Raw genomic sequence first — 94,919 nt, 5'->3', positions numbered from 1 at the left:
CCAGTCGCGGTAGTGGAGGCGCACGCCGGCGCGGGTGCACAGCCGCTCGACGAGTTCGCTGTCGTCAGGGTCGGCGCCCTTGGTGGACACTCCGCGGTCGGCGGCCAGGGCGAGGGCCGTGGCGCGCACGCCTCGTTTGCTGCCGCAGAAGACCAGGACGCTGCCTCCTGTCTCGGTGATGCCACGGGCGATCCGTACAGCCTCGACGGTGCGGGCGTGGGAGCGGACGTTCCATTCAGGGGCTTCGGCCGCCTCTGGCAGGAGAGGGAGTTGCCAGGTCAGGCGTGTCGGGCGCCAGGGTGAGCGGATGAGGCGCGCCCCCAGCCAGTCGGTGACCTGCCCGGCGTTGGCGACGGTGGCGGACAGGCCCACGATCCGGACCTGGGCGCTGTCTTCGCGGACCCGGGCCAGGAGCGCTTCTAGGACCGGGCCGCGGGTGGGATCCCCGAGCAGGTGGATCTCGTCCACGATCAGGCAGCCCACTTCGGCGAGGGCGGCGCGCAGGGAGCCGGTGCGGCTGATCGCCTCGAACTTCTCGGTGGTGGCCACCCACAGGTCCGCGGTGCGGATGAGTTCGGCGTCGACGGCGTACTCGCCGGTGAGGCGGACGACGCGGCGGCCGGCGCGTCGCCAGGTCTCCAGGTCGCGGTCGAGTTCGTCGGTCAGGGACCGCTGGGGCACCAGCCAGGCCGCTTTGCGGCCCCGGGTGTGGGTCTGGAGGGCTGCGACCATGCCGATGGCGGTCTTGCCCGCGCCGGTGGGTGCGACGATCGTCAGGTGCTGGTCGGTTTCCAGGACAGCGGGGACGGCGGCGGCCTGGACGGGGTTGAAGGTCGGGTGCGGCAGTAGTTCCTGCCAGCCTTCGGGGACCAGGTCGGCCACGGGAACGTGGGTTGCCGCGTCGTTCGCGGGCAGGTCCGCCAGCGCGTCCCACTGTGCGGCGAAGGCGTCGCGGGCTGCGTAGGCGGCCGGGCCTGCCGCCGGTGCGGCAGTGGCGGTGAGGGCCACCAGGTCCGTGGCGCCGCCCAGGTCCCCGACGGTGCCGACCTGCTCAGCCTCTGTCCAGTGGTCTGCGCTGCGGACCGGGACGTCGTGTTGGGCCAGGAAGGTGCGCAGTGCGTCGAAGTCGGGGCCGGCCGGGACGATGACGCGGATGTCCTCGGCTGCTGTCAGCATCTGCTTGGACGGCCGCCAGTCCGGGGCGGTCACTTTGCACCACAGCAGGGCGCGCTGTTCGGTATCGGCCGGGAGGGCGAGGTGCGGCGGCCATACATGCGCGGGCTGCCGTTTCGCGGAGGTGGTGGGGCCGGGCGGGCAAGGCTCCGCGGGCCGTTCGGTCGTGGTTGTGGCGAGGGGAGGAGGGCTGGGAGCGGTCGATTTCGGTTGTGGGGTCACGGGAGAGGTGGTCGCGCCCGTGCGCGGTTCGCGGGGAGCGGTCAGCTTGTCGTAGGTCTTCACCCCCAGGTCGGCCAGGGTGTAGGCCTGGGGGCAGGCCGGGCACACCACGGCGACGTAGCGGTACTGGCGGCCGCCGGATTCGTAGGGGCGGCGCAGTGAGTGCAGCGTCGCCTCGCACGTGGGGCAGGGGCGAGGGACTTCTTCCTGGTAGGACCATCCCGGCTCCCGGAAGCGCGCCAGGAGTCCGTCCTCGTCCAGGACGGACTGCCAACGCTGCCTGACCAGTGCGGCGACGGTGGTTGGCGACGTCTGTTCGTCAGTCACATCCACAGCGCAACTTTCCCATCTCGTAGTGCGGTTGCGGCGAGCACGCGAGGGGGTGCTCCGGTGCGCAAGTGCTGTCCGTGTGAGGTTTGTTGGTGCGGTTGTTGGTCCTGTCCGGTGGTGCCTTGCGGGATGGGCTGCGGGGGGCGGTGACCGGGGGTCCGTAGCGCCGGGTGGCGTCGTCGAGTCTGGTCCGAAATGGCGCAGGCAGTGCCGGCCTCTGTGCGTCTCACGGGACGGTCGCCGTGGTGGCCTGGTCACGTGGACGATGTGGGCGCCCGAAGTGGTCGTCATCGTGGGTGTACCAGTACGGGTGGGGCGGGGCCTTCGTCACGCTTGGGCCGGGGTCCGTGCAGAGAGGGCCGCTTTCGGTGATGAGGGTTACCCACACCCCCGGGCCAGCGAGGGGGCCGGCTGGTGATGGGGTACTCGCACGCGTCGCAGACGATGAGGGGCACGCCACGGAGCCGCAGTTTCACGTGGAGTGCTGCTGGGTGGAGTTCGGGCACGTGGTCGGTGGAGGGGCTCAGGAAGGCGAAGCGCACACCCATGTTCCAGGCCGCGATGTCACACGTGTCGTTCCAGTGGCGCACCTCGGAGACGGCGTAGCGGGCTCCCCATCCGAATCGTGGGTAGCCGTGCGGGTCTTCTTCGGCGAAGGCCTCCAAGCCCTTGGCTCGGTAGTCGGGGCGGTCAGCTTGGACTTCTGCTTCCAAAGAGGGGCGCAGGGTGTCGTGGAGCTGTTGTAGTTCGGCGAGCACGCTGTCCCGGGTACGGCCGCGGTCCTCGGATTGCAGCCACCCGCACTTCACGGCGGCTGCGAGCGAGAAGTCCAGGAGGATGGCTTGTTCCACGGTGGCGCCGCGTTGGGTGGCGATCATCTGATGCCGCATGGGGGCACCGTCCGTGTTGGCCCACCACTCAACGCGTGCTCCTCCTTCCACCGCTGCCGCGGCAGCGTCGGTGTCGCGGATAGTGGTTGAGGAAGTCGTCCCACAGGTCGCCGGCTGAGGCGTCAGTGCCCTCCACGGGCGGCCACGGGCAGGGGCCGCGGCGGCGCCTTTGGGGGTGCGGAAGGGCTTTCGGGGCTTACGGCGCTTTTTCGGCATGGGCTTACCTCGCTGTTCGGCAGCTGCATCTGCGACTCGCCTTAGCGTGTGCGGCGATGTCGCTTGCCGAGACGGTCGCCCTTAGCGTTGGGGTGCTGGGCCAAGCGCGCGAGCCGGGTCCTACTGTTCAGTGATCACCTGTGAACGTCTGCCCGCATGCGGCACTGAGGTTCGAAAGCGGTGTGCTCGCGGCGCCGTGAACAGACTGCGCGAGCGGTGCGTGGAGGGATGCGCCGACAGTGAGGTCGAGGTACCAGCAGGCGGCGGACGGGTGTTCCCCGCTCGCTCACTCGTCGAGTGGCTCTCACGCTTCCGTGTACGGGCCGGTGCTGGCCGACCTCAGGCTCCGTGGACGTGCGTGGGCGGTTCGTGCCCGGCGCACAGAGGTCCAAGTAGTTGATCGATAGGGGCGTCGAAGGCGTGGGCGAGGGCGTGCCATGTGGCGAGGCTGCCGACGGTTCGGCCCTGCTCGATCTCGATGAGTGTGCGGCGGGACAGGCCGCTACGAGCGGCGAGTTCGTCGTAGGACCATTCGCGTGCCGCCTCTGGCTGAGCACCCTCCACTTCATGACGCTCTGCTCCCCTCCGGCTCAGTGGCCCCGCTGCAGCGGTGTACGCGGTAGGCGCCGTCCGGGGCGGGTACTGACGGCTCGATTCTCTCAGTGGCCCGCTGCCGACCCCTCTCGAGATTGGCTGGGCGGTGGCACGGCGACGCAGCTGGGTCTCCGAGCGGCCCCGCACCATAGGGGTGCTGCCTCAGACGGCTGGGTGGTGTGCTGTACCAGCACGCGGGGAGGGCACGCCTGCCGGCTGGCGAAGTTGATCGGGAATGAGGTCGCCGTGACGGTGCTGGAGGTAGGCGAGGGCCTGCCCCAGGGAGGGGTTGTGGTCGATGCCGTTCTTGACGAACTCCAGCCGCTGCTTGGCTTCGCGCAGGATCTCGGACCAGGTGCGCACCCAGACTCGGACGCTGGCGTGCTCGTATTGGGTGGGTTCGCTGTACAGGCCCTCGGGCTTGTTAGCCTGGCGGAGAGAGGGCTTGAGCCTGTCCTTGACCGAGCGGACGACCAGGTAGAAGTCCCAGGTCGTTTCGACGTTGGCGAATCGGGGCTCGTTCAGTACGGCCTGCATGTAGTCGTCAACCTGCAGCGCCTGGTCACGGTCGGCGTCAACGGAAGGGGCTTTGAGCTCGATCACGAGGTGCCGCACACGGTCATGTTCATGGCTTTCCGCAGAGAGCATCAGGTCCACCCGCCGGGTGCTGCCGTCGACCACGCGAACGGGTCCGTCGGGGGTCGGATCCCAGCCGACTGCCCGTCGGTGGTGTTCCAGCATGCGGGTCAGGCCGATCTCACTGCTGCGCATCATGTTGAACTCTTCGCCGAACACCCACAGCTCGCGTTGCAGGATCTTGTGGAGGTGGTCGCGTTCCTTGACGACGCCGTAGGTATCCACGTCGAACACGAGGTGCTCGAGAGCGGTCAGGAACTGCAGCCGCGAGGTGACGATGGACGATGCGCGAATGATGTTGGACAGGCTGGTCTGCTGAAGCAGGCCGTGCAGGTGACTGACGTCTTCCCCGCTGAGACTCAGTACCCTTTCCAGGATCTCCACCATCTCGTCAGGGTTGTGGCGCAGGGAGTTCTGCAGCAGTGACAGCGTGAGCCGCTTCTTCGTCCGATCGCCGGTGATGTGGCGGTTGATGGAGGTGGCGACCAAATCGAACGTCGCCTGCTCGGCGCGAGCCTGGTCATCTATGGCTTGACGTGAATAGGGGTAGACGCCCTCTTCGATCCACCGGTCCACGAGCTGTCGGCGCTGGCGTCGTCGCCGTTCTTCGAGCCGGGTGCTGATCCACTCGCGGGTTACGCGCAGCAGAGGCCCCAGGGGAGTGTCACCGCCCAGCGTGATGAGGTGGACTTCGTTGCGGTGCTGAGGCATGGGAGCCCACAGAACGTAAGCAGTGTAGGAGAAGTCAGCGTGCTCAGCGGAGACGTCGAGGCTTTCCACCGGGGCGCTGGCGTCGTCGCATAGAGCGATGGTCCGCACTGCTCCCGTGCGCCAGTGGATCAGCCGGATATGGAAGGGGTGCGTTTGTCCTTCGTAGTCGAAGCTGAGGTCCTCGAATTCCTCGGCTTGGATCTGGGTCTGCGGGTCGATGCGCTGACCGTCATAGGTGACCCGGACATCTGGCCATGTCAGCAGGTAGGGGGCGAGAGCTGCCGTGATCTGGGCGGCAGCCTTGGGTTCCAGAAGCCTGTTAAGGTGGCTGGCCTGTTTCCCCCACAGCTCAACCTTGGTACCCGAACGATCCGTCTCGGCTGCTGGCTGTGAGTCGATGGTCCACGTCGTTCGCCGACGGACGTCCGACTCAATGGTGGTACGCATCATGGCGCCGTCAGTTGCGCGGGCCGTGCTCGTCCAGCGCGTCGAGTCGCCCAAGGCGAAGGCCCGCAGACGCCCGCGGCCAGCCTTTCCGTGGAGCGGGCGCCCGAGCCGGTCAGTTGTGCCACCTACGCGCTTGTTCGAGTTTCCAACTCGCCTGAAGGCAGTCCACGCCTTCTCCGGAGTGATGCCGTCCCCATCGTCACTGACGACAATCTTGTCCACGCCCGTGGTACCGGCTCGCTCGATGATCACGTCGACCTTGTTGGCGTCAGCGTCAAGTGAATTCCACACCAGTTCCAAGACAGCCTTGACGGCCTCTCGCTCGTGCGAGAGCTGCCGCACCAGGTCATCCCCGGCTTCCAGGAGTACGTGATCCGCCATAACAGCCCATCCTTAGCAGGATGGAACAGTTTGTCCATCCCACATCAACACCACGTAGTGCCTGTGGACTCCACGGACAGTGCGTCGCTGACCCAGGCCCGGTCCTGCCGGTCGGTGCCAGACAGCTCGTCCGGTCTGGCTGCTGCAGCGTCCGCCCCAGCGCCGGAGCAGCCAGGTGGTAGAACCGGGCATGACCTTCATAACGCCGGGCGTGGCCGCTGCCGGCATCAAGGCCACGGGCAGCGTGGCCAGCGCTCTGATCGGACGGTACCGGCCCACAGGCGTGCCCCGGCTGGGTAGCAACGAGGACCGCGCGGAGGCATACCGGCGGCTGCTGGACGCATCCGCCCGCTCGTTCGGCTACGCCTACCAGTTCGCCCATCTCCGTCGGGAGGCCGGGCGTGCGGCGAACAAGGTGCTGCTGGGCCAGTTGCCTCAGGCGTGGGAGCTCGGCAGCGAACTCATCGGCGCGCTGCAGGGGGTGCGGCTGTGCGGCAGCGTGCACGTCATCGCCACCGCGGAGATCCTCGTTGCTGCCACCAGCGACCTGAACCTGGGCGAGAAGAACGCCGACCGCTTCCAGCGACAAGCCGAGGCCGTGGTGGCCGCCCGTGATGCGTTCCTGGATATCTGCCGGGAAGACCTCGCCTACACCGCCCGCTGGTGGCAGGTGCGTCGACGGATCAAGGAGCGCCGCTTCCTGCGCGAGCAGGCCGCGCACTGAGGCCCCGGTGATGGCTACGGCTGCCGATGTAAGGGTGATCAGCATGCGCCATATCGCGTTCGCCTGACGTGAGGTCACATGCTTCCCGCATGGTGTTGGAGCGAGCCTTGATCCTCGGTCTCCTGGTGCGCCCTGTCATCGAACCTTACGCGTGTGTCGCCGAAGGTTGATCGTTACCGGCACCTCTATCAGGCCGTTGGAGAGATACGCCCGATGGGTCAGACAGCGCGTAGCCGCGGCCCCTGGAGATCTCCTGATCCTCAGCAGTGGTGTCAGAGGTGGCTTCTGCCGCCTCCTCTGCTGTGTCCTGGGCCCCGGGGCGGAACTTCGTCTTAAGGTGCGGCGTCACCTTCATGGTGGCGGCGGTGAGCGCACCGCCCGCTACCGCGGAGACCGCGACAAGCCCGGCGACGGCTCGTCTCCCGTTGAGCAGGTCCGCGTGGCCGACCAAGGTCCGGGCGCCGTCGCGCAGGAGCGTGCTGTACCCGCCGCTCGCCGAGTTCGACAGGGCTGTCCCGACCGCGCGCTTCACCAGCATCAGTTCCCAGACTGAGCCACCCCAGCGAATGTGTTCATGAGGCCACTGTAGGAGGCTCCTGGGAGAGGAAGCGGCGGTTTGCCGCGAATCTCCGGCCCGGCCCTGACCAACGTGACCAGTCTTCGATTACACAGCCGGCTTCCCGATCGACGCACCGTCTCTTACCGGAACGCGCTTCGCCCATTCGAATGCCAGTGAATGTCTAACATGGCGTTAGGTTTTTATGTATCCTGTTGCCATGAGTGGTGAGCTTGGGGCTGATGGGGTCGCGGCGCTGCTGGCGGAGGCGAAGCTGGCGGCGGCCTTTGACGATCCGGCGGAGCGGGTGCGGTTGCGGAAGGCGGCGGGGTTGTCGCTGGAGCAGGTGGCGAAGGCGGTGGGGGTGGGGCGGCAGACGGTGGCGAACTGGGAGGCGGGCGGGATGCCGTCCTCGCCGTCGCGGGGGAAGTACCTGCGGCTCCTGGAGGGGCTCGCGCAGATCCACCCCGCCCCCGCCCCGGCGCAGGAGCCGCACACCGCCGTGCAGCCGCAGCCCGCCCCCGGTGCGCCGCAGGTCCAGGCCGCGCAGGCGCCGGCTGCGGAGAGCCCGGTGGCACGGGAGGCGCGGGCCGGGCACGCCCGGCACCAGAACCGGCGCCGCACCACCTCCACCGAGCAGGTCCACGCGGAACTGCGGGAGAAGATCGCCGCGGCCGTGGACCAGGAGCTGACCCGGGCCGGCGGTGACGCGGACGCTGCGGCTGGGGCGCTGGTCAAGCAGGCGATCCCGGACGTGATGGCCCTGTTCGCCCGCACCCGGGCGCAGGCGCGGTATGAGCACACGGCCTATCCGGCGCTGCCGGACATCCTGCGTAAGCCGTCGAAGTCGGATCCGGATCTGATCTGGGAGGCGCGGCCGTCGTGGCGGCATCCGGGGTTTCGGCGTCATCCGGATGGTGAGGTGGGGGTGACGGCGCTGGACGTCAACGCGGCCTACCTGTCGGCGTTGAAGACGTGGCTGCCGATCGGGAAGCTCACCCACACCGTCGGTGGGGAGCATGACCGTAAGCGGGCCGGGGTGCATCTGATCACGCCGCCCGTCTGGGAGCATGCGGATCTGCCGTCGCCGTTGGGGGATCGGGAGGAGGCGGGGCCGGTGTGGGTGACGGAGCCGACGCTGCGGCTGCTGCTGCGCCTTGCCGGGCCCAAGCACCGGCTGGTGGAGGCGCCGGTCATCCACGAGTCGTGGACCTCGAACGCGACCGAGACCTTCCTCGACAGCCTGCGCCAGGTCCTCGCCGCCGCCCGCGCCGACGCCCTCGCCGCCGGGGACGAGGTGACCAACACCTATGTGAAGGCGATGTACTCCAAGTTCGTCTCCACCCTGGGCGAGTCCTCCCACAACCGCGACATCGCCCGCCCGGACTGGATGCATCTGATCCGCTCCCAGGCCTTCGCCAACCTGTGGGGCCGCGCGCACAAGGCCCACCAGGCCGGGCTGGGAGTGATGTGCGCGCTGGGCACCGACGAACTCCACCTCGCCGGAGACTGGCGGCAGACCTGGGCTGAGGGGCGGGGGCTGGCGGAGATGAAGGTCAAGACCGACCGCGACGGACAGCCCGTCACCTACACCGTCACCGCTGTCGGCGGGGGCCGCTGATGGCCGGGCGGTGGATGAACCTCGGCCACTACAACGCCCACGGCATCCCCGGCGCCGACGCCCTCGGCGCGGGGATCGAGCGGATGGTCACCGGCATCACCTCCCCCGCCGACACCGAACGCGGCATCGCCGCCCGCCTGCGCTACCTCACCGCATCGGCCGCCGGCTACGCCGCCATAGAACGCGCCGGGATCAACGTCACGCCCCGGACGCTGTTCGCGTGGCTCGCCGAGGAACGCCTACCCAACAAGGCCAACCAGCAGAGGCTGGACGCGGCGTACTGGGACCTGCGGCGCCACAACGTCGCCGCCGACCTCAAACGCCGACTGACCACCCGGGGCGGAACCCGCATCGAGATCGACCCCGTCGACCAGACCCGTGTTGACCCCCGCCACCGCCGGGATCTCCAAACCCGGCGGTTGACCGTGCGGCCCCGGCACTGGGACGTCGCCGTCGACGCCTGGCTCACCGACGACGCCGAGACGCTGGACGCGGTCTGGGACGAGGTCATCCACGACCTCGGCAGTGAGTACGACTCGTTCGCCTACGTCTCCTCCATCGGCTGGAACGCCTGAACCCGTGGGCGCCCTCAGACACCTGGGGCGTCTGGTGCCCGAAGAGTGCTGCGCATACGGCCGTGCGGACGACGACCGTGCCCGCACGTGGTGTATTAACCCGGAATGCCCAATCGGCGAGGCCGGCCGTGACGCTCGCTACGAGGAGGCGCCGCCCGTATCCGCTCACCGGCTCGAGGACGATGCGCTCTTCCAAGATCACAGTGTGATAAGGCCGTACCGGAATCCGACGCGCTCGGCGTGTCTGCGGCAGATCATGTCCTCATCACATGCCGTCCCTTGGGGAGAACATGCGCAACTCGCTCCGCAGCGCCGAGCTCCTGCTGCCCTTGGTATTGACCATCGGCTGCGCCAGCGACGACAAGCCGGCGATCGAGCCGGCTCCGGCATCGCCCGCCGCCTTGCCGACCGAGCAGCCGCCGTCCGATGCTCCCAGCTCGCCGAAAGCTGCGCCCGAGCCGCTGCCCCTGGGCAAGGCGTGGGAATGGGGGCACGAAGACAGCGAGACGGTGATCGGTGCGAGCGGCAGCACCACGGCGGTCGCCTACCATCAGCCCATCACCACCATCGAACCCTACGATCCCGGCATTCCCGACGAGACGTGGGGCCAGCTCGAGGCGAAGGTCTGTGTCGAAGAGGGGGAGATCGTCGTCTCCCAGTTCCCGTGGTCGCTCGCCTTCCCCGACGGCGCCCGGGTCGATATCACCGGCCTCACCGGCGGCGACTTGCCCCGGCCGCAATTCCCCATGGACGCCCCCGTGCGCGCCGGGGGCTGCGTAAGGGGATTCGTCATGTTCCCCGTCCCCAAGGACCAGCGGCCCGAGCGCATCATCTACGCGCCGGAGGGGGCAGGGGAAGGCGGCTACGTCGAGTGGTCAGTCCCCGCATCATAGCCTCGGAATCCTTGGAGAAGTCATGACCGAACGCATGCCCGTCCGTGTACTGCTGCTGTACGGAGACCAAGCGGAGCTGACGACACCCCACCGAAGCGGCAGCGATCCGGAACGCATACCGGCGAACCGTATTGCCGCCGATACCGGAATTCCCGTCACAGAGCTGCCAGGCGAACGACTGACCGCCGTTGTAGACAACGGAGAACTGGTCCGCTTCGAACGAGACTGACGAGAGGGGAACGCGGGAGGGCCGGGCGAGTTCCGGCCTGCTCTCCATACCGTCAACCAAGCCGAGGGTTCGCGTCCCGGCCGACCGAAATCAACCAGGAAGCCGAGGGCTTCGCGCAGGGTGGAGTACTACGCGTGGGTGAACGGGTGACAGGACCTCTCGCTCCCTGCTCACCAACCAGGCCGACGCGGACAAGACTCCTCGTGGACGCGTGCGTCCTCGGGCGCACGAAGAGGTACGTGAAGTGGGCTTCTTCGGTCAGAACCCTCGCCATGTCGACAGCGTATGAGCCGGGCCTCCCACGGCAGTGGCATTCCCTCGGTCGGTTTCTCGACAGCCGTGAAGCGGAGAAAGTGCGCGCCGTCCGCCCACCTTTCAGACGCTTGTCCTGGCCGATTTCACCGCCGCCGTTCAACCCACCGTGCTCCGGGGCACGGATACCGTGTCGGCGAGAGCGAACACGGGCCCGGGGACGAGGAGCGGACGCCCGGGCAGCGTCTACTCTTGAACGCCATGGACATCGCTATTCACACCAGCTTCCTCCCGCATACCGATCCCGAAGCGTCCCTGGGCTTCTACCGCGACGTCCTCGGCTTCGAGGTGCGCAACGACGTCGGCCAGGGCACCATGCGCTGGATCACGGTGGGCCCGGTCGGGCAGCCGAACACCTCCATCCTTCTGGCGCCCCCGGCGGTCGATCCCGGCATCACCGACGAGGAGCGGAGGACCATCTCCGAGATGATGGCCAAGGGGACCTACGGCTGGATCCTGCTGGCGTCCCGCGATCTTGACGACACCTTCGCGAAGGTGAAGGCCAGCGACGCCGAGGTCGTCCAAGAGCCGACGGAGCAGCCCTACGGCATCCGCGACTGCGCCTTCCGGGACCCCGCGGGCAACCTCGTCCGCATCCAGGAAACGCGCTGATCCGAGCCGCACGGGGTCATCCTCCGCGACGAGCGCGGCGTACACGCTGACACGAGCGTCCTCATCGACGGGTCGGCCCCGTCGGCCGCCCGCGGCCCACCGGGTATCGGCGCACTCCGAACACGGCGGCCTCATGCGCAGACCTCGGACTCGGCCGCGTCGAGGTTCCTCGGCGGTGAACGGCCGCAGCTCCCCGGTGGCGTCGGGGCCTGTGGGAGGCTGCTGGTCACAGCTCAGGCGGCTTCTACGGCTCCGCGGGCGCAGTACGGCACGGGGTGGGGACCACGGGTGCTGCGATGTCGGTGCCGGCGCGGTCGCGGAGATGCAGGCAGTGCGCCACCGGCGCCGTCAACGGCCGAGCGGGCGGCAGGTCAGCCCTCTTTCCTCGGCGAGGGCCGCGCCGTTCGGGAACACCCGGTAGGCGCGGGATCCGCGAGAACGCGTGACCCCCTCCTTGAAACGGCCGTTCTCCAGGAGCACACCGACGCCGTCCTCCAGCGCCCACCCGGCCGGTAGGCGGCCCTGGGCGACGGACGTCCGGTAGGAGGCACGGCGGCCGGGTTCGCTGTCGTAGTGCGGGCACACCGACCCCGCCACCAGGCCCAGTCCGTCTCGCAGGGGCGTCAGCGGTCCGAACGAGTCGGTGTGGCACGCGTCGGCCCAGCAGTTCGCGCCGGCGCTGATGCCGCACACGAGCGCGCCGCGTGAGTGGGCTTCACGCATGAGCCGGTCCACTCCGTGAGCACGCCACACGGCCAACAGGTTCGCGGTGCTCCCTCCGCCGACGTACACGACGTCCTGGGAGAGCAGGTGGGTGCGCAGCTCCTCGTCGTCGAGTTCGCGTCGGAAGAGGCGCAGGACGGAGGGGCGGCAGTCCCGACCGTGGAAGGCGTCCAGGAACTGCTCGACGTAGGCGTCGGCGTCCCCACTGGCGGTGGGCACGAAGCACACCCGGGGGCGAGGCGCGGGCGTCTGGGCGAGCACCCAGTCGTCGAGTAGCCGGTCGTCGTCCGTGGAGAAGCCTCCCCCGAGGAGAGCGACTCGCCGAGCGGGAGCGGGGCCCACGGTGCACCTCCCTGGTGGTCGCGTGGAGCGGTCAGCCGTCTTCCATAGTGGCCGGGCGGCGGGACGGAGTTCAAGGATCGGCACGGCGGGCTCGGACGAGCGCGGGGCCGTGTAGGCGTCGAGGTCCGACTTGACCTGGCGCCCGGCGGTCCGGCAGCCGTGCGCGCTCCTCACTCGTCGCGGCGCGGGCGACGGTTGCCGCCGCCCGCCCGTCCGCGAGGCGGCGTGTCGCGTCGGGTGGCGCAAGGGCGTGGTGGGGGCGGTGGGGCGCCCGGGCGCGGCACCTCTGCGGGTCCGCGCGACGGTCCGGTGCGGGGGCGGGTTTCGCGGCCCCGCACCGGTGCCCTCGCGGGTCAGGCGAACTGGCCGGGCCGGTAGTCGCCGGCGGGCTGCCGGATGATGACGTTCAGCCGGTTGTAGGCGTTGATGAGGGAGATGAGGGCGACCAGCGCGCTCAGTTGGGGCTCGTCGTAGTGCTGCGCGGCCGTAACCCACGCCTCGGTCGTGACCCCGCCGGCGGCGTCGGCGATCCGGGTGCCCTGTTCGGTCAGCTCCAGGGCGGCGCGTTCCGCCTCGGTGAACACCGTGGCCTCCCGCCACGCCGCGACGAGGTGCAGACGCGTCACGTTCTCGCCGGCGTGCGCCGCTTCCTTGGTGTGCATGTCGGTGCAGAAACCGCAGCCGTTGATCTGGCTAGCGCGGATCTTCACGAGTTCCTGCGTCACGGCGGGCAGGGCGGAGTCGGTGACCACCCTGCCCGCCGCACTGAGGTGCTTCAGGAACGTGCCGGCGAACGGATTGCCGAGAAGGTTCAAGCGGGCGTCCATGAGGTCTTCTTCCTTGCCGACGGCGGGTACGCACACATGACGGCGCGGCACGGTGCGCTGTGACCGGCCCGCTGTGTGACGTGCGTCTCCTTCCCGGGTCGGACGGTGCGGCTTGGCCGACGGCGGCGCGGGGAGACCTTCGGGTCAGGTACGGGCGGGCCGGAAGGGACCGGTGGGCGAGAAAACCCGGGCCGCGAAGCGTTCACCGATCAGGCGGTGGGTGGCGGCGTCCGGGTGGAGGTCGTCGGGCAGCGGCAGTTCGGCGACGTCGGGCTCGCCGTAGAGGTCGCGGCCGTCGAGGTAGTGCAGTTGGGGGTCGTCCACCGCTCTCTCCCCCACCAGACGGCTCAGTTCCTCCCGGACGACGTTGAGGGTGAGTTTGCCGACGGCGCGTTCCGTCGGCTCTCCGGTGGCCCGGAACCGCAGCGCGCCGGTGGCGAGCGCATCGAGGTCGAAGGCGGTGGGGCCGGGCGTGTCCTCGTGGATGGGGCACAGGATCGGAGAGACGACCAGCAGCGGCGCACCGGGGTGACCGTCCCGGATGGTGTCGAGGAAGCCGTGAACGGCCGAGGTGAAGGCGCGCAGCCGCATCACATCGGTGTTCACGAGGTTGATACCGATCTTGACGCTGATCACGTCCGCCGGTGTGTCACGCAGAGTGCGGGCGGTGAACGGGTCGAGCAGCGCACTGCCGCTCAGACCGAGGTTGATCAGTTCGGCCCGGCCGATCCGGGCGGCGTGGGCCGGCCAGGTGGCGCTGGGGCTCGCCGCGTCGGACCCGTGGCTGATCGAGCTGCCGTGGTGGAGCCAGACCGGCCGGCCCGCGGCGGGGGCGGGCTCAAGGGGCGCGTCGGTGCGCAGGGCGACGAGTTCGGTGGTCTCGTCGTGCGGGAGCCAGATCTCGATGTTCTTGGCGCTGTCCGGCAGGCCGGTGAAGCGGAGGGTGCCGGGCGAGCCGGGCACGGTGGTGGCGCTTCCGGTGGCCATGTCGATGGTCACGAGGTGGCCGCCGGGAACGGTGCCCTGCCGCGCGAGGCGACCGTCGACGAGGAGGTCGTAGACGCCGTCGGGTCGGGGCGGGGTACCGGCGTAGACGCGCTTGGTGGGGAGGGTGTCCAGTTCGACGGCGGTGGCTCGGGTGCGGAAGGCCAGCCGTACGCCGGAGGGCTGGGCTTCGGCCATGGCGAGTTGTCCGTCGTTGTGCTGGGCGCGGGCCCGTGCCGGGAGTCGGTGCGGTAGGAGGCCGTGGTCCGTCCGTTCCAGTTCGATGGCGCCACGGAAGAGGTCCGCGGTCAGGGGTGTGGCGATCCACGGGTTCTCGGTGTTCAAGGGACTGGTCCTCGCGTGGGAGTTGTGCGACGCCCTCGGGTCCGCGCGGCGCACGGCCGGCGGGCCGCGGTCGGGGCCACGGCGCGATGGCCGGTTCCGCGCGGTAGGCGCGGTGGAGCGGCCCGAGGAGGCCGGGTGCCTCGGGCAACGGTACGGAGCCGATCTCCCGCACGGTCACGCCGGGGGTCCAGGAGTTCCTCACGACGGCGCCGGAGAGCCCGGCCAGGCCGTGGAGGGTGACGTCCTCGGCCCGCTGGGGGACGTCCGTCGCTTCCAGTCGGCGGCGCACGACGCCCCATGGTGGTGCCGTCGAGCTTCGGGGCGCGCGGCCACACGACGGAGGTGCCGTCCCAGAAAGCGAGATTGCAGATCGTCGCCTCACCGAGTCGTCCTCGACCGTCCACGAACGCGGCGTCGTCCCGTCCCTGGGCGGCGGCCTGCCGCAGGTAGTACGTCTTGGCGACCTCGCCGAGGTGTTCGACGGCGGGTGGGTGCCGCTCGTGCGGCACGACCGTCCGCCTCAGCGGGCCCGAGGGGCCGTCGGCGGGCGGTGCGGACGAGGACCGACAGTTCGGCCTCCGGCTCCGGCACGGTGAAATCACCGGCCGTGGAGTGCAGCGTCGCCGTCATGCGGGGGGGGGAGCGGGAGATGTCGGACGGCGGATCGACGCCCTGCGGCGCCGGCGGGTCAACCTGGCCGGGCTGCCGGCGCAGGAATCGACGTGAGCGGCGCCCGGTGTCCGGCGCGGGTTCGCGGGGCGGGGCCGGGCGCGATCGCGCGGGGAGGAACGGGGCGTGGTCCCACGGTGGCCGGGTGCCTCATCGTGTGCTCCTCGGCGGTTCTCAGCGGGCCGCCGCGGTGACGCGTACCGTGCCCGGTCGGCGCAGGGCCGCCGCGAGCAGGGTCAGGGCGGTGCCCGCGAGAGCCCAGACCCCGAGGGTCACCAGAGGGCCCGTCAGGGCGGCGCCGTCGAAGTAGGCGATGGAGCGGGTGCTCCACGTTCCCGCGCCGGGTGGGAGGAACGGCCCGATCTCGCGCCAGAACGGCGGCAGCAGCGGGGCGGGGAAGGCGCCCCCGGCGCTGGGGTTGCCCAGAACCACCACCAGGAGGATCGCCAGCCCGATGCCGAGCACACCCAGGAGGCCCTGGAGGGCCAGGGTGGTCGCGCCGACGGCGAAGACGACCAGGGCGCCGAGGGCGGCCAGGGGCAGGAGTCCGCCGGGCAGGGCGTCCAGCACGGGACCGACGATGACAGCGCCGCCGAATCCGGCGGCCACCGCGTACAGGGCGAGGGCGGTCAGTCGCACGACGGCCCGGGCGAGGTTCGAGGGGCGTGCTCCGTAGCTCATGGCGAAGATCGCCGCGCACAGGTAGCCGCCGACGCACCAGCCGACGACGAGGTAGAAGGACGTCAGGCCCCGGGCGTCGCCCTCGTCGGCGGGAGCGACGTCCTCCACGGTGAGCGGTCGGTCCTGCTGCCGCGCCACCTCCCGGAACGTGCCCTCGACGGCGTCGACCAGAGCGGCTCCGGCCCCGCCGGCGACGAGGAGGGTGTACCGGTCGCCGGCCGGGCCGGTGACGACGGCGCCGGCCACGCTGCGGTCCTCGACGGCGTCGCGGGCCTCCTGGTCGTCGGCGGTGGCGACCGTGACGTCGAGTGGCTCGCCGGGCAGGGCTTCCAGCTCCTCCACCAGGGCGGACCGCGTCGTGTCGGGGGCGGCGACGGCGACGGGTACGCGGTCGGGGTCCGGGTGGTGGAAGGCGCCGACGTAGGAGGCGATGAAGGCGAGCTGGAGCGCGAGGACGCCGAGCACGAGCAGGGCGGCGCGCGGGGTGACCGCGCCCGCCAGCCCGCCGACGAAGCCGCCGCGTTCGCGGGCGTGCGTGCCGTGGATGCGTGCCATGCCCCCAGCCTCCGCAGGGATGGGCCGGGCCGCATGTACTCGGGGCCGATCGGATGAGGGGGCTGCGTCGCGGCTCTGACGGTCGGGCGTACGGGCCGGGGCCCGCTCGGTGTCAGGTCGCCGGGTTCGCCTCGACGGCGGCCTTCAACCGGGCGAGTGTGGTGCGGATGTTGCGCACGTGGTAGGCGTCGAAGGTCTTGCCTCCGGTGGCCGCCCGGTCGAAGAGGGCCGCGAGGGCGTCGGGCCAGGACCTGCGGTCGTCGGTCCAGGTCTCGGTGACCTTCGTGCCCTCGGCGACGGGCTCCAGGCGGTACTGCCAGGTGGCGATGGCCGCGCGCAGGACGGGACGGCGCAGCCCGATGGCGGTCACCCGGAAGGCGAAGCACTCCCCCGGTTCCGCCTCGGTCACGGTGCAGCGGGTCGTCCAGCGGAACGGGCCGCGCTTGTTGTGGCCGTCGAAGACGGTGCCCACGGCGACGGTGCCGGTGCCGGTGCCGGTGCCGGGCCGCAGTGTGGCGCCGGTGTTCTCGGGGCTCCAGCGGCCCATCAGGGTGGGGTCGCTGACGTGGTCGTAGACGGTGCGGGCGTCGGCGTGGACGACGACGCTCTCGGAGACGGTGAAGCTGCGGGCCACGGGGCGCTCCTGGACGGCGGTGTCGGGGTGCGGTGTCTGGCGAGGCACCCTCTCGCGTCGGGCACGCACAGGGCAAGGGCGCGGCGCGGGCCTCTGCGGCGGGCGCCCGCCGCAGAGGCCCGCGCCGCGCCTAGGCTGACCGCATGCGAACTCCTAGGCGGGCGGCGCGCGTCGCCGTGGTGGATTCGGACGGCGCGGTCTTCCTGTTCCGGTACGACAACGAGGAGGTCGGCGTCCACTGGGCGCTGCCGGGAGGCGGGCTGGACCCGGGCGAGACGCCGCGTGAGGGGGCCCTGCGGGAGCTGCGGGAGGAGACGGGCTGGACGGACGTCCGGGCGGGGGCGCTGCTGTGCGTCTGGGAGCACGACTACACGCGTTCCGGCGTGCCGGTCCGGCAGCACGAGCACGTCTTCCTCGGGCGCGGAGGGCGTCGGGAGCCGGCGGCGGGCGTGGCCGCCGCGCACACCGAGGACGGCATCCTCGGGTGGCGTTGGTGGTCGCCGGGCGCGCTGGCGGGGACGCGGGAGGCTCTGTGGCCGCCGCGGCTGGCCGGGCTGCTGGCGGACGTGGCACGGACGGGTGGGTGCCGGGGCGTGGATCTTGGCTACGTCCCGAACAGGACGTAGCGCGCCACGGGGCCGCCGGAGAGCCCGGGCTCTTTTGTATGACTTTTCATTTTGACATCTTGAATAGGTCGTACCTGTCGAGTAGCTTCCCTTCCGGTCCTCGACAGGGAGAGTTCTCATGGAAGCCATCGAGCCCGCCTACGGGACGGCGGTCCTGCTGCTGATCGCGGCGGGAGCGGTCGCCCTGCTGCTGTTCCTGATCATGAAGGTGCGGCTCCACGCGTTCGTCGCGCTCGTCGGGGTCAGCGTCGTCACGGCGATCGCCGTGGGGTTCCCCCTGGCGGACGTTCCCGACGTGCTGATGTTCGGTTTCGCCGACACCATCGGATCCGTCGCGCTGCTCGTCGCCTTCGGTGTGATGCTCGGCCGGCTGCTGGAGGTGACCGGCGGGGCGCAGGTCCTCGCCGACACCCTGATCGGCCGGTTCGGGGAGAGCCGGGCGCCGTTCGCCCTGGGGGTCGCGGCCCTGTGCTTCGGGTTCCCCATCTTCTTCGACGCCGGCCTCGTGGTGTTCCTGCCGATCATCCTGACGGTGGCGCGCCGATTCGGCGGCTCCCTGCTGCTGTACGCCCTTCCGGCGGCCGGCGCCTTCGCGGCGATGCACGCGATGGTGCCACCGCACCCCGGGCCCGTCGCGGCGACCGAACAACTCGGCGGGGACATCGGCGTCACCCTGCTGATCGGCGCCCCTATCGCGGTGGCCGCGTGGTACGTGGGCGTCTACCTGGTGTCACGGCTCCTCGGGCGCCGGGTGTACGTACCGGTCTCCGACGTCGTCTTCGGCGAGGTGCGCGACGAGCGCGGGCTCAGCGGCGCGGAGCGGGAGGCGGAGCAGGAGGACGGCGGGGCCGTGCGGCTCGGCCGGACTCCGCCGCGGTTCGGCGTGGTGGCGGCGCTGCTTCTGGTGCCGCTCGTCCTGATCTCCTTCGACACCGTGCTCAACACGCTGGGCACCGCCGGGGCCTTGGACCCGGACGTCGGGGCGGCCGCGTTCATGGGCCTGCTCGGCGCGACTCCGGTGGCCCTGATGATCACCGTGGTGGTCGCGATCCTCGTCCTGGGGCGGCCGCGCACCTCCATGGCCCACGTCCGCACCATCGTGGACCAGGCGCTGGGGCCGGTCTGCTCGATCATTCTGATCACCGGCGCGGGCGGGATGTTCGGCGGCGTGCTGGAGCTGAGCGGCATCGGCGACGCGCTCAGCTCCTCCCTGTCGGGGCTGGGCATCTCGCTGATCCTGCAGGCGTTCGTCATCGCGACGCTGCTCAGGGTGGCGCAGGGGTCGGCGACGGTGGCGCTCACGACGACGGGCGGCCTGATCGCGGGGGCGGTCGCCGAGGCCGACCTGGGCGACGTGCGGACCGCCCTGCTCGTCGTGGCGATCGCCGCCGGGGCGACGGTCCTGTCCCACGTGAACGACTCGGGCTTCTGGCTGGTGAGCCGGTTCTTCGGGATGGACGAGAAGACGACGCTGAAGACCTGGACGGTGATGGAGACGACGCTCGGTCTCTCGGCCTTCGCCATCGCCGCGGGTCTGTGGGCGGTCCTCTAGCCCCGACCGGGGCGCACGTCCTCGACGTGGCGCCACGGTTGGGTCAGCGCCGCGCGGCGGGGGCGCGGTGGGCGAGTTCGGTGATGAACGTCGCGATCTCGTCGGGGTTCTCCTCCGCCATGAAGTGGCCGCTGGTGGTGGTCCGGTAGGTGAGGTCCGGCGCCCAGGCGCGCCAGAGTGCCGAGGCGTCGAAACCGAGCTGGGAGCCCCAGTCCTGGGAGATGACGCCGACGGGCATCGTGAGCCGCGCGCCACGGTCCCGGTCGGCGAGATCCAAGTCGAGGTCGACGCCGGCCGTGGCGCGGTAGTCCGCCACGATGGAGTCGATCGCGGCGACGGAGCTCTCGACGTAGTGGGCGCGCTCCTCGGGGGTGAAGGTGGTGCCCGCGGGGTCCCAGGCGTCGAGGAAGGAGCCGAAGAACTCGGGTGCGACGGCGGCGATCATCTTCTCGGGCAGGCCGGCCGGCTGCGCCATCAGGTACAGGTGCCAGGCGACCTTGGCCTCCACGCCCCGCAGGACGGCCCAGGTGTCGAGGGTCGGCAGCACGTCCAGGATGCCGAGGTAGTCCACCGCCTCCGCGTGGTCGAGCCCGGCGCGGACGGCCACGAGCGCTCCGCGGTCGTGGCCGACGAGACCGAAGTGCTCGTGACCGAGCTCGCGGGCGATCGCGACGACGTCGTTGGCCATGGTGCGCTTGGAGTAGGTGTCGGGATCCCGGGCGGCCGGCTTGCCGCTGGCGCCGTAGCCCCGCAGGTCCGGGACGATCACGGTGTGGTCGCTCGCGAGCTCGCGGGCGACCCGGCGCCACATGTAGTGGGTCTGCGGGAAGCCGTGGAGGAGGACGAGGGCCGCTCCGTGGCCGCCGACGGCGACGTTCAGCTCCACACCGCCGCTGCCGGTGACCGTGCGGTAGGTGAAATCGTCGATGGTCAGGTGCGGGGTCATGGATGCTCCCGGGGGTGGTGGGCGGAACGGGCCCGCAGGCGGCCGGAGAAGATTCCGGCGGGCAGGTCGGTGGTGCCGGCAGAAGCGACGAGGGCGGGAATGATCACGGTGTCCACGAGCACGGCCAGGTAGTCGTCGTCGGCGGCCAGGCCGTTGACACGGCGAAGCAGCAGGACCGCTCCGACGATCTCCTCGAACGCGAAGGGGCTCGCGCCCGCGGGGAGTTCGCCCCGCGTGACCGCGGCGTCGATGACCGGCTGCGGCAGGCGCGCCCCCGTGGGGCCCACGGACTCCTCGATGGCATCGCACAGCTCGGGGTCCTCCAGCCCGGCCTGCAGCAGCATCAGTGCCGCGCCGCTGTCGGCTGCGGCCATCGTGCGCTCCAGCAGCCGGGCCAGGATCAACAGGTCCTCGCGGAGGGTGGCCCCGCGCGGCATCGGAGCCGACGTCCGGCGGGCGGGGCCCGCTTTGACCGCGGCGATCACCATGTCGCGCTTCGAGGCCCACCGCCGGTACAGGGTGGCCTTCGACGTCCGGCAACGCCGGGCGACCGCCTCGAACGACACCCCCTCGTAACCGTTCTCGGCGAGGATCCCGAGCACCGTCGCCGTGATCCGGCGCTCGAGTTCGGCGTCACGCGGACGACCGCGCGGCGCCGCGGAAGCATCATTACTATACGACACGTGCCGTATCGTATATCAGGCTCGGCGGTGCGTCGATCAACGTGCCCGGGCAGCGGACCGCCGCTGACCGGGGGCGGGGCGGAGGGACGGGAGGCGCCCGGCGGAGGGCAGCGCTCAGGGAGCGAGGACGTCGAGCTCGGCCATGGCCCCGAGGGTGATCTGACGGGTCAGCTCCTCCGCCTGTGCCGCGTCGCGGTTGCGGACGGCCTCGGCGACCTGCACGTGCAGGGTGACGGCGTGCGGGTCGGGGTCGGAGAACATGACGTGGTGCTCGGTGCGTCCGGTCAGGACGGCGGCGACGACGTCGCCGAGGCGGGCGAACATCTCGTTGCGGGAGGCCCGCAGCACGACGCGGTGGAAGGCGACGTCGTGGACGAGGTAGCCGTCGAGTTGCTGACCCCGCGAGGTGGCGACCATGCCGAGGGCGTGCTCGGTCAGCTCGGCGCACTCGCTCGGTGTGGCCAGGTCCGCCGCGAGGCGGGCGGCGGCCGGCTCGACGGCGGAGCGCAGCATCGTGAGCGAACGCAGCTGGCGCGGGCGGTCAGCCCCCTGCAGGCGCCAGGTGATGACCTGGGGGTCGAAGACGTCCCACTCCTCGGCCGGCAGCACCGTGACGCCGACGCGGCGCCGCGACCGCACGAGGTTCATGGACTCCAGCACGCGTATCGCCTCGCGCATCACGGTCCGGGAGACGTCGAAACGCCGTTCGAGTTCGTCGGTGCGCAGCACGCTCCCGGGCGGGTGCTCCCCTCCGGTGATGGCCGGACCCAGCGCGGCGAGCACCCGCGCGTGCAGCCCTTGCCGCTGATCGTCCATGCCCCTCAGATTACGGTGCCGGTCGACGCCGGACGTACACCGCTCACACAGTCGGCGCGGGCCCCGCCGGGGCACGTCCGGGTCGAGTCGGAGCCGGGTCGTCGGCGGACCCCGCCGCCCCGGCCGTCGGGAGAGGTGGTGTCGGCCGGGACGGCGGGGTCCGCGGCATCGTCACGGCCAGATGCTGTCCGCCCACTCGGGGTGGTCGATGAAGGGGTTGCGGTTGCCCTGGTAGGTGTCGTGGATGATGTCGTTGCGGCGCGACTCGAAGGCGTCGGGCGGGTCCTGCTCGTGCCACTGCTTGAGTACCGACAGCCGGCCCATGTACGGGGCGGAACCGTTGCCGACCTGGTCGTTGAGTTCGAGGTCCGCGTGGGAGTCGCCGCCCTCGTAGCGCACGGCCATGTAGAAGATCATGCGGGCGACGTCACCTTTGACGGCGTCGCGCGGTTCGAAGGAGTCGCCGTCGGTCCGGCTCTCCGGGGCCTGGTGGACCGGGCTGCCGCCGTGGTCGAAGTCCTTGTTGCCGCGTGCGCTGTTGACGGTCACGTCCGTGGGGCGCAGGTGGTGCAGGTCGGTGCCGGGCCCCCGGGAGGTGCCGAAGTCGCCGTGGGACTTGGCCCAGACGTGCTCGCGGTTCCAGTCGTCGACGTTGCCGCCGTTGTCGTACTTGCTCTTGGAGTAGCCCGAGTAGAGCAGGACGACGCTGGAGGGGTCGTCCGGGTCCTCGTCGGTGGCCCGCAGCGCGTCCCACACCTGGGAGTACGACAGGGTGGTCTGCTCGCTGACGATGTCGTGCAGGGCGGCTCTGAGCTGTTCGCCGCTCTTGCCGTACGCGCTGTCGTAGTAGGCGTCGTAGGCGCCGAGGTCCGGAGCAACGGCTATGGAGCCGGTCGCCGCGGCGGGCGACGACGTGGCGGCGGCCGGGGCGCCCAGGGTCACGGCGGCGAGCGCGGCGCCGGCGAGCAGTGCGGCACCGCATCGCCGGCGCGCCGTGTGGAGGACGGGCATGGCTGAGTCCTTTCCGAGGGGTCCGCCGCGCACGGGCCGGATGACGCCCCGGACCAGCGGATTGACGTGCACCGGTCATCCGAGAGTGCCACGGTGGCCGGTTCCGGAGCGTGAACGTTCCGTGGCGGTTGGGTGCCCATCCCAAGGCCGCCGGGCCCCACCCCGTCCCGGCCCCCCGGGCGCGGCCCGGTCTCCCCGGCGGCGGGCGGATCATCCGCGCGCGAGGACGGGCCGGGCGGCGCAGAGTGGGTACGCGGGTGGGGCCGGCCGGGAGCGCCCCGGCCGCGTCGCCGCGAAGAGGAGGCAGCGAGTATGGGCATCGCCACGGTGAACCCGGCGACCGGAGAGACGCTGAGGACGTACGACGCGCTGACCGACCCCGAGGTCGAGGAGCGCCTCGCCCGGGCGGAGGAGGCCTTCGCGCACCACCGCCGCACCGGTTTCCCGCAGCGCGCGGGGCTGCTGCGACGGGCGGCCGACCTGCTGGAGGCGGACCTGGAGGAGGTGGCGCGCACCGTCACCACCGAGATGGGCAAGCCGCTGCCCGCCGCGCGGGCGGAGGCGGCCAAGTGCGTCAAGGCGATGCGCTGGTACGCGGAGCACGCCGAGGCGGAGCTCGCGGACGAGGAGCCCAGGCCCGAGGACGTCCGCGACTCCGGCGGCTCGCGGGCGTTCGTGCGCTACCGCCCGCTCGGCGTCGTCCTCGCGGTCATGCCCTGGAACTTCCCGCTGTGGCAGGTCGTGCGGTTCGCGGCGCCGGCGCTCATGGCCGGGAACGTGGGGTTGCTGAAGCACGCCTCGAACGTCCCGCAGACCGCGCTGTACCTGGAGGACCTGTTCCGCCGCGCCGGCTACCCGCCCGGCTGCTTCCAGACGCTGCTGGTGGGCTCCGGGAAGATCGAGGACATCCTGCGCGACCCGCGGGTCGCGGCGGCGACGCTCACGGGCAGCGAGCCGGCGGGCCGGGCGGTGGCCTCCGTCGCCGGGGACGAGATCATGAAGACGGTGCTGGAACTCGGCGGCAGCGACCCGTTCGTCGTGCTGCCCTCGGCGGACCTGGACGGCGCCGTCGGAACGGCGGTCACGGCGCGGGTGCAGAACGCCGGGCAGTCGTGCATCGCGGCCAAGCGCTTCATCGTGCACACCGAGGTCTACGACGCGTTCGCCGAGCGCTTCACCGCACGCATGGACGCGCTGACGGTCGGCGACCCGATGGCCGACGGGACGGACGTGGGGCCGCTCTCCAGCGAGCAGGGGCGGGCGGACGTCGAGGAGCTCGTGGCCGATGCCACGGCCAAGGGGGCGCGGGTGCTGTGCGGCGGAGGGCGGCCGAAGGGGCTCGACCGGGGCTGGTACTACGCGCCCACGGTCCTCGCCGGCATCACCCCCGACATGCGCATCCATCACGAGGAGGCGTTCGGACCGGTGGCCACGCTCTACCGGGCGGCCGACCTCGACGAGGCGGTGGACCTCGCCAACGACACGCCGTTCGGGCTGAGTTCCAACGCCTGGACACGGGACACGGCCGAGCAGGAACGGCTGGTGGACGACCTTCGGGCCGGTGGGGTGTACATCAACGGGATGACGGCCTCGCACCCCGGGATGCCGTTCGGCGGCACCAAACGCTCCGGGTACGGGCGTGAGCTGGCCGGCCACGGCATCCGCGAGTTCTGCAACGTCACGACGGTGTGGTTCGGGGACGCGACCTCCTGACCGGGGCACCACCGCGCGGAGCGTGGGTCGGTACGTGTGTACGTCAGTACGCCTGCCACTCGTGCCGGCTGTACTCCAGGATCACCGGGTCCATCAGCGTGCTGGCCCGCACGTCCTGCGGGCGTCGGTCCACCGGAAAGACGGTGGCGGCCTCCAGCACGGCCTCGTCGAGGAACCTCAGCGGCGGCGGGTTCTCGGCGAGGCGGGCTTCGGGGGGTTCTTTGCCGTCGGGTGCCGCCAGGACGAACCCCCAGTTGCCGAAGCTGGGGACGTCGACCTGGTACTCGGTGGTCGCGTAGCCCGCCGCGCGGAGGGTGGCCACGACGGACCAGTAGCTCTTGGGGGCGAAGAACGGCGAGCCGCCCTGGACCACCACGGAGCTCCCCGGGGCCAGCGCGCCGCGCAGGAGGTGGAAGAACTCCACCGAGTACAGCTTGGCCAGCGCAGCGGTGTCCGGGTCGGGGAAGTCGATGAGGACCGCGTCGTAGCGCCGGTCGACGTCCCGCAGCCAGGTGAAGGCGTCGGTGTTCCTCACGGTGACGCGGGGATCGTCCATCGCGCCGTCGTTGAGTCCGCGCAGGGGGGCGAAGGAGTCGGCCAGCCGGGTCATCGCCGGGTCCAGGTCGACGAGGGTGACCTCCTCGACGTCCTCGTAGCGCAGCACCTCGCGCAGCGCCAGCCCGTCCCCACCGCCCAGGACGAGCACCGAGGACCGCTCCCCCGACAGGCCGGGGTGGACGAGGGCCTCGTGGTACCGGTACTCGTCGACGGAGGAGAACTGGAGATCCCCGTTGAGGAACAGACGCAGGTCCGGCTCGCCGGTGAACGCGGAGGAGCGGGTGACGACGATGTCCTGGTAGGGCGTCGTCTCGGAGTGGATGATGGGGTCGCGGTAGAGGCGCTGCCGGGCGGAGATCTCGATGTCGTCCGCCAGCACGTAGGCACCGGACAGCACGGCGAGGACCCCGGCCACTCCGGTGAGCAGCGCGGTGCGGACCACGCGCCGCATCTCCTTGCGGAAGATCCACAGCACGACGATGACGCCCGCCACGGCGTTGACCACTCCCACCACCAGGGCGCCCTTGAGCTGGCCGAAGGTGGGCAGGAGGAGCAGCGGGAAGCACAGGCCGCCGACGAGCGCCCCGATGTAGTCGACGGCGAACATGTCGGCGACGGCCCCGCCGGCCTCCTGGCGTCGGATGCGCTGGAGCATCGTCATGAGCAGGGGGATCTCGGCGCCGATGAGGACGCCGACGACGAGGGCGATGACGATCATCGCCGGGGTGTAGACGCGCAGCCAGGCGAAGGCGGCGTACAGGGCGAGCACCGAGAGCCCGCCCACCAGGGCGAGCAGCCCTTCGACCAGCGCGAACGCCCCCACCGCCCGGCGTCGTAGGGGCTTGGCCGCCAGGGAGCCGATCCCCATGGCGAAGACCATGACGGACAGCACCACCGACGTCTGCATCACCGAGTTGCCGATGAGGTAGCTGCCGAGGGCGGTCAGTGCCAGTTCGTAGACCAGTCCGCAGGCGGCGCAGAGGAAGACCGCGAGCAACAGGAGGAACCGCGGCAGCCGGGAGGAGGCGGCCGGGCTTCGGGTGGTGCTCACGCGCCGGTCAGGCCAGCGCCGCGCCGACCATGAAGGCCGTGCCGAGGTACATCGCCGCCTGGACCCAGGCAGCCGGGTGGGGACGGTCCCCGTTGTCGTCGAGCACGGCGTGCCCCATCCGGCCCGGTGTCATGAGGCTGACGACGACGGAGACCAGGGTCATGACGAGCACGCCGACGAGTCCGTAGAGCAAGGTGCTGAACAGCCCGTCCGCGAGCCCCTGTTCGGACTCGCTGGCGGCGATGGCGTCGGCGATGACCAGACCGATCGCCAGGGTCTGACCGGCGAGGAGCACGGCCGCTCCGCGATTGCGCTCGGTCCACACCACGTGCACCAGTTTGCCGGGGGTCACCAGGTCGAGGGCGATGAAGCCGCAGGCCATGACGGCGAAGCCGACCAGGCCGTACAGCAGGGCCTGTCCTGCCGACTCGAAGATCTCTGCCACGGTGGTGCCTTTCAGGGGACGTCTGCGAGAGAGAGATGGGCTGGGTTCACTTGCCGGAGCCGGGGCCACCGCCGCGGAAGCCGTTGCCGCTGCTCCCGGGGGCCGGCCAGACGTGTCCGACGTGGCTGTGCCAGCGGTTGTAGCCGTCGCGGTAGTCGTCGATCTCGATCCGGCTGCCCCCGAGGTGGGGGCTCACCGCGACGATGTCGTCGCGGTAGCGCAGGAAGACCCGGCCCCCGCTGGTGGTGCGGGAGAAGGCGGAGCGGTGGTCGTCGATCTCCCCGGCGACCTTGGAGGGCCCGTCGCCCCGGTCGACGTAGTCGAGGCCGTCGCGGCCGTACTCCTTGGCGATCCAGCCGCGCGGGACCTCGCGGGCGTCGTTGTCGCCGGAGCATCCGGTCAGCAGGAGCGCTGCGGCGAGCGCGGTGCAGGCGACGGGTCGAGCGGGCTTCATCGGGCCTCCAGCCAGGTGTGCGTCGCCACGATCCGGCGGCTCTGCGGGTAGGTGTGCCAGGTCTTCCAGCGCAGGCCGGTCCCCCACGGCCGGACGGTCAGGGCCGTGACGGCGTCCTTCGAACCGGGGAAGACACCGCACAGCGCCCACGGGTGTCCGGAGTGCCGGTCGCGCAGCCGGGCGACCTCACGGCTGAAGTCGTCCTGCCCGTGGTCGAGGACGCGGGCCGTGAACCGGTAGTTCCAGTCCTCGAAAGCCCAACTGACCTGCTCGGGCAGGCCGCCCGCCAGGCCGGGCAGGCAGGCGACGGTCTCCCGAACGGGTCCGGCGAAGACCTGGTGGGAGGCGCCGAGCAGGCGGAGCTGGACGGTGAGGGGGCCGACCGTCAGGTCCGAGACGGCGAGGGCCTCGTACGGCGGGAGGTCCAGGGCGAAGGAGAGCTGGTCGGCGTCCGTGTCCAGGTAGGGGGCGGCGAGTGCTATGCCGCTCACGTGCCGCTGCCGGGGTAGATGGTCAGCGTGCCGTCGGCCACCCGCTCGCCGAGCGAGGCCTCCCAACTGCCGCGCCCCTGGTCGCCGAAGAACCGTTCGAAGGCGAGGCTCCGGCCGCCCGGGCCGTCGTAGTCGGCGTACTCCATGCGTCCCGTGGCGCCCAGGCCGGTGGTGCCCTCGGAACGGTAGGACGCCGTGCCGTGCTCGCTGCGGTGGTAGGCGACGCCCTGGACCGTCAGGGTGGGACGGCTGGGTGTGAGCTCGTCGCCCGTGTACGCGCTCCACAGCACGACCTCAAGGGTGGGGTCCTCCTCCACGGAGAGCCAGCGCCGTCCTTCCCCCGTGTCCTCCATGGGGTCGAGGAAGTGCTCGGACCAGCTGTAGCCGCCCTCGGACAGCCGCAACGAACCCCGCACGAAGAGGCGTTCCCCCAGGTACTCGACCATGTCGCCGGCCCTCAGGGCGCGCGGGTCGCCGGCCGTGCTGTCCTCGGGGGCGAACGGGTCCCGCGGGGCGGGAGTCGCGGCGGTACGGTCGGCGGCGCGGAGTCTGCGTACCAGCACCACGACGACGGCGACCACGAGCACGGCGGCGAGCACCGCCAGTAGCAACTTCACCCAATCCCCCGACTTCGGCACTGCGACGAGCGCGGCCGAGTATGTCACAGAGCGTGGGGACGCCCGCCGGGTGGTCGTGCGCACCCGCTGTTTGCCCGATCGGGCCGGGGGAACCCGGCGCCTCATGTCGATCAACTACGGACCTGATGGTGCCGCCGATGGTGCCGCCCGGACGGTGCTGGGCGCGCTGCCCTCGCGGGACGGCCCGGGCCGGGTGATGACCGCCGTGGACCGGGTCGAACGCGCGTCCGCCCTGGACAGCACCGCCGCGCGGCTGCGCTCCTGGGTGAAGGGGATGCCCCTCGGCCGGGCCCGGGACGTCCTCCACGGCAGGTGGCTCGGGCATCCGGTGCACCCGATGCTCGTCCAGCTCCCGGTGGGCGCCTGGATGTCCGCGGCGGCCCTGGACCTGCTCCCGGGGCAGCGGCGCGGTGCCGGCGCCCTGGTGGGCCTCGGACTGACGGGTGCCGTCCCGGCCGCGGTGGCCGGGTGGGTGGACTGGGCCGAGCTTCGACCGGGTCAGCAGCGCGTGGGGCTCGTGCACGCGGCGTCCACCGCGGGCGCGATCTGGCTGTACGCCGGTTCCCTGGCCGCCCGGATCGCCGGGCGGCACGGACTGGGGCGGGTGCTGGGCTTCGCCGGGCTCACCCTGGTCTCGGCGGGCGGGGCGCTGGGAGGGCACCTGGCCTACCGGCAGGCCGTCGGGGCCAACCACGCCGAGGGACTGGCGGCGCGGATCGGTTCACGGTGGCACGACGTCGGGCCGCTGGCCGACTTCCCGGTGGACGAGCCCGTCCGGTGCGGTGTCGACGGTGTGCCCGTGGTGGTGGTCCGCCGTGCCGACGACCGTGTGTACGCGCTGGTCGAGCAGTGCAGCCACCTGGGCGGCCCGCTGTCCCAGGGCCACCTGACGGACGGCTGCCTGAAGTGCCCCTGGCACGGGAGCCTGTTCCGGCTCTCCGACGGGTGGAACGTGCACGGCCCGGCCACCGCCCCGCAGCCGGCGTTCGAAACCCGGGTACTGGACGGTTCGGTACGGCTCAGGCTGCGTGACTGACGTCCGAACGGGTGACTTCGCCGCGGCCGTTCGCGCTGCGGTGGGCTTCAACGGGCGCCGCACGGGCAACCCGGTGCCCCCAGGAAAGAAAGCGAGGTGGACGGCATGATCGGATCTGTGCGCCGCCGGCCGGCCGACGCGCACGAGGCCTCGGTGGGCGAGCTGGTCGAGCGGGCGTCGGCCCAGCTCTCTGAGCTGGTGCGTCGCGAGATGCGGCTGGCCCAGGCGGAGCTGGCGCAGAAGGGCAAACACGCGGGGATCGGCGGCGGCATGTTCGGCGGCGCGGCCCTGACGGGCTTCCTGGCCCTGCAGGCGCTGATCGCCGGTGCCATCGCGGCGCTGGCGCTGGTCCTCCCGGTGTGGGCCTCGGCGTTGATCATCGGTGGCGTGCTGCTCGTCATCACCGGGGTCCTGGCCATGGTGGGCAAGAGGGAACTGCACAGTGCCACGCCGGCCGCGCCCCAGCAGGCGATCGGCAGCGTGAAGGCCGACATCGCCGAGATCAAGGGGAGGGCCCACCGATGAGCCGTGACTTCGAGGCGGAGACCTCCAGGGATCCGCGGGTCCTGCGGGAGCAGGTCAAGGACACCCGCGCCGAACTCGGTGACACCGTCGCCGCGTTGGCGGCGAAGGCGGACGTGAAGGCCCAGGCCCGCCGCAAGGCGGTCGACGCGCGCGAGCAGGCCCACCGGGTGGCACGGACGGCGCGGGCCGGTGGCCGCCGCAACCGCGTACCCCTGGTCGCCGCGGGTGCGGTGGTGACCGTGCTGGTCGCCGCGGCCCTCGTGCTGCGCAAGCGTCACGGATGGGGGTGAACGGGATGTCCGCGGTTCTGAACAGGGCCGGCACCCTGTCGGTCGGTCTGGTGGGCGGCGTCGTGGCCGGCGCGATCTTCAAACAGGTGTGGAAGGTCGTCGCCCACCAGGAGGACACCCCCGACGCCACGGACATCGAGCGGAGCTGGCGCGAGGTGCTGCTGGCGGCCGCCGTGCACGGCGCGATCTTCGCGGTCGTCAAGGCCGTCCTGCAGCGCGGCGGGGTCCTGGGGGCCCGGCGGGTGCGGCGCAGGAGGGCGACGTGAACCCCGAAGCGTGAGGAACGGACGGCGGCGGCCGGCACGGGAGAGTGCCGGCCGCCGCCGCGTGCCGTGGTGCGGCCCCCGGGGCCGTCGTGAACGGGCCCATGAACGAAATGAACGCAAGGGTGACCGCTGTCACCTCCCGGTGGACAGTGGCCGGACATTCCGGCCGTGAGTCGCACGTGCCGCCCCGGGGAAGGGAGAACAGCGTGGCTGGGCAGACCTCGCCGCCAGAACCGACGCAGGAGCAGAGCAGGACTCCACGACGACGCCGCGACCGCACGCACTACCTCTACGTCGCGGTCATCGCGGCGGTGGTGCTGGGCATCGTGCTGGGATTCGCGGCACCGGGCGTGGCCGTCACCCTGAAGCCCCTGGGGTCCGGATTCGTGGACCTCATCAAGATGATGATCTCCCCGGTGATCTTCTGCACGATCGTGCTGGGCATCGGATCCGTCCGCAGGGCCACCAAGGTCGGAGCGGTCGGCGGCCTGGCGCTCGGCTACTTCCTCGCCATGTCGACCGTCGCCCTGGCCATCGGCCTCCTGGTGGGCAACCTGCTCGACCCCGGCTCCGGGCTCCGGCTCACGGCGGAGACGCGGGGCGCCGGCGCCGAGCAGGCCGTCGGAGCGGCGCAGTCGACCACGGAGTTCCTGCTGGGTGTCATTCCGACCACCCTGGTCTCCGCGCTGACCGGCGGTGAGGTACTCCAGGCCCTGCTGGTGGCCCTGCTCGTGGGCTTCGCCCTGCAGGCCATGGGCTCCGCCGGGGAACCGGTGCTGCGGGGGATCGGCCACCTTCAGCGGCTGGTGTTCCGGGTGCTGGCGATGATCATGTGGCTGGCGCCGGTCGGCGCGTTCGGCGCCATCGCGGCCGTCGTCGGCGAGACGGGGGTGGACGCGCTCACCTCACTGGCCGTCATCATGATCGGGTTCTACGCGACCTGCGTGCTGTTCGTCTTCGGGGTCCTGGGCGCGCTGCTGCGGATCGTCGCCGGTGTCGGCATCTTCTCGCTGCTGAGGTACCTGGGGCGGGAGTTCCTGCTGATCCTCTCCACCTCCTCCTCGGAGTCAGCCCTCCCGCGACTGATCGCGAAGATGGAGCACCTGGGCGTCAGCAAACCGGTCGTGGGGATCACGGTGCCGACGGGGTACTCCTTCAACCTGGACGGCACGGCCATCTACCTCACCATGGCCTCGCTGTTCGTCGCCGAGGCGATGGGCGATCCCCTGTCCGTCGGTCAGCAGGTCTCACTGCTCGTCTTCATGATCGTCGCCTCGAAGGGCGCGGCCGGGGTGACCGGGGCCGGTCTGGCCACGCTGGCGGGCGGTCTCCAGTCCCACCGGCCCGAACTCCTCGACGGCGTCGGGCTCATCGTCGGGATCGACCGCTTCATGAGCGAGGCACGGGCGCTGACGAACTTCGCCGGGAACGCGGTCGCGACCGTCCTGGTCGGCACGTGGACGAAGGAGATCGACAAGGAGCGGGCCACCGAGGTCCTGGCGGGGCGGGTGCCGTTCGACGAGCGGACGCTGATGGACGACGGACACGGACCGCGGGCCCGGGAAGCGGGAACGGGCCTCCCCGGGCAGGACGACGGGAGGGACCGGGAGCCCGCGGGCTCGTGAGGACCGGGCGGGGTGCTCCGGCACGGCCCCGAGCGCCCGCTCCCCCGCCGTGCCGTTCAGCGGTCAGCCGGGGCCCAGTGCGGGTCGCGACCGCTGAGAGCGAGGGCACGCTCCAGCGGCGAGGCTCCGTCCGGCACGGGGAGGGGCGGGCCGAAGGGGCCCTCCTCGGTTCCGGGGCCGAACGACTCCAACAGGCCGACCGAGGCCGCCACGGCGTCCGGGTCGGCCTGATAGGGCTGTCCCGTGGCCACCGCCAGGTCCCAGCCGTGCAGGACGAGTTCACCCAGTGCCACGTACCCGGCCTCCTCGCCCGTGAGGTCCACGCCACCGGCCCGGGTGCGGCCCTCCCACGCCGCGGGATGACCGAACGCCGCCGCCAGTTCCCGCAGCCGCCGCGGGAGCCGGACGCGCCAGTCGGCGACGAGCGGCGTCGCCAGCGGGTCCGGGCCGGAGTCGGTGAGAGGCGTGAAGCGCTTGTCGGCGGCGTCGCGGAAGGCCGCCGTGAGTTCCACCAGGTGCTGGAGGAGCGTGGAGACCGCGTAGTCGCGGCAGGGCGTGGGGTCGCCGAGGCGGGTGTCGTCGACGGCGGGCAGCAGCGCCTCCACACCGGAGGCGGCCGGTCCGAGGTCGGTCATGCGGGGCATCGAAGGCTCCTGGGCTCGTGACTGCTGTTCACCCGTACCGACGGTTCGCGCGACCGGAACTCATCGCGCCGCTCCCGTTCCCGCCCGGACGCCTGCGCGCGGGCGGGAACGGGGACGGCGGGGCGCGGCCCCCGGGAGCGCCGCGGGATCAGCGAATCGGCATGCCCGAGACCGTTCGGGAGATCACCAGACGCTGGATCTCGCTGGTGCCCTCGAAGATGGTGTAGATCGCGGCGTCGCGGTGCATCCGCTCGACGGGGTACTCGCGGGTGTAGCCGTTTCCGCCGAGGATCTGGATGGCCTGGGCCGTCACGGACTTGGCCACCTCGCTGGCGTACAGCTTGGACATCGACCCCTCGGCGGCCTCGAAGGACTTGCCGGTCGTGGCCATCCACGACGCGCGCCACACGAGCAGGCGGGCGGCGTCGATCCGGGTGCGCATGTCGGCCAGCTGGAAGGCGACCCCCTGGTTGTCGATGATCGGGCGGCCGAACTGCTCCCGCGTCCTGGCGTAGTCCAGAGCCACCTCGTACGCCGCGCGGGCGGTTCCGACGGCCATGGCGCCCACGGCCGGACGGGAGGCCTCGAAGGTCGCCATCGCCGCGTTCTTCACCCGCTCACCGCCGCTCGCCGCACGCTCCCTGGCACGGGCCAGCCGCTCGTCCAGCTTCTCCTTGCCGCCCAGCAGGCAGCTGCCCGGAACGCGGACGTCGTCGAGCACGACCTCGGCGGTGTGCGAGGCCCGGATGCCGTGCTTGAGGAACTTCTGCCCCTGGGAGAGGCCGGGGGTGCGGGGCGGGACGATGAAGGACGCGTGCCCCTTGGAGCCCAGCTCCGGGTCGACCACGGCGACGACGACGTGCACGTTCGCGATGCCGCCGTTGGTCACCCAGGTCTTGGTGCCGTTGAGGACCCACTCGTCCTTGGCCTCGTCGTACACGGCGCGGGTGCGCATCGAGGCGACGTCGGAGCCCGCGTCGGGCTCGGAGGAGCAGAAGCCGGCGACCTTGACGTCGTCGGCGTCCCCGTACATCTGCGGGATCCAGGTGCCGATCTGCTCCTCGGTGCCGTTGGCCATGACCCCCACGGCGGCCAGTCCGGTGCCGACGATGGACAGGCCGATGCCGGCGTCACCCCAGAACAGCTCCTCCATGGTCATGGGTATGCCGAGGCCGGTGGGGTCGAAGAACTGCTGGGCGTAGAAGTCGAGCGAGTAGAGTCCGATCTTCGCCGCTTCCTGGATGATCGGCCACGGCGTCTCCTCGCGTTCGTCCCACTCGGCCGCGGCCGGGCGCATGACGTCGGCGGCGAAGCCGTGGATCCACTCCTTCACTGCCTTCTGGTCGTCGTTGAGGTCGAGCGCGAACTCCGTCATGGCGGGCCCTCCAGCGAGTGTTACTTTCAGTAACTCAGTCTGTTACTCGTCGGTAAGGTCTGTCAACTCCCTTCGGCCGCCGCGTGCGCCACCCGGCGGGGTGTTACGTTGCGCGGGCAGCGCAGGGCACGGGCGGGGAGTGACGCCATGGAGAGCAAGGACCACGAGGAACGGCGGGGCACCGCCACCGAGCGCAGACGTGAGGAGCTGCTGGAGGCGGCCAACCGCGTCGTGATGCGCGAAGGGCCCGAGGCGTCCATGAACGCCATCGCCGCCGAAGCGGGCATCACCAAGCCCATCCTCTACCGCCACTTCGGGGACAAGGGCGGCCTCTACCGCGCCCTCGCCGTGCGCCACACCGACGCCCTGCTGGACTCGCTCCGCGCCGCTCTGGACGCCCCGGCCGGGCGGCGGGAGCGCGTCGAGGCGACCCTGGACACCTACCTGGCCGCCATCGAGGCCCGGCCGCAGGTCTACCGCTTCCTCATGCACCCCGCCGACGGCGGCCCGCGGGGCGAGGAGGGGTTCGCCGCCGGGCAGCAGACCGCACCACTCCTGCGGCGCCTGGGCGAGGAACTGGCCGAGGTGATCGCCGAGCGGGTCGACCTGGGCCCGAGCGCCGCCGAGCTGGCCCGGGTGTGGGGCCACGGCATCGTCGGCATGATGCACGCCGCCGGCGACTGGTGGCTGGCCGACCGGCCGTGTTCGCGGGCCCAGCTGGTGCAGCACCTCGCCGATCTCCTGTGGGGCCGGCTCGCCGCGGCCGGTGACCGGGTCGGCGGCCGGGCCTTCTGAGACCCCTCGGCGCCCGGCCTGGCTCAGCCCGTGCGACGCGCGGTGGCGGACGCCTCCCGACCCCAGTCCGTTCGGCGGACGGCACGCAGCAGCCGGCGCCGGCGCAGCCCCGCGAGCCGGTCCGGGTAGAGGGTTCCCTCCAGGTGGTCGCACTCGTGCTGGAGGCAGCGGGCGAAGAACCCCGAGCCGACCACGCGCACCGGGCTCCCGTCGGCGCGCCGCCCCGTGACCAGGACGCGGTCGGCGCGCGCCGTGCGCGCCTCCAGGCCGGGCAGGGACAGACATCCCTCCGGGCCGCGCACCGTGCCGCCCTCGGCCCGCACCAGGCGCGGGTTCACGACGTGACCGACGTGCCGCCGGTCCTCGTCGTCGGGGCAGTCGTAGACGAAGACGCGCAGCGGCGTGCCGATCTGGTTGGCCGCCAGCCCCACACCCCGGGCGGCGTACATGGACGCGAACAGATCCTCGACCAAGCCGGCCAGCGAGGCGCCGAACGCCGTGACCTCCTCGCACGGGCGGTGCAGCACCGCGGTGCCGAAGAGGGTGACGGGGTGGACGCGTCCGGAACTGCCGGGGATGGCGCGGCGTTGCATGGGCGTCAGCCTACGGCGCCGCCGCGGTCGCCAGCGGTGCGGTGAGGGCCGAGCGACCGGATCTCGATAGGGTGCAGTGTGACCGAAGCGCAAGGAGGATCAACGACGATGTCGGGCAACTCGGAGCCGCTGTCACCGCGCGCCAAGCTGGCGGTGAGCGCGGGCAGGGCCGCGGCGGCGGTGTCACGGGCGGCGGGCCGTGGCAGCGGATCAGTCATCGGCGGCCGGGTGGCGCTGAAACTCGACCCCGACCTGCTGGCGCGGCTGGCCGGGCACCTGGACGTCGTCCTCGTCTCCGCGACCAACGGCAAGACCACGACGACGCGGCTGATCGCCGAGGCCCTCCGCTCGGAGCCGGACGACGTCGTGTCCAACGCGCTCGGCGCGAACATGCCGGCCGGCATCACCTCCGCGCTGGCGGGCGGTTCGCGTGCCCGCTACGGGGTCATCGAGGTCGACGAGAAGTACCTTTCGACCGTCGCCCGGGACGTGACGCCGAAGGCCATCGCCCTGCTGAACCTCTCCCGCGACCAGCTCGACCGCGCCGCCGAGACGCGGATGCTCGCCGAGCGCTGGCGCGAGGGCCTGGCCGGGACGAAGGCCCTGATCGTGGCGAACGCCGATGACCCGCTGGTGGTGTGGGCCGCCTCCTCCTCGGCCAACGTGGTGTGGGTGGCCGCCGGACAGGAGTGGAAGGACGACGCCTGGTCGTGCCCCTCCTGCGGCGGTGTGCTCCAGCGGCCCGGGGACGAGTGGGCCTGCGGCGAGTGCGGATTCCGCCGTCCGACGCCGAGCTGGGCGCTCTCCGGCGACCACGTGCTGGACCCGCACGGGTCCGCCTGGCCGATCCGCCTGCAGCTGCCGGGCCGGGCGAACCGCGCCAACGCCACGACGTCGGCCGCCGTGGCCGCCGCGTTCGGCGTGCCGCCGCAGACGGCCCTGGAGCGGATGTTCGCGGTGACCGCCGTGGCCGGCCGCTACGATGTCGTGTCCTACCAGGGCCGCGAGGTGCGGCTGCTGCTGGCGAAGAACCCCGCCGGCTGGCTGGAGACGTTCTCCCTGATCGACCCGCCGCCCGCACCGGTGATCCTGTCCGTCAACGCCCGAGGTGCCGACGGAACCGACACCTCCTGGCTGTGGGACGTCGACTACGGGCGGCTGGCCGGGCATCCGATCTGCGTCATCGGCGACCGCCGGCTGGATCTGGCGGTGCGGCTGGAGGTCGCCGGGGTCGACTTCCAGGTGTGCCAGACCGCGGAGGAGGCCGTGCGGCGCTGCCCGCCCGGCCGGATCGAGGCCATCGCCAACTACACAGCCTTCCAGGACCTGCGCCGCGCTGTGGGCAACTGACCGTGGCGCCGTTGAGGAGTTCGAGCATGAGTGACAGCAGCCTGCGCGTCGTGTGGGTGTACCCGGACCTGCTGAGCACCTACGGGGACCAGGGGAACGTCCTCGTCGTGGGTCGTCGGGCCCACCAGCGGGGCCTGAACGTCGACCGCATCGACGTCCGCTCCGACCAGCCGGTGCCCACGTCGGGCGACATCTACCTCATCGGAGGCGGCGAGGACCGTCCGCAGCGCCTCGCGGCGGAGCGCCTGGTGCGCGACGGCGGCCTCCAGCGGGCCGTGGACAACGGCGCGATCGTCTTCTCGGTCTGCGCCGGCTACCAGATCCTCGGCCACGAGTTCGTCAACGACCAGGGCGAGCGGCAGCCCGGACTCGGCCTGCTGGACGTCACCTCGGTGCGCGGCACGGGCGTGCGCTGCGTGGGCGACGTGCTGGCCGACATGGACGAGCACCTGCGCCTGCCGCAGCTCACCGGCTTCGAGAACCACCAGGGCATCACCCACCTCGGGCCGACCGCCCGTCCGCTGGCCCGGGTCCGCTTCGGCAACGGCAACGGCACCGGTGACGGCACGGAGGGCGCATGGAACGACACGGTCTTCGGTACCTACATGCACGGGCCCGTCCTGGCCCGCAACCCGCTGATCGCCGACCTGCTGCTCAAACTGGCGCTGGACGTCAACGCGCTGCCGCCGGTCGACGACCGCTGGTACGAGGCCCTGCGCGCCGAACGCATCGCGGCGGCGACCCAACCGGCCTGACGCGCCGCTCCCCCGCTCCTGGCCGCCCCCGGACGCAGTGGCGTCCGGGGGCGGTTCTACTCTGGTGCGGGCGATCGGTACGAATCAGGAGCGTTGCGGATGGATCACGGCGGACACGGCGTGTCGATGGACCTGGCGCCGTTCACGCTGGGGCGCGGGCTGGCGTTCACCGGTGAGCCCTTCTTCCTGACCGGCTGCGTCGTGGCGCTGCTGCTGTACGGCTGGGGTGTCGCGCGGCTCCGACGACGCGGTGACGCCTGGCCGGTCGGCCGCATCATCGCCTTCACCACGGGCGTGCTGACGATCGCGCTGATGATGTGCACGGCGCTGAACGAGTACGGCATGGTGCTGTTCAGCGTGCACATGGTGCAGCACATGGTCATCAGCATGCTGTCCCCGATCCTTCTGCTGCTGGGGGCTCCGGTCACGCTGGCGCTGCGGGCCCTGCCGGCGGCGGGCCGGGGCCGCACGGGGCCGCGGGAGCTGCTCGTCCGGCTCCTGCACAGCCGCTACGTGCGGGTCATCTCGCACCCCGCGTTCACGATCCCGCTGTTCATCGCCAGCCTGTACGGGCTGTACTTCACCCCGCTGTTCGACGCGCTGATGAGCTCGCGGCCGGGGCACCTCGGGATGATGGTCCACTTCCTGGCCGTCGGCCTGGTCTTCTTCTGGCCGATCATGGGCGTGGATCCCGGACCGCACCGGCCGGGGTACATCATGCGCATGCTGGAGCTGTTCGCCGGCATGCCCTTCCACGCCTTCTTCGGCATCGCCCTGATGATGGCCAGCGAACCGATGGTGGGCACCTACGCCGATCCCCCGGCCTCGCTCGGGGTGACGGCGCTCGGCGACCAGAACGCGGCCGGTGGCATCGCCTGGGCGTTCAGCGAGATCCCGTCCGTCCTGGTGCTGCTCGCCCTCGTCTACCAGTGGTACGTCTCCGAGCAGCGCCAGGCACGGCGCCTGGACCGGGCGGCCGAGCGGGACGGGGACGCGGAACTGGCGGCGTACAACGCCTACCTCTCCTCGCTCCAGGCGCGGAGCACCGCCGGGCGGAGCTGAGCGGCTCCGCGCTCCGGGGACGGCTACGGACTCCCCCGCCCGGGTGCGCCCGCCCGCACCCGACGGGACCATGGAGGGACGGGACGCGGCGGGGCCGCCGCGGGTCCGGTATCGGTCCGGGCTCCGCCGGCCCCTCCAGGGAGGTGTGCGATGCCGACGGCGACGAAGGTCATGGCGGGAACGACGCTCGGCGCACTCGTGCTGGCCACGGCGTACACCGTGGGGCTGGGCGGCAGCGGGTGGGTGTGGTTCGCCTGGATCGTCCTCGGGTTGGTGACCGTGGGACTTCTGACGGCGACGGGCGGCGGGCAGCAGGGCCGACCGCCGCCGCATCCCCGCTGACGTCGCGCGGGGCGGCCCCGGGCAGGGAACCTCAGGGGGCGGGCGGCTCCATGCCCATCACACCGCGCAGCCCGGTGCGCAGCAGGTGCGGGTCCAGCGGGCCGAAGAGCGCCTGTTGGACCAGGAAGCCCTGGGCGGCGCCGATGAGGACGCGGGCCGTGTCCTCGGGGGGCACGTCCTCGCGCATCAGGCCGCGCTCCTGGTAGCCGCGCACGATGCGCACCCAGGATTCCAGCACCCGTGCGTAGCCCTCCCGCATCCGCGCCGCCAGTTCGTCGTTGCGCAGGGTCTCGGCCCAGACCTGGAGGGCCAGTGCCGGGGTGGCCTGCGTCGGCCCGGCCAGGACGCGGCACAGGACGGCGGGGAGCAGCACGTCGGGAAGCGGCGGGTCCTCCGCGTCGGCGGCCTGGGCGAACGCCGAGCCCACTTCGTCGAACACCTGCGAGGCGATGGCGGCGATGAGGTCGTCCTTGCTGCGGAAGTAACGGTAGACGGCGCCCGCCGACAGGCCGGTCTCCTGGAGCACGTCCTGCATGGACGTGGCGTGGAAGCCGTTGCGCGCGAAGCAGCGGCGGGCGCCGTCGAGGATCTGACGGCGGCGGGCGGTGAGGTGTTCCTGGGAGACGCGTGCCATGGCGGCACACTAAAACGAACGTTCCTTCTTGACAAGAGCCGGAGGCGGCGCAACGCTGGACTCACTAAAACGAACGATCCTTCTTTTTGGAGGCCCGACGATGACCACGACGCGCACCACCCCACCCCCGGAGGCGACCGAGGCGGCGGCCCGCGACGGCCGGGGACCGGACGGCGGCACCAGGCGACGCCTGGTCGCCGTCCTCGTCGCGGCCCCGCTGATCGCCGCGCTGGCCCTGTGGGCCTTCGCCTGGCCGGCGGCCCGGACGGCCCCCCGCGACCTGCCGATCGGACTCGTCGCCCCGGCGGGCGCTCCCGTCGCGGAACGGCTCACCACCGGCCCCGCCGAGGACGCCTTCGACGTGCACCGCTACCAGGACGCCGAGGCGGCGCGGGCCGCCGTCCAGGACCGTGAGGTCTACGGGGCCCTGATCGCGTCCCCCCGCGGGACGGAGCTGCTGACCGCCTCGGCCGCGAGTCCCGCCGTGGCGCAGCTGCTGGAGCGGACGGTCGCCGCGCAGGCGCCGCCGGGGACCGAGGTGCGGACCACGGACGTCGTGCCGCTGCCGGAGACGGACCCGCGCGGAGCGGCCTTCGCGGCGGGTGCCCTCCCGCTCGCCCTGACCGGTGTGGCCGCCGCCGCGCTCGTCACCCTCCTCGGCCTCACCGGGGGCCGCGCCGCCGGTGCGCTGACGGCGGCCGCCGCCCTCGTCGGGCTCACGGCCGCCGCCGTCCAGCACAGCTGGCTCGGCGTGCTGACCGGCGACTGGTGGGCCGAGGCCGGAGTCCTGGGGCTGACGGTCCTGGCCGTCGCGGCCGCCGCGGCGGGCACCGCCGCCGTGCTGGGCACCCGGGGCCTGGGCCTCGCGGCCTTCGTCCTCGTCCTGCTCGGCAACCCCTTCTCCGGGGTCACCTCCGCGCCCGAGCTGCTGCCCTCCGCGGTCGCGTGGATCGGTGGGCTGCTCCCGCCGGGTGCCTCCGGTGAGCTGCTGCGCTCGGTCTCGTACTTCGGGACCGCCGCCACCGCTCCCGCCCTCGTGCTGTCCGCGTGGGCCCTGCTGGGCCTCACGGCCGTGGTGCTGGGCGGGCGGTGGCGTCACCGGGAGACGGCCCGCCCCAGGTCGAAGCAGGAGGAGTAAAGCGGGCCACAGGGGTCAGTCGGTGAGCATGGAGGCGTACCGTCCGGATCGCCACGAGACGCCGCTGGAGCGCGACGACCGCAACTTCGCGGAGCTGCTGCAGGAGCTGCGCGTCATCCAGACCGGCGTACAGATCCTGTTCGCCTTCCTGCTCACGCTGGCCTTCACCCCGCGCTTCCCTGAGCTCGACGACGTCCAGCGCGGCACCTACGTCACCACGCTGCTGCTGAGCGCGCTGAGCGCCCTGCTGTTCACCACGCCGGCCGTCGTGCACCGGGTGCTGTTCCGCCGCGGGGCGAAGCGGCGGGTCGTGGAGGTCTCCGCGCGACTGGCGGCGGCGGGGCTCGCCGTGCTCGGACTGTCCCTCACCGGAGCCGTCCTGCTCGTCGTCGACTTCGTGCTGGGCCGGGGCGTCGGGATCGTCGCCGGTGCGGCGACGTTCACGGCGTGCGTGGCCCTGTGGGCCGTGCTCCCCTGGCAGGTGCGGCGTGCGCACGCGCGCACCCGCCGGGGCTCTCAGGCGCCCTGAGGGGCCAGCGAGACGATCGTGCGCAGCGCCCGGGTCACCTGGGCGTCGGTGAGGTCGGCGCGCGCGGTGAGCCGGAGCCGGGAGACGCCGTCGGGCACCGAGGGCGGACGGAAGCAGCCCACGGCCAACCCGGCGGCCCGGCAGTCCGCGGCCCAGCGCAGCGCGGCCTGCGGGGAGGGTGCCCGCACCGAGACGACGGCCGCGTCCGGACGCGCGGCGCTCAGACCGGCCGACGTCAGGCCCCGGTGCAGGGCGAGGGCGATGCCGCGCACCCGCTCGGCGCGCTCCGGCTCCGCCCGCAGGACGCGCAGCGCGGCCAGCGCCGCGCCGGCGGCGGCGGGTGCGAGCCCGGTGTCGAAGATGAACGTGCGCGCGGTGTTGACCAGATGCTCGACGACACGTGCGGGGGCCAGGACCGCTCCCCCCTGGCTGCCGAAGGACTTCGACAGGGTGACCGTGGCGACCACGTCCTCGCGGCCCGCGAGCCCCGCCGCGTCGAGCGTGCCCCGCCCCCCGCGGCCGAGGACGCCGAGCCCGTGCGCGTCGTCGACGAGGAGGGCCGCGCCCGCCCGACGGCACACGCCGTGCAGTTCGCCCAGCGGCGCGGCGTCGCCGTCCACCGAGAACACCGCGTCGGTGACGGCCAGAGCCGGGCCCGGGTGTCCGGCGAGCGCCTTGGCCGTCGCACCGGGGTCGGCGTGCGGGACGACGACCGTCTCGGCGCGGGCGAGCCGGCATCCGTCGATGAGGGAGGCGTGGTTGTCGGCGTCGGACACGACGCGCGCCTGCCGGGGCGCGAGCGCGGTGACGGCGGCGAGGTTCGCCGCGTAGCCGGAGGACAGGACGAGAGCCGACTCGAACCCGCAGAAGGCGGCCAGCTCCGCCTCAAGCTCCGCGTGCAGGCCGGTCGATCCGGTCACGAGCCGCGAGCCCGTGGCACCCGCGCCCCACCGGCGGGCGGCATCGCCCGCGGCCGTCGTGACGCGGGGGTCCCGGGCCAGCCCCAGGTAGTCGTTCCCGGCCAGATCCAGCAGCGGGTCGTCGGCGGCGCGGGGCCGCAGCCGCCGGACGAGACCGGCGTCCGCCCGCTGCTCGCGTGCCGCGTCGAGCCAGCCGAACGGGTCTTCTGCCATGGTCGGGCGCTCCTCGGTTCGTCGGTTCACCCGAACCTAACCGGACCGGGCCCGGCGCACCGTGTGGCAATCCACACACCCCGATCGGCCGCCGTTGTGCCATCCCGCCTTGGCCCGGGGCTTGTCGGTGAGCGAGGATGCGCGCCATGGACCTGCTGAACACGCTGGTGGACAAGGGGCTGCGGCGCGAGCTGCCGACGCGCGGGGAAGCGCTCGCCGTGCTGGCGACCTCAGACGACGAACTGCTCGATGTGGTGGCCGCGGCGGGCAAAGTCCGCCGCCACTGGTTCGGGCGGCGGGTGAAGCTCAACTACCTGGTGAACCTGAAGTCGGGGCTGTGCCCGGAGGACTGCTCGTACTGCTCGCAGCGGCTGGGGTCGAAGGCCGAGATCCTCAAGTACACCTGGCTCAAGCCGGACCAGGCCGCGGCCGCCGCGCAGGCGGGGCTCGCCGGGGGCGCCAAACGGGTGTGCCTGGTGGCCAGTGGGCGCGGTCCCACCGACCGCGACGTGGACCGGGTGTCGGAGACCATCGCCGCCATCAAGGAGCAGCACGAGGGCGTGGAGGTGTGCGCCTGTCTGGGCCTGCTCTCCGACGGTCAGGCCGACCGGCTGCGGGAGGCGGGCGCGGACGCCTACAACCACAACCTCAACACCTCCGAGGCCACCTACGCGGACATCACCACGACCCACACCTACGCCGACCGCGTCTCCACGGTGCAGCAGGCGCAGGCCGCGGGCCTGTCGGCCTGTTCCGGGCTCATCGCGGGCATGGGCGAGAGCGACGCCGACCTGGTGGACGTCGTCTTCTCCCTGCGGGAGCTGGACCCCGACTCGGTCCCGGTGAACTTCCTCATCCCCTTCGAGGGGACGCCGCTGGCCAAGGAGTGGCACCTCACGCCGCAGCGGGTGCTGCGCATCCTGGCCATGGTGCGGTTCGTGTGCCCGGACGTCGAGGTACGGCTGGCCGCCGGACGTGAGGTGCACCTGCGCTCACTCCAGCCGCTCGCCCTGCACCTGGCGAACTCGATCTTCCTGGGCGACTACCTGACCAGCGAGGGCCAGGCGGGCAAGGCCGACCTCGACATGATCGCGGACGCGGGCTTCGAGGTGGAGGGCAGCGGCACCACGACGCTGCCCGAGCACCGTGCCGACGCGCTCGCGGCCGGCGGCTGCGGTTCCGGCGGAGGGTGCGCGCCCTGCGGCGACTCCGCGTCCGAGGAGCCGCCCGCGCGGCTCGCCGCGACCGGTGACGAGGCGGTCGCGGTGGCGGCGGAGGCCGCCGGCGCGGCGGGCGCCGGTGACGCGCGCACCGACCTCGTGGCGGTCCGGCGCCGGGGTGCCGGGACCGACCTGCCGCCCAATGCCTGAGCCGCTCACCCCCGACCGGCTGCTGGCCCTGGACCGGCGGCACGTGTGGCACCCGTACGGTCCGATGCCCGGCCGCGAGGCGCCGCTGGCCGTCGAGTCCGCGGCCGGGGTGCGGCTGCGGTTGGCCGAGCCGGTGGCCGGGCACCGCGAGCTGGTGGACGGCATGTCGTCGTGGTGGTCGGCCGTCCACGGCTACAACCACCCGGTGCTCAACGAGGCCGCCCGCGGGCAGCTGGACCGGGTCAGTCACGTGATGTTCGGCGGGCTCACCCACGAGCCCGCCGTGCGGCTGGCCAAGCGGCTCGTCGACGTCACGCCGGAGGGCCTGGAGCACGTCTTCCTGGCCGACTCCGGATCGGTGTCGGTCGAGGTGGCCGTCAAGATGTGCCTGCAGTACTGGCGTTCGGTCGGACGGCCCGCCAAGCGGCGGCTGCTGACCTGGCGGGGCGGGTACCACGGTGACACCTGGACTCCGATGTCGGTGTGCGATCCGGACGGCGGCATGCACCACCTGTGGTCGGGTCTGCTGCCCCGACAGGTCTTCGCCCCGGCGCCGCCGCCCGGTTTCGACGCCGCGCCGGACCCGGAGTACGCCGGGCGGCTGCGTGCGCTGGTGGCCGAGCACGCCGACGAACTGGCGGCCGTCATCGTCGAACCCGTGGTGCAGGGCGCGGGCGGCATGCGCTTCCACTCCCCCGCGTACCTGCGCGTGCTGCGCGAGGCGTGCGACGAGCACGGCGTGCTGCTGATCCTCGACGAGATCGCCACCGGCTTCGGCCGGACGGGGACCTTCTTCGCGTCCGAGCACGCCGGGATCAGCCCCGACGTGCTGTGCGTCGGCAAGGCTCTGACCGGCGGCTACCTGACGATGGCGGCGACGCTGTGCTCCACCGAGGTGGCGCGCGGCATCTCCGAGGGCGAGGTTCCGGTACTGGCCCACGGCCCGACGTTCATGGCCAACCCGCTGGCCGCCGCCGTGGCCGACGCCTCGATCGGCCTGCTGCTCTCCCAGGACTGGGCCGGCGAGGTGAAGCGCATCGGGGCCGGGCTGCGGGAGGGGCTCGCGGCGGCCGAGGGCGCGCCCGGCGTGCGGGACGTCCGTGTCCTGGGCGCGATCGGCGTCGTGCAGCTGGACCGGGAGGTGGACGTGGCGGCGGCGACGCGGGCCGCGGTCGGGCACGGCGTCTGGCTGCGGCCGTTTCGCGACATGGTCTACACGATGCCGCCCTACGTCACCGGTGACGAGGACGTCGCCCGCATCGGTGCGGCCGTGTGCGCGGCGGCGCGGGCGGGGGTCGGCGCGTGAGGATCCTGTTCGTGTCCGGTACGGGCACCGAGATCGGCAAGACGGTGACGGTGGCCGCCCTCGCCGCCTGCGCGGTCACGGCCGGCCGGAGCGTCGCGGTGCTGAAGCCGGCCCAGACCGGCGTGGCGCCCGGGGAGCCCGGCGACGTCGCCGAGGTGCGGAGGCTCGCCGGGGCGTCGGTGACCGGCGTGGAGCTGGCCCGCTACCCCGAACCGCTGGCCCCGCGGACGGCGGCGCGCCGGAGCGGGCGGCCCGGTGTACCCCCGGCGGACGTCGCCGAGGCGGCGGAGAAGCTGTCCACCGACCACGACCTGGTGCTCGTCGAGGGCGCCGGGGGCCTGCTCGTGCAGTTCGACGAGGACGGTGGGACGCTCGCCGACGCGGCCCGCCTGCTGGACGCCCCGGTGCTGCCGGTCGCCCCCGCCGGGCTGGGCACGCTGAACGCCACGGCCCTGACGGTCGAGGCGCTGCGCTCGCGCGGACTGCGCCACCCCGGCGTCGTGGTCGGCTCCTGGCCGGCCGCCCCCGACCTGGCGGCCCTGTGCAACCTGACGGACCTGCCCGAGGCGGCGGGCGCCCCTCTGCTGGGCCTGGTGCCGCACGGTGCCGGAGCCCTGGACGGGGAACGCTTCCGGGCCGCCGCCCCCGGCTGGCTGGCTCCCGGGCTCGGCGGCACGGGGTTCGCACCGCCGCACGCCGAGCCCTGAGCCGCAGGCGGCTCCTGCGCCGCGTCCTCACCGGCGCTGCGTCCTCACCGGCACGGGGGCAGGGGCCGCGACGCCTCCGTCACGGTCCGGGATGCCGTTGCGCGGAGGTCCCGTACGCTGGGAGAACCTGCCCGCGACGGTGAGAAGGGGGGCAGCGTCGGCCATGGGCGAACCTTCCGGTCCGGCGGGCCGCGCACGGTGCCCCTCCCGTGGTGTTCAGGGGGCGTGGGGGCCTCGATGACCGAAGTCCTGCTTCTGGGTGCGGCCTTCCTGCTGACGCTGGCCTGCGGCGTCTTCGTCGCGGCGGAGTTCTCCCTCACCACGGTGGAGCGCGGTCTGCTGGAGCGGTCCGCGGCCGCGCGGGAGCCGGGTGCGGCGGGAGCGCTGGCGGCCGTCCGCTCCCTGACCTTCCAGCTCTCCGGCGCGCAGCTGGGCATCACGCTGACCAGTCTGCTGATCGGCATGCTCGCCGAGCCGTCGATCGCCGCCCTGCTCACCGGGCCGGTGGAGGCGGTGGGGCTGTCCCAGCGGGCCGCTTCCTCGACGGCGCTGGTGCTGGGCACGGCCCTGTCGACCGTGGTCCTGATGGTCGTGGGCGAACTGGTGCCGAAGAACTGGGCGATCTCGGCGCCGCTGGCGATGGCCCGCCGGGTCGGCCCCCTCCAGCGGCTCTTCTCCGCCGCCTTCCGGCCGTTCATCCGTCACCTGAACAGCACCGCGAACCGCACGCTGCGCCTGATGGGGCTGCGGCCGACGGAGGAGCTGGCCTCGGCGCGGTCCTCGCAGGAGCTGGTCGCGCTGGCCCGGCACTCCGCCAAGGAAGGAGTGCTGGAGGCCGACACGGCGGAGCTGTTCGTCCGCACCCTGCGCCTCGCCGACCTGACCGCCGAGAACGTGATGACGCCGCGCGTGCGGGTCCACGCGCTGGACGTCCGCGCCACGGCGCTGGACGTGACCACCGCCACGCGCGCCACCGGTCTGTCCCGCTTCCCCGTCTACCGCGAGAGCCTCGACACCGTCGTGGGCGTCGTCCACATCAAGGACGTCCTCGCCGTGCCGCCCGCCGAGCGGACGGAGCGGCACCTGGACGCGCTGCTCACCGAGCCGCTGCTCGTCCCCGGGACACTCCCCGCCGACCAGCTGCTCGACCAGCTCTCGGAGCGGCGCAGCATCGCCGTCGTGATCGACGAGTACGGCGGCACGGCCGGCGTCCTGACGCTGGAGGACATCCTGGAGGAGGTCGTCGGCGAGGTGCGCGACGAGCACGACCCGCTGGCCGCCCCGGAGCTGGCCGCGGCCGGGACCGACGCGCAGGGGCGCCTCGTCTACGACGCCGACGGGGCGACGCGCACCGACCAGGTGGAGGAGATCGGGCTGCGCCTGCCGGCAGGACCCTACGAGACGCTCGCCGGGCTCGTCGCGACGGAGCTGGGACGTATCCCGGTCGAGGGCGACGGGGTGGAGGTGGCGGGCTGGCGGTTCGAGGTGGCGGACGCCGCGGGGCGGCGGGCCGCCCGCGTCCGGCTGCACGCCCCCGCCTCGATGACGCCGCGCCGCCCGGGCCGCGCGGCGACGGAGGAGGCCGGCGGATGACACTGCTCCAGCTCCTGGTCGGCGCGCTGATGATCCTGCTCAACGCCTTCTTCGTCGGCGGCGAGTTCAGCCTCGTCTCCATCCGGCGCAGCCAGATCGAACCACGCGCCCAGGACGGCGACCGCCGGGCCAGGAGCGTGTTGTGGGGGCTGGAACACCTCTCGCAGCTGATGGCCACGGCCCAGCTGGGCATCACGCTGACGACCCTGGTCTTGGGCATCGTCGCCGAGCCCGCGATCGAGCACCTGCTCGAACCGGTCTTCGAGGCCGCCGGGTTGTCGGGTGCGCTGACCCACACGATCTCGTTCGTCGTCGCGCTGACCCTGGCGACCTACGTGCACATGCTGTTCGGCGAGATGGTGCCGAAGAACATCGCCCTGGCGGAGCCGGTCCGCACCGCGCTGCTGCTGGGCCCGCCGCTGGCCGCGCTGACGCGGGCCCTGCGTCCGGTGGTGTTCACCATCAACGCGTTCGCCAACACCCTGCTGAAACTCCTGCGGGTGGAACCGCGCGACGAGGTGGAGTCGACGTTCTCCGACGACGAGCTCGCCCGCATCGTGGCCGACTCCGGCGAGGCCGGGCTGCTGGGCGACCGGGCCACGGCACGGCTGCGGGACGCCCTGGAGCTCGGCCGCCGCCCGGTGGCCGAGGTGGTGCGTCCCGCGGCGCGGGTCGTGACCGCACCGAGCGGCGTCACGGCCGAGGAACTGGAGCGGCTGAGCGCCGAGTCGGGCTACTCGCGCTTCCCCGTCCTCGACGACTCCGGACGGGCGCTGGGCTACCTGCACGTGAAGGACGCCCTGGACGCCCCGTCGCCGGACGCCGCGTTCCCGCCCTCCGCCCTGCGGCCCATCGCCCGGGTGCGGGCCGGAACGCCGCTGGACGACGTGCTCGGTGCGCTGCGCGGCGGCGGCACCCACCTCGCGGCGGTGATCGGCGAGGACGGCCGGGCGGTCGGACTGATCACGCTGGAGGACGTCCTGCGGGAGCTCATGGGGCGCGACGTGGCGGAGTGACCGTGCCCAGCGCCGGCGGGCCCAGCGCCGGCGGACAAGGGGCCGGGCGGGTGCGCGCGGGCGGGGACCGGGCGCTCGGTACGATGGCGCCGCCATGGAGACCGCACCGCAGATCAGCAGCTTCGTCGCCCTGGGCGACTCGTTCACCGAGGGCATGTCGGACCAGGGGCCCGGGGGCGTCTACCGGGGCTGGGCGGACCGGCTGGCCGACCGGCTCGCCGCGCGCACCGACGGGTTCAGGTACGCCAACCTCGCCGTGCGGGGCAAGCTGATCGGCCAGATCGCCGCGGAGCAGGTGCCGCTCGCCGCCGCGATGGAGGCCGACCTGATCACCCTGGTGGGCGGGCTCAACGACGTGCTGCGGCCGTCCTGTGACATGGGACGGGTGTGCGGGCTGCTGGAGGAGTCCGTCGAGCGGCTCGCGCCCGCCTGCAAGCAGCTGGTCCTCATGCGCAGCCCCGGACGGCAGGGTCCGGTGCTGGAACGCTACCGGGCCCGGATGGAGGAGCTCTTCTCCTTCGTCGACCAGCTCGGCTCCCGGCACGGCGCGCTCGTCGTGGATCTGTACGGGGCGCGGACGCTCAGCGATCCGCGGCTGTGGGCGGACGACCGCCTGCACCTGACGGCGCAGGGCCACCACCGGGTGGCGGAGGCCGTCTGGCAGCGGCTGGGCCACCCGGCCGAGGACGACTGGGACGCCCCCCTGCCGAGCGCGGTGCCGCCGGGGTGGCTCGTGCGGCGCCGGGCCGACCTCCGGTTCGCGCGCCGGCACCTCGCTCCCTGGATCGGGCGGCGGCTGACCGGCCGGTCCTCCGGCGACGGCCTCCTGCCCAAACGTCCCGACCTGGCGCCGCTGGCCTGCGAGGACACCCCGTAGAATCCGGCAGCGTGACTGACAAGCCGCGCATCCCGAACGTCCTCGCAGGCCGCTACGCCTCCGCCGAGCTGGCCGTCCTGTGGTCCCCGGAGTACAAGGTGACCTTGGAGCGCCGCCTGTGGCTGGCGGTGCTGCGGGCCCAGAAGGACCTGGGCATCGACGTCCCGGACGGCGCCCCCGAGGACTACGAGCGGGTCCTGGAGAACGTCGACCTCGCCTCGATCGCCCGCCGCGAGCAGGTGACCCGGCACGACGTGAAGGCGCGGATCGAGGAGTTCAACGCGCTGGCCGGTCACGAGCAGGTGCACAAGGGCATGACCTCGCGCGACCTCACGGAGAACGTCGAGCAGCTCCAGATCCGGTTGTCGCTGGAGCTGGTCCGCGACCGCACGGTGGCGCTCCTGGCCCGGCTGGGTACGCTCGCCGGCGAGCACGCGGCGCTGGTGGTGACCGGGCGTTCGCACAACGTGGCGGCGCAGGCCACCACGCTCGGCAAGCGGTTCGCGTCGGCGGCCGACGAGCTGCTCGTCGCCTTCGCCCGGCTGGAGGACCTGCTGGGGCGCTACCCCCTGCGCGGCGTCAAGGGGCCCGTCGGCACGTCGCAGGACATGCTGGATCTGCTGGGCGGGGACGCGGCGAAGCTGTCGGAGCTGGAGGAGCGCGTCGCGGCCCACCTCGGCTTCGCGCGCGGCCTCACCTCGGTCGGGCAGGTCTATCCCCGCTCGCTGGACTACGACGTCGTCAGCGCGCTGGTGCAGCTCGCCTCGGCACCGTCCTCGCTGGCGAAGACGATCCGGCTGATGGCGGGCCAGGAACTGGTGACGGAGGGCTTCAAGGAGGGCCAGGTCGGCTCCTCCGCGATGCCGCACAAGATGAACACGCGCTCGTGCGAGCGCGTGAACGGCCTGGCGGTCGTCCTGCGCGGTTACGCCTCCATGGCCGGTGAGCTGGCCGGTGACCAGTGGAACGAGGGTGACGTGTCCTGCTCGGTGGTGCGGCGGGTCGCGCTGCCGGACGCCTTCTTCGCCCTCGACGGGATGCTGGAGACGTTCCTGACCGTGCTCGACGAGTTCGGCGCCTTCCCCGCCGTCGTGGCGCGGGAGCTGGACCGGTACCTGCCCTTCCTGGCCACGACCAAGGTGCTCATGGCGGCCGTGCGGGCCGGGGTGGGCCGGGAGACGGCGCACGAGGCGATCAAGGAGCACGCCGTGGCGTCGGCCCTGGCGCTGCGGGCCGGTGGAGAGCGCAACGAGCTGCTGGACCGGCTCGCCGACGACGCCCGCATTCCGCTGGACCGGGCGGGCCTCACGGAGCTGATGGCGGACCGGCTGGCGTTCACGGGTGCGGCCGGTGAGCAGGTCGCGGCCGTCGTCGCGCGCGTCGAGGAGGTCACCCGGGCCCACCCGGAGGCCGCCGCCTACACGCCGGGTGCCATCCTCTGAAAGCCGGGGAACCGGCGGGTTTCAGCCGCCCGCGAGCGGCAAGCAGGCTGTCATGTCCACACGACGAACGTACCTGAGCGCCGCACGGATCATCGCACTGGTGGCGGACCTTTTCGCCTTCGTGCTGGGCCTGTGGATCCTGATGTACCTGCTCGAAGCCAACCGGGCCAACGACCTGGTCAACTTCGTGCAGCACGCGGCCCAGTGGCTCGCGGGCTGGTCCCACGACCTGTTCACCTTCGACGCGGAATGGGCCCGCGTCGTCTGCGGCTACGGACTGGCCGCCGTGGTCTACCTCTTCCTCGGTCATCTCGTGGCCGGGCGGCTCGTCCGTCGTCCCTGACCGCCGACCGGGACCGTCCCACGCCGATCCCGGTCGCCGTGAGCTGCGGCAACGGATAGCATCCGGGCCACGGACTCGGCGCTGGGAGGCGGACTGTGGGGAGGCTCACCGGTGGGGATCCGTCCCTGCTGCGCAGGATCAACTCCGCTGTCGTGCTGCGGGCGCTGCGGGGTGCGCAGGAGTCACCGACCCTGACCGACCTGGTCGGCGCGACGGGGCTGTCCCGCCCCACGGTCGAGGGGGTCGTCGACGGCCTCGTCGGTGCCGGCCTGGTCACCGAGGCGGCCGGCGTGTCGGCCACCCGGCGGCAGGGCAGGCCGGCCCGGCGCTTCCGCTTCCGCGCGGAGGCCGGCCACCTGCTGGGCATCGAGATCGGGGCGCACCGCGTCTCCGCCGTGCTGTCCGACCTGACCGGACGTCCGGTGGGCACGGCGGAGCGGCCCACCACCGGGGACGCGTCCGCCGGTGAACGGCTCGAACGTGTCCGGGCCGCCGTCTCGGACCTGCTGCGCCGCAGCGAGGTGGCCCGCTCCACCCTGCGCTGCGTCGGCGTGGGGACGCCGGGCATCGTCAGCGGGGACGGCAGCCTGCGGCTGTGCTCGGCCCTGCCGGGGTGGACCGGGCTGCCGCTGGGCGAGCGGCTCCGAAGGTCGTTCCGCTGCCCGGTGATCGTGGAGAACGACGCCAACGCGGCGGTGCTCGCCGAGCGCTGGCAGGGTGCGGCGCGGGGCTGCGAGGACGTGGTCATGGTGCTGGCCGGGCTCAGTCCGGGCGCCGGTTCGCTGATCGGCGGTCGGCTGCACCGGGGGTTCGGAGGGGCGGCCGGTGAGATCGGCGCACTGCACCTCCTCGGCCGCGAGGACTCCCCCGAACGGCTCCTGTCGACGACCGGCGAGCCGCTGCATCCGCTGGACGAGGCGGCGGTGGCCCGCGTCTTCCGTGCGGCGGGCAGCGGCGACGAGCGGGCCCGGCTCGCCGTGGAACGCTACATCAGGCGGCTCGTGCACGACGTGGCGGCGCTTGTGCTGGCCCTCGATCCGGAACTGGTGGTGATCGGCGGGTGGGCGGCCGGGCTGGACGGCGTCCTGGTGCCGCTGCGCAAGGAACTGGAGCGCTACTGCCTGCGCCCGCCGCGCGTGGAGCTGTCCGTCCTCGGAGAAGCGGCGGTGTCCACCGGTGCGTTGCGCGTGGCGCTGAACCACGTGGAGGAGCAGTTGTTCTCCGTGGAGGCCGCTTCGGCGTGAGGTCGGGCCCGGCACTTCCGGGCCCGGGGCCGGGGGCGCTCCCGGGGGTGACGCGCGGTCAGCCGGCCAGCAGGTCGGCATCCAGGAGGCCGCCGAAGGTGAGGCGGCAGGTGTCGGCCCGGTACGTGGCGACCGCCACGGCCACCGTCGTCCCCCCGGCCACATAGCGGGTGGTGACGACCAGCACCGGGGAGCCGGGCAGCCGGTCCAGTCGGCGCGCGTCGTCCGCGCGCGCGGCGCCGAGCTCGACCGAGCGGTCCTGCCCGTCGAGTTCCAGCCGGTGCAGGGCGCTCAGCACGGCGCCGCCCCGGGCCGGGCCCGAGCCCGGCACCTCTCCGGTGACGCCTCCCGGCACGTAGAGGACCTCGGTCGCCACATGCTGTCCGCGCTCGCTGCGGACGCGTCGCAGCACATGGCAGGGGCCCGGCGGATGGTCGGCCAGCAGCCGGGCGACGGCGGCGGGCGGCGCCGCGAGGGAGCAGTCCTCGACCCGCCAGGCGTCCTCGGCCGTACCCGGCCAGCCGCCGGGATCGGTGGCGACGTCCACCCCCATGCGCGGAGGCGCGACGGTGGTGCCCACGCCGCGCCGGCGCTGCAGCCGCCCTTCCAGCTCAAGCTGTTCGAGGGCCTGCCGGAGGGTGGCCCTGGCGACTCCGTAGCGGGCGGCCAGGTCCCGCTCGTTGGGCAGCACCTGCCCGACGGCGAACTCGGTGTCGAGGGCTTCGGACAGCACTGTCTTGAGGTGCCAGTACTTCGGCTCCGGCACCGTGTCCACCTGTGTGGTCCCCACCCTTGCCTCCGCAATCGCCGTGTCCCCATGGGATTTTCACGCGGTTATTTATTAAAGCTTGTTGCGTATGCCTGGTGACACTACGGCCGCGCTCCGCCTTGGTCAAGACCAATCCCGGCCCTCCGTGCCCGCGGGGCGCCGGGGTGGGGTAGCGTCACCGGTCGGCGATTGCCGCGGCCCACGGGCCGGGAAGGGCCCCAGGGGCTGGGAATGGCCCCACGGGCCGGGAGAAGGCCCGTGGGTCGGGCCGGGAAGGGCCGAGACATGGCGCGACGGGTCACCGTGGTCACCGGCGGCAGCCGGGGAATCGGGGCCTCGGTCGCACGAAGGCTGGCCGCCGACGGCCACGATGTCGGCGTCGGCTACGTGCGGGACCGGGAGGCCGCCGAGCGGACGGTGGCCGGGGTCCGGGCAAGCGGCGCGCGGGCCGTGGCGGTACGGGTGGACACCAGCGACGAGACGCAGGTCGACGCCTTCTTCGACACGGTGACCCGGGAACTGGGGCCCGTGACGGGTCTGGTCAACAACGCCGGTGTCACCGGACCCCTGGGGCGCCTCACCGAGACCTCCACCGCCGACATGCGCCGCGTCATCGACGTCAACGTGCTCGGAGCCCTGTACTGCGCCCGGCGTGCGGTCCTGGCCATGTCGCGGCGGCACGGTGGCCGGGGCGGCGCCGTCGTCAACGTCTCCTCGGCTGCGGCGACGCTGGGCGGCCCGGGCGAGTACGTGCACTACGCGGCGAGCAAGGCCGCACTCGACGCCCTGACGGTGGGCCTGTCGAAGGAACTGGCCGAGGAGGGGGTCCGCGTCAACGCGGTGCAGCCGGGGATGATCACGACCGACATCCACGCGGCCATGGGCGACCCTGGGCGGCCGTGGCGGCATCCCGAGCGGGTGCCCATGCGCCGCCCCGGGGAGCCCGAGGAGGTCGCCGGAGCGGTCGCCTGGCTGCTGTCGTCCGAGGCTTCCTACACCACGGGAGCCGTACTGCGGGTCGCCGGCGGCCTGTGAGGAGGGGCGACCGGGCGCGGCGCCGGCACTCCCCCGACGGTGGCGGGGAGCCCCGGCGCCGGGTCGCCGCAGGACTCAGTCGTTGACGCAGACGTTGCCGGCGGTCCCGTTGAGGGCCGCGATGACACCGACGCTGTTGCCGCAGACGTTGACCGGTACGTGGATCGGGACCTGGACGACGTTGCCCGACAGGACGCCCGGGGAGCCGATGGCGGCACCCTGGGCATCGGCGTCGGCGGAGGCGGTGCCCGCGCCGGCGAGGATGACGGCGGTGGCCGCCGCGAGCAGTGCCGCGGTCTTCGCCATGCGTCGCATGAGAGTTCTCCTTCGGTAGGGGGAGGCAGGCCGTGAGCCCTCGGCCCACCGCCGAGCGTCACGGCTGCCTCGCGCTACGTCCGGTTCCGGACAGGCAGCAGGCCGCATATTCACTCGAAATGAGCAATCGGCATATCGCAGGGAGCCCGTGAACGTGGCGGATTGGGCCGTTCGGCGGTCACCGGTGCCCCGTGGGTGGCATCCACCGATGGGCCCGGGGGGTGAATTCCCCGGCGGCTCCGGGCCCTCGCGACGCGCGGCCGACCAGCGCTTCGACCCCTCACGGGCCCGGCACTGGCGCACCGGCCCGGGCACGCGCCGAGCTGCGCGCGTACACGATCACTGACAGTGCGTCATCATCGGCCACTGCATGGCTGATGATGCTGTTCCTTCCACACCCCGAGCGCATTACGATTCGGCAACGAGTCGGATATCCGTGGGGCGCACCCCCGCCGTGCGGCCCGGCTCGACCGCGGAGCGGGACGGCCGGCCGCACCGGCCACGCACGGAACGCACGAACGCCGCCGGGCGTTGGTGGGAACGCCGAGGCGGCCGGACCGCCGACCCGCGCGGGTGGCCCGACCGGCCACCCGGAGCCCGCACGCCGGAACGGCTGAAATGACGAAAATGACTGCCAAACCGACAGAACCATCCTTAACCCACCGGTCACAGAACGTTCGTGACGAGGCAACACCCGTCCCCGAGGATGACCGCATGTCTGAAGCGTCGAACGTCCCCACCGCCCCGGCCACCTGGCGCGGGCCTCACCGGCGCACCGGGTGGTGGCCGCGCCGCCGAAGGCAGGGCGTACGGCCCCCCGGAGCGGGCCCGGATACGGGCACCGCCGCGGCGGCGGAGGGAGACGCGCGTCCGAGCGCGCCCCCGCCGGTGCTGTGGCGGATGCGGACGACGGTTCCCGAGCGTCCCGGGGCGCTCGCGGCCCTGTGCGCCGCGCTCGCCGAGGCCGAGGTCGACATCCTGGCTCTGCAGACGCATCCCTTGGGCGAGTCGGCGACCGTGGACGAGTTCATGCTCCGTGCCCCGGCGGCGCTGGAGAAGAACCGCCTCCTCGCCCTCGCGGTGGCGGGCGGCGGACGGGACACCTGGCTGGAGCGGGCGGACGCCCACGAACTCGTCGACGTGCCCACCAGGGTGCTGGCCGTGGCCACCCGCACGGCGCTGGACACCGCCGAGCTCCCCCTGGCCCTGCGCGCGATGCTCGGCCGCTGCACGATCCGCTCGGTCCCGGCGCTCTCCCTGAGCGGGAAGCCGATGAGCGAACCGGTCCCGCCGGAAGGGGTCCTGGAGGAGACGGTCCTGCGGCTGCCCGACCCGTCGGGCGGCGCCATCGTGGTGGAGCGACCGCAGCTCCCCTTCACCCCCACCGAGTTCGCGCGTGCCCGGGCCCTGGTGGAACTCGACGCGCGGCTCGGGCAGCGGGTGCCGCGCCGCCGCGACGTCCTGACCCTCCCCGAGGGCAACGCCATCACCGTCCGCCGGGCCGACACCGGCGACCTGGAGGCGGCGGTGGCGATGCACGAGCGCTGCTCGGAGGACACGCTGCGGCTGCGCTACCACGGACCGGTACGTGACGCCGACCGCTATCTGGCCCACCTCCTGTCGCCCCGTTTCGGTCGGACCCTCGCGGTGGAGACGGCCTCCGGGCGGCTCGTGGCGCTCGGACACCTGCTGTGGGACGGCGACGAGGCCGAGGTGGCCCTCCTCGTCGAGGACGACTGGCAGCACCGCGGGATCGGCGGCGAGCTGCTCGGCCGTTTGGTGCGGATGGCGGTCGAGGCGGGGTACGAGAGCGTCTACGCCGTGACCCGGTCGGCCAACACCGGCATGGTCGCCGCCATGCGCGGTCTCGGCCTGCCGCTGGACTACCAGATCGAGGAGGGCACCATGGTGATCAGCGCACCGCTGTCTCCCGTCGCGGCTCCGGCCGGGGCCGAAGGCCGCTGAGCGCGAGGTCGAGGTCCTGCCACAGGTCCTCGACGTCCTCCAGGCCCACGGACATGCGCAGGAGCTTCTCGCTGATCCCACCGGCCGCACGGTCCCCGGCCGCCACGATGCGGTGGCTGATCGATCCGGGGTGCTGGATGAGCGTGTCGACGCTGCCGAGGCTGACGGCCGGGGTGATGAGACGTACGCCGGAGATCACCTCGTGCGGATCGTCGCGTACCTCGAAGGCCACCATCGCGCCGCCCAGCCGGGGGTAGTGCACGGCCGTCACCCGGGGATCGGCGGCCAGGCGGCGCACCAGTTCCGCGGCCGTCGCCGACTGCTCCTTGACCCGCACGGGCAGGGTGGACAGCCCGCGCAGCAGCAGATAGCCCGCCAGCGGGTGCAGCACCCCGCCGGTGGCGAAGCGGATGCGGCGCAGGTCACGGGCGAACTCCTCGTCGCAGGCGACGACGCCGCCGAGGACGTCCCCGTGCCCGCCCAGGTACTTCGTCGCGCTGTGCAGCACGAACCGGGCCCCGTGCTCCCGGGGGCGCTGGAGCACGGGGGTGGCGAAGGTGTTGTCGACGAGCAGCGGCACCCGGCCGCAGGCGCGTGCGACCGCGTCGAGGTCCACTTCGGCCAGCGTGGGATTGGCGGGGGTCTCCACCATGACCAGCGCGGTGTCGGGGCGGACGGCGTCGGCGATGCCCTCCGGGTCGGTCCAGGTGACCTCGGTGCCCAGCAGTCCGCCGCTCAGCAGGTGGTCGCTGCAGCCGTACAGCGGCCGGACGGCGACGACGTGGCGCAGTCCGGCGGCCGAACGGGCCAGCAGGACCGCCGTGAGGGCGGCCATGCCACTGGCGAAGGCGACGGCCGACTCGGTGCCCTCAAGCCGGGCGAGTGCCTGCTCGAAACGGCCGACGGTGGGGTTGTCCAGCCGGGCGTACACGGGCGGACCCTCCAGCTGCGCCCCGGTGGCCGCGAACTCGTCCAGCCGCAGGCCCTCGCCCCGGCTGTCGGAGCTGGGGTAGGTCGTGGACAGGTCCAGCGGAGCGGCGTGCAGGCCGAGGGCGGCGAGGTCCTCGCGCCCGGCGTGCACGGCGTGCGTGGCCAGGGCCCCGGTGGTGCGGTAGGGGGCCTGGGCGTCGGGGGTGCCCGACGCGGAAGGTGTCGTGTCCATGCGTGCATGCTGAACAGCTACCGGTCCGTAGCGGAAAGGCACCGTGCTACGTTCGGCCGATGACCGAATCCGTGCGACTAGATCCGGTCGATCTGGAGATTCTGCGGCTCCTTCAGAACGATGCCCGGACGACGTACCGCGATCTCGCCGCCGCCGTGGGACTCGCCCCGTCGACCTGCCTGGACCGGGTGACGCGACTGCGGCGGAGCGGTCTGATCCTGGGCCACGAACTGCGTCTGGACCCGGCGAAGCTCGGCCGCTCGGTCGAGGCGCTCCTGCTGGTGCAGGTGCGTCCGCACCGCAGGGACCTCATCGACCCCTTCGTGGAGCGTGTCCGTGCCCTGCCCGAGTCCCGTTCCCTGTTCCACCTGACCGGGCCCGACGACTACCTGGTGCACGTGGCCGTCACCGGCACGGCCGACCTCCAGCGCCTCGTGCTCGACGAGTTCACCTCGCGCAAGGAGGTGGCCCGGGTGGAGACGCGTCTGATCTTCCAGCACTGGTCCTGCGGGCCGCTGCTCCCGCCGCAGGAGCCCGGGCCCGGCCCGGCGGGCTGAGCGCCGCCGGACACCGGCGGCCGGATCGGCCCGTGAACCTGGTGACGGAGCGGAACGTTCCGTACGAGGATGGGGCGCATGTCCGAGACCACGCGTACCGCCCCGCTCCCCCGTCAGATCGCCGACGCCTACGTCGACGCCCTCGTTCAGCTCGACCCCGTCGTCGGCACGGAGCTGGGAGTACGCGAGGCCGCCGGGCGGCTCCCGGACTTCTCCCCCGACGGCGGCCGGGCCCTCGCCGACCTCCAGCGCTCGACGCTCGCCTCGCTGGCCGACGCCGCGGACCTGCCGGAGGCCGCCGACGCGGCGGAGGGGCGGTGTGCCCGGCTGCTCCGGGAACGGCTCACGGCCGAGCTGGCCGTACGAGAGGCGGGCGAGCCGCTGCGGGCGGTGGGCAACCTCAGCTCACCGTTGCAGCTGACCCGCATGGCCTTCACGATCATGCCGACGGAGAACGAGGAGGACTGGGCCGCGGTCGCCCAGCGGTTGCGGGCCGTTCCGGAGGCCCTGGCGGGGTACCGGGAGTCCTTGGCCGCCGGACTGGCGGCGGGGTTGCCGGGCGGCCCGCGTCAAGTCACCACCGTCGTCGGCCAGCTGGCCGAGTGGGTCGGCACGGCGGGTTCCGGTGGGTGGTTCGGGGCGTTCGCCGCGCGGGGTCCGCAATCCCTGAGCGGTGAGCTCGACGCGGCGGCCAGGGCCGCCACCGGAGCGCTGGCGGAGCTGCGCGGCTGGCTCGCGGACGACTACGGGCCCGCGGTGGCCGACGCTCCCGACGTCGTCGGACGAGAGCGGTACGCCCGCTGGGCACGCTACTGGAACGGGACCGACCTGGACCTGGAGGAGGCCTACGCCTACGGCTGGTCGGAGTTCCACCGCCTGCACGCGGAGCTGCGCAAGGAGGCCGTCCGGATCGCCCCGGACGCGTCCGACCCGTGGGCGGTCATGCGGCACCTGCGCACCCACGGGCAGGTGATCGAGGGCGTCGAGACGACGCGCCGGTGGCTGCAGGACCTGATGGACGAGGCCATCGACGCCCTGGACGGCACGCACTTCGAACTGGCCGATCCCGTCCGGCGCGTGGAGTCCATGATCGCCCCACCCGGAGGGGCCGCTGCGCCCTACTACACCTCGCCCTCCCTGGACTTCAGTCGTCCCGGACGGACCTGGCTCCCGACCCTGGGGCACGACCGCTTCCCCGTGTTCGACCTCGTGAGCACCTGGTACCACGAAGGAGTGCCGGGACACCACCTCCAGCTGGCGCAGTGGGTGCACCGGGCCGAGCACCTCTCCCGCTACCAGACGACGGTGGGCATGGTGAGCGCGAACGCCGAGGGGTGGGCGCTGTACGCGGAACGGCTGATGGACGAACTGGGCTTCCTGGCGGACCCGGAGCGTCGGCTGGGCTACCTCGACGCCCAGATGATGCGGGCGATCCGAGTGATCATCGACATCGGCATGCACCTGGAGATGCGCATTCCCGACGACTCCCCGTTCCGGCCCGGCGAGGTCTGGACCCCGGCGTCGGCGCAGGAGTTCTTCGCCCGGCACACCGGACAGCACGAGGAGTCGGTGGAGAGCGAGCTGGTGCGGTACCTCGGGCTGCCCGGGCAGGCGATCGGCTACAAGCTCGGCGAGCGGGTGTGGCTGGCCGGCCGGGACGCGGCGCGCGCCCGCGCGGGATCGGCCTTCGACGCGAAGGCCTGGCACATGGCCGCGCTGAGCCAGGGATCCCTGGGGCTGGACGACCTGGCGGTGGAGCTGGCCCGGCTGTGACCCGGTCGGCGCTCCGGCGTGCCCGGGTACGGCCGTCCGCGCCCGCGGGTCAGCCGCCGACCGGTGGCCCGCTGCCGTCGGCGTGATGCCGCAGGACCGAACCGGAGCGGCGCTTGACGACCTCCAACTGGGCGGGGACACGCGTCCGGAGGTCCGCCACGTGGCTGACGATGCCCACGCAGCGGTCGCGTTCGCGCAGCGAGTCCAGGACCTCCAGCACCTCGTCCAGCGTCTGCTCGTCGAGGCTGCCGAAGCCCTCGTCGATGAAGAGCGTGTCCAGCCGGGTGCCCCCCGCCTCGTCGCCGACGACGTCGGCGAGGCCCAGCGCCAGCGCCAGAGAGGCGAAGAACGTCTCACCTCCGGAGAGGCTGGCCGTGTCCCGTTCCTGTCCGGTCCACGCGTCGACGACGTGCAGCCCCAGCCCGGAGCGCGCGCCGCGTCCGGCGCGGTCGTCGGAGTGCAGCAGCGTGTACCGGCCGGACGACATGCGGTGCAGCCGGGAGCTGGCGGCCGCGGCGACCTGTTCGAGGCGCGCGGCGAGGACGTAGGTCTCCAGGCGCATCCGCCGTTCGTTCTCGGCGGAGGTGCCGGCGGCCAGACCCGCGAGGCGGGTGACGCGTTCGTGCTCGGCCCGACGCGGTCCGAGCGCCCGTACGGCCTCGGTGGCCCGCGCGGAGAGCCGGTCGAGGTCGGTCGCGCGGGAGCGGGCGGCCGAGGCGGCGGCGTCAGCGGCGCGGCGCCGGTCGGCGGCGGCCTCGGCGGCCCGGCGGGCCGCGGCCACGTCGGCGGGGTCCTCACGCGCGGCGGCCCCGACGGCCGGGTCGGCCAGTTCGGCGGCGCAGGTGGCCTCCTCCGTCTGCCAGTCGTCCAGCCTGCGTCGCAGGGCGCGGGCGGCATCCGCCTCCACGACCGCGTCCGCCGCGGCCTGTGGCGCGGGGAAACCGGCCCGCCACGCGGCGTCGTCCAGCGCGGCGTCGGCCTGTTTCAGGTGACGCGCGGCTGCGTCGGCCCGGCGGGCGGCCTCGGCGGCCTCGGCGAGCGTTCCGGCGAGTCCCGCCAGGCGGGCGGCGCGGTCGGCCACGCTCGGGGCGTCCCCGCGTGCCTGCCGCACCGCGTCCCGTTGCGAGCGCAGTTCGTGCTGGAGTGCCTCCCGGCGGGAGGTGCGGGCCGCGGTGCGCCGGGCGGCCTCATGGCCTTCGGCGAGTCGGCGCTCGTGCTCACGTTCGGCCTGGTCGAGCCGTTCGCGCAGAATGTGCGCCTGGGCGGCCTCGCGGCGTGCGGTCCCGATGTCGGCCTCCAGGCCGGCCAGGAGCGCGGCGCAGTCCTTCACCGTGTCCTCGCCGGACTCCGTACGCGCGTGGCGGAGGGCTTCCTCGACGGCCTGCCGAGCCTGTGCGGCCTCCTCCCGTGCGGCCTCGGCTCTCTGGTGATCCGCCAGTGCCGCGTCCTCGGCGGCCGCGTCCACGTGGTCGGCGGTGGGCCCGGCGGGCGCGGGGTGCTCCGCGCAGCCGCAGACGGCGCAGGGGGCGCCGGGCCGCAGAGCGAGGGCCAGTTCGGCGGCGATGCCCGCGAGCCGGCGCTCGCGGAGGTCGAGCCACCGCTGCCGGGCGTCGGCCGCGGCGTCCGCGGCGTGCCGCGCCCGCTCGGTGGCTCCGGTGAGCTCGGCGACCAGCCGGTCGCGGGTACGGGCCGCGTCCAGGCGTCGGCGGGCGGGTTCGAGCCGGGCGCCGAGTTGTTCGGCGCGGGTGGCCGCCGCCTGGGCGTCGTCGACGCGCCGCTGGTGGGCGGTCTGCCGGGCGGGCCAGACAGCCAGCCATTCCTCGGCCTCGCGGGCCACGGCCTCGTCGTGGACGGCGTCCCGGTCCAGGCCGTTCAGCTCGCGGCCGAGCGTCTCGGCGCGGGCTTCGGCCCGGCGGGCCGCCTCCAGGGCGCCGAGCTGCTGACGGGTGCGGCGTTCGCTCGCGGTGAGGTGCTCGGCCGTGGCCTGGCGGAACGGTTCAGGCAACCGGGCGCGGGCTTCGTCCTCGGCCCGCGCCGAACGGTGGTGCTCGGCCTCGGCGGTGCGGCGGGCGGCCAGCGCGGGCAGGACGGACTCGGCGCTGCGGGCGCGTTCGACCCGCTGCCGCACGGCGTCGCGCTCGGGCGCCTGCCGGGCCAGTTCCTCGGCCCGGCCGCGAGCCCTGCGGTGGCGTTCCTGGAGGCGCGCCAGCTCCTCGGCGGCGGCCAGCCGCTCCTGGGCCGCCTGGTGGTGGCGCTCGGCCGCCCGGAGAGCCAGCTCGGTGCCGGTGAGCCGCTCGCGCGCGGTGCCGCGGGCGAGGGCCGCCCAGGCGAGCACGGTCCCGGCGAGGCCCTCGTCCCCCGGTGCCAGGGCGGGAAGCGGCTCGTCGGTGCCGTTCCCCTCGGCCACCTGCGCCATGCGGTGGGCGAGGGCCAACAGCGTCGCGTCGGCTTCCCGCAAGCGCTGCTGGGCGGTGGTCCGCCGCTCCGCGAGGTGGGCCTCGACGGCGCGGAAGCGGCCGGTGTCGAAGAGCCGGCCGAGCAGTGCACCGCGCTCGTCGGCCCTGGCGCGCAGGAAGTGGGCGAAGTCGCCCTGGGGCAACAGCACGACCTGGCAGAACTGCTCGCGGCTCATGCCGAGCGACTCGACGATCTCCTTGCCGATCTCCTGGTGGGATCGGCTGAGCGCGCGCCACCGGCCGGTGGCCGCGTCGTGCTCGTGCAGCAGCGAGAGGGCCTTGTCGGTGGTGAAGCCCTCGCCCCGGTGCTTGCGGCGGCGGTGTTCGGGGCGCCGGGTCGTCCGCAGCCGGCGTTCCCCCACCGTGAACTCCAGTGTGACCTCGGTGGGCGTACCGGCCGGTGCGTGGCTGCTGCGCAGCCCGCCGTGGCCCTGCGTCTGCCGGGCGCCGGGGACTCCTCCGTAGAGCGCGTAGCAGACGGCGTCGAGCACCGAGGTCTTGCCCGCGCCGGTCGCCCCGTGCAGGAGGAAGAGCCCGGCGCCGCAGAGCGCGTCGAAGTCGACGTGATGGGTGCCGGCGAAGGGACCGAAGGCGGTGACGGTCAGCCGGTGCAGCCTCAACGGATCGGGTCCTTCTCGGTCTGGGCGTCGGTGACGCGGACGCTGTCGAACGCTTCGCGCAGCACCGTCCGTTCGGCCGCGGAGGGGCCGCGCCCGGCACGGACGTGGCCGACGAAGTCCTCGGCGATCTCCCGGTCACTGCGGCCCCGCAGCCGCTGGGCGTAGCTGCGGACCGGCCCCTGCGCGGTCTCCTGCGGGTCGAACACGAGGCTGAGGACGTGCGGGAAGCGCTCGGCGAGACGGGCCATCGGCTCGGCGGGGCGGACGGGGTCGGTGAGGGTGGCCTCCACCCAGGAACCGGTGTGCCGGTCCAGGCTCGCGTCGGACAGCAGGTCGGTGAGGTGTCCCCGCAGCCGGGCGAGCGGCCGGGGCACGGGGCAGTCGAGGCGTTCGGCGCTCACGTCGCCCGCGCCGTCGAGGTCGACGAGCCACATCGACTTGCGGTGGTCGGCCTCGGAGAAGGAGTAGGCGAGGGGCGAACCCGAGTAGCGCAGCCGGGGAGTGAGGGTCTGGCACCGGTGCAGGTGGCCCAGTGCCACGTAGTCGACGCCTTCGAAGACGGCGGCGGGCACGGACGCCACTCCCCCGACGGTGATGTCCCGTTCGCTGTCGCAGCCCTGACCGCCGGTCACGAAGGCGTGGGCGAGCACGACGGAGCGGGTGCCCTCGGGGCGGGTGGCGAGATCGGCGCGGACCCTGCCCATGGCGGCGTCCAGCACGGCGGCGTGGGTCGTGTGCTCGGCGCCCAGGCTGCCGCGCACGAGCGCCGGTTCGAGGTAGGGCAGGCCGTAGAACGCCACCGGGCCGTGGGCGTCGTCCAGCACGACGGGACTCGCGCAGCCGGCGACGTCGGTCCGCAGGTGGACCCCGGCGCGGGCGAGCAGCCCGGCGCCGACGCCCAGTCGGCGCGCCGAGTCGTGGTTGCCGGAGATCATCACGGTGGGCACCCCGAGGGCGGCCAGCCGGTTGAGCGTCTCGTCGAAGAGGGCCACCGCGCCGAGCGGCGGCACCGCGCGGTCGTAGACGTCACCGGCGACGAGGACGGCGTCGACGTGCTGCTCGCGCACCGTGGTGACCAGGTGCTCGACGAAGGCGGTCTGGGCCTCCAGGAGCGCGACGCGGTGCAGGCCGCGGCCCAGATGCCAGTCGGAGGTGTGCAGCAGTCGCATGGCCACCGACCCTAAGCCCCCGTACTGACAGCCGGGCGCCGGGCGGCGGGTCCCGGCTCCCGGGGACGGCGGGGCCGGGTGGTCGGCCGGACGCCCGGTCAGACGTCGTAGCCGTCTCCGTGCAGGTCCAGCCGGGCCGTCCCGGCCGTGGCGTCGGCCAGCCAGGCGCTGAAGGTGTCGACGTCTGCGGCGGGCAGTCCGACCTCGAAGGTGACGCGCGCGCCGTAGTGGACGTCCCGCACGCGGTGGCCGGCGGCCCGCAGGTCGTTCTCCAGTCGGCCCGCGCGGTCGTGGCCCACGGTGAGGGTGGCCAGGCGCAGCCGGTTGCGCGTCACCGTGCCCACGGCGTCGAGCGCCGCGCCCACCGCTCCGCCGTAGGCGCGGATGAGGCCGCCGGCGCCGAGTTTGGTGCCGCCGAACCAGCGCGAGACGACGGCGACCGTGCAGCGGACCTCCCGGCGGAGCAGCATCTGGAGCATCGGTGCGCCCGCCGTGCCGCCGGGTTCGCCGTCGTCGCCGCACCGCTGCGCCGCGCCGTCCGCCCCGAGCACGTAGGCCCAGCAGTGGTGGGAGGCGGTGGGGTGCTCCGCGCGGATCGCCGCGACGAACGCCCGCGCCTCGGTCTCGGTGGCGGCCGGGGCCAGAGCGCACCGGAACCGGGACCGGTTGACCTCCGTCTCGTGCACACCGGGAGCCGCGACGGTGAGGTACTGGTCCTGCATGCGGCCACCCTACGTGTCCCGCCTGCGGGCCGGGAATGCGCCGGGGGCGGGCACCGTTGCCGCCGTCATGAACGTGGAACCTTCTGAGGCAGACCGTGCCGTGCGCCGCATGCTGACCGAACTGGGCGACACCTGGGCGGTGGTCGGCCTCTCGCAAAACACCGGCCGCGCCGCCCACGGGGTCGCCGGGGTGCTTCAGCGGTACGGCAAACGGATCGTGCCGGTGCACCCGAAGGCCGAGACGGTGCACGGGGAGCGCGGGTACGCCTCGCTCGCCGACGTCCCCTTCCCCGTGGACGTGGTGGACGTGTTCGTGAACTCCGCGCTGGCCGGAGCGGTGGCGGACGAGGCGGTCGCGATCGGGGCGCGCGGGGTGTGGTTCCAGCTGGGCGTGCTCGACCCGGCGGCGTACGCGCGCACCCGGGCGGCCGGTGTGGAGATGGTGATGGACCGGTGCCCGGCCATCGAGATCCCCCGGCTGTGAACCCGCTCCGCGCCCCGGACGGCGTCAGCGCGGGGCGGGGACGGAGACGGCCATGGTCATCTCGACGGGGGTCTCACCGGCGTTGCGGAAGCCGTGCGGCACGTGGGACTCGAACGAGGCTGAGGTGCCGCTCGGCACCCGGTGGTCCGTCCCGTCGACGGTGAGGGTGAGGACGCCGGTGCGGACGTGCACCAGTTCGGTCGTCCCGGCCGGATGCGGGTCGGAGGTGCTGCCCTCCCCGGGCATGAGCACCCAGCTCCACAGCTCCAGGGGGCCGGGCGCCTCGGCGCCGGCCAGCAGGGTGCTGTGGCTGCCCGCCGGCGTCGACCACAGCCGCACGGCCTGTTCGGCGGGGACGAGACGCACCTGCGGCGCCTGGTCGTAGTCGAGGAGGGTGGTGATGCTCACGCCGAGGGCGTCGCCGACCTTCACGACGGTACCGACGCTGGGGTTGGTGCGGGCCTGCTCGATCTGGATGAGCATGCCGCGGCTGATGCCGGCGCGGGCGGCGAGCGCGTCGAGGGTGAACCCCCGCTCGGTCCGGAGGCGCTTGAGGTTGCGGGCGAGCGACCGGGTGAGATGGTCCAGATCGGTCACGTGCGGAACCCCTCCCGAGAGTTCATTATTTTGAATTGAACAGTTGCATACGTTGCACTACCGTGTGCTGGACTCCGATGTCCATCACACTGTACTGCGAGGTGCGCGATGACCGTGGCGTTCGCCCTGGTGACCAGCCTGATGTGGGGGCTGGCCGACTTCGGCGGCGGCCTCCTGACGCGGCGCGTGCCCGCGCTGACCGTCGTCGTGGTCTCCCAGTCCCTCGCGGCGGTGGCGCTCGGGGCGATCGTCCTGGCCACGAGCGGCTGGCAGGAGATCGGCTCCCAGCTGTGGTTCGCCGTCGCGGCCGGTGTCGTCGGCCCGATCGGCCTCCTCGCGTTCTACCGGGCGCTGGCACTCGGCCCCATGGGCGTCGTCTCCCCCCTCGCGGCCCTCGGCGCGGTGTCCGTGCCCGTGGGCGTCGGCCTCGCGCTGGGCGAACGGCCCGGCGGCGCCCAGACCCTGGGCATCCTCGTGGCGGTGACCGGCGTCGTCCTGGCCTGCGGACCGGGGACCGGCGGGACGCCGGTGGCACGCCGGACGCTGCTGCTCACCGTCTTCGCCGCGCTCGGCATCGGCGCGGTGATGGCCCTCATCGAGCACGCCTCCGTGACCATGACCGGGCTTTTCCTCGCCCTGTTCGTCCAGCGGCTGTGCAACGTCGCGGTCGGCGGCGCGGCCCTGCTGCGGCAGACCCGCCGGGGACGCCCCGCACTGCCGCCGGACGGCCGGACCGGGCTGTGGGCCTCGCTGCCGGCACTGGCGCTGGTGGGCCTCGCCGACGTGGCGGCCAACGGGACGTACATGGTCGCCGCGCAGAGCGGGCCCGTCACCATCGCGGCCGTCCTCGCCTCGCTGTACCCGGTCATCACCGCGCTGGCCGCCCGCGGCTGGCTGAGCGAGCGGCTCCGTCCGGTGCAGACGGCCGGCGTGGGCCTGGCCGTCATGGGCACGCTCCTGCTGGCCACCGGCTGACGGGCGACGGCCGGCGGCGCGGGCCGACGTCACAGGTGCCGCAGGGCCAGGAGCAGGAGCCCCACCGCGTGCAGGGCGAGGATCACGGTCAGCACGATCCGCATCGTCCGCGCGTCCATCGGGCTCGCGCACCTCCTCAAGCAGGTCAGCGCTCCGGGCGCTCCTCCAGTGTGCCCGGCTCGGGCACCAGGGCGTCGCCCTCGGCCAGGGCCAGCAACTGCTCGGCGGTGACCCCCTCGGGCACGGGCACGGGCGGCGGGGTCCGCAGCGGCGGCTGCCACCCCCCGTCGGCGTCCCAGCGCCGGACCACCCGGGCCGGCGCCCCGGCGACGACCGCGTGGTCGGGGACGTCGCCGCGCACCACCGAGGCGGCGGCCACGACCACGTTGCGGCCCAGCCTGGCGCCGGGGAGCACGACGGCGCCGTGGCCCAGCCAGCTGCCGGAGCCGATCTCCACCGGGGCCGCACGCGGCCACTGCTTCCCCACGGGCTCGTGCGGGTCGTCGTAGGAGTGGTTGGTGGAGGTCACGTAGCAGTAGGGGCCGAAGAAGACGTCGTCACCGATCGTCACCCGGCTGTGGGCGATGACGTGACTCCCCCGGCCCAGGACGACACCGTCGCCGAGGGTCAGCACCGGATCGGGGCCGAGGTCGAGTCCGGGCATCATCCCGGCGGTGAGCGTCACCTCGGCGCCCACGACACAGTGCGCGCCCAGCTCGATCCACGGCGCGCCGAAGACGGTGCCCTGCGGGAACGCGAGCCGCGTTCCCGTGCCGATGCCCCGGAAGGCGTGCGGGCCCGGCCGCTCACGCGTGACGGCGCCCGCTTCCTGGAGCCGGTTCCAGGCCCGGTGCACCGCGCGGGAGGCCGTACGGGTCAGCGCCCGGCGCAGGGGCGCGGGAACGGCTCGCGGCACGTCAGCCCACTTCTCCCATGCCGACCGCGGCGCGGTGCCGCTCGGCCAGATCACGGTAGGCGGCCGCGTTGAGCCGGATGTGCTCCCACTCCTCGTCCGTCAGCTCGCGTCGCACCCTGGCCGGGACGCCGGCCACCAGGGAGCGGGGCGGCACCCGCATGCCCTGCGGCACCAGGGCCTGCGCGGCGACGAGCGAACCGGCCCCGATCACGGCGCCGTTGAGCACGGTCGTGCCCATGCCGACGAGGACGTCGTCCTCGACCGCACAGCCGTGCAGGACCGCGTTGTGGCCGACGGACACGCGCGCGCCGACGGTGACGTCGAAGCCCGGGTCGACGTGCACGGTGCAGTTGTCCTGCACGTTGCTGTCCGGGCCGAGGGTGATCGACCCCATGTCACCCCGCAGCACTGCGCCGTACCAGACACTCGCCCCGGCGCTCACCGTGACGTCACCGACGACGACCGACGTCGGCGCGGTGTACGCCCCGGGGTCCACCTTCGGCGACTCGCCGCCCACGCCCGCGATCAACGCTCCTGCCATCGCCCACTCCTCGCTCGTCGCTTCCGTGCCGCGCCTGCGTGCACCGTATGTGACGCACGGGGGGCCGGGCCGGGCGCCTCAGTCGTTGGGGCGCAGGGTCCACACGATCGTCATGTCGCCGGTGACGGCGCCGTCCTGCCGGGTGATGTCGACGTGCACGGGGAACTCCGGGCGCTGTCCGGCGTCCAGTTCGGCGACGACGTCGGCGACCGGACGGCCGAGGACCGCGGTCGCGGTGAGCGGCCCCTTGGCCAGCTTCTTGTAGGTGGTCTCGCAGCGGACGGGCAGCGGCACGGCGCGGGAGAGCTGGTCCATGAAGGCGGCCATGACGATGGCGCCACTCGCGGACTCGGCGAGCGTGAACATCGCGCCGGCGTGCGGACCGCCGACGTGGTTGTGGTACTCGCTCTGGTCGGGCAGCCCGACGACCACGCGCTCGGCCGTGGCCTCGGTGAACTCGAGGTTGAGGGTGCGGACCATCGGCACGGAGGCCGCCATCAGCTCGCCGATCGACGGCAGGTTCTCAGACATGGGCCAGACATTACCAGCGGGTAGCTTCACCGGGTATCGGTCGTCGCGAAACGGCTCCGAATGTCCTGGGCACGCATCAAAACGGGGGCTGGCCCGGGGAGCGGCCGCGCCCACTCGTAGAGTTCACGTCATGTGGCCAGGACAGCAGCAGCCCGGGGGCGGCCAGAACCCGCAGGAACCCAATCCGTACCAGCAGCCGGGTTACCAGCAACCCAACCCGTACCGGCAACCCGGCTATCAGCAGCCGAATCCCTACCAGCAGCCCGCGGGGCAGAGTCAGGGACAGTGGAGCCCGCCCGGGGTCCCCGGCGGCCCGCCGCCCGGGGAGACCCCAGGGAAGAAGAAGCGCGCGAACACCGTGATCGCGATCGCGGTGTCCCTCGCCGTCGTCGCGGGCGCCGTCGTCGCGGGCGTCGTGCTGCTGGGCGGGGACGAGGAGCCGAACGCCTCGGCGAAGGGCGGCGACGACACGCCCTCCGCGTCCGCGACCCCCTCCCATGAGGCCTCAGAGGAGCCGGAGGAGTCCGAGGACGAGGAGGAGGGCGCACAGCGCGACCCGGACAGTCCGCGCGGCAGCGGTGAGGACGAGCCGGACCCCGAGCCGGTGGTGTCCGGCTGGCAGGTCGTCATCAACCCCAAGCACCACAGCGCCTTCGACGTCCCGGAGGACTGGGAGCTGGGCAGCAAGACCACCATCATCGGCTGGGGCGAGAAGGAGCAGGAGGACGGCGCCCTCTTCGCCGTCCCCGAGGTGGCCATGAGCGCCCCCGCCTACTACAAGGACGGGTGGTGCAAGGACTCCGACGGGGGCACCTACTCCCGCTCGGCCGTGGGCACCAAGGGCGCGCAGGGGGCGAAGAACACCAGCGAGGCCGCGCTCTCGGCCGCCCAGAACTTCGTCTACTACCGGCACGGCGAGGACCGGGACAAGCTGGACTGGACCGAGTCCAAGCCGTTCAAGAGCGAGCACGGCATCGAGGGCCACATCGCCACCGCCACCGTGAGCGGCGTGAAGAAGGGCAACAAGTGCGAGGCCGACGGGAAGGCCGTCGCCGTCTCGTGGCTCGACGCCTCCCGTGAGCTGCGCCTGTGGATCCTGATCACGGACACCGGCGTGGAAGACGAAGTGCCGCAGAAGACCATCGACAAGATGACCGCGAGCCTGCGCCCCTACGGCGAACAGGAGTGACGGCGCCGGTGCCCCGGCCCCGGAGGCCGGGGCACCGGCGGCGGCCCGCCTGGGCCGGCCGCAACTACACGCTGCTCACGGCCGCCGCCGTGATCACCGGTCTCGGCGGCTCGGGAGCGCTGATCGCCGCCGCGTTCGCCGTGCTCCAGGCGGGCGGGTCCGGTACCGACGTGGGACTCGTGGCGGCCGCCCGCACGGTGCCGCTGGTCGTCTTCGTGCTCGTCGGCGGGGCGGTGGCCGACCGGCTCCCCCGCCACCGGGTCATGGTCGCCGCGAACACCCTCAACTGCCTCTCCCAGGCCCTCTTCGCGGTCCTCGTCCTCAGCGGAGAGGCGCGGATCTGGCACATGGCCGTGCTCGCCGCGCTCGGCGGCACCGGGCAGGCGTTCTTCGCCCCGGCGGCCGAGGGCATGGTGCTCGCTTCGGTGACGGGCGAGCAGGCCGGCCGGGCCTTCGCCGTCTTCCGGATCGGCATGAACGGCGCCGCCATCGGGGGCGCGGCGCTGGGCGGAGCCCTGGTGGCCGCCGTCGGGCCGGGCTGGGTCCTCGCCGTCGACGCCGCCGCCTTCGCCGTCGCCGGTGCCCTGCGCGCGTTCCTGGACGTCAGCGGCATGGCCCGGCGTGCGCCCTCCGGCGGCCTGCTGCACGACCTGCGCGAAGGCTGGCGCGAGGTGACCGGGCGGCGCTGGCTGTGGGCGATCGTCCTTCAGTTCGCCGTCGTCAACGCGATGATCGCCGCGGCGGAAGCCGTGTACGGCCCGCTCATCGCCGAGGCACACCTCGGCGGTGCCGGGCCGTGGGGCGCGGCACTCGCCGCCTTCGGCGCGGGCACGGTGCTCGGCGCGGTGCTGATGACCCGCTGGAAGCCGCACAGGCTGCTGCTCGTCGGAGCGCTGTGCGTCTTTCCGCTGGCGCTGCCCTCCGCCGCGCTCGCCGTGCCGGTGACCGCGCCGACGCTGAGCGCGGTGATGTTCGTCAGCGGTCTGACCGTTGAGGTCTTCTCCGTCACGTGGATGCTGGCGCTGCACCAGGAGGTGCCCGAGGAGAAGTTCTCCCGGGTGGCGGCCTACGACTGGCTCGGCTCACTCGCCCTGGTTCCGGTGGCGGCCTCGCTGGCTGGGCCCGTCGCCGGGGCTGTCGGCATGGACACGGCGCTGTGGGGTGTGTCGGCGGTGGTCGTGCTGCTGACGGCGGCCGTCCTGTGCGTCCCCGAGGTGCGGGACCTGCGACTGCGCACACCGGCGCCCGCCCACACGGTGGCCGCGGCGGCTCCGGCTCAGCCGATGCTGAAGGAGCCCGGTGGCGGTGGCGGTGACGGGAGGGCGTCCGCGTCCTGAACCGGCCGGGCGTCCCCCACCAGCCGCCGCAGCGCCGCACCGTGCTCGACGCGGGCCGGGAACGGGTCGCCCGCGCACGCGCGGCTCAACGCCTCCAGCGGCAGCGCGGCGGCCGAGGCCACCAGGACGACGTTCCCGAACCGGCGCCCTCGGAGCACCGCGGGCTCCGCCATCAGGCACACGTGGCCGAAGACGGCGGCGAGCGTCGCCGCCTGGGCGCGCAGGAAGGCGAAGGGCGCGCCGTCGGCGATGTTGGCCACGTGCAGACCGTGCGGACGCAGGGCCCGCGCCGCCGCCTCGGCGCACTCCCGGGTCGTCAGGTGGGCGGGGATCCGCGAGCCGCCGAAGACGTCGGCGACGATCAGGTCGTAGGAACCGGCCGGGGCGGCCTCCAGGGCCCGCCGGGCGTCGGCCGCGCGCGTCCGCGTCCCGCTTCCGGGCGGCAGCGGGAGGTGCTCCAGCACGAGGGCGAGCAGGGCCTCGTCCGCGTCCACGACCGTCTGCCGCGAGCCGGGCCGGACGGCCGCCGTGTAGCGGGGCAGGGTGAGCCCACCGCCTCCGAGGTGGAGCAGGTCCAGCGGCCCGCCCGGCCCGGCCGCGTCGATGACGTGGGCGATGCGCCGCGTGTACGCGAACTCCAGGTGGGCGGTGTCGTCGAGGTCGACGTAGGACTGGGGGGCGTCGTCGACGGTGAGCAGCCAGGCCCGCGAACGGTCGACGTCGGGTAGGAGGCGTGCGGTGCCGTGATCGACCGTTCGGACGACGGGGAGGGGCTCGTTCACGGCTCCATTGTGCGGCGGGCCGCCGCGCCGGCCGGAGGCGGGGAGACGGGCCGGGCCGCCTCAGGGGGCTTCCGTTGGCGCCCGCGTCACCGCTGCGCCGCCGGTGCTTCACCTTCGTCGGTTACCCTCCACCGGTGCCCGCGCCCACTTCCCCCGTCCCGTCCGCTCCGCCGCTCGCCGAGCGCACGGAGCCGGTCGCCCACGACGGCGCCCGGCCGGGCCGGGGCGGCCTCCTGCGGCTGGGCCTGCTCTGCGTCCTCCTGGCCGCCGGCCTCTACGCCGCCACCTGGGTCGACCCGCGGCTGCTCGCCGAGCCGGGGTGGGCCGCCCACGTGCCGACGGCGCTGGCCGTGCCCGCCTTCGTGGCGCTCCACGGCGTCGGCTCGGCGGTCTTCGTACCCCGGCCCGTGCTGACGCTGGCCGCCGGGGCGCTCTTCGGCGCGGTGACGGGCACGGCCGCCGCGCTCGCGGGGACGGTCCTCGGCGCGGGGCTGGCGTTCGGGCTGGGCCGGCTCCTCGGCCAGGACGCCCTGCGCCCGCTGCTGCGAGGCCGACGGCTGGCGGCCGGCGACCGGCTGCTGAGCCGGTACGGCTTCCGCGCGGTGCTGGTCCTGCGGCTTCTGCCCGGAGTACCGTTCGCCGCCTCGAACTACGCCGCGTCCGTCTCCCGGATGGGCTGGACGGCGATCCTCGGCGGCACCGCCGTGGGCGCCCTCCCCAGCACCGTCGCCTACGCGTTGGCGGGCAGCCGCGCCGCGGACCCCACCTCGCCGGAGTTCCTGGCCGCCTCCGCCTTCCTCGCGGTCACGGGGGTCGCCGCCGTCGTCCTCACCCGGCTCCGCCGGGAACGACCGGGAACACGCGGGGGCGAACCGGTGGGTGCCGCCGCCTGAGCCGTGCCCCGACCTAGCATCGGACCGGTCACACCCCCGGTACCTTCCTCCGCCACGAACAGATCCGCCCCCGTATCCATCCTCGAGTACAAGGACGAGCGCATCCCGACATGACCTGGTTCGAATCATTCATCCTCGGGGTCGTCCAGGGGCTCACCGAATTCCTGCCGATTTCCTCCAGCGCCCACCTGCGCCTGACCGCCGTCGCGGCCGGCTGGCCCGACCCGGGCGCGGCGTTCACCGCGGTCGCCCAGATCGGCACCGAGGTGGCCGTGCTGGTGTACTTCCGCAAGGACATCGTGCGCATCGTCCGGGCGTGGTCGCGTTCCGTGGTCGACAAGGAGGCCCGGCGCGACCTGGACGCGCGCATCGGCTGGCTGGTCATCGTCGGCAGCCTCCCGATCGGCGTGCTGGGACTGACCCTCAAGGACTACATCGAGGGGCCGTTCCGCAACCTCCAGCTCATCGCGTTCAGCCTGATCGTCCTCGGGATCGTGCTGGGCGTCGCGGACCGGATGGCCACCCGTGCGACCGAGCGGGCGGAGCGGGGCGGGGGCCGTCACCGGGCCGTGAAGCCGCTCAAGGACCTGGAGCACCTGACGGTGCGCGACGGCATCCTCTACGGGTTCTGCCAGGCCCTCGCCCTCATCCCGGGCATGTCCCGGTCGGGCTCGACGATCACGGGCGGCCTCTTCCTCGGCTACAACCGGGCGGCCGCGGCCCGGTACTCGTTCCTCCTGGCCATCCCGGCGGTCCTCGCCTCCGGAGCGCTGGAACTGACGGCGATCGGCGACGAGGGCGGCCACGTCTCCTGGGGGCCCACGATCCTGGCGACCATCGTGAGTGGTCTGGTCGGCTACGCGGTCATCGCGTGGTTCATGAAGTTCATCTCCACCCGCAGCTTCCTGCCCTTCGTGATCTACCGGGTGGCGCTGGGCACGGCCCTGCTGGTCCTCATCTGGGTCGGCGTCCTGGATCCGTACGCCGGGGGGCCGAGCCACTGATCGCCGAAGCGGTGGGCGGGGCACACTGGAAGAGTCCCCGGCCGCCGCTGGAGGAGGCACGGTATGCGACGTGCACCCGCACGACGGTGGTGGAGCCTCGCGGCCCTGGTCGCGGGCGCGCTGCCCGCGGCGGCCTTCCCCGCACCCGCCCTGTGGTGGCTGGCCTTCGTCGCGCTCGTCCCCTGGCTGCTGCTCCTGCGGGCCGCGCCCGACGCGCGGCGGGCCGCGTGGTTCGGCTGGCTCGGCGGCACCGGCCTCGTCCTGGCGACGCACCACTGGCTGGCCCCGCACCTGCACGTCTTCCTCCTGCCCCTCGCGGCGCTGCTGGGTGCGCTGTGGGCGCCCTGGGGAGCGCTGGCCCACCGGCTGCTGGCGGACCGGGCCGGGGTGGCGGGCCCGCGGTCGGGCGGTGCGGGCCCCCTCGGGCGGGGTCGGACGGCGGCGGCCGTCGTGGTGCTGCCCTCGGCGTGGCTCGTGGTGGAGCTGATCCGCTCCTGGGAGTACGCGGGCGGCCCGTGGGGACTGCTGGGAGCGAGCCAGTGGTCCTGGGAGCCGGGCCTGCGGCTGGCGTCGCTGGGCGGGGTGTGGCTGGTCGGTTGGCTGATCGTGGCCGTCAACGTCGGGATCGCCGCGCTGCTCGTCCGGCCCGCCACGCGTCCGGTCCGGGGCACCGCGGCCGCCGCGCTGGGGTGCTGCGCACTGGTGATCGCCGGGACGTGGCTCGCGGTACAGCCGCCCCGGACCACCGGTGCCGTGCGGGTGGCCGTCGTACAGCCCGGTGAACTCTCCGAGGCGGGTGACCGGTTCGCGCGGGGGGTGGAACTGACGCGGACGCTGAGCGGCCGGGAGGTGGATCTCGTGGTGTGGGCGGAGAGCAGCGTGGGCTTCGACCTGTCGGCCCGCGACGACCTCGCGGCCCGGCTGGCCGCCCTCTCCGCCGATGTCGGCGCACCCCTGCTGGTCAACGTGGACGCGCGCCGGGTGGGCGGTCCGGGGATCTTCAAGAGTTCGGTGCTGGTCGACGCCGGAGGTCCGTCCGGCGACCGGTACGACAAGATGCGGCTGGTCCCGTTCGGGGAGTACGTTCCGCTGCGTTCCGTCCTGGGCTGGGCCACCGAGGTGGGACGTGCGGCCGACGTGGACCGGGTGCGCGGGACGGAGCCGGTGGTGATGAACGCGGGCGGCGTGCGCGTCGGCCCACTGATCTGCTTCGAGACGGCGTTCCCCGACATGGGCCGGCATCTGGTGCGCGAGGGTGCGCAGGTCCTGGTGGGACAGTCGGCCACCAGCAGCTTCCAGGGAAGCTGGGCCCCGCGGCAGCACGCGTCGCTGGCCGCGCTGCGGGCGGCCGAGACGGGACGCCCGGTGGTGCACGCGACCCTGACCGGCGTCAGTGTCGTCCACGGCCCGGACGGAGCACGCGTCGGACCGCGCCTGGACGCGGACCGGAGCGCGGCGCACGTGTACGAGGTGCCGCTGGCGAGCGGGCGCACCTTCTTCGTGCGGGCGGGCGACTGGGCGCCGCTCGGGTCGATCGGCGTGGTCGGCGCGGCCGCCGTCGTCCTCGTCAGGCGACGTGCTGCCGGATGTCGGTGATGACCTGCTCGCACAGTTCGTGGGTGCGCAGGGCGTCCGCGGCACTGAGCGTCACGCCGGCCCGTACCGCGTCGAGGAAGGAGAGGACGGCCTGCTCGATGCCCCGCTGCCGGGCCACCGGTACCCAGTCGCCTCGGCGGCGGACGCTGGGCTGGCCCTTGTGGTCGATGACCTCCGCGAGGTTGCGGACCTCGCGCTTGGTGTCCTGACCGGACACCTCCAGGACCTCCTCCGCCGATCCCGAGAGCCGGTTCATGATGCCCACGGCGGTGAAGGTGTCGCCGGAGAGCTGGAGGACGACGTGGTGGAGCAACCCGTCCCGGACCCGGGCGCGGACGTCGACGCGGTCGTGCGGGGCGGGGGCGAGGAAGCGCAGGGTGTCGACGACGTGGATGAAGTCGTCGTAGACCAGGGAACGCGGTTCCTCGGGCAGGCCCACCCGGTTCTTCTGCATCAGGATCAGGTCGCGCGGGTGCTCGCGGCACTGGGCGTAGGCCGGGGCGAAACGCCGGTTGAAGCCGACGGCGAGGCTGACGTGCCGCTGTTCCGCGAGGTCGACGAGGCGCTGGGACGCGGCGAGGTCGTAGGCCAGCGGCTTGTCGACGTAGGTGGGGACGCCCGCCTCCACCAGCCTGCCGACCAGCTCGGGGTGGACGGCGGTCGGCGCGTGGACGAACGCCGCGTCGAGGCCGGCCGCGAGCAGCCCCTCGAACGTCTCGTGCCGGTGGGCCTCGGGGACGCGGTGGGTCTCACCGAGACGGTGCAGGGTGGCGGAGGTCCGGGTGTGCAGGTGCGGTTCCAGCCCCGGCTGGGCGGCGATCACGGGGAGGTAGGCCTTCTGCGCGATGTCTCCCAGCCCGATGACGCCGACCTTCACCGCGTGTCTCCTCGCCTCGATCGCCACGACAGCCGCTCCTTCGGCACGCGGGCAGCATACGCCGGGGGCGGGGCCACCGGTTGGGCGCCCCGGCGACGGCGCGCGGCGCGGGCGGGGCGTTCCGGCCGGGTGGGACGCCCCCGCGTCACCCTCACGGGGAGTTACCGGACGCCGTCGAGTACGGCACAGTGGGTGCGGTGCGACGAGCCTCCTGTGCCCTTCTTCTGACCGGCGTGGCCCTGGCCTCGGCCTCCGGCTGCGTCACCGTGCCCGCCGAGCAGCGCCCGGAGCCGGCCGCCGACCGGCACGGTGACGTCCCGGAGAGCACCCCGCCCGGGTCCGCCGTGCCGAGCCCGCGCGAGACGCTGACCACGCCCCGGCCCCGGCCCACCGCCGCCTCCGCGGGGATCACGGAGGGCGCGCCCCGGGACGGGCGCGCGGGCGTGCGGCACCGGGCGACCGCAGCACCTCCGGCTCCGGCGCCGCCCACCGGTGGCCGGGCCCCGGCCGGGCCACCGCCCACCGCGCTGCCCGGTCCCGTCGCCTCCGCCGCGCGGGGGACGGACGTCTGCCGGCTCGGGGAGGTGTACGGCGGCTGGGAGTCCGGCAGCCGCGTCGGGGACCACTGCCGGGCCGCCTACGGCGACTGACCGTCCGGGCGCTGCGGCTCCCCGCCCGCCTCGGCCAGCCGCAGCTCCAGGCGGCCGACGGCGGCCCGGACGCCGCTGCCGTACGCGTCGTCGCCCAGGGCGTCCAGCACGGCGTGGCAGCGGTCCAGCTCCCGGCGGGCGGCGGTGTGCTGGGCGAGCTTGAGGTAGTCGGCGGCCAGGTTGAGGTGGAGGGAGGGGTAGAGGCCGCGGACGACGACCTCGTGGCCCCCGAAGCCCGCCCGCGCTCCGGCCAGTGCCTCGGCCGCCCCGAGCGCGCGCAGGTCCCAGGCGAGCTCGGCCTGCGGGTCGTCCTGGGTGTCGGCCATGTAGTGGGCGACCGTGACGCGGTGGAGGTGGTCGCGGTCGTGGTCCAACTCGGCCCACAGCGCGGAGAAGCGGTTGCGCGCCTCCTCGCGGTCGCCACCGTGCAGCAGCATCACGGCCTGGCCGATCCGGGTCGTCATCGCCTGCTCGGCCGGGGTCTGCTGGTTCACCTGGTTCTCCCGTGCGGTGGGGACGGGCGGCCGGGGGCGCCGGCGTCCGGGGGCGGGGCGATCCGCCGCCCCGACGCTAGCGGCCGGGGCGGCGGATCCACGACAGGCGCTCAGCCCGCCAGGTCGGGAATGCGCCAGTCGATGGGCGCGTGCCCCTGCGCGGCGACGGCTTCGTCGATGCGGCCGAAGGGCCGGGAGCCGAAGAACCGCTTCGCCGAGAGCGGCGAGGGGTGCGCCCCCTCCACGACGGCGTGCCGCGAGGTGTCGATCAGCCGCAGCTTCTTCCGCGCGTAGTTCCCCCACAGCACGAACACCGCCGGGTCGCGCCGGGCGGAGACGGCACGGATCACGGCGTCGGTGAACTGTTCCCAGCCCTTGCCCTTGTGCGCGTTGGCTTCTCCGGCGCGCACGGTGAGCACGGCGTTGAGCAGGAGCACGCCCTGGCGCGCCCACGGCATGAGGTAGCCGTTGTCCGGCACCGGGTGCCCCAGCTCCGCGTGCAGCTCCTTGTAGATGTTGCGCAGGGACGGCGGGACGCGCACCCCGGGGCGCACCGAGAAGCACAGCCCGTGCCCCTGGCCCTCGCCGTGGTAGGGGTCCTGGCCGAGGATCAGCACCTTGACCCGGTCGAAGGGTGTCGCGTCCAGCGCGGCGAAGACCTCCTCGCGCGGCGGGTACACCGGACCGCGCGCCCGCTCCTCCTCGACGAACTCCGTCAGCTCCTTGAAGTAGGGCTTGTCGAGCTCCTCGCCGAGTACGTCCTGCCAGGACGCGGGCAGCATGTCGATCACCTGGTCACCCCTCCGTGAATACGCGATGGCGCCCGGCGGAGGAACCGCCGGGCGCCATCGAACGTACCGCCGCACACTGACAGTGCGGCTACCAGCTCGCCTTACGGTGCAGCTCCCACACCCGCATGATCGTCGAGGAGTCGATCGTCCACTCGATGCCCGCGATCTCGTCGTGCGCGGCGATGTACACGCGGCCCTGCCAGAGCGGGATCAACCGGGCGTCCTCGGCGAGGATGCGCTGGGCCTCCTTCAGGACGCTGCCGGCCGCCGCGCGGTCGCTCTGCCGCCGCGACTCCGGCAGCAGCTCCTCGGTCAGCTCGGCGTCCTCGTACGGCACACCGACGGCGTTCTCACCGCCGACGAACGGGCCGATGAAGTTGTCGGCGTCCGGGAAGTCGGGGAACCAGCCGCGGCCGAAGACCTCGTACTCGCCCTCCTTGACCCCGCTCTGGAACTCGTCCCAGGTCGGCTTGTGCTCGATCTCTATCGAGAAGAGACCCGTGGAGTTGAGCTGGCTCTGGATCTCCTCGAACTCGGCCTTCGTGGCGGAGCCGTAGCGTTCGGTGGTGTAGGAGAACGTCAGCTCCACCGGCGTGCTCACCCCGGCGGCGGAGAGCAGCTCCTCGGCCTTCTTCTGGTTCGGCTCACCGTACTCGTCGAAGAACGCGCTGGTGTGGCCGGTGATGCCCCCGGGCACCATCGAGTACAGCGGCTCGACGGTGCGCTGGTGGACCTCGCGCACCAGGGCCTTGCGGTCCACGAGCTGGGCTATCGCCTGACGCACGGCGGCGTCACCGGCGGCCCCGAGCCCCGGGTTGAAGACCAGGTAACGGATCTCGGTCCCGACGACGTCGTGCAGCGAGACGTCCTTGTTCCCGAAGTCGCCCTCCCGTACGGCGCTGATGTGGTCCGGGGTCAGGCCGCGGAAGGTCAGGTCGACCTCCTCCTTCTCCAGCGCCTGCATCATCCGGTCGGAGTCCTGGAAGTAGCGGATGGTCACCGCGTCGTTCTTCAGCTCGGCGGAGCCCTGGTAGTCGGTGTTCCTGACGAGCACCGCCTCCTTGTCGCGCCGGTAGGACTTCAGCTCGTAGGGGCCCGAGGCCGTCACCTTCTCGGACTCCCGCAGCTTGTCGGCCGGGTAGACCTCGGGGTCGACGAGTGAGGCGGCCGGCGTGGCCAGGATGAGCGGGAACGTGGCGTTGGACTTCTTCAGGTGGAAGACGACCGTGCGGTCACCGCTGGTCTCGACCCGGTCCAGCGACTCCAGCAGCTGCGCCGGGCCGAGCGGCGCGGCGATGTCGATCGTCCGCTCGATCGAGTACTTCACGGCCTCCGCGTCCAGCGGACGGCCGCTGGAGAACTTCAGGCCCTCCTTGAGCTCGCACCGGTACACCTGGCTGCTGTTGTCCGTGAACGCACAGCTCTTGGCGGCGTCGGGGGCCGGCGTGCCGCTGGAGCTCGGGAAGTGCAGCAGCGTCTGGTAGACGTTGCGGAACAGCTCCCAGGACCCGTCCCAGGCCCCCGCCGGGTCCAGCGCGCTCGGTGCGCTGGTCGTGCCGACGATGATGGGCTCGTCCTCCGCGTCGCTTCCTCCGGTCAGTGAAGCGCAACCGGCGAGCAGGGTGATGACCGACCCTGCCGCCATGCTTCGGAGAAGCCTCTTCCGGCTGAACACGTGCACGCTCCTCGATGAACGGGGCCACAACGGATCTCGGTGCGTGCGACAGGACTCGCCGGCTGGGAAGAGGTACTCGCCCACTCTCGGCCCCCCGCGCGGAACGCACCAGGTGCGGCGGCGGACCCCGCAGCCTGTGACGACGCAGACCCTACCGCAGCAAACGCCGGAACTACATGGACGGATCAACCACCTCTGCATCGGTTCGCACGACCGTCACGGAACCGGCAGCGACGGTGACTCACCGGTGTTCATCGGCCCGTCCTCCGACCACGCGGACCGGCGCCGACCCCCTCGGGGCCGGCGCCGGTCCGGACGAGCGCGCGGGTGGGGCCGACGCCGTCAGGCCACGCCCGCGTTGAGGAAGAGGCCGCCGTCGAGCACCAGGGTCTGGCCGGTGACCCACCCGGCGTCCTCCGAGGTGAGGAACGCCGCCGCGCCGCCGATGTCCTCCGGCAGTCCGAGGCGTCCGAGGGGGTAGCGGCGCACCGTCTCCTCCTCACGGCCCTCGTACAGGGCCGCGGCGAACCGGGTCTTGACCACCGCCGGGGCGAGGGCGTTGACCCGCACGCCGGGCGCCATCTCGTGGGCGAGCTGAAGCGTCAGGTTGACCATCGCCGCCTTGCTGACGCCGTAGGCGCCCACGAACGGCGAGGCACTGACACCCGCGACCGAGGCGATGTTGAGGATCGTCCCGCCGTTGTCGCGCTGCCAGGCCGCCCAGGTGCGCTGGGCGAACCCGAGGGCCGAGACGACGTTCGTCTCGAAGACCTTGCGCGCCACCTCCAGGTCCAGCTCGGCGAGCGGGCCGAAGACGGGGTTGGTGCCGGCGTTGTTGACCAGATGGTCGACCCGGCCCCAGGTGTCCATGACCCGCTCCACGGCCTCGGCCTGGTGCGCTTCGTCCCGGGCCTTGCCCGCCACGCCCATGGCGCGCTCGGGCCCGAGGGATGCGACGGCCTCCCGGAGGGACTGCTCGTCGCGTCCGGTGATGCAGACGCGGTCGCCACGGGCCACGAGGGCCTGCGCGATGCCGTAGCCGATTCCCCGGCTCCCGCCGGTGACCAGGGCGACGCGACCGGTGTCGGGCGCTGTCATCGCTGTCCTGCCTTATCTCTCGGGGTGGCCCGGTCAGTCGAGGGGTCCGCCGGCGACGTACAGGACCTGGCCGGAGACGAAGCCGTTGTCGTCCCGGGTGAAGTAGGCGACGGCACCGGCCACGTCCTCCGGGCGTCCCACCCGCTGCACCGGGATCTGCGAGGCGGCGGCGGCCTGGAAGTCCTCGAAGTCCATGCCGACGCGGGCGGCGGTGGCCGCCGTCATGTCGGTGGCGATGAAACCGGGGGCGACCGCGTTGGCCGTCACCCCGAACTTGCCGAGCTCCTTGGCCAGGGTCTTGGTCAGGCCCTGCAGGCCGGCCTTGGCCGCCGAGTAGTTGGCCTGGCCGCGGTTGCCGAGGGCCGAGCTGGAGGAGAGGTTCACGATGCGGCCGAATCCCGCGTCCACCATGTGCTTCTGGCAGCCGCGCGACATCAGGAACGCGCCACGCAGGTGCACGTTCATCACGGTGTCCCAGTCCGACTCGCTCATCTTGAACAGGAGGTTGTCCCGCAGGACGCCCGCGTTGTTCACCAGGACGACCGGAGGACCGAGCTCCGTGGCGATCCTCGCGAGGGCCGCCTCGACCTGACCGGCGTCGGAGACGTCGCAGCCGACGGCGAGCGCCCGGCCACCGGCCGCGGTGATCGTCTCCACGGTGTCCTTGCACGCGCCCTCGTCGAGGTCGAGCACCGCGACGGCCCGGCCCTCCTCGGCCAGCCGGACGGCGGTGGCCGCGCCGATACCTCGTGCTGCGCCCGTCACGACCGCGACGCGCTGCTCGGTGCTGGACATGCTGGTTCTCCTCGTCCTCGATGGGGTGAGCAACCGCTTAGTAGGTGGTGGAGGTGACGCTAGAAGCCGGACCCACCGCTGTCAACGGCCGACCGCCCGCCGCCGGCCCCGCTCCCGCCATCGGCCCGGGGCGGGCGCACGAGCAGGTCCAGCAGGCGCTCCACCTCCGCCTCCGGGTCCGCGGTCAGCCCGGTGTGGGCGGGGCCGGGCTGGACGACGGTGCTGCGCGGAGCGATCAGCCAGCGGAAGCGGCGGCCGACGTCGTCACCCGAGGCCTGTCCGGCCTCCGCCCCTCCCCGGCAGACGTGCTCCACGGCGCGCAGGGCCGCCCGGACACCGGGCAGGTCCACGTCCGGGTCGAGGGCGAGCAGGCGACGCTCGTCCAGCGCCGTCCGGGCGGCGACGAAGCCGTGGGCCCGGCAGTAGACGACGACGCCCGCGTTGATCAGCTCTCCGCGCTCCACCCGGGGCACGACGCGCAGGACCGCGTACTCGAAGACGGCGCGGTCGGCCGCACCGGTGCTCATCGGGCCGCCTCCGGCCGGCCGGTGAGCCACCCCGGCGCGCGCGAGGGCCCGTCGGTGCCGGGTGTTCCCACGGTGATGCGGTCGTGGAGGCCCTCGGCGCGCGAGGCCAGGACGTCGACGTAGGCCGACCGCACCTCGTCCGGGCCGCCGAAGCCGGGCTCGTCCACGAGCCACACGTCGGGTACGTCGGCGACGCAGGACGCGATCAGGTCCCGCGTCACGCGGGGCGCGAGCTCGGACGCGGCGGCGGACACATCGGGCCCGAAGGGCGCGAGCGCGTGGTCGGACGCGTCATGCGGGCGCGTCGCCGCCGCCGCGGCGGTGGGCCAGTTGTGGTGCCAGATCAGGCTGGCGCCGTGGTCGATGAGCCACAGGTCGCCGTGCCACACGAGCAGGTTGGGGTTGCGCCAGGAGCGGTCGACGTTGCCGACCAGGGCGTCGAACCACACGATCCGGCCGGACTCGACGGCGTCCACCCGGTAGGCCAGCGCGTCGAAACCGAGCGAACCCGGGAGGTAGTCCATCCCGAGATTCAGGCCGCCGCTGGCCTTGAGCAGCTCCTGCACCTCCTCGTCCGGCTCGCCGAGGCCGATGACCGGGTCGAGCCACATCCCGACGAGGTCCGGCACCCGCAGGCCGAGCTCCCGGGCGAGCCGGCCGCAGACGACCTCCGCGACGAGGGTCTTGCGGCCCTGCCCGGCCCCGGTGAACTTCATGACGTACGTGCCGAGGTCGTCGGCCTCGACGATCCCGGGCAGCGACCCGCCCTCCCGCAGGGGCGTGACGTAGCGGGTCGCCACCACTTCTTCCAACACGTTCTCACCACCCATCTCTTGGGGACGTGGCGCAAGGACCACCGGTCCGGGGCGCCGGGGAGAAGGCCGGGGCGCGCCGGCCGGGCGGGCCCGTGGACCAGGACGACGTGAGCATGCTAACCGAGGGTGACCGACGGGGAGAGTCGCCCGGAGCCCGGTCACGGCCGGGCGGCCCGGGAGCGGGCCGGGCCCGGACGGCTCCCGGGCGGCGGGACGGACCTGCTGCACGCGTCTTGCCCATTGGTATGTACCAATGCGATTCTGCCGGTGCAGCTCTATCCGAACTCCCTTGCCCCAAAAGGGTGTTAACCGGACCCAGGGCCTCCCCACGGCCCGACGAACGAGAGTGAGCCCCCACATGGCTTCAGCCCGGCGCCGCGTCGCCGCAGCCTCCACCGTCCTGTCCGCCGCGACCCTCCTGTCGCTGACTCCTTCTCCCGCAAGCGCCCACGGCTCCGTGTTCGACCCGGTCAGCCGGGTGAGCGCCTGCTACGCCGAAGGACCGGAGACCCCGAAGTCCGCCGTCTGCAAGGACCTCATCGCCGACTCCGGGACCCAGCCGCTCTACGACTGGAACGAGGTGAACATCGCCAACGCCGCGGGCCGGCACCAGGAGATCATTCCCGACGGAAGGCTGTGCTCCGCCAACCGCGAGAAGTACCGCGCCCTGGACTGGGCCAGGACCGACTGGCCGACCACCACGGTGACCGCCGGGTCCTACGACTTCAACGTGCGCATCACCGCCCCCCACCTGGGCACGATGACGATGTACATCACCAAGGAGGGCTTCGACCCGACAAAGCCGCTGAAGTGGTCGGACCTGGACCCGACGCCGGTGGGCACCCACCCCACGAAGCGCAGCACCGACAACGGCTACTACCGGTTCTCCGGCAACCTCCCCGCCCGTACGGGCCGTCACATCATCTACAAGGTCTGGCAGCGCCACGACAGCCCCGAGGCGTTCTACGGCTGCTCCGACGTCGTCTTCGGGTCGGCGGGAGCCGCCGAGGCCGAGGCGCCGACGGAGACCGAGATCAAGGAGGGCGCGGCCCACTCGACCGTCAGCCACCACGGGCACGGCGGCGACGAGCACAACCCGACGATGGCCGCCACCACGGCGCAGAGCACCACCTCCCTGCCCTCGGCCAACGTGGCCTGGGCGGCGAGCGCCGGCCTGTTCGCCGTGAGCGCCCTGTTCTTCGGCCTCGCCCGCCGCAGGGCGGGCCGTCAGGCCGGCTGACCGCCTGACGCCCATCGTCGATCCCCGGCCGCCGAAGGCCCGGCGGCCGGGGATCCCGCACGGGCACGACGGCCCGGTGGGACCGGGAGGCCGGACCACCCGGCGATACGCCGCGCGTCGAGGGGTTGACGACCGCGCCTTCCGGCGGCCTCCGGGACGGGGCGGATCACCACCGGAAGGCGCGGCCTGCGGACTCAGAAGCGCAGGGTCCAGGAGTCCACGTAGCCCTGGTCGTGGTGGGCGTGGTCGTGGACGCGCAGCGTCCAGATCCCGTTCGCGTCGACGCCCGTGCCGTTCAGCGTGAACGTCTGCCGGATGTCGTCCGCGCTGCCGCCGGAGCGGTTCCACAGCCGCCACTCCCGGCCTCCGGGGGCGATCACCTCGACGGTCAGGTCGCCGACCCAGGTGTGCAGGATCACGAGGTCCACCTCGAAACTCCCCGCGTCCGCGACACCGCCGACGGCGATGGTGGAGGTGGCGGTGGCCCCGTCCCGGATCGGCACGTCGGTGTGGTTGCTGAACTCGCCACCGCCGGACGGGTCCCCGGCGGTGGTGACGGTGAGCGTGGCACGGGGTGAGGCGTTGCCCGCAGCGTCGTGGGCGGTGACACCGAGAACGTAGGTGGTCGCGGCCGACAGGCCCGTGTACGTGTGGCTGGTAGCGGCGACCGCCGGGTCCACCACGCGGCCGTCCACATCCGCCGCGTAGTGGTGGACGCCGGTGTCGTCGGTCGAGGCCGTCCACCGCAAGGTGGCCGCGGTCTGCGTGACACCGTCGACGGTGAGGGCGGACGGGGCGGTGGGCGGGGTCGTGTCCCCGGGCCCGCCGCCCCGAGCCCGGAAGGGTCCGGTGACCTCGTAGGTGATGCCTCCGGAGGAGGAGCCACTCGTGCCGCGCTGCGAGGAGAAGTAGAGCCGGTCTCCGGCGGGGCTGAACCAGGGACCGGTGATCTCGGAGGCGCCCTGGCCCTCGATGCGAAGGAAGGGGGTGACGACCTCGTCCGGGGTGATGAGGTTGATCTCCATGTCGGCACCGTCCTCGGCGATGTAGAGGTCGCCGGAGAGCGCGGAACCGGTGATGTTGTCCACGTTCGTGAGCGGGGCCGGGCCGTTGTTCACGAGGTCGTCGTCGTAGGCGAGCTCATAGGTGTCGTCAGCGGCGTTGAAGCGCCAGACGCGGTTGTCGCCCTTGGTCGTGAACCAGCAATGGCCGTCGGCGTAGTAGGCGCCCTCCCCGCCGACGAAGCGCTTGGCGCCGCTGACCTGGTGCCGTGTGGGGGTCCGGCCCGAGGACGGGGTGGGGTCCGGAACGGTCCGCCAAGCGGCGGACCCGCTGGTGCCACCACCGGCGACCAGGACCTGGAGGGTGCCGCCCCGTGAGAGGTCGCCCCAGGTGTGGGGGACGAAACGGTAGAAGCAGCCGTCGCGTTCGTCCTCGGTGAGATAGACGACCTGCCGGTCCGGATCGCACGCGGCGGCTTCGTGGGTGAAGCGCCCCATCGCGTCCCGGCGGGCGGGCACGGCGACACCGTACGGGTCGGTCTCGAAGACGTAGCCGTAGGCCACCTCCTCGCAGGAGAGCCAGGTCTGCCACGGGGTGGGCCCGCCCGCGCAGTTGCGGTGGGTGCCGGTCAGGATCGAGTAGGCGTCGATGACGCGGCCGTGCGCGTCGAAGCGCAGCGCGCCGACACCTCCACGACCGCCGGAGAGCTCGGCGTTGGAGACGTAGATCCATCCCTGTCCGTCGGGGAAGCAGGCCCCGCCGTCGGGGGCCCCGTGCCAGATGTGGCCGGTGCCGGGAACGGCCATCCCGGAACGCGCCACCACACGGCTGGTGAACCCGGCGGGCAGCCGGATGCCGTTGGCGTCCGCGGCCCGTAGGGCACCGTAGGGGCCGGGGCCGTTCTGGGCCGGCGCGGCCAGCGCGGCGCTCTGCCACAGCGTGCCGGCGAGGGCGAGTCCGCCGCCACCGGCGACGGCGGCGCGCAGGACGGCTCGGCGGTCGACTCCATGACGTTCCTTTGCCACTTCGGCTCCTTGGTCGTGGGGGTGCCCTACCGGGCGGCGGAGCGGTGGACCGCCACGGCGGACCGGAGTCCGCGCGGCGGCACGCAGATGTTTGCGTGGCGTGCAGGAGAGGGGCGTGCGGCGTTGCTCCCGCTGTCGGCCGGGCCGGGTTGCGGCCCGAAGCGAGAGCGCGGAAACGACGCCCCGACCGGTGCCGGGGGCACCGGTGACGAGGTGGGTCGGCTTCGACGACGCCGGACGGTGCGTGTCCCGCCGTCGCGGGGCGTCCTCGCGCGTCGCAGGGGCGCCCAGGGGGGTGGGGGCGCGGGTGCGTGCGCGTACACAACGACGCGGGGGCGGGCCAGTGGTGCGCCGTCGGCGGCGTCCCGCCACTGAAAGATTCTTATAGGCATAGGATTTTGACAAGAGGTCTGGACCAACTGCGGGAGGCGACACTCCGGGCCACCCCGGTGACATCGACGGGTGACGGAAAGTAGGCGCGCCGCGCGCCGGGTCCGGGCACCGCCCTCGCGGGACGGGATCCCGGTACGCTCGCCGCCCCGGACCCGGTCCGAGTGAACCCCTCACGACGGACCTCGGGCGGGCGGGACCGTCGATGCAGGCACGAGAAGAGAGCAGGGAAAAGGGGGAACGATGGCAGGAGCGAAGGCGCAGAGCCTGCGGAGGGTGGCCTCAGCGGTCGCCTCGGGCGCTGATCCCCGGCAGGCGGCCGAGGAGGAGGCGCTGCGACGCACCGGGCGGTCGGCCGGCGGGCCGCAGAACCGGGGACGGGCCGGCCGGGAGCCGGAGAACGCCGACGAGGAGTCCTCGGCGCCGGAGGAGGGGGGCATGGACCCCGCCGACTTTCCGGCCGCGAGAGAACAGGGGGGCTCCATCGCCACGGTGATGGAGCAGAAGACCGTTCCCCTCGACGAGGCCGGCGAGGCGCTCAACCGCAGCGAACAGCGGCGCGAGGGGGGCGACCAGGTCCACGCGATCTGCCCGATGGTGCTTCCGAGGGGCCGCTCGTTCCTGAGCATGCTTCCCGTGTTGTCCCTGGTCATCCTGGGAGCGGTGGGTACCGCGGTCGTGTCCACGATCGACGACAGCCCGCTGACCAATCCGCTGTTCGGGGTGCACTACTGGGTCATCGCCCTGGCCGCGGTCGCCTTCGTGTGGTGGCGGCAGGGCATGGTGATGGTCCCGGACGGCTGCCAGGCGCTGATCACACGCTTCGGAAAGCTGGAGAAGGTCGTCGGCCCCGGCCGGGTGATCCTGATCAGCCCGTGGAAGCGGGTCTCGTACATCCTCAACACCACGCGCGAGTATCCGTTCAACGCGCCGGTGCGCGAAGCACCGACCAAGGGCGGCGTGAAGGCCTCGATCGACCTGTTCATCCAGTTCCGGATCAGCGACGCGACGGAGTTCGTCTACACCCTGGGTGCGGTCCGCGGCTTCGAGGAGAAGCTGAGCAACGCGGTGAGCGAGACGATCCGCAGCCTCATCTACGAACAGGAGGCCGCCGGGATCTACGACCTGGTGGGCGAGGACACCGGCCGCCTCCTGGAACAGCTCAACCAGCAGTTCCGGCCCGCGGTGGAGCTGACCAACGCCAACATCACGCACGCGGAGCCGTCCGACCGCAACTACCGGATGGACCTGGCCGCCCCGGAGACGGTGCGGATGGCGAAGGAGGCGTACACCCACGAGTACGCGTTGATGCTCCGCAAGGAGCAGGACGAGGGCGACTTGAGCAGGGAACTGGCGACCAGCCACGAGACGCTCTCCGCGATCCACGCCGACATCGCCCAGTACCAGGCCCAGATGGACACCGCCGTGGAACGCGAGACCAACCGCGCCCAGGCCCTCGCCCGCCAGCGCTACGTGCAGGCCGAGTCGGAGGCGAAGGCCAACGCGGCGCTGCTGGAGGCCCAGGCCCTCGACATCCGCGCGGTCACCGCGGCCGAGGCTCCGGAGATCCTCGAATACCGCTACCAGCAGCAGATTCTCGACGCGCTTGAGCAGATCGCCGAACACCTGCCGCGCCTCGTGCGCATCGGCGGCCCGGGAGAGGGCGACGGCGCCGCCGGCGTGGACTTCCTCCGGCTGGCCCGGGAGCTGGTCGGCGAACGCGGCGAGGAGCTGTTCAGCGAGTCGGACATGACCGCCATGCGCGGGCAGCTCACCGCCATCGGCGACCGTATCGCCGGACGCGAGGACGAGATCGTGGCTCTGCTCCGGGCCGAGCGGCCCACCGTGCCGTCGACCGGGAGCGCGCCCCCCGAGGGCTCCTCGGCCGACCGGGACGCCGCCGAACAGGCGAGAGCGGCCGAGGGTTCCGAGTACACCGAGGAGGCGGGTCAGTGAGTACCGCACGCGTCAACCGCAAGTCGGTCATCTCCGAGGCGGTCGCGCCCTGGAGCGACATCGCCCAGCTGCTGCGCGGCGGCGAGGCGGGCACGCTGGTCCCGGTCATCATCCCCCGCCACCGGCGCAGGCTGTGGTGGATGCTGCCCCTGTGGCTGAGCCTGTTCGCGCTGCTCACCGGTGTGATGCTGTCGCTGCGGGAGACGGACTCCGACGGCGCGGCGGACCTCGCGTACGGCGCACTCGCCGGACTCGCCTACGGCGCCGGCGCCCTGCTCCTGGCCATCGGCACGCTGTGGTGGTGGCGTTCCTCGATCGTCGAGATCGAACAGGGAACGAACGGTGTGCTGACCCGGTACGGCGCGGTCACCCGGACCCTGGACGCCGGTCGCCACTACCTCTGGCACCCCTGGTCGAGGGTGGACTTCGTGGTCGACACGGCCACCGAGATCCCGTACTCCGCCCCGGTGATGGCCTGTCCGACGCAGGAGAACGTCCCGCTGCGGTCGATCGAGTTCTTCCTGAAGTTCCGCATCACGGACGCGGTCCGGTTCGTCCGCACGATCGGCGCGGGCAACTTCGACCTGGTCCTCTCCAGCGCCGTCCAGGACGCCATCCGCCAGCGCGCCCGCAAGATGCGCACCGAGCGGGCCTACGACCTGCGCGGCTCGGACGTGGCCGACATGCAGGAGCTGCTCAACCGGCAGCTGGAGCGCTACGGCGTGCGCATCACCGGCTCCAACATCCCGGACGTCCAGCTGCCCACGCAGTACCAGCAGCACCTGGCCACCAGGGAGCGGGTCGCCAAGGAGCGTACGGCGTACGAACAGGAGTGGGGTCTGATCCGCAAGCGCCGCATCGACAGCCTCGGCATGGACATCGAGCGGGCGAAGAAGGTGCGCGACGCGCGCGTCGTGGAGGTGAAGGCCGCCCTCAACAACGCCCGCGAACAGGTGGCCCAGCTGCTGGAGGAGCAGGAGACCAACGCCCAGCGGGTCCGCTTCGAGATCGAGACGCGCGGTCGCAGCGGCCTGATCTCCGCCGAGAACGAGGCCCGCGCCCAGCGCGCCCTCGCCCGGGCCTACCGTGACAACCGCGCGGTGCTCCAGTACGAGCTGGCCCGCCGCCGGCTCGAAGTGGGCGCGGAACTGGCGTCGAAGGCGCCGCGGCCCGTGGTCGTCCGCACCGACGGCGGCAGCGGTGACACCTCGGCGCTCTCGACGCTGCTCGCCGCACAGCTGCTGCCGCGCACGACGGAGCTGCCCACGGCTCCGGCACGGGACGTCGACGGTGGGCCGCCGGACGGGGAGACCGACGCCTGAGGCGGGCCGCACCCCGCCACACACGACCCGGGCGGTGCGGCCACGCTTCTAGACTGTGTGCCGCAGAGACCGGGCGGCCCGGTGGGCCGCCCGGTTCAGTACGGGAGACACGAGGAGCCCATGTGCCCGGCCGGCGTTCCATCACCGAGGCGGAGAGGCTCGCCCGGGTTCGGCTCGACGGCATGGCCGTACGGCGCGAGCAGATGGCGGCGGTGGCCAACATCCACCGGGCCGCCGCCGTCGTGCGCCACCACCTGGAGAACTCCGTCCTGCGCGGCTCGGACCTGACCTGGACGGCGTTCGTCGTGCTGTGGGTGGTGTGGGTCTGGGGCGAGTCGGAGACCCGGCGTGTCGCGGAGGAGGCCGGGATCTCCAAGGGGACCCTGACCGGTGTCGCCCGCACCCTGGAGTCCCGCGGCCTGCTGCGACGCGGCGAGCACCCCACGGACGGGCGGCTCGTGCTGCTGAGCCTCACCGAGCGGGGCGAGGCGTTCCTGCGGGAGGTGTTCCCCGCGTTCAACGACGAGGAGGTCTTCGTGACCGCGCGGCTGGACGACCAGGAGTGCCGGGACCTCGCCGACATGCTGCGCCGGGTCGTCCTCCAGGTGGAGGAGCACGGCGAGGAGCGGCGCGACGCGCTGCGGGACGGGGCGGAGCCCGCACCGCGCCGCAGCGGCCGCCGCGCGAGGGGCTGAGCTCCCGCGCCGGTCAGCGGAAGGCGCGGGCGGCGGCCACCAGCGCGTCGAACAGGCGCTGCTGGGCCGGGTCCGTCTCCGCGGTGTCCTCCGGATGCCACTGCACGGCCAGGAACCATCCCCGGTCACCGGGTGCCTCGACGGCCTCGACGGTGCCGTCGGCGGCGTGGGCGGTGGCGGTCAGGCCCGCGCCGAGCCGGTCGACGTGCTGGTGGTGGTAGCAGGACGCCTCGGTCGCCCCGGCCCCGATGACGTCCGCGACGACCGATCCGGGCGCGAGCCGCACCGGGTGGGTGAGATGCCGGTGCTCCCGGTCCGGGCCGCCCATGTCCTGGTGCAGGGTGCCGCCGCGCGCGGTGTTCACGACCTGCAGCCCGCGGCAGACCGCCAGCAGCGGCATCCCCGCCGCGCGGGCGTGTCGGGCGACTTCGAGGTCGAACGCGTCCTGCGCGTGGTCCACGTCGTAGACGGCGTCGTGGACGCAGGCGGCCCCGTAGCGGTGCGGCGAGAGGTCGCCGCCGCCGGGCAGCAGGACGCCGTCGAACCGGGCGAGGCGGGCGGCCGTCTCGGCGGGGTCGCAGCGGCCGTCGGGGGCGTGGGGGTGGAGGGTGGCGGGTTCGCCGCCCGCCCGCCAGAGCGCCTCGATGAGGGCGCGGGCGTTGACCTCGGCCGCGTACCGCAGGGCGGAGGTGGTGGCGGAGAACCGGGCCGGAACGGCGATGAGGGGACGGGTCGCGTGGTTCACAGCCGGATCCAGGTGGTCTTCAGCTCGGTGTACTTCTCCAGTGCGTGGGCGGACTTGTCGCGTCCGTTGCCGGACTGCTTCATGCCGCCGAAGGGCACGGTCAGGTCGCCCTCCTCGTAGCAGTTGACCCAGACCGTTCCGGCCCGCAGGGCACGTGCGACGCGGTGGGCCGTGGACAGGTCGGAGGTCCACAGGCCCGCCGCGAGGCCGTAGTCGGTGGCGTTGGCCAGGGCGACGGCCTCGTCGAGGTCGTCGAAGGGGAGGACGGACAGGACCGGCCCGAAGACCTCATCGCGCGCCAGTGCCGAGTCGGGATCCACCCGGTCGAAGACCGTGGGTCGCAGATACGTGCCGCCGGTCTCGGCCAGGGTGCGTTCACCACCGGTCCGCAGGCGCGCGCCGGCGTCGAGGGCGGCGTGGACGTGTCCGAGCACGCGGTCGAGGTGTTCCTCGCCGGCCAGTGCGCCCATCTCGGTCGAGGGGTCCAGGGGGTCGCCGACGCGCAGGGACCGGGCTCGCTCGACGACCGCCTCCGTGACGCGTTCGGCGATCGAGGAGTGCACCAGCAGCCGGGAGGGCGCGGTGCACATCTCTCCCTGGTTGAAGAAGATCCCCCAGGCCGCCGTGGCGGCGGCGGTCTCCAGGTCCGGGGCGTCGGGCAGGATGATGTTCGGGGACTTCCCGCCCAGTTCGAGCCAGACGCGCTTGAGGTTGGAGTCGGCCGCGTAGCGCAGGTAGTGACGCCCGACGGCCGTGGACCCGGTGAAGGCGAGCACGTCGACACCGGGGTGCAGCCCGAGGGCCCGTCCGGCGACGGGGCCGTCGCCGTTGACGACGTTGAGGACGCCGGGCGGAAGCCCCGCCTCACCGGCGATCCGGGCCAGGTGCAGAGCGGACAGGGGGCTGCGCTCGGAGGGCTTGAGCACGACCGAGCAGCCGGCCGCCAGGGCCGGGGCGATCTTCCATCCCGCCAGCGTCAGCGGGAAGTTCCAGGGGACGACCGCGCCGACGACGCCGGCGGGTTCGCGGGTGACGAGGGCGAGCGCGTCGGGTGCGGTGTGCGGGGAGGTGTCGGTGAGTTTGTCGGCCAGCTGCCCGTACCAGCGGAAGGTCGCGATCAGGGCGCGCAGCTCGATGTCGAAGGCGTCCGTGATCGGCTTGCCCATCTCCAGGCTGACGGTGAGCGCGAGATCGGCGCGCCGTTCCTCGACGAGGTCGGCGACGCGGGTGAGGACGCGTCCGCGTTCGGCGGGTGCGAGCCGTGGCCAGGGCCCGACGTCGAAGGCCCGGCGGGCGGCGGCGACGGCACGGTCGACGTCGGCGGCTCCGCCGTCGGCGACCTCGGCCAGCGGTCGGCCGTCCCGTGGCGAGACCACGGTGAACGTGCGGCCGCCCGCGTGGGCGGAGCCGTCGATGAGGTGGGAGCCGTCCAGTCGGAGCGTCCCGGCCCGGCGCGTCCAGGCGTCGTACGTGGCGTCCACCGTGGGCCTCCTTGTCGTGAAAAGTCGTTTCGGGTCAAACGATGTGCTCGTCAGGGTGGACCGACGTCCGCCCGGTACGGTCCGTGCCCCGGCGGTTCAGCGGTGGTCCCGGGTCAGCTCCCGGTCCGGTCCCCGCTGTCGGACGCGTCGGATGCCGGGGAGGCCAGGCTCCGCAGCAGCGACCGCAGCTCCGCCAGCGCCTCTTCGGTCACCTCCCGCTCACCGAAGACGAGTTGGTGCAGCACCAGGCCCTCCAGCGCGGCGAAGACGAGCCGGGACAGGCCCCGGTCGACCGGCCGGGACAACACCCGGGCCAGGTCGCGCCGCGCCGTCTCGAAGTACTCCTCGTACAGGGCGCGCAGCTGCGGCATCAGCTCCGGCCGGCGGCGGCTCTCCAGCAGCAGCTCGTACTGGAAGGCCTGGAGATCCGGCCCGGTCACGACCAGGTCCCCCAGCCCCGCGGCGAAGTCGTCCGCCGTGCCGCCGCCGGTGCCGAGGGCGTTGACCTTCAGCGACGAGCGGACGGCGTGGTCGACGGCCTCCTCGATGAGCGCGTCCCGGGAGCCGAAGTGGTGGACGACCAGCCCGTGGGTGACGCCCGCCTCCTCGGCGACGGCCCGGTAGGTCAGCTTGCGCAGCCCGCCCCGGGCCACCACGCGGACGGCGGCGTCCAGCAGGGCCGCCCGGCCCGAACCGTAGTTGGTGACGCGCTTGCGTGGGCTGCGCTCACCGGTGGGCTCGACGGGGTCGGTCATGCGGCCGACCCTACCGGCGGCCCCCGCTCAGCGCCTCGGCGGTCTGATGCCGCGGAACTCCCAGTCGCCGCCGAGCGCGGTCGACAGCACCTCCTCGGACGCGGTCGGCTGCGCCCCGACGTCGGCCCGGATGGGGGTGGGGCCGGTGACGACGTGGTTGGTGAGGGTGCCCAGCCCCTCGACCTCCACCTCGACGACGTCGCCGGGCCGCACGGGCCGGGAGTTGGCCGGGGTGCCGGACAGCAGGACGTCGCCGGGGTACAGCGTGATGGTGCGGGCGATGTCGGCGACGAGGTAGTGCATGTCCCACGTCATCTCGTCGGTGGAGCCGTCCTGGACGGTCTCGCCGTTGACGCGGGTGCGCAGGCGCTTGCCGCGGAAGTCCCAGTCGGTGACCAGCCCGGGGCCGAGCGGGCACAGCGTGTCGGAGCCCTTGACCCGCAGCATGGACCCGGCGTCGGTGTCCCGGAAGTCGTGCAGGCCGTAGTCGTTGGCCACGGTGTAGCCGGCGATGTACTGCCCGGCGTCCTCCGGGGCGACGTTGCGGGCGGTCCTGCCGATGACGATGGCGACCTCCCCCTCGTAGTTGAGCCACGCGCAGCCCTCGGGGCGCACGACCGCACCCCGGTGGCCGTTCAGCGCCGAGGTCGGCTTGTGGAAGTAGGTGGGGGTGTCGGGCAGCCCGATGCCGAACTCCTCGACCCGGCTGCGGTGGTTGAGGTGGACGGCGATCACCTTGGACGGGACGACCGGCGGCAGGTGGTGGGCGTCTTCGACGCGGACGCGGCGTCCGTCCCCGGCGACCAGGTCGTCGCCGTGGCGGACGGTCTCCACGGCTGCGCCGTCGAGGAGGATGCGGCGGTACTCGGGCATGGTGGAAGCCTTTCGGGAGGGGGCCTAGGCAGCGGCGGGATCGGAGGTGCGGGGGGCGGTCCAGCCGCCGGACGGCCGGTCGAACCAGAGCAGGACCTGGCCGGTGCCCACGGAGTTCTCGTACGCGCCGTACTGGCGCCCGGGAGCGGTGCACGCCTGCTCGCCGAGCGCCCCGGCCATCATCAGGTAGTGGAAGAAGCGGGCCTCGGGCTTGTAGGTCCAGAACTCGTCCATGGTGTCCAGGACCCGGTCGTGCCGGCCCCGGGTCAGCCAGTCGATGCGCTGCTCGTCGGCGGCCCGGGCCTCGGGGGTGAAGATGTGGGACGGGTCGCTGGCCTCGTGGTCGCGCAGTTCGCGCAGCGGCCAGAACGTGTGCGAGAGCGCTCCGGAGGCGATGACCAGGACGCGGCGGCCCGGCGTGGCGGCGATGCCGTCGGCCAGGGCGCGGCCGAGGCGCAGATGGTCCTCC

General features: G+C 73.0%; 94 protein-coding genes and 3 pseudogenes (1 of these 97 only partly in view). 46 read left to right on the top strand and 51 right to left on the bottom strand.

Going from position 1 to position 94,919, the window contains the following annotated elements:
• The 4 genes from IF129_RS20610 to IF129_RS20595 all read right to left on the bottom strand — a co-directional run.
• On the bottom strand, positions 1-1,722 hold a 1,722-nt coding region (locus IF129_RS20610), incomplete at its 3' end, for a DEAD/DEAH box helicase (protein ID WP_318153863.1).
• A 290-nt stretch (positions 1,723-2,012) separates the two neighbouring features.
• Complete coding sequence (locus IF129_RS20605; protein ID WP_191211237.1) at positions 2,013-2,615, bottom strand: hypothetical protein; 603 nt, start codon at positions 2,613-2,615, stop codon at positions 2,013-2,015.
• A gap of 555 nt (positions 2,616-3,170) precedes the next feature.
• Positions 3,171-3,395 (bottom strand): helix-turn-helix transcriptional regulator, encoded by a 225-nt coding sequence (locus IF129_RS26545; protein WP_318153862.1) that lies wholly within the window; start codon positions 3,393-3,395, stop codon positions 3,171-3,173.
• A 192-nt stretch (positions 3,396-3,587) separates the two neighbouring features.
• Positions 3,588-5,600, bottom strand: coding sequence for an ATP-binding protein (locus IF129_RS20595; protein WP_191211235.1), 2,013 nt, complete (start codon positions 5,598-5,600; stop codon positions 3,588-3,590).
• 190 nt (positions 5,601-5,790) lie between these two features.
• Between IF129_RS20595 and IF129_RS20590 the strand changes: the two genes are divergently transcribed.
• The 6 genes from IF129_RS20590 to IF129_RS20565 all read left to right on the top strand — a co-directional run bounded on the left by IF129_RS20590 (position 5,791) and on the right by IF129_RS20565 (position 11,122).
• Positions 5,791-6,324 (top strand): hypothetical protein, encoded by a 534-nt coding sequence (locus IF129_RS20590; protein ID WP_224755297.1) that lies wholly within the window; start codon positions 5,791-5,793, stop codon positions 6,322-6,324.
• 776 nt (positions 6,325-7,100) lie between these two features.
• Positions 7,101-8,501: a helix-turn-helix domain-containing protein gene (locus IF129_RS20585; RefSeq protein ID WP_191211234.1), complete on the top strand. Its 1,401-nt coding sequence runs from the start codon at positions 7,101-7,103 to the stop codon at positions 8,499-8,501.
• A complete protein-coding gene (locus IF129_RS20580) occupies positions 8,501-9,076 on the top strand; it encodes a transcriptional regulator (RefSeq protein ID WP_191211233.1) in 576 nt (191 codons plus the stop codon). Before IF129_RS20585 ends, IF129_RS20580 begins: the two co-directional genes overlap by 1 nt.
• 290 nt (positions 9,077-9,366) lie before the next feature.
• On the top strand, positions 9,367-9,969 hold the full coding sequence (locus IF129_RS20575) for a hypothetical protein (RefSeq protein WP_191211232.1): 603 nt from the start codon (positions 9,367-9,369) through the stop codon (positions 9,967-9,969).
• A 22-nt stretch (positions 9,970-9,991) separates the two neighbouring features.
• Complete coding sequence (locus IF129_RS20570) at positions 9,992-10,198, top strand: hypothetical protein (protein ID WP_191211231.1); 207 nt, start codon at positions 9,992-9,994, stop codon at positions 10,196-10,198.
• Positions 10,199-10,711: 513 nt separating this feature from the next.
• Entirely contained in the window at positions 10,712-11,122 is a 411-nt protein-coding gene (locus IF129_RS20565; RefSeq protein ID WP_191211230.1) for a VOC family protein, read from the top strand.
• A gap of 348 nt (positions 11,123-11,470) precedes the next feature.
• Here IF129_RS20565 and IF129_RS20560 read toward each other — a convergent pair whose 3' ends face one another.
• From IF129_RS20560 to IF129_RS20535, 6 genes are all read right to left on the bottom strand, one after another.
• Entirely contained in the window at positions 11,471-12,187 is a 717-nt protein-coding gene (locus IF129_RS20560) for a Type 1 glutamine amidotransferase-like domain-containing protein (RefSeq protein WP_191211229.1), read from the bottom strand.
• Between the two features lie 353 nt (positions 12,188-12,540).
• Positions 12,541-13,014 carry a carboxymuconolactone decarboxylase family protein gene (locus IF129_RS20555; RefSeq protein ID WP_191211228.1) on the bottom strand — a complete coding sequence of 158 codons (474 nt, stop codon included), beginning with the start codon at positions 13,012-13,014 and terminating at the stop codon, positions 12,541-12,543.
• A 144-nt stretch (positions 13,015-13,158) separates the two neighbouring features.
• Positions 13,159-14,343 (bottom strand): GDSL-type esterase/lipase family protein, encoded by a 1,185-nt coding sequence (locus IF129_RS20550; RefSeq protein WP_191211227.1) that lies wholly within the window; start codon positions 14,341-14,343, stop codon positions 13,159-13,161.
• Positions 14,340-14,852 carry an aminotransferase class IV gene (locus IF129_RS20545; RefSeq protein WP_318153861.1) on the bottom strand — a complete coding sequence of 171 codons (513 nt, stop codon included), beginning with the start codon at positions 14,850-14,852 and terminating at the stop codon, positions 14,340-14,342. The genes IF129_RS20550 and IF129_RS20545 overlap by 4 nt, the downstream gene beginning before the upstream one ends.
• Before the next feature lie 334 nt (positions 14,853-15,186).
• Positions 15,187-16,248 (bottom strand): DUF3533 domain-containing protein, encoded by a 1,062-nt coding sequence (locus IF129_RS20540; RefSeq protein WP_191211226.1) that lies wholly within the window; start codon positions 16,246-16,248, stop codon positions 15,187-15,189.
• Between the two features lie 112 nt (positions 16,249-16,360).
• Complete coding sequence (locus IF129_RS20535) at positions 16,361-16,882, bottom strand: SRPBCC family protein (protein ID WP_191211225.1); 522 nt, start codon at positions 16,880-16,882, stop codon at positions 16,361-16,363.
• 143 nt (positions 16,883-17,025) lie between these two features.
• Here IF129_RS20535 and IF129_RS20530 point away from each other — a divergent pair, with 143 nt between their 5' ends.
• Positions 17,026-17,508, top strand: coding sequence for an NUDIX hydrolase (locus IF129_RS20530; RefSeq protein ID WP_191211224.1), 483 nt, complete (start codon positions 17,026-17,028; stop codon positions 17,506-17,508).
• Positions 17,509-17,626: 118 nt separating this feature from the next.
• On the top strand, positions 17,627-19,060 hold the full coding sequence (locus tag IF129_RS20525; RefSeq protein ID WP_191211223.1) for a GntP family permease: 1,434 nt from the start codon (positions 17,627-17,629) through the stop codon (positions 19,058-19,060).
• Positions 19,061-19,103: 43 nt separating this feature from the next.
• Here IF129_RS20525 and IF129_RS20520 read toward each other — a convergent pair whose 3' ends face one another.
• The 4 genes from IF129_RS20520 to IF129_RS20505 form a co-directional block, all read right to left on the bottom strand.
• Positions 19,104-20,006 (bottom strand): alpha/beta fold hydrolase, encoded by a 903-nt coding sequence (locus tag IF129_RS20520; RefSeq protein WP_191211222.1) that lies wholly within the window; start codon positions 20,004-20,006, stop codon positions 19,104-19,106.
• Positions 20,003-20,689, bottom strand: coding sequence for a TetR/AcrR family transcriptional regulator (locus IF129_RS27000; protein WP_191211221.1), 687 nt, complete (start codon positions 20,687-20,689; stop codon positions 20,003-20,005). Before IF129_RS27000 ends, IF129_RS20520 begins: the two co-directional genes overlap by 4 nt.
• A 114-nt stretch (positions 20,690-20,803) precedes the next feature.
• Positions 20,804-21,505, bottom strand: a complete 702-nt coding sequence (locus IF129_RS20510) for a FadR/GntR family transcriptional regulator (protein ID WP_191211220.1) — start codon at positions 21,503-21,505, stop codon at positions 20,804-20,806.
• A gap of 171 nt (positions 21,506-21,676) precedes the next feature.
• Entirely contained in the window at positions 21,677-22,516 is an 840-nt protein-coding gene (locus IF129_RS20505; protein ID WP_191211219.1) for an endonuclease I family protein, read from the bottom strand.
• Positions 22,517-22,828: 312 nt separating this feature from the next.
• On the opposite strand from IF129_RS20505, the gene IF129_RS20500 reads away from it, so the two are divergent.
• Positions 22,829-24,229, top strand: coding sequence for an NADP-dependent succinic semialdehyde dehydrogenase (locus IF129_RS20500; protein WP_191211218.1), 1,401 nt, complete (start codon positions 22,829-22,831; stop codon positions 24,227-24,229).
• Positions 24,230-24,272: 43 nt separating this feature from the next.
• On the opposite strand, the gene IF129_RS20495 is transcribed toward IF129_RS20500, so the two are convergent.
• From IF129_RS20495 to IF129_RS20475, 5 genes are read right to left on the bottom strand one after another with little or no spacing between them, the layout of a single operon-like run.
• Positions 24,273-25,838, bottom strand: coding sequence for a polyamine aminopropyltransferase (locus IF129_RS20495; RefSeq protein WP_191211217.1), 1,566 nt, complete (start codon positions 25,836-25,838; stop codon positions 24,273-24,275).
• A gap of 7 nt (positions 25,839-25,845) precedes the next feature.
• Positions 25,846-26,283, bottom strand: a complete 438-nt coding sequence (locus IF129_RS20490; protein ID WP_191211216.1) for a DUF350 domain-containing protein — start codon at positions 26,281-26,283, stop codon at positions 25,846-25,848.
• Positions 26,284-26,329: 46 nt separating this feature from the next.
• Complete coding sequence (locus tag IF129_RS20485; protein ID WP_191211215.1) at positions 26,330-26,737, bottom strand: DUF4247 domain-containing protein; 408 nt, start codon at positions 26,735-26,737, stop codon at positions 26,330-26,332.
• A complete protein-coding gene (locus IF129_RS20480; RefSeq protein ID WP_191211214.1) occupies positions 26,734-27,228 on the bottom strand; it encodes a DUF2617 family protein in 495 nt (164 codons plus the stop codon). Before IF129_RS20480 ends, IF129_RS20485 begins: the two co-directional genes overlap by 4 nt.
• Positions 27,225-27,845, bottom strand: a complete 621-nt coding sequence (locus tag IF129_RS20475) for a DUF4178 domain-containing protein (protein WP_318153860.1) — start codon at positions 27,843-27,845, stop codon at positions 27,225-27,227. Before IF129_RS20475 ends, IF129_RS20480 begins: the two co-directional genes overlap by 4 nt.
• 124 nt (positions 27,846-27,969) lie before the next feature.
• Here IF129_RS20475 and IF129_RS20470 point away from each other — a divergent pair, with 124 nt between their 5' ends.
• The 5 genes from IF129_RS20470 to IF129_RS20450 all read left to right on the top strand — a co-directional run bounded on the left by IF129_RS20470 (position 27,970) and on the right by IF129_RS20450 (position 31,608).
• Complete coding sequence (locus tag IF129_RS20470) at positions 27,970-28,902, top strand: Rieske 2Fe-2S domain-containing protein (protein WP_191211212.1); 933 nt, start codon at positions 27,970-27,972, stop codon at positions 28,900-28,902.
• 105 nt (positions 28,903-29,007) lie between these two features.
• Positions 29,008-29,427, top strand: coding sequence for a phage holin family protein (locus IF129_RS20465; RefSeq protein ID WP_191211211.1), 420 nt, complete (start codon positions 29,008-29,010; stop codon positions 29,425-29,427).
• Entirely contained in the window at positions 29,424-29,717 is a 294-nt protein-coding gene (locus tag IF129_RS20460; RefSeq protein WP_191211210.1) for a DUF3618 domain-containing protein, read from the top strand. The genes IF129_RS20465 and IF129_RS20460 overlap by 4 nt, the downstream gene beginning before the upstream one ends.
• Positions 29,718-29,722: 5 nt before the next feature.
• Entirely contained in the window at positions 29,723-29,983 is a 261-nt protein-coding gene (locus tag IF129_RS20455) for a DUF4235 domain-containing protein (RefSeq protein ID WP_191211209.1), read from the top strand.
• Between the two features lie 206 nt (positions 29,984-30,189).
• Entirely contained in the window at positions 30,190-31,608 is a 1,419-nt protein-coding gene (locus IF129_RS20450) for a cation:dicarboxylate symporter family transporter (RefSeq protein ID WP_318153859.1), read from the top strand.
• Between the two features lie 56 nt (positions 31,609-31,664).
• On the opposite strand, the gene IF129_RS20445 is transcribed toward IF129_RS20450, so the two are convergent.
• On the bottom strand, positions 31,665-32,252 hold the full coding sequence (locus IF129_RS20445) for a TIGR03086 family metal-binding protein (protein WP_224755296.1): 588 nt from the start codon (positions 32,250-32,252) through the stop codon (positions 31,665-31,667).
• 148 nt (positions 32,253-32,400) lie between these two features.
• Complete coding sequence (locus IF129_RS20440; RefSeq protein WP_191211207.1) at positions 32,401-33,627, bottom strand: acyl-CoA dehydrogenase family protein; 1,227 nt, start codon at positions 33,625-33,627, stop codon at positions 32,401-32,403.
• Positions 33,628-33,774: 147 nt separating this feature from the next.
• On the opposite strand from IF129_RS20440, the gene IF129_RS20435 reads away from it, so the two are divergent.
• Positions 33,775-34,422, top strand: coding sequence for a TetR family transcriptional regulator (locus tag IF129_RS20435; protein ID WP_191211206.1), 648 nt, complete (start codon positions 33,775-33,777; stop codon positions 34,420-34,422).
• A gap of 23 nt (positions 34,423-34,445) precedes the next feature.
• Here the strand turns inward: IF129_RS20435 and def are convergent, their stop codons facing one another.
• Entirely contained in the window at positions 34,446-35,015 is a 570-nt protein-coding gene (gene def, locus IF129_RS20430) for a peptide deformylase (protein ID WP_191211205.1), read from the bottom strand.
• A 108-nt stretch (positions 35,016-35,123) separates the two neighbouring features.
• Here def and IF129_RS20425 point away from each other — a divergent pair, with 108 nt between their 5' ends.
• The 4 genes from IF129_RS20425 to IF129_RS20410 all read left to right on the top strand — a co-directional run bounded on the left by IF129_RS20425 (position 35,124) and on the right by IF129_RS20410 (position 38,524).
• The gene (locus IF129_RS20425) at positions 35,124-36,365 is read left to right on the top strand and encodes a MurT ligase domain-containing protein (RefSeq protein WP_191211204.1); all 1,242 of its coding nucleotides are present in this window, start codon (positions 35,124-35,126) and stop codon (positions 36,363-36,365) included.
• Positions 36,366-36,391: 26 nt separating this feature from the next.
• On the top strand, positions 36,392-37,120 hold the full coding sequence (locus IF129_RS20420) for a type 1 glutamine amidotransferase (RefSeq protein ID WP_191211203.1): 729 nt from the start codon (positions 36,392-36,394) through the stop codon (positions 37,118-37,120).
• 99 nt (positions 37,121-37,219) lie between these two features.
• Positions 37,220-38,182: a cytochrome c oxidase assembly protein gene (locus tag IF129_RS20415; RefSeq protein ID WP_191211202.1), complete on the top strand. Its 963-nt coding sequence runs from the start codon at positions 37,220-37,222 to the stop codon at positions 38,180-38,182.
• Positions 38,183-38,332: 150 nt separating this feature from the next.
• On the top strand, positions 38,333-38,524 hold the full coding sequence (locus tag IF129_RS20410) for a hypothetical protein (protein ID WP_191211201.1): 192 nt from the start codon (positions 38,333-38,335) through the stop codon (positions 38,522-38,524).
• Between the two features lie 31 nt (positions 38,525-38,555).
• On the opposite strand, the gene IF129_RS20405 is transcribed toward IF129_RS20410, so the two are convergent.
• On the bottom strand, positions 38,556-39,158 hold the full coding sequence (locus IF129_RS20405; RefSeq protein WP_191211200.1) for a TetR/AcrR family transcriptional regulator: 603 nt from the start codon (positions 39,156-39,158) through the stop codon (positions 38,556-38,558).
• Positions 39,159-39,258: 100 nt separating this feature from the next.
• Between IF129_RS20405 and IF129_RS20400 the strand changes: the two genes are divergently transcribed.
• Both IF129_RS20400 and IF129_RS20395 read left to right on the top strand, forming a co-directional pair.
• Positions 39,259-40,296 carry an ABC transporter permease gene (locus IF129_RS20400; protein WP_224755295.1) on the top strand — a complete coding sequence of 346 codons (1,038 nt, stop codon included), beginning with the start codon at positions 39,259-39,261 and terminating at the stop codon, positions 40,294-40,296.
• A 28-nt stretch (positions 40,297-40,324) separates the two neighbouring features.
• A complete protein-coding gene (locus IF129_RS20395; RefSeq protein WP_191211250.1) occupies positions 40,325-40,825 on the top strand; it encodes a DUF6328 family protein in 501 nt (166 codons plus the stop codon).
• Here the strand turns inward: IF129_RS20395 and IF129_RS20390 are convergent.
• Positions 40,813-41,958, bottom strand: coding sequence for an 8-amino-7-oxononanoate synthase (locus tag IF129_RS20390; RefSeq protein ID WP_191211199.1), 1,146 nt, complete (start codon positions 41,956-41,958; stop codon positions 40,813-40,815). The two genes, IF129_RS20395 and IF129_RS20390, sit on opposite strands and share 13 nt — an antisense overlap.
• A gap of 146 nt (positions 41,959-42,104) precedes the next feature.
• Here IF129_RS20390 and bioB point away from each other — a divergent pair, with 146 nt between their 5' ends.
• The 9 genes from bioB (at position 42,105) to IF129_RS20345 (ending at position 51,856) form a co-directional block, all read left to right on the top strand.
• A complete protein-coding gene (bioB, locus tag IF129_RS20385) occupies positions 42,105-43,328 on the top strand; it encodes a biotin synthase BioB (protein ID WP_191211198.1) in 1,224 nt (407 codons plus the stop codon).
• The gene (locus IF129_RS20380; RefSeq protein WP_191211197.1) at positions 43,321-44,634 is read left to right on the top strand and encodes an adenosylmethionine--8-amino-7-oxononanoate transaminase; all 1,314 of its coding nucleotides are present in this window, start codon (positions 43,321-43,323) and stop codon (positions 44,632-44,634) included. Before bioB ends, IF129_RS20380 begins: the two co-directional genes overlap by 8 nt.
• A gap of 2 nt (positions 44,635-44,636) precedes the next feature.
• Positions 44,637-45,341 (top strand): dethiobiotin synthase, encoded by a 705-nt coding sequence (bioD, locus tag IF129_RS20375; protein WP_398849833.1) that lies wholly within the window; start codon positions 44,637-44,639, stop codon positions 45,339-45,341.
• 237 nt (positions 45,342-45,578) lie between these two features.
• Complete coding sequence (locus IF129_RS20370) at positions 45,579-46,934, top strand: hemolysin family protein (protein ID WP_191211195.1); 1,356 nt, start codon at positions 45,579-45,581, stop codon at positions 46,932-46,934.
• A complete protein-coding gene (locus tag IF129_RS20365) occupies positions 46,931-47,950 on the top strand; it encodes a hemolysin family protein (protein WP_191211194.1) in 1,020 nt (339 codons plus the stop codon). The genes IF129_RS20370 and IF129_RS20365 overlap by 4 nt, the downstream gene beginning before the upstream one ends.
• A gap of 94 nt (positions 47,951-48,044) precedes the next feature.
• Complete coding sequence (locus IF129_RS20360; protein ID WP_191211193.1) at positions 48,045-48,827, top strand: SGNH/GDSL hydrolase family protein; 783 nt, start codon at positions 48,045-48,047, stop codon at positions 48,825-48,827.
• Positions 48,828-48,838: 11 nt separating this feature from the next.
• Positions 48,839-50,269, top strand: a complete 1,431-nt coding sequence (gene purB / locus IF129_RS20355) for an adenylosuccinate lyase (protein WP_191211192.1) — start codon at positions 48,839-48,841, stop codon at positions 50,267-50,269.
• Between the two features lie 52 nt (positions 50,270-50,321).
• Entirely contained in the window at positions 50,322-50,612 is a 291-nt protein-coding gene (locus IF129_RS20350; RefSeq protein ID WP_191211191.1) for a hypothetical protein, read from the top strand.
• Between the two features lie 95 nt (positions 50,613-50,707).
• On the top strand, positions 50,708-51,856 hold the full coding sequence (locus IF129_RS20345; protein WP_191211190.1) for an ROK family protein: 1,149 nt from the start codon (positions 50,708-50,710) through the stop codon (positions 51,854-51,856).
• Positions 51,857-51,914: 58 nt separating this feature from the next.
• On the opposite strand, the gene IF129_RS20340 is transcribed toward IF129_RS20345, so the two are convergent.
• A complete protein-coding gene (locus tag IF129_RS20340) occupies positions 51,915-52,646 on the bottom strand; it encodes a GntR family transcriptional regulator (protein ID WP_191211189.1) in 732 nt (243 codons plus the stop codon).
• Positions 52,647-52,910: 264 nt separating this feature from the next.
• Here IF129_RS20340 and IF129_RS20335 point away from each other — a divergent pair, with 264 nt between their 5' ends.
• The gene (locus tag IF129_RS20335) at positions 52,911-53,660 is read left to right on the top strand and encodes an SDR family oxidoreductase (protein ID WP_191211188.1); all 750 of its coding nucleotides are present in this window, start codon (positions 52,911-52,913) and stop codon (positions 53,658-53,660) included.
• A gap of 75 nt (positions 53,661-53,735) precedes the next feature.
• Here IF129_RS20335 and IF129_RS20330 read toward each other — a convergent pair whose 3' ends face one another.
• The gene (locus IF129_RS20330) at positions 53,736-53,975 is read right to left on the bottom strand and encodes a chaplin (protein ID WP_191211187.1); all 240 of its coding nucleotides are present in this window, start codon (positions 53,973-53,975) and stop codon (positions 53,736-53,738) included.
• A 714-nt stretch (positions 53,976-54,689) separates the two neighbouring features.
• Between IF129_RS20330 and IF129_RS20325 the strand changes: the two genes are divergently transcribed.
• On the top strand, positions 54,690-55,940 hold the full coding sequence (locus IF129_RS20325) for a GNAT family N-acetyltransferase (RefSeq protein WP_381481227.1): 1,251 nt from the start codon (positions 54,690-54,692) through the stop codon (positions 55,938-55,940).
• Here IF129_RS20325 and IF129_RS20320 read toward each other — a convergent pair.
• A complete protein-coding gene (locus tag IF129_RS20320; RefSeq protein WP_191211185.1) occupies positions 55,888-57,102 on the bottom strand; it encodes a trans-sulfuration enzyme family protein in 1,215 nt (404 codons plus the stop codon). The two genes, IF129_RS20325 and IF129_RS20320, sit on opposite strands and share 53 nt — an antisense overlap.
• A gap of 59 nt (positions 57,103-57,161) precedes the next feature.
• Here IF129_RS20320 and IF129_RS20315 point away from each other — a divergent pair, with 59 nt between their 5' ends.
• The gene (locus IF129_RS20315; protein WP_191211184.1) at positions 57,162-57,659 is read left to right on the top strand and encodes an Lrp/AsnC family transcriptional regulator; all 498 of its coding nucleotides are present in this window, start codon (positions 57,162-57,164) and stop codon (positions 57,657-57,659) included.
• A 78-nt stretch (positions 57,660-57,737) separates the two neighbouring features.
• Positions 57,738-59,432, top strand: a complete 1,695-nt coding sequence (locus IF129_RS20310; protein ID WP_191211183.1) for a DUF885 domain-containing protein — start codon at positions 57,738-57,740, stop codon at positions 59,430-59,432.
• Between the two features lie 49 nt (positions 59,433-59,481).
• On the opposite strand, the gene IF129_RS20305 is transcribed toward IF129_RS20310, so the two are convergent.
• The 3 genes from IF129_RS20305 to IF129_RS20295 all read right to left on the bottom strand — a co-directional run bounded on the left by IF129_RS20305 (position 59,482) and on the right by IF129_RS20295 (position 64,399).
• Positions 59,482-62,508, bottom strand: a complete 3,027-nt coding sequence (locus tag IF129_RS20305; protein WP_191211182.1) for an AAA family ATPase — start codon at positions 62,506-62,508, stop codon at positions 59,482-59,484.
• Positions 62,505-63,677, bottom strand: coding sequence for an exonuclease SbcCD subunit D (locus IF129_RS20300; RefSeq protein WP_191211181.1), 1,173 nt, complete (start codon positions 63,675-63,677; stop codon positions 62,505-62,507). The genes IF129_RS20305 and IF129_RS20300 overlap by 4 nt, the downstream gene beginning before the upstream one ends.
• A 98-nt stretch (positions 63,678-63,775) precedes the next feature.
• The gene (locus tag IF129_RS20295; RefSeq protein ID WP_191211180.1) at positions 63,776-64,399 is read right to left on the bottom strand and encodes a YigZ family protein; all 624 of its coding nucleotides are present in this window, start codon (positions 64,397-64,399) and stop codon (positions 63,776-63,778) included.
• 67 nt (positions 64,400-64,466) lie between these two features.
• Between IF129_RS20295 and IF129_RS20290 the strand changes: the two genes are divergently transcribed.
• The gene (locus IF129_RS20290) at positions 64,467-64,883 is read left to right on the top strand and encodes a CoA-binding protein (protein ID WP_191211179.1); all 417 of its coding nucleotides are present in this window, start codon (positions 64,467-64,469) and stop codon (positions 64,881-64,883) included.
• Between the two features lie 24 nt (positions 64,884-64,907).
• Here the strand turns inward: IF129_RS20290 and IF129_RS20285 are convergent, their stop codons facing one another.
• Complete coding sequence (locus IF129_RS20285) at positions 64,908-65,480, bottom strand: helix-turn-helix domain-containing protein (RefSeq protein ID WP_191211178.1); 573 nt, start codon at positions 65,478-65,480, stop codon at positions 64,908-64,910.
• Positions 65,481-65,588: 108 nt separating this feature from the next.
• On the opposite strand from IF129_RS20285, the gene IF129_RS20280 reads away from it, so the two are divergent.
• Entirely contained in the window at positions 65,589-66,455 is an 867-nt protein-coding gene (locus IF129_RS20280) for an EamA family transporter (RefSeq protein ID WP_191211177.1), read from the top strand.
• 145 nt (positions 66,456-66,600) lie between these two features.
• On the opposite strand, the gene IF129_RS20275 is transcribed toward IF129_RS20280, so the two are convergent.
• The 3 genes from IF129_RS20275 to IF129_RS20265 form a co-directional block, all read right to left on the bottom strand.
• Positions 66,601-67,371, bottom strand: coding sequence for an acyltransferase (locus IF129_RS20275; RefSeq protein ID WP_191211176.1), 771 nt, complete (start codon positions 67,369-67,371; stop codon positions 66,601-66,603).
• Position 67,372: 1 nt separating this feature from the next.
• The gene (locus tag IF129_RS20270) at positions 67,373-67,912 is read right to left on the bottom strand and encodes a gamma carbonic anhydrase family protein (protein ID WP_191211175.1); all 540 of its coding nucleotides are present in this window, start codon (positions 67,910-67,912) and stop codon (positions 67,373-67,375) included.
• A 78-nt stretch (positions 67,913-67,990) separates the two neighbouring features.
• Entirely contained in the window at positions 67,991-68,443 is a 453-nt protein-coding gene (locus tag IF129_RS20265) for a DUF4442 domain-containing protein (RefSeq protein ID WP_191211174.1), read from the bottom strand.
• Positions 68,444-68,573: 130 nt separating this feature from the next.
• On the opposite strand from IF129_RS20265, the gene IF129_RS20260 reads away from it, so the two are divergent.
• A complete protein-coding gene (locus IF129_RS20260; RefSeq protein ID WP_191211173.1) occupies positions 68,574-69,632 on the top strand; it encodes a hypothetical protein in 1,059 nt (352 codons plus the stop codon).
• Between the two features lie 8 nt (positions 69,633-69,640).
• Positions 69,641-70,969, top strand: a complete 1,329-nt coding sequence (locus tag IF129_RS20255; RefSeq protein WP_318153858.1) for an MFS transporter — start codon at positions 69,641-69,643, stop codon at positions 70,967-70,969.
• On the opposite strand, the gene IF129_RS20250 is transcribed toward IF129_RS20255, so the two are convergent.
• Complete coding sequence (locus tag IF129_RS20250; protein WP_191211171.1) at positions 70,909-71,751, bottom strand: spermidine synthase; 843 nt, start codon at positions 71,749-71,751, stop codon at positions 70,909-70,911. The genes IF129_RS20255 and IF129_RS20250 overlap by 61 nt on opposite strands.
• Positions 71,752-71,885: 134 nt before the next feature.
• Between IF129_RS20250 and IF129_RS20245 the strand changes: the two genes are divergently transcribed.
• From IF129_RS20245 to lnt, 3 genes are all read left to right on the top strand, one after another.
• Positions 71,886-72,644: a TVP38/TMEM64 family protein gene (locus tag IF129_RS20245; RefSeq protein ID WP_191211170.1), complete on the top strand. Its 759-nt coding sequence runs from the start codon at positions 71,886-71,888 to the stop codon at positions 72,642-72,644.
• Between the two features lie 110 nt (positions 72,645-72,754).
• On the top strand, positions 72,755-73,648 hold the full coding sequence (locus tag IF129_RS20240) for an undecaprenyl-diphosphate phosphatase (RefSeq protein ID WP_191211169.1): 894 nt from the start codon (positions 72,755-72,757) through the stop codon (positions 73,646-73,648).
• Between the two features lie 63 nt (positions 73,649-73,711).
• Positions 73,712-75,244 carry an apolipoprotein N-acyltransferase gene (lnt, locus tag IF129_RS20235; protein ID WP_191211168.1) on the top strand — a complete coding sequence of 511 codons (1,533 nt, stop codon included), beginning with the start codon at positions 73,712-73,714 and terminating at the stop codon, positions 75,242-75,244.
• Here lnt and IF129_RS20230 read toward each other — a convergent pair.
• Entirely contained in the window at positions 75,216-76,121 is a 906-nt protein-coding gene (locus tag IF129_RS20230; protein WP_191211249.1) for a Gfo/Idh/MocA family protein, read from the bottom strand. The genes lnt and IF129_RS20230 overlap by 29 nt on opposite strands.
• A gap of 197 nt (positions 76,122-76,318) precedes the next feature.
• Here IF129_RS20230 and IF129_RS20225 point away from each other — a divergent pair, with 197 nt between their 5' ends.
• Positions 76,319-76,771 carry a hypothetical protein gene (locus IF129_RS20225; RefSeq protein ID WP_191211167.1) on the top strand — a complete coding sequence of 151 codons (453 nt, stop codon included), beginning with the start codon at positions 76,319-76,321 and terminating at the stop codon, positions 76,769-76,771.
• Here the strand turns inward: IF129_RS20225 and IF129_RS20220 are convergent.
• From IF129_RS20220 to IF129_RS20190, 7 genes and pseudogenes are all read right to left on the bottom strand, one after another.
• A complete protein-coding gene (locus IF129_RS20220; RefSeq protein ID WP_318153857.1) occupies positions 76,759-77,265 on the bottom strand; it encodes a hypothetical protein in 507 nt (168 codons plus the stop codon). The genes IF129_RS20225 and IF129_RS20220 overlap by 13 nt on opposite strands.
• Positions 77,266-77,375: 110 nt before the next feature.
• Positions 77,376-78,047, bottom strand: a complete 672-nt coding sequence (gene ung / locus IF129_RS20215; protein WP_191211247.1) for a uracil-DNA glycosylase — start codon at positions 78,045-78,047, stop codon at positions 77,376-77,378.
• Between the two features lie 97 nt (positions 78,048-78,144).
• The gene (locus tag IF129_RS20210) at positions 78,145-79,701 is read right to left on the bottom strand and encodes an ABC transporter substrate-binding protein (protein ID WP_191211166.1); all 1,557 of its coding nucleotides are present in this window, start codon (positions 79,699-79,701) and stop codon (positions 78,145-78,147) included.
• Positions 79,702-80,073: 372 nt separating this feature from the next.
• Positions 80,074-80,829 carry an SDR family oxidoreductase gene (locus tag IF129_RS20205; protein WP_191211165.1) on the bottom strand — a complete coding sequence of 252 codons (756 nt, stop codon included), beginning with the start codon at positions 80,827-80,829 and terminating at the stop codon, positions 80,074-80,076.
• A gap of 33 nt (positions 80,830-80,862) precedes the next feature.
• On the bottom strand, positions 80,863-81,624 hold the full coding sequence (gene fabG / locus IF129_RS20200; protein WP_191211164.1) for a 3-oxoacyl-ACP reductase FabG: 762 nt from the start codon (positions 81,622-81,624) through the stop codon (positions 80,863-80,865).
• 134 nt (positions 81,625-81,758) lie between these two features.
• Positions 81,759-82,151, bottom strand: a pseudogene (locus tag IF129_RS20195) (DUF3037 domain-containing protein); the annotation flags it as partial.
• Positions 82,148-82,966, bottom strand: a complete 819-nt coding sequence (locus IF129_RS20190) for a HipA family kinase (protein WP_191211162.1) — start codon at positions 82,964-82,966, stop codon at positions 82,148-82,150. The pseudogene IF129_RS20195 and the gene IF129_RS20190, both read right to left, overlap by 4 nt.
• A gap of 358 nt (positions 82,967-83,324) precedes the next feature.
• On the opposite strand from IF129_RS20190, the gene IF129_RS20185 reads away from it, so the two are divergent.
• Entirely contained in the window at positions 83,325-84,206 is an 882-nt protein-coding gene (locus IF129_RS20185) for a lytic polysaccharide monooxygenase auxiliary activity family 9 protein (RefSeq protein ID WP_191211161.1), read from the top strand.
• 194 nt (positions 84,207-84,400) lie between these two features.
• Here IF129_RS20185 and IF129_RS26995 read toward each other — a convergent pair whose 3' ends face one another.
• From IF129_RS26995 to IF129_RS26525, 3 genes and pseudogenes are all read right to left on the bottom strand, one after another.
• Positions 84,401-84,634, bottom strand: a complete 234-nt coding sequence (locus IF129_RS26995) for a proprotein convertase P-domain-containing protein (RefSeq protein WP_318153865.1) — start codon at positions 84,632-84,634, stop codon at positions 84,401-84,403.
• A 138-nt stretch (positions 84,635-84,772) separates the two neighbouring features.
• Positions 84,773-84,991: pseudogene (locus IF129_RS27120) on the bottom strand (fibronectin type III domain-containing protein); the annotation flags it as partial.
• A gap of 48 nt (positions 84,992-85,039) precedes the next feature.
• Positions 85,040-86,233, bottom strand: a pseudogene (locus IF129_RS26525) (alkaline phosphatase PhoX); the annotation flags it as partial.
• Positions 86,234-86,866: 633 nt separating this feature from the next.
• Between IF129_RS26525 and IF129_RS20175 the strand changes: the two are divergent.
• The 3 genes from IF129_RS20175 (at position 86,867) to IF129_RS20165 (ending at position 90,596) form a co-directional block, all read left to right on the top strand.
• Complete coding sequence (locus IF129_RS20175) at positions 86,867-88,579, top strand: SPFH domain-containing protein (RefSeq protein ID WP_191211159.1); 1,713 nt, start codon at positions 86,867-86,869, stop codon at positions 88,577-88,579.
• The gene (locus IF129_RS20170) at positions 88,576-89,901 is read left to right on the top strand and encodes an SPFH domain-containing protein (protein WP_191211158.1); all 1,326 of its coding nucleotides are present in this window, start codon (positions 88,576-88,578) and stop codon (positions 89,899-89,901) included. The genes IF129_RS20175 and IF129_RS20170 overlap by 4 nt, the downstream gene beginning before the upstream one ends.
• Before the next feature lie 122 nt (positions 89,902-90,023).
• Entirely contained in the window at positions 90,024-90,596 is a 573-nt protein-coding gene (locus tag IF129_RS20165) for a MarR family winged helix-turn-helix transcriptional regulator (protein ID WP_191211157.1), read from the top strand.
• Between the two features lie 13 nt (positions 90,597-90,609).
• On the opposite strand, the gene IF129_RS20160 is transcribed toward IF129_RS20165, so the two are convergent.
• The 5 genes from IF129_RS20160 to IF129_RS20140 form a co-directional block, all read right to left on the bottom strand.
• The gene (locus IF129_RS20160; RefSeq protein ID WP_318153856.1) at positions 90,610-91,341 is read right to left on the bottom strand and encodes a gamma-glutamyl-gamma-aminobutyrate hydrolase family protein; all 732 of its coding nucleotides are present in this window, start codon (positions 91,339-91,341) and stop codon (positions 90,610-90,612) included.
• Complete coding sequence (locus tag IF129_RS20155) at positions 91,338-92,822, bottom strand: aldehyde dehydrogenase (protein ID WP_191211156.1); 1,485 nt, start codon at positions 92,820-92,822, stop codon at positions 91,338-91,340. Before IF129_RS20155 ends, IF129_RS20160 begins: the two co-directional genes overlap by 4 nt.
• A 113-nt stretch (positions 92,823-92,935) precedes the next feature.
• Positions 92,936-93,577: a TetR/AcrR family transcriptional regulator gene (locus IF129_RS20150; RefSeq protein ID WP_191211155.1), complete on the bottom strand. Its 642-nt coding sequence runs from the start codon at positions 93,575-93,577 to the stop codon at positions 92,936-92,938.
• A 27-nt stretch (positions 93,578-93,604) separates the two neighbouring features.
• Positions 93,605-94,450 (bottom strand): fumarylacetoacetate hydrolase family protein, encoded by an 846-nt coding sequence (locus tag IF129_RS20145; RefSeq protein WP_191211154.1) that lies wholly within the window; start codon positions 94,448-94,450, stop codon positions 93,605-93,607.
• Between the two features lie 24 nt (positions 94,451-94,474).
• Positions 94,475-94,919, bottom strand: partial view of a 3,4-dihydroxyphenylacetate 2,3-dioxygenase gene (locus tag IF129_RS20140; RefSeq protein WP_191211153.1) — the 3' end only. The gene runs 470 nt beyond the window's last position; only the last 445 of its 915 coding nucleotides appear in the window; the start codon falls outside the window, past its right edge — the gene reads right to left on this strand; the stop codon is at positions 94,475-94,477.

Origin of the sequence: Streptomyces chumphonensis (assembly GCF_014779715.1) — a bacterium.
Taxonomy (GTDB): domain Bacteria; phylum Actinomycetota; class Actinomycetes; order Streptomycetales; family Streptomycetaceae; genus Streptomyces; species Streptomyces chumphonensis.
The sequence above is the reverse complement of the archived record's forward strand: the minus strand, read 5'-3'. Positions and strand labels throughout refer to the sequence as shown.

Coding starts and splice junctions, on each gene's coding strand:
- IF129_RS20465 (WP_191211211.1), top strand. CDS start 29,008: ATGATCGGATCTGTGCGCCGCCGGCCGGCCGACGCGCACGAGGCCTCG.
- IF129_RS20330 (WP_191211187.1), bottom strand. CDS start 53,975: ATGCGACGCATGGCGAAGACCGCGGCACTGCTCGCGGCGGCCACCGCC.
- IF129_RS20395 (WP_191211250.1), top strand. CDS start 40,325: ATGGAGGCGTACCGTCCGGATCGCCACGAGACGCCGCTGGAGCGCGAC.
- IF129_RS20425 (WP_191211204.1), top strand. CDS start 35,124: ATGTCGGGCAACTCGGAGCCGCTGTCACCGCGCGCCAAGCTGGCGGTG.
- fabG (WP_191211164.1), bottom strand. CDS start 81,624: ATGTCCAGCACCGAGCAGCGCGTCGCGGTCGTGACGGGCGCAGCACGA.
- IF129_RS20205 (WP_191211165.1), bottom strand. CDS start 80,829: ATGACAGCGCCCGACACCGGTCGCGTCGCCCTGGTCACCGGCGGGAGC.
- IF129_RS20575 (WP_191211232.1), top strand. CDS start 9,367: ATGCGCAACTCGCTCCGCAGCGCCGAGCTCCTGCTGCCCTTGGTATTG.
- IF129_RS20350 (WP_191211191.1), top strand. CDS start 50,322: ATGTCCACACGACGAACGTACCTGAGCGCCGCACGGATCATCGCACTG.
- IF129_RS20555 (WP_191211228.1), bottom strand. CDS start 13,014: ATGGACGCCCGCTTGAACCTTCTCGGCAATCCGTTCGCCGGCACGTTC.
- IF129_RS20460 (WP_191211210.1), top strand. CDS start 29,424: ATGAGCCGTGACTTCGAGGCGGAGACCTCCAGGGATCCGCGGGTCCTG.
- IF129_RS20240 (WP_191211169.1), top strand. CDS start 72,755: ATGACCTGGTTCGAATCATTCATCCTCGGGGTCGTCCAGGGGCTCACC.
- IF129_RS20265 (WP_191211174.1), bottom strand. CDS start 68,443: ATGTCTGAGAACCTGCCGTCGATCGGCGAGCTGATGGCGGCCTCCGTG.
- IF129_RS20320 (WP_191211185.1), bottom strand. CDS start 57,102: ATGGACACGACACCTTCCGCGTCGGGCACCCCCGACGCCCAGGCCCCC.
- IF129_RS20530 (WP_191211224.1), top strand. CDS start 17,026: ATGCGAACTCCTAGGCGGGCGGCGCGCGTCGCCGTGGTGGATTCGGAC.
- IF129_RS20290 (WP_191211179.1), top strand. CDS start 64,467: ATGAACGTGGAACCTTCTGAGGCAGACCGTGCCGTGCGCCGCATGCTG.
- IF129_RS20295 (WP_191211180.1), bottom strand. CDS start 64,399: ATGCAGGACCAGTACCTCACCGTCGCGGCTCCCGGTGTGCACGAGACG.
- IF129_RS20420 (WP_191211203.1), top strand. CDS start 36,392: ATGAGTGACAGCAGCCTGCGCGTCGTGTGGGTGTACCCGGACCTGCTG.
- lnt (WP_191211168.1), top strand. CDS start 73,712: ATGCGACGTGCACCCGCACGACGGTGGTGGAGCCTCGCGGCCCTGGTC.
- IF129_RS20405 (WP_191211200.1), bottom strand. CDS start 39,158: ATGGCACGCGTCTCCCAGGAACACCTCACCGCCCGCCGCCGTCAGATC.
- IF129_RS20150 (WP_191211155.1), bottom strand. CDS start 93,577: ATGACCGACCCCGTCGAGCCCACCGGTGAGCGCAGCCCACGCAAGCGC.
- IF129_RS20570 (WP_191211231.1), top strand. CDS start 9,992: ATGACCGAACGCATGCCCGTCCGTGTACTGCTGCTGTACGGAGACCAA.
- IF129_RS20445 (WP_224755296.1), bottom strand. CDS start 32,252: ATGCCCCGCATGACCGACCTCGGACCGGCCGCCTCCGGTGTGGAGGCG.
- IF129_RS20360 (WP_191211193.1), top strand. CDS start 48,045: ATGGAGACCGCACCGCAGATCAGCAGCTTCGTCGCCCTGGGCGACTCG.
- IF129_RS20365 (WP_191211194.1), top strand. CDS start 46,931: ATGACACTGCTCCAGCTCCTGGTCGGCGCGCTGATGATCCTGCTCAAC.
- IF129_RS20485 (WP_191211215.1), bottom strand. CDS start 26,737: ATGAAGCCCGCTCGACCCGTCGCCTGCACCGCGCTCGCCGCAGCGCTC.
- IF129_RS20520 (WP_191211222.1), bottom strand. CDS start 20,006: ATGACCCCGCACCTGACCATCGACGATTTCACCTACCGCACGGTCACC.
- def (WP_191211205.1), bottom strand. CDS start 35,015: ATGCAACGCCGCGCCATCCCCGGCAGTTCCGGACGCGTCCACCCCGTC.
- IF129_RS20400 (WP_224755295.1), top strand. CDS start 39,259: ATGACCACGACGCGCACCACCCCACCCCCGGAGGCGACCGAGGCGGCG.
- IF129_RS20440 (WP_191211207.1), bottom strand. CDS start 33,627: ATGACGGAGTTCGCGCTCGACCTCAACGACGACCAGAAGGCAGTGAAG.
- IF129_RS20435 (WP_191211206.1), top strand. CDS start 33,775: ATGGAGAGCAAGGACCACGAGGAACGGCGGGGCACCGCCACCGAGCGC.
- IF129_RS20325 (WP_381481227.1), top strand. CDS start 54,690: ATGTCTGAAGCGTCGAACGTCCCCACCGCCCCGGCCACCTGGCGCGGG.
- IF129_RS20380 (WP_191211197.1), top strand. CDS start 43,321: ATGCCTGAGCCGCTCACCCCCGACCGGCTGCTGGCCCTGGACCGGCGG.
- IF129_RS20390 (WP_191211199.1), bottom strand. CDS start 41,958: ATGGCAGAAGACCCGTTCGGCTGGCTCGACGCGGCACGCGAGCAGCGG.
- IF129_RS20605 (WP_191211237.1), bottom strand. CDS start 2,615: ATGCGGCATCAGATGATCGCCACCCAACGCGGCGCCACCGTGGAACAA.
- IF129_RS20585 (WP_191211234.1), top strand. CDS start 7,101: ATGAGTGGTGAGCTTGGGGCTGATGGGGTCGCGGCGCTGCTGGCGGAG.
- IF129_RS20510 (WP_191211220.1), bottom strand. CDS start 21,505: ATGGACGATCAGCGGCAAGGGCTGCACGCGCGGGTGCTCGCCGCGCTG.
- IF129_RS20260 (WP_191211173.1), top strand. CDS start 68,574: ATGTGGCCAGGACAGCAGCAGCCCGGGGGCGGCCAGAACCCGCAGGAA.
- IF129_RS20280 (WP_191211177.1), top strand. CDS start 65,589: ATGACCGTGGCGTTCGCCCTGGTGACCAGCCTGATGTGGGGGCTGGCC.
- IF129_RS20500 (WP_191211218.1), top strand. CDS start 22,829: ATGGGCATCGCCACGGTGAACCCGGCGACCGGAGAGACGCTGAGGACG.
- bioB (WP_191211198.1), top strand. CDS start 42,105: ATGGACCTGCTGAACACGCTGGTGGACAAGGGGCTGCGGCGCGAGCTG.
- IF129_RS20525 (WP_191211223.1), top strand. CDS start 17,627: ATGGAAGCCATCGAGCCCGCCTACGGGACGGCGGTCCTGCTGCTGATC.
- IF129_RS20565 (WP_191211230.1), top strand. CDS start 10,712: ATGGACATCGCTATTCACACCAGCTTCCTCCCGCATACCGATCCCGAA.
- IF129_RS20335 (WP_191211188.1), top strand. CDS start 52,911: ATGGCGCGACGGGTCACCGTGGTCACCGGCGGCAGCCGGGGAATCGGG.
- IF129_RS20175 (WP_191211159.1), top strand. CDS start 86,867: ATGGCAGGAGCGAAGGCGCAGAGCCTGCGGAGGGTGGCCTCAGCGGTC.
- IF129_RS20595 (WP_191211235.1), bottom strand. CDS start 5,600: ATGGCGGATCACGTACTCCTGGAAGCCGGGGATGACCTGGTGCGGCAG.
- IF129_RS20310 (WP_191211183.1), top strand. CDS start 57,738: ATGTCCGAGACCACGCGTACCGCCCCGCTCCCCCGTCAGATCGCCGAC.
- IF129_RS20580 (WP_191211233.1), top strand. CDS start 8,501: ATGGCCGGGCGGTGGATGAACCTCGGCCACTACAACGCCCACGGCATC.
- IF129_RS20185 (WP_191211161.1), top strand. CDS start 83,325: ATGGCTTCAGCCCGGCGCCGCGTCGCCGCAGCCTCCACCGTCCTGTCC.
- IF129_RS20455 (WP_191211209.1), top strand. CDS start 29,723: ATGTCCGCGGTTCTGAACAGGGCCGGCACCCTGTCGGTCGGTCTGGTG.
- IF129_RS20270 (WP_191211175.1), bottom strand. CDS start 67,912: ATGGCAGGAGCGTTGATCGCGGGCGTGGGCGGCGAGTCGCCGAAGGTG.
- ung (WP_191211247.1), bottom strand. CDS start 78,047: ATGCTGCCCGCGTCCTGGCAGGACGTACTCGGCGAGGAGCTCGACAAG.
- IF129_RS20145 (WP_191211154.1), bottom strand. CDS start 94,450: ATGCCCGAGTACCGCCGCATCCTCCTCGACGGCGCAGCCGTGGAGACC.
- IF129_RS20540 (WP_191211226.1), bottom strand. CDS start 16,248: ATGGCACGCATCCACGGCACGCACGCCCGCGAACGCGGCGGCTTCGTC.
- IF129_RS20590 (WP_224755297.1), top strand. CDS start 5,791: ATGACCTTCATAACGCCGGGCGTGGCCGCTGCCGGCATCAAGGCCACG.
- IF129_RS20470 (WP_191211212.1), top strand. CDS start 27,970: ATGTCGATCAACTACGGACCTGATGGTGCCGCCGATGGTGCCGCCCGG.
- IF129_RS20370 (WP_191211195.1), top strand. CDS start 45,579: ATGACCGAAGTCCTGCTTCTGGGTGCGGCCTTCCTGCTGACGCTGGCC.
- IF129_RS20210 (WP_191211166.1), bottom strand. CDS start 79,701: ATGGCGGCAGGGTCGGTCATCACCCTGCTCGCCGGTTGCGCTTCACTG.
- IF129_RS20300 (WP_191211181.1), bottom strand. CDS start 63,677: ATGCGACTGCTGCACACCTCCGACTGGCATCTGGGCCGCGGCCTGCAC.
- IF129_RS20315 (WP_191211184.1), top strand. CDS start 57,162: ATGACCGAATCCGTGCGACTAGATCCGGTCGATCTGGAGATTCTGCGG.
- IF129_RS20410 (WP_191211201.1), top strand. CDS start 38,333: ATGCCGACGGCGACGAAGGTCATGGCGGGAACGACGCTCGGCGCACTC.
- IF129_RS20415 (WP_191211202.1), top strand. CDS start 37,220: ATGGATCACGGCGGACACGGCGTGTCGATGGACCTGGCGCCGTTCACG.
- IF129_RS20505 (WP_191211219.1), bottom strand. CDS start 22,516: ATGCCCGTCCTCCACACGGCGCGCCGGCGATGCGGTGCCGCACTGCTC.